General features: G+C 45.0%; 91 protein-coding genes and 3 tRNA genes (1 of these 94 cut by a window edge). 37 read left to right on the top strand and 57 right to left on the bottom strand.

Annotated features, from left to right (window positions below; translation table 11 throughout):
- The 16 genes from R8N46_RS18805 to rlmE form a co-directional block, all read right to left on the bottom strand.
- Positions 1 to 96, bottom strand: partial view of a MarR family winged helix-turn-helix transcriptional regulator gene (locus R8N46_RS18805; RefSeq protein WP_318098470.1) — the beginning only. Its footprint begins 321 nt before the window's first position; only the first 96 of its 417 coding nucleotides appear in the window; its start codon is at positions 94 to 96; its stop codon lies beyond the left edge, outside the window.
- A 98-nt stretch (positions 97 to 194) separates the two neighbouring features.
- On the bottom strand, positions 195 to 1,115 hold the full coding sequence (nlpI, locus tag R8N46_RS18800; RefSeq protein ID WP_005380101.1) for a lipoprotein NlpI: 921 nt from the start codon (positions 1,113 to 1,115) through the stop codon (positions 195 to 197).
- Positions 1,116 to 1,293: 178 nt separating this feature from the next.
- Positions 1,294 to 3,429, bottom strand: coding sequence for a polyribonucleotide nucleotidyltransferase (gene pnp, locus R8N46_RS18795; RefSeq protein ID WP_005380098.1), 2,136 nt, complete (start codon positions 3,427 to 3,429; stop codon positions 1,294 to 1,296).
- A 292-nt stretch (positions 3,430 to 3,721) separates the two neighbouring features.
- Positions 3,722 to 3,991 (bottom strand): 30S ribosomal protein S15, encoded by a 270-nt coding sequence (gene rpsO, locus R8N46_RS18790; RefSeq protein ID WP_005380094.1) that lies wholly within the window; start codon positions 3,989 to 3,991, stop codon positions 3,722 to 3,724.
- Between the two features lie 141 nt (positions 3,992 to 4,132).
- Positions 4,133 to 5,086: a tRNA pseudouridine(55) synthase TruB gene (truB, locus tag R8N46_RS18785; protein WP_213972461.1), complete on the bottom strand. Its 954-nt coding sequence runs from the start codon at positions 5,084 to 5,086 to the stop codon at positions 4,133 to 4,135.
- Positions 5,086 to 5,481, bottom strand: a complete 396-nt coding sequence (gene rbfA / locus R8N46_RS18780; protein WP_005380087.1) for a 30S ribosome-binding factor RbfA — start codon at positions 5,479 to 5,481, stop codon at positions 5,086 to 5,088. The genes truB and rbfA overlap by 1 nt, the downstream gene beginning before the upstream one ends.
- A 114-nt stretch (positions 5,482 to 5,595) precedes the next feature.
- Positions 5,596 to 8,307: a translation initiation factor IF-2 gene (gene infB, locus R8N46_RS18775; protein ID WP_005380086.1), complete on the bottom strand. Its 2,712-nt coding sequence runs from the start codon at positions 8,305 to 8,307 to the stop codon at positions 5,596 to 5,598.
- A 22-nt stretch (positions 8,308 to 8,329) separates the two neighbouring features.
- Positions 8,330 to 9,817: a transcription termination factor NusA gene (gene nusA, locus R8N46_RS18770; protein WP_005380084.1), complete on the bottom strand. Its 1,488-nt coding sequence runs from the start codon at positions 9,815 to 9,817 to the stop codon at positions 8,330 to 8,332.
- 36 nt (positions 9,818 to 9,853) lie between these two features.
- Positions 9,854 to 10,309 carry a ribosome maturation factor RimP gene (gene rimP, locus R8N46_RS18765; RefSeq protein WP_005386424.1) on the bottom strand — a complete coding sequence of 152 codons (456 nt, stop codon included), beginning with the start codon at positions 10,307 to 10,309 and terminating at the stop codon, positions 9,854 to 9,856.
- Positions 10,310 to 10,534: 225 nt separating this feature from the next.
- Positions 10,535 to 10,611: transfer RNA gene (locus tag R8N46_RS18760), tRNA-Met, on the bottom strand.
- Positions 10,612 to 10,667: 56 nt separating this feature from the next.
- A tRNA-Leu gene (locus R8N46_RS18755) sits at positions 10,668 to 10,751 on the bottom strand.
- A 16-nt stretch (positions 10,752 to 10,767) separates the two neighbouring features.
- Positions 10,768 to 11,106, bottom strand: coding sequence for a preprotein translocase subunit SecG (gene secG, locus R8N46_RS18750; protein WP_005380080.1), 339 nt, complete (start codon positions 11,104 to 11,106; stop codon positions 10,768 to 10,770).
- A 220-nt stretch (positions 11,107 to 11,326) separates the two neighbouring features.
- Positions 11,327 to 12,667, bottom strand: a complete 1,341-nt coding sequence (gene glmM / locus R8N46_RS18745) for a phosphoglucosamine mutase (RefSeq protein ID WP_005388992.1) — start codon at positions 12,665 to 12,667, stop codon at positions 11,327 to 11,329.
- A gap of 19 nt (positions 12,668 to 12,686) precedes the next feature.
- On the bottom strand, positions 12,687 to 13,517 hold the full coding sequence (folP, locus tag R8N46_RS18740; RefSeq protein ID WP_017820419.1) for a dihydropteroate synthase: 831 nt from the start codon (positions 13,515 to 13,517) through the stop codon (positions 12,687 to 12,689).
- Positions 13,518 to 13,569: 52 nt separating this feature from the next.
- On the bottom strand, positions 13,570 to 15,543 hold the full coding sequence (gene ftsH, locus R8N46_RS18735; RefSeq protein WP_017635895.1) for an ATP-dependent zinc metalloprotease FtsH: 1,974 nt from the start codon (positions 15,541 to 15,543) through the stop codon (positions 13,570 to 13,572).
- Positions 15,544 to 15,651: 108 nt separating this feature from the next.
- Complete coding sequence (rlmE, locus tag R8N46_RS18730) at positions 15,652 to 16,281, bottom strand: 23S rRNA (uridine(2552)-2'-O)-methyltransferase RlmE (RefSeq protein WP_005388985.1); 630 nt, start codon at positions 16,279 to 16,281, stop codon at positions 15,652 to 15,654.
- Positions 16,282 to 16,419: 138 nt separating this feature from the next.
- Between rlmE and yhbY the strand changes: the two genes are divergently transcribed.
- The gene (gene yhbY / locus R8N46_RS18725; protein WP_005380066.1) at positions 16,420 to 16,716 is read left to right on the top strand and encodes a ribosome assembly RNA-binding protein YhbY; all 297 of its coding nucleotides are present in this window, start codon (positions 16,420 to 16,422) and stop codon (positions 16,714 to 16,716) included.
- An 84-nt stretch (positions 16,717 to 16,800) separates the two neighbouring features.
- Here yhbY and greA read toward each other — a convergent pair whose 3' ends face one another.
- Positions 16,801 to 17,274 (bottom strand): transcription elongation factor GreA, encoded by a 474-nt coding sequence (greA, locus tag R8N46_RS18720; RefSeq protein WP_005380065.1) that lies wholly within the window; start codon positions 17,272 to 17,274, stop codon positions 16,801 to 16,803.
- Between the two features lie 545 nt (positions 17,275 to 17,819).
- On the opposite strand from greA, the gene R8N46_RS18715 reads away from it, so the two are divergent.
- Positions 17,820 to 18,842, top strand: coding sequence for a porin (locus R8N46_RS18715; protein WP_005380064.1), 1,023 nt, complete (start codon positions 17,820 to 17,822; stop codon positions 18,840 to 18,842).
- Between the two features lie 186 nt (positions 18,843 to 19,028).
- On the top strand, positions 19,029 to 20,450 hold the full coding sequence (gene dacB, locus R8N46_RS18710) for a serine-type D-Ala-D-Ala carboxypeptidase (protein ID WP_017820417.1): 1,422 nt from the start codon (positions 19,029 to 19,031) through the stop codon (positions 20,448 to 20,450).
- Here dacB and R8N46_RS18705 read toward each other — a convergent pair.
- Both R8N46_RS18705 and tyrS read right to left on the bottom strand, forming a co-directional pair.
- Positions 20,429 to 21,274, bottom strand: a complete 846-nt coding sequence (locus tag R8N46_RS18705; RefSeq protein ID WP_005380062.1) for a magnesium transporter — start codon at positions 21,272 to 21,274, stop codon at positions 20,429 to 20,431. The two genes, dacB and R8N46_RS18705, sit on opposite strands and share 22 nt — an antisense overlap.
- Before the next feature lie 418 nt (positions 21,275 to 21,692).
- Positions 21,693 to 22,880, bottom strand: coding sequence for a tyrosine--tRNA ligase (gene tyrS / locus R8N46_RS18700; protein WP_017820416.1), 1,188 nt, complete (start codon positions 22,878 to 22,880; stop codon positions 21,693 to 21,695).
- Between the two features lie 130 nt (positions 22,881 to 23,010).
- Here tyrS and R8N46_RS18695 point away from each other — a divergent pair, with 130 nt between their 5' ends.
- Positions 23,011 to 24,303 (top strand): peptidoglycan DD-metalloendopeptidase family protein, encoded by a 1,293-nt coding sequence (locus R8N46_RS18695; protein ID WP_033905576.1) that lies wholly within the window; start codon positions 23,011 to 23,013, stop codon positions 24,301 to 24,303.
- Between the two features lie 65 nt (positions 24,304 to 24,368).
- On the opposite strand, the gene vmeK is transcribed toward R8N46_RS18695, so the two are convergent.
- From vmeK to erpA, 3 genes are all read right to left on the bottom strand, one after another.
- Entirely contained in the window at positions 24,369 to 27,473 is a 3,105-nt protein-coding gene (vmeK, locus tag R8N46_RS18690) for a multidrug efflux RND transporter permease subunit VmeK (protein ID WP_017820415.1), read from the bottom strand.
- A gap of 9 nt (positions 27,474 to 27,482) precedes the next feature.
- Complete coding sequence (locus R8N46_RS18685) at positions 27,483 to 28,598, bottom strand: efflux RND transporter periplasmic adaptor subunit (RefSeq protein WP_005380030.1); 1,116 nt, start codon at positions 28,596 to 28,598, stop codon at positions 27,483 to 27,485.
- Between the two features lie 105 nt (positions 28,599 to 28,703).
- Positions 28,704 to 29,045, bottom strand: coding sequence for an iron-sulfur cluster insertion protein ErpA (gene erpA / locus R8N46_RS18680; RefSeq protein ID WP_005380031.1), 342 nt, complete (start codon positions 29,043 to 29,045; stop codon positions 28,704 to 28,706).
- 246 nt (positions 29,046 to 29,291) lie between these two features.
- Here erpA and hemL point away from each other — a divergent pair, with 246 nt between their 5' ends.
- The 14 genes from hemL to R8N46_RS18610 all read left to right on the top strand — a co-directional run bounded on the left by hemL (position 29,292) and on the right by R8N46_RS18610 (position 52,065).
- A complete protein-coding gene (gene hemL, locus R8N46_RS18675) occupies positions 29,292 to 30,587 on the top strand; it encodes a glutamate-1-semialdehyde 2,1-aminomutase (protein WP_005380032.1) in 1,296 nt (431 codons plus the stop codon).
- Between the two features lie 345 nt (positions 30,588 to 30,932).
- On the top strand, positions 30,933 to 32,018 hold the full coding sequence (locus R8N46_RS18670) for an AI-2E family transporter (RefSeq protein WP_031779035.1): 1,086 nt from the start codon (positions 30,933 to 30,935) through the stop codon (positions 32,016 to 32,018).
- 76 nt (positions 32,019 to 32,094) lie between these two features.
- The gene (gene rsmC / locus R8N46_RS18665) at positions 32,095 to 33,120 is read left to right on the top strand and encodes a 16S rRNA (guanine(1207)-N(2))-methyltransferase RsmC (RefSeq protein WP_017820412.1); all 1,026 of its coding nucleotides are present in this window, start codon (positions 32,095 to 32,097) and stop codon (positions 33,118 to 33,120) included.
- Between the two features lie 225 nt (positions 33,121 to 33,345).
- Entirely contained in the window at positions 33,346 to 36,732 is a 3,387-nt protein-coding gene (locus tag R8N46_RS18660; RefSeq protein WP_318098469.1) for a response regulator, read from the top strand.
- Positions 36,733 to 37,513: 781 nt separating this feature from the next.
- Complete coding sequence (locus R8N46_RS18655) at positions 37,514 to 39,196, top strand: ABC transporter substrate-binding protein (protein WP_005380037.1); 1,683 nt, start codon at positions 37,514 to 37,516, stop codon at positions 39,194 to 39,196.
- Between the two features lie 170 nt (positions 39,197 to 39,366).
- Positions 39,367 to 40,353 (top strand): ABC transporter permease, encoded by a 987-nt coding sequence (locus tag R8N46_RS18650; protein ID WP_053304108.1) that lies wholly within the window; start codon positions 39,367 to 39,369, stop codon positions 40,351 to 40,353.
- Positions 40,354 to 40,355: 2 nt separating this feature from the next.
- Positions 40,356 to 41,381 carry an ABC transporter permease gene (locus tag R8N46_RS18645; protein ID WP_213972462.1) on the top strand — a complete coding sequence of 342 codons (1,026 nt, stop codon included), beginning with the start codon at positions 40,356 to 40,358 and terminating at the stop codon, positions 41,379 to 41,381.
- 2 nt (positions 41,382 to 41,383) lie between these two features.
- A complete protein-coding gene (locus R8N46_RS18640) occupies positions 41,384 to 42,367 on the top strand; it encodes an ABC transporter ATP-binding protein (RefSeq protein ID WP_005386550.1) in 984 nt (327 codons plus the stop codon).
- A 47-nt stretch (positions 42,368 to 42,414) separates the two neighbouring features.
- Positions 42,415 to 43,410 carry an ABC transporter ATP-binding protein gene (locus R8N46_RS18635; protein ID WP_005380041.1) on the top strand — a complete coding sequence of 332 codons (996 nt, stop codon included), beginning with the start codon at positions 42,415 to 42,417 and terminating at the stop codon, positions 43,408 to 43,410.
- A 63-nt stretch (positions 43,411 to 43,473) separates the two neighbouring features.
- On the top strand, positions 43,474 to 45,213 hold the full coding sequence (locus tag R8N46_RS18630; protein WP_213911213.1) for a glycoside hydrolase family 9 protein: 1,740 nt from the start codon (positions 43,474 to 43,476) through the stop codon (positions 45,211 to 45,213).
- A 2-nt stretch (positions 45,214 to 45,215) separates the two neighbouring features.
- Entirely contained in the window at positions 45,216 to 46,106 is an 891-nt protein-coding gene (locus R8N46_RS18625; RefSeq protein ID WP_213966899.1) for an N-acetylglucosamine kinase, read from the top strand.
- 8 nt (positions 46,107 to 46,114) lie between these two features.
- Entirely contained in the window at positions 46,115 to 48,034 is a 1,920-nt protein-coding gene (locus R8N46_RS18620; protein ID WP_213966900.1) for a beta-N-acetylhexosaminidase, read from the top strand.
- An 84-nt stretch (positions 48,035 to 48,118) separates the two neighbouring features.
- Positions 48,119 to 50,527 (top strand): GH36-type glycosyl hydrolase domain-containing protein, encoded by a 2,409-nt coding sequence (locus R8N46_RS18615; protein ID WP_047102646.1) that lies wholly within the window; start codon positions 48,119 to 48,121, stop codon positions 50,525 to 50,527.
- Positions 50,528 to 50,652: 125 nt separating this feature from the next.
- On the top strand, positions 50,653 to 52,065 hold the full coding sequence (locus R8N46_RS18610) for a phosphoglucomutase/phosphomannomutase family protein (protein ID WP_033905585.1): 1,413 nt from the start codon (positions 50,653 to 50,655) through the stop codon (positions 52,063 to 52,065).
- Positions 52,066 to 52,222: 157 nt separating this feature from the next.
- Here R8N46_RS18610 and R8N46_RS18605 read toward each other — a convergent pair whose 3' ends face one another.
- The 10 genes from R8N46_RS18605 to hrpB form a co-directional block, all read right to left on the bottom strand.
- Positions 52,223 to 53,254 carry an ABC transporter ATP-binding protein gene (locus tag R8N46_RS18605; protein WP_005380055.1) on the bottom strand — a complete coding sequence of 344 codons (1,032 nt, stop codon included), beginning with the start codon at positions 53,252 to 53,254 and terminating at the stop codon, positions 52,223 to 52,225.
- Positions 53,254 to 54,879: an ABC transporter permease gene (locus R8N46_RS18600; protein ID WP_053304117.1), complete on the bottom strand. Its 1,626-nt coding sequence runs from the start codon at positions 54,877 to 54,879 to the stop codon at positions 53,254 to 53,256. The genes R8N46_RS18605 and R8N46_RS18600 overlap by 1 nt, the downstream gene beginning before the upstream one ends.
- Positions 54,880 to 54,978: 99 nt before the next feature.
- Positions 54,979 to 55,992: a Fe(3+) ABC transporter substrate-binding protein gene (locus tag R8N46_RS18595; RefSeq protein ID WP_005386566.1), complete on the bottom strand. Its 1,014-nt coding sequence runs from the start codon at positions 55,990 to 55,992 to the stop codon at positions 54,979 to 54,981.
- A gap of 152 nt (positions 55,993 to 56,144) precedes the next feature.
- Entirely contained in the window at positions 56,145 to 57,374 is a 1,230-nt protein-coding gene (locus tag R8N46_RS18590; protein ID WP_047102648.1) for an ammonium transporter, read from the bottom strand.
- Between the two features lie 27 nt (positions 57,375 to 57,401).
- Positions 57,402 to 57,740: a P-II family nitrogen regulator gene (locus tag R8N46_RS18585; RefSeq protein ID WP_005386570.1), complete on the bottom strand. Its 339-nt coding sequence runs from the start codon at positions 57,738 to 57,740 to the stop codon at positions 57,402 to 57,404.
- Positions 57,741 to 57,928: 188 nt separating this feature from the next.
- Positions 57,929 to 58,297 carry a YacL family protein gene (locus tag R8N46_RS18580; RefSeq protein ID WP_025768192.1) on the bottom strand — a complete coding sequence of 123 codons (369 nt, stop codon included), beginning with the start codon at positions 58,295 to 58,297 and terminating at the stop codon, positions 57,929 to 57,931.
- A 99-nt stretch (positions 58,298 to 58,396) separates the two neighbouring features.
- Positions 58,397 to 60,994 (bottom strand): bifunctional aconitate hydratase 2/2-methylisocitrate dehydratase, encoded by a 2,598-nt coding sequence (acnB, locus tag R8N46_RS18575; protein ID WP_005380009.1) that lies wholly within the window; start codon positions 60,992 to 60,994, stop codon positions 58,397 to 58,399.
- A 268-nt stretch (positions 60,995 to 61,262) separates the two neighbouring features.
- On the bottom strand, positions 61,263 to 63,593 hold the full coding sequence (locus R8N46_RS18570) for a patatin-like phospholipase family protein (protein ID WP_115386276.1): 2,331 nt from the start codon (positions 63,591 to 63,593) through the stop codon (positions 61,263 to 61,265).
- A gap of 122 nt (positions 63,594 to 63,715) precedes the next feature.
- Positions 63,716 to 66,088, bottom strand: a complete 2,373-nt coding sequence (gene mrcB / locus R8N46_RS18565) for a penicillin-binding protein 1B (protein ID WP_005380020.1) — start codon at positions 66,086 to 66,088, stop codon at positions 63,716 to 63,718.
- On the bottom strand, positions 66,081 to 68,549 hold the full coding sequence (gene hrpB / locus R8N46_RS18560) for an ATP-dependent helicase HrpB (RefSeq protein WP_213972463.1): 2,469 nt from the start codon (positions 68,547 to 68,549) through the stop codon (positions 66,081 to 66,083). The genes mrcB and hrpB overlap by 8 nt, the downstream gene beginning before the upstream one ends.
- Before the next feature lie 66 nt (positions 68,550 to 68,615).
- Here hrpB and sfsA point away from each other — a divergent pair, with 66 nt between their 5' ends.
- The 7 genes from sfsA to panC all read left to right on the top strand — a co-directional run bounded on the left by sfsA (position 68,616) and on the right by panC (position 74,562).
- Positions 68,616 to 69,332: a DNA/RNA nuclease SfsA gene (gene sfsA / locus R8N46_RS18555; RefSeq protein ID WP_047102652.1), complete on the top strand. Its 717-nt coding sequence runs from the start codon at positions 68,616 to 68,618 to the stop codon at positions 69,330 to 69,332.
- A gap of 136 nt (positions 69,333 to 69,468) precedes the next feature.
- Positions 69,469 to 69,915 carry an RNA polymerase-binding protein DksA gene (dksA, locus tag R8N46_RS18550; protein WP_005386584.1) on the top strand — a complete coding sequence of 149 codons (447 nt, stop codon included), beginning with the start codon at positions 69,469 to 69,471 and terminating at the stop codon, positions 69,913 to 69,915.
- A gap of 95 nt (positions 69,916 to 70,010) precedes the next feature.
- Complete coding sequence (gene gluQRS, locus R8N46_RS18545; RefSeq protein WP_005386586.1) at positions 70,011 to 70,874, top strand: tRNA glutamyl-Q(34) synthetase GluQRS; 864 nt, start codon at positions 70,011 to 70,013, stop codon at positions 70,872 to 70,874.
- 102 nt (positions 70,875 to 70,976) lie between these two features.
- Complete coding sequence (pcnB, locus tag R8N46_RS18540) at positions 70,977 to 72,344, top strand: polynucleotide adenylyltransferase PcnB (protein WP_005386589.1); 1,368 nt, start codon at positions 70,977 to 70,979, stop codon at positions 72,342 to 72,344.
- Complete coding sequence (gene folK / locus R8N46_RS18535) at positions 72,341 to 72,826, top strand: 2-amino-4-hydroxy-6-hydroxymethyldihydropteridine diphosphokinase (protein WP_005380007.1); 486 nt, start codon at positions 72,341 to 72,343, stop codon at positions 72,824 to 72,826. Before pcnB ends, folK begins: the two co-directional genes overlap by 4 nt.
- Positions 72,827 to 72,850: 24 nt before the next feature.
- Positions 72,851 to 73,645 carry a 3-methyl-2-oxobutanoate hydroxymethyltransferase gene (gene panB, locus R8N46_RS18530; protein ID WP_115386278.1) on the top strand — a complete coding sequence of 265 codons (795 nt, stop codon included), beginning with the start codon at positions 72,851 to 72,853 and terminating at the stop codon, positions 73,643 to 73,645.
- Positions 73,646 to 73,656: 11 nt separating this feature from the next.
- Entirely contained in the window at positions 73,657 to 74,562 is a 906-nt protein-coding gene (panC, locus tag R8N46_RS18525; RefSeq protein ID WP_005380005.1) for a pantoate--beta-alanine ligase, read from the top strand.
- Between the two features lie 53 nt (positions 74,563 to 74,615).
- Here panC and R8N46_RS18520 read toward each other — a convergent pair whose 3' ends face one another.
- The 4 genes from R8N46_RS18520 to R8N46_RS18505 all read right to left on the bottom strand — a co-directional run bounded on the left by R8N46_RS18520 (position 74,616) and on the right by R8N46_RS18505 (position 79,282).
- Entirely contained in the window at positions 74,616 to 75,545 is a 930-nt protein-coding gene (locus R8N46_RS18520; protein ID WP_104975578.1) for a Kdo(2)-lipid IV(A) acyltransferase, read from the bottom strand.
- Positions 75,546 to 75,672: 127 nt separating this feature from the next.
- The gene (locus tag R8N46_RS18515; protein ID WP_005386598.1) at positions 75,673 to 76,443 is read right to left on the bottom strand and encodes an ABC transporter permease; all 771 of its coding nucleotides are present in this window, start codon (positions 76,441 to 76,443) and stop codon (positions 75,673 to 75,675) included.
- A complete protein-coding gene (locus R8N46_RS18510) occupies positions 76,444 to 77,361 on the bottom strand; it encodes an ABC transporter ATP-binding protein (protein ID WP_005380000.1) in 918 nt (305 codons plus the stop codon).
- A gap of 250 nt (positions 77,362 to 77,611) precedes the next feature.
- Positions 77,612 to 79,282, bottom strand: a complete 1,671-nt coding sequence (locus tag R8N46_RS18505) for a SulP family inorganic anion transporter (RefSeq protein WP_005379997.1) — start codon at positions 79,280 to 79,282, stop codon at positions 77,612 to 77,614.
- A gap of 281 nt (positions 79,283 to 79,563) precedes the next feature.
- On the opposite strand from R8N46_RS18505, the gene can reads away from it, so the two are divergent.
- Entirely contained in the window at positions 79,564 to 80,232 is a 669-nt protein-coding gene (gene can / locus R8N46_RS18500) for a carbonate dehydratase (RefSeq protein WP_005379996.1), read from the top strand.
- A gap of 75 nt (positions 80,233 to 80,307) precedes the next feature.
- On the opposite strand, the gene hpt is transcribed toward can, so the two are convergent.
- On the bottom strand, positions 80,308 to 80,838 hold the full coding sequence (gene hpt / locus R8N46_RS18495) for a hypoxanthine phosphoribosyltransferase (protein WP_005379995.1): 531 nt from the start codon (positions 80,836 to 80,838) through the stop codon (positions 80,308 to 80,310).
- 319 nt (positions 80,839 to 81,157) lie between these two features.
- On the opposite strand from hpt, the gene opaR reads away from it, so the two are divergent.
- Positions 81,158 to 81,772, top strand: a complete 615-nt coding sequence (opaR, locus tag R8N46_RS18490) for a transcriptional regulator OpaR (RefSeq protein ID WP_005379994.1) — start codon at positions 81,158 to 81,160, stop codon at positions 81,770 to 81,772.
- Positions 81,773 to 81,917: 145 nt separating this feature from the next.
- On the opposite strand, the gene lpdA is transcribed toward opaR, so the two are convergent.
- The 5 genes from lpdA to ampD form a co-directional block, all read right to left on the bottom strand.
- On the bottom strand, positions 81,918 to 83,345 hold the full coding sequence (gene lpdA, locus R8N46_RS18485) for a dihydrolipoyl dehydrogenase (RefSeq protein ID WP_005379993.1): 1,428 nt from the start codon (positions 83,343 to 83,345) through the stop codon (positions 81,918 to 81,920).
- Positions 83,346 to 83,612: 267 nt separating this feature from the next.
- Positions 83,613 to 85,505, bottom strand: coding sequence for a pyruvate dehydrogenase complex dihydrolipoyllysine-residue acetyltransferase (gene aceF, locus R8N46_RS18480; protein WP_005396678.1), 1,893 nt, complete (start codon positions 85,503 to 85,505; stop codon positions 83,613 to 83,615).
- 19 nt (positions 85,506 to 85,524) lie between these two features.
- Positions 85,525 to 88,188: a pyruvate dehydrogenase (acetyl-transferring), homodimeric type gene (aceE, locus tag R8N46_RS18475; RefSeq protein WP_005386612.1), complete on the bottom strand. Its 2,664-nt coding sequence runs from the start codon at positions 88,186 to 88,188 to the stop codon at positions 85,525 to 85,527.
- A gap of 48 nt (positions 88,189 to 88,236) precedes the next feature.
- A complete protein-coding gene (pdhR, locus tag R8N46_RS18470) occupies positions 88,237 to 89,004 on the bottom strand; it encodes a pyruvate dehydrogenase complex transcriptional repressor PdhR (protein WP_005379989.1) in 768 nt (255 codons plus the stop codon).
- A 405-nt stretch (positions 89,005 to 89,409) separates the two neighbouring features.
- Positions 89,410 to 89,961, bottom strand: a complete 552-nt coding sequence (gene ampD / locus R8N46_RS18465; RefSeq protein WP_042521337.1) for a 1,6-anhydro-N-acetylmuramyl-L-alanine amidase AmpD — start codon at positions 89,959 to 89,961, stop codon at positions 89,410 to 89,412.
- Positions 89,962 to 90,053: 92 nt separating this feature from the next.
- Here ampD and nadC point away from each other — a divergent pair, with 92 nt between their 5' ends.
- The 8 genes from nadC (at position 90,054) to yacG (ending at position 97,241) form a co-directional block, all read left to right on the top strand.
- The gene (gene nadC, locus R8N46_RS18460) at positions 90,054 to 90,941 is read left to right on the top strand and encodes a carboxylating nicotinate-nucleotide diphosphorylase (RefSeq protein WP_115386280.1); all 888 of its coding nucleotides are present in this window, start codon (positions 90,054 to 90,056) and stop codon (positions 90,939 to 90,941) included.
- A 263-nt stretch (positions 90,942 to 91,204) separates the two neighbouring features.
- Complete coding sequence (locus R8N46_RS18455; protein ID WP_029803401.1) at positions 91,205 to 91,639, top strand: type IV pilin protein; 435 nt, start codon at positions 91,205 to 91,207, stop codon at positions 91,637 to 91,639.
- Positions 91,639 to 93,324 carry a type IV-A pilus assembly ATPase PilB gene (pilB, locus tag R8N46_RS18450; RefSeq protein ID WP_115386281.1) on the top strand — a complete coding sequence of 562 codons (1,686 nt, stop codon included), beginning with the start codon at positions 91,639 to 91,641 and terminating at the stop codon, positions 93,322 to 93,324. The genes R8N46_RS18455 and pilB overlap by 1 nt, the downstream gene beginning before the upstream one ends.
- A gap of 23 nt (positions 93,325 to 93,347) precedes the next feature.
- A complete protein-coding gene (locus R8N46_RS18445; protein ID WP_017635918.1) occupies positions 93,348 to 94,571 on the top strand; it encodes a type II secretion system F family protein in 1,224 nt (407 codons plus the stop codon).
- Between the two features lie 64 nt (positions 94,572 to 94,635).
- Complete coding sequence (locus tag R8N46_RS18440; RefSeq protein WP_025768182.1) at positions 94,636 to 95,505, top strand: prepilin peptidase; 870 nt, start codon at positions 94,636 to 94,638, stop codon at positions 95,503 to 95,505.
- Complete coding sequence (gene coaE / locus R8N46_RS18435) at positions 95,506 to 96,120, top strand: dephospho-CoA kinase (RefSeq protein ID WP_017635920.1); 615 nt, start codon at positions 95,506 to 95,508, stop codon at positions 96,118 to 96,120. It abuts the gene before it with no gap.
- 27 nt (positions 96,121 to 96,147) lie between these two features.
- Positions 96,148 to 96,888 carry a cell division protein ZapD gene (zapD, locus tag R8N46_RS18430; RefSeq protein ID WP_005373086.1) on the top strand — a complete coding sequence of 247 codons (741 nt, stop codon included), beginning with the start codon at positions 96,148 to 96,150 and terminating at the stop codon, positions 96,886 to 96,888.
- A 158-nt stretch (positions 96,889 to 97,046) separates the two neighbouring features.
- Positions 97,047 to 97,241: a DNA gyrase inhibitor YacG gene (gene yacG, locus R8N46_RS18425; protein ID WP_017635922.1), complete on the top strand. Its 195-nt coding sequence runs from the start codon at positions 97,047 to 97,049 to the stop codon at positions 97,239 to 97,241.
- 825 nt (positions 97,242 to 98,066) lie between these two features.
- Here yacG and rplS read toward each other — a convergent pair.
- The 5 genes from rplS to ffh form a co-directional block, all read right to left on the bottom strand.
- On the bottom strand, positions 98,067 to 98,420 hold the full coding sequence (gene rplS / locus R8N46_RS18420) for a 50S ribosomal protein L19 (protein WP_005379971.1): 354 nt from the start codon (positions 98,418 to 98,420) through the stop codon (positions 98,067 to 98,069).
- 41 nt (positions 98,421 to 98,461) lie between these two features.
- Positions 98,462 to 99,223, bottom strand: a complete 762-nt coding sequence (gene trmD, locus R8N46_RS18415; RefSeq protein WP_115386283.1) for a tRNA (guanosine(37)-N1)-methyltransferase TrmD — start codon at positions 99,221 to 99,223, stop codon at positions 98,462 to 98,464.
- A gap of 27 nt (positions 99,224 to 99,250) precedes the next feature.
- Entirely contained in the window at positions 99,251 to 99,799 is a 549-nt protein-coding gene (rimM, locus tag R8N46_RS18410; protein WP_005379964.1) for a ribosome maturation factor RimM, read from the bottom strand.
- Positions 99,800 to 99,828: 29 nt separating this feature from the next.
- The gene (rpsP, locus tag R8N46_RS18405) at positions 99,829 to 100,077 is read right to left on the bottom strand and encodes a 30S ribosomal protein S16 (protein WP_005379962.1); all 249 of its coding nucleotides are present in this window, start codon (positions 100,075 to 100,077) and stop codon (positions 99,829 to 99,831) included.
- A 209-nt stretch (positions 100,078 to 100,286) separates the two neighbouring features.
- Positions 100,287 to 101,669 carry a signal recognition particle protein gene (gene ffh, locus R8N46_RS18400; RefSeq protein ID WP_005385423.1) on the bottom strand — a complete coding sequence of 461 codons (1,383 nt, stop codon included), beginning with the start codon at positions 101,667 to 101,669 and terminating at the stop codon, positions 100,287 to 100,289.
- A 224-nt stretch (positions 101,670 to 101,893) separates the two neighbouring features.
- Here ffh and R8N46_RS18395 point away from each other — a divergent pair, with 224 nt between their 5' ends.
- Both R8N46_RS18395 and R8N46_RS18390 read left to right on the top strand, forming a co-directional pair.
- Positions 101,894 to 102,688 carry an inner membrane protein YpjD gene (locus R8N46_RS18395; RefSeq protein WP_005379950.1) on the top strand — a complete coding sequence of 265 codons (795 nt, stop codon included), beginning with the start codon at positions 101,894 to 101,896 and terminating at the stop codon, positions 102,686 to 102,688.
- A gap of 124 nt (positions 102,689 to 102,812) precedes the next feature.
- The gene (locus tag R8N46_RS18390; protein WP_005379948.1) at positions 102,813 to 104,093 is read left to right on the top strand and encodes an HlyC/CorC family transporter; all 1,281 of its coding nucleotides are present in this window, start codon (positions 102,813 to 102,815) and stop codon (positions 104,091 to 104,093) included.
- A 67-nt stretch (positions 104,094 to 104,160) separates the two neighbouring features.
- On the opposite strand, the gene luxS is transcribed toward R8N46_RS18390, so the two are convergent.
- The 10 genes from luxS to R8N46_RS18340 form a co-directional block, all read right to left on the bottom strand.
- Positions 104,161 to 104,679, bottom strand: a complete 519-nt coding sequence (luxS, locus tag R8N46_RS18385; protein WP_017820391.1) for an S-ribosylhomocysteine lyase — start codon at positions 104,677 to 104,679, stop codon at positions 104,161 to 104,163.
- Positions 104,680 to 104,763: 84 nt separating this feature from the next.
- Positions 104,764 to 105,369 (bottom strand): hypothetical protein, encoded by a 606-nt coding sequence (locus tag R8N46_RS18380; RefSeq protein ID WP_171343190.1) that lies wholly within the window; start codon positions 105,367 to 105,369, stop codon positions 104,764 to 104,766.
- Positions 105,370 to 105,392: 23 nt separating this feature from the next.
- A complete protein-coding gene (gshA, locus tag R8N46_RS18375) occupies positions 105,393 to 106,961 on the bottom strand; it encodes a glutamate--cysteine ligase (RefSeq protein WP_115386284.1) in 1,569 nt (522 codons plus the stop codon).
- Positions 106,962 to 107,117: 156 nt separating this feature from the next.
- Positions 107,118 to 109,961, bottom strand: coding sequence for a M16 family metallopeptidase (locus R8N46_RS18370; protein ID WP_017820389.1), 2,844 nt, complete (start codon positions 109,959 to 109,961; stop codon positions 107,118 to 107,120).
- Positions 109,962 to 109,970: 9 nt separating this feature from the next.
- On the bottom strand, positions 109,971 to 110,432 hold the full coding sequence (locus R8N46_RS18365; RefSeq protein ID WP_005379938.1) for a YqaA family protein: 462 nt from the start codon (positions 110,430 to 110,432) through the stop codon (positions 109,971 to 109,973).
- Positions 110,426 to 111,376: an NADP-dependent oxidoreductase gene (locus R8N46_RS18360; protein WP_213972465.1), complete on the bottom strand. Its 951-nt coding sequence runs from the start codon at positions 111,374 to 111,376 to the stop codon at positions 110,426 to 110,428. Before R8N46_RS18360 ends, R8N46_RS18365 begins: the two co-directional genes overlap by 7 nt.
- 123 nt (positions 111,377 to 111,499) lie before the next feature.
- Positions 111,500 to 112,630 carry a sodium ion-translocating decarboxylase subunit beta gene (locus R8N46_RS18355; RefSeq protein ID WP_005379935.1) on the bottom strand — a complete coding sequence of 377 codons (1,131 nt, stop codon included), beginning with the start codon at positions 112,628 to 112,630 and terminating at the stop codon, positions 111,500 to 111,502.
- 9 nt (positions 112,631 to 112,639) lie between these two features.
- Positions 112,640 to 114,424 (bottom strand): sodium-extruding oxaloacetate decarboxylase subunit alpha, encoded by a 1,785-nt coding sequence (oadA, locus tag R8N46_RS18350; protein ID WP_104979686.1) that lies wholly within the window; start codon positions 114,422 to 114,424, stop codon positions 112,640 to 112,642.
- A gap of 31 nt (positions 114,425 to 114,455) precedes the next feature.
- Complete coding sequence (locus R8N46_RS18345) at positions 114,456 to 114,713, bottom strand: oxaloacetate decarboxylase subunit gamma (RefSeq protein WP_005379932.1); 258 nt, start codon at positions 114,711 to 114,713, stop codon at positions 114,456 to 114,458.
- Between the two features lie 553 nt (positions 114,714 to 115,266).
- Positions 115,267 to 115,343 (bottom strand) — tRNA-Arg (locus R8N46_RS18340).

Genomic DNA, 115,343 nt, shown 5'->3' with positions numbered 1-115,343 from the left:
AAAGCTTAGATGTGATAATGGATCTTCTTTGGCATAGACACGCCAAGCTTTGGCGCAAAAACGCTCTAAATCAATCAAGCTTTCTTCTAATGCCATAAAGCCACCACCACTTAGTTAGCAAGACTAACTAATTTAAATGAGTCACTCATCAAGTTCAATCATAAAAAAAGCCGCTCTCATCGAGCGGCTCTAAATCATTCAATTTCCAGCTTCTTGGCAGCCTTTAACTTGGCCAATCTATCTTGCTGTAATTGATCGTAAATTTGCGCCAGCTCCAAGAAAGAATAGCGATGCTCAACATAATCGTAAACGTTGAACGAAATCGCGAGCTTATAAAGTGAGATGGCACTTGCGATATCACCTTCAAGCTGATTACGCTTTCCAAGGTAGAAATACGTTTCCGTCAATCGTTCAGCTAGGCGATAGTTCTCTCTCGTTCCATCCATAATTGCTTTAAGCGCGTCTTCGTCCGAGACGTCTCGTAGCATGATGGCAACAAGAACCCATCCCCACTCTTCACTACGATCTCGTAAATAACGCTGTTGAAGATTGGCTTTTGCTTGCTCTGGATTTTGCTCAGCTTCGATGATGTACAGCCATAATGAACGAAAAGGATCCGTTGGCATTTCTTGATAATGCTTGGTCATATCTTCTAAAGCGAGATCGATTCGGCCACCATAATACAGTGCAATCGCACGGTTGCGCTCAGCATAGGTATTATCAGGAGCCAACTCTATGGTCGAGTCAAACGCTTCATATGCCGCATCAAACTCTCCTACTTGGGTAAAGTATACTCCCAAAAGATTGAAGATGTCCGGCTGAGCAGGATTCAACTGCAAAGACTGGTTAAAGTCCAAACGGGCAAGATCACGCAAACCAACGCTGTCGTAGTAGCTACCGCGCTCATAATGCATTTTAGCGCGCACTTCATCACTAAGGTCGGGACGTTGTAGCAACTGCGAGAGACGCGCGATTTGTACTTCTTGTTGAACACTAGGCTGAAGTGGCACCGCCATCGGTGGATATAACCACTTTTGTGCTGATTGTTGAGAAGTATTTGCACAACCGGTCAGCGCGATAGCAACACATAAAATTGCGGTTTGAAACCATTTCACTAATTGATACTCCTGTTTGGACCGCTCAAGATTTGTTTCTCTTAATGCAATATAGGCGATAACCTCGTTTGAGGTTAATACATCGAAACAAACCAAAAAAGGGGAGCGAAAATGCTCCCCTTTTATAACATGCTTTCAGGCCCTTAATCTAATAAAAGGCTGAAAGTCTCATTTTGTCTTACTCGTCTTTAGCAGCCGGTGCTTCAGCAGCAGCTTCTTCAGCTGGCTTTTCTACCGCTTCTTTCATGCTTAGACGTACACGGCCTTGGCGGTCGATTTCAAGAACTTTAACTTGAACTTCTTGACCTTCAGCTAGGTAGTCAGACACTTTCTCTACGCGTTTTTCTGCGATTTGAGAAATGTGTACAAGACCATCTTTGCCTGGAAGAACCGTTACGAATGCACCGAAGTCCGCTAGACGTGCAACTTTACCTGTGTAGATACGGCCCACTTCAACTTCAGCAGTGATCTCTTCGATACGGCGGATAGCTTCTTTCGCAGCAGTGCCTTCAGTTGCCGCAATCTTGATAGTACCGTCGTCTTCGATTTCGATAGTTGTACCAGTCTCTTCAGTTAGAGCACGGATAACTGCACCACCTTTACCGATAACGTCTTTGATCTTCTCAGCGCTGATCTTCATCGTGTGAATACGCGGAGCAAATTCAGAGATGTCTTCACGAGCACCAGAGATAGCTTCATCCATTACAGATAGGATGTGCTTACGTGCGCCTTGAGCTTGGTTAAGCGCAATTTGCATGATTTCTTTAGTGATGCCTTCGATCTTGATGTCCATTTGAAGTGCAGTGATACCAGTGTTAGTACCTGCTACTTTAAAGTCCATGTCACCTAGATGGTCTTCATCGCCAAGGATGTCAGAAAGTACAACGAAATCGTCACCTTCTTTAACAAGACCCATTGCGATACCAGCAACAGATGCTTTGATTGGTACACCTGCGTCCATAAGCGCAAGAGAAGTACCACATACTGAAGCCATTGAAGATGAACCGTTAGATTCAGTGATTTCCGATACAACACGTACTGTGTATGGGAACTCATCAACAGAAGGCATTACTGCAGCAATACCACGCTTTGCCAGTTTACCGTGGCCGATTTCACGACGCTTAGGAGAACCTACAAAACCAGTTTCACCTACACAGTATGGAGGGAAGTTGTAGTGCAGTAGGAAGTGATCTTTACGCTCACCAGTTAGCTCATCGATGATTTGAGCATCACGCTGAGTACCTAGCGTTGCAGTAACGATCGCCTGAGTTTCACCTCGAGTGAATAGCGCGCTACCGTGAGTACGAGGAAGAACACCAGTACGTACATCTAGTGCACGAACCATGTCTTTTTCACGGCCATCGATACGAGGGTTACCTGCAATAATACGGCTACGTACTACTGTCTTCTCTAGATCATGGAAGATAGTGTGGATTTCTTTTGTATCTGCTTCAGGATCTTCAGCAAGAAGAACTTCATTTACTTCCGCAGCGATCTCATGGATGCGGTCGTAACGAGCCATTTTCTCAGTAATTTGGTAAGCTTCAACAAGTTTAGCTTCTGCTAGATCAGCAATCTTATTTTTAAGCGCTGTGTTCTCTTCAGGAGCAACCCAATCCCAAGCAGGAGTTGCAACTTCTGCTTTGAATTCGTTGATAGCTTGAATAGCAACTTGTTGTTGGTCATGACCATAAACAACCGCCGCTAGCATTTCTTCTTCAGTTAGGTTGTCCGCTTCTGACTCAACCATCAGTACTGCTGACTCTGTACCTGCAACAACAAGGTCAAGCTTAGAAGTTTCTAGTTCAGTTTGGCTAGGGTTAAGTACAAGCTGACCATCGATATGACCAACACGCGCCGCACCGATAGGGCCGTTGAATGGAATGCCAGAGATAGCAAGAGCAGCAGAAGTACCGATCATTGTAACGATATCTGGCTGAACATCTGGGTTTACAGACATTACTGTCGCGATAACCTGAACTTCGTTTTTAAACGCGTCTGGGAATAGCGGACGGATTGGACGGTCGATTAGACGAGCTGTTAGCGTTTCGCCTTCAGAAGGACGACCTTCACGTTTGAAGAAGCCGCCTGGGATTTTACCCGCAGCGTAAGTACGCTCTTGGTAGTTAACCGTTAGTGGGAAGAAGTCTTGACCTGCAACGGCTTCTTTTTTACCTACAACAGATACGAATACAGACGTATCATCCATTGTGACCATAACTGCTGCTGTAGCTTGACGTGCAATAACGCCAGTTTCTAAAGTAACTGTGTGGTTACCGTACTGGAACGTTTTAACAACTGGTTTTTCGAACATTGTTATTCCTTGTTTCTAATCTTCCTTTAGTGCTTAAAGAAATCTTAGATGTGTTAATTGACACTCAAGGCATTACGAATCGCGACTAGTAAAAAGAAACTCGGAAATTCCTTTTGAATAGTCGCGACCTTTTGGTCGACGTGGTTGACTGTAATGCTATGAGCTTTTGAGAAAACCTCTTACAAGGTTTAGCCGCCAGTATTATAACGGCATAAGTCTAATTTGGCTAAATTTAGGCAACAAAAAAGGGGCATAAAGCCCCTTTTTAGACAAACTGCTATGCAGTCGCTGATTAGCGACGTAGGCCTAGACGTTTGATTAGGTCTTGGTAGCGAGCTAGGTTTTTACCTTTTAGGTAATCTAGAAGCTTACGACGACGAGAAACCATGCGTAGAAGACCACGACGGCTGTGGTGATCGCCTTTGTGCGCTTTGAAGTGACCTTGTAGGTGGTTGATAGAAGCTGTAAGTAGAGCTACTTGAACTTCTGGTGAACCAGTGTCGCCTTCGCCTTGTGCGTATTCTGCAACGATTGCTGCTTTAGTTTCTGCATTCAGAGACATAATTCTCTCCTAATAAGAGTAGGTTTAAAGTTGTAGCAGCCAATCTCTGATTCAGCCGCTACGCGAAGCGCGGATTATAGGGAAATTTCCTATCTCGTGCAATATAAAAATACCGACACTCAGGTCGGTATTTTCAATCATTTACTTGGATGTAACGTCATCTCGGAACACGACCAATCGCTTAGGAGCGATTTTGCCATCTTCGTTCATTTCGCCAACGCCAATAAACAAGCGTTCTTCACCCATAGTAAGGCGAAGTGAGCCCTCAGTCGGAGCACCAAATACTTGAACGGGCTGCCCATGTTGGACCATATTCGCCAGTTCAGGCACCAAGTTGACTTCTGGTAAGTCTTCTACCGCTGTATCCATTGGCAAAAGCAGTGGGTCCAGTAGTTCTCGAGGCGCTCGTTCCTCGCGGTGAGCTTGCTCTAGCAACTCATTTAGTTGCTCGAGTGTTACCATATTCTCGTAAGGGTATTTAGCAACACCAGTACGACGAAGCATAGTTACGTGCGCACCACAACCTAACATTTCGCCCAGATCATCAACGATAGTACGAATATAGGTACCTTTAGAGCAGTGCACTTCCATCTCTACTTCATCGCCTTCAAAACGGTGAAGAACAATCTCATATACCGTGATCTTACGAGATTCACGCGGAACTTCGATGCCTTTACGAGCGTATTCATACAAGGGTTTACCTTGATACTTCAACGCAGAGAACATGGAAGGCACTTGATCAGATTCACCACGGAACTGATCGATGCACGCCTCTAGCTTGTCTAACGTAACATCGACTGGACGATTCTCTACAACTTCACCATCCGAGTCAGACGTATTGGTACGTTCACCCAGCTTTGCGATCACACGGTAGCGTTTATCAGAATCAAGAAGAAACTGAGAAAATTTTGTCGCTTCACCCAAGCAAATTGGCAGCATGCCTGTCGCTAATGGGTCCAAGGCTCCAGTGTGGCCTGCTTTCTCAGCAAAGTAGATTCGCTTTACTTTTTGCAGTGCATCATTGGAAGAGATACCTGTTGGTTTGTCCAACAGTATAACGCCATTAATTGGACGACCTTTACGACGACGAGCCATTATTCTTCGTCCTCACGACCAGAATCTTTTTGCTTTTGTTTGTCTGAACTAACGACTTCAGACACTAGGTTAGACATACGCATACCTTCAACAAGCGTATTGTCATAGTGGAAGCGGATTTCTGGCGTTAAACGTAGACGAATACGCTTACCTAACATCATGCGAATGTGCACTTCGTGCTCACGTAGCGCTGCTAGACATGATTCAGGTGTTTGCTCACCCACACATAGGAAGGTCACAAATACTTTTGCGTAAGCTAGGTCACGAGAGACTTCTACGTCTGAGATCGTCACCATGCCAAGGCGAGAGTCACGAACTTCACGTTGAAGGATCATCGCTAGTTCTTTTTGCAGCTGCTGTGCAACGCGCTGCGTGCGGCTAAATTCTTTTGACATATCTTTACTCTTATATAGAAAGAATGGGGGGTTGGTCAAAGCCAGCCCCCCATGGTGTATTCAACAACCAATTACTACTTATCTTTCAAAGACAATATTAGTAATTTTAGTCAATTAGTCTAGAGTACGTTTAATTTCAACGATTTCGAAGACTTCGATTTGGTCACCAACGCGAACATCATTGTAGTTCTTAACGCCGATACCACATTCGTAGCCATTCTTAACTTCTTGAACGTCATCTTTGAAACGACGCAGTGACTCTAGTTCACCTTCGTAAATAACAACGTTATCACGTAGTACACGGATTGGGTTGTTACGCTTGATCACACCTTCTGTAACCATACAACCAGCGATAGCGCCCAGTTTCGGTGACTTAAACACGTCACGAACTTCAGCAAGACCAATGATCTCTTGCTTGAATTCTGGAGCAAGCATACCGCCCATTGCTTGTTTCACTTCGTCAATCAATTGGTAAATGATTGAGTAGTAACGTAAGTCAACAGCTGCGGCTTCAACAGCACGACGAGCAGAAGCATCTGCACGAACGTTAAAGCCAAGGATGATTGCGTTTGAAGCTTCCGCTAGTACTACGTCAGTTTCCGTAATACCACCAACACCAGAACCAACGATGTTCACTTTAACTTCGTCAGTAGATAGCTTAACTAGTGAGTCTGCGATTGCTTCTACAGAACCTTGAACGTCTGCTTTAAGTACAACGTTAAGTTCAGCAACTTCACCAGCAGTCATGTTAGAGAACATGTTCTCTAGTTTAGATTTCTGCTGACGAGCAAGTTTCACTTCACGGAACTTACCAGCACGGTAGTTAGCTACTTCACGCGCTTTACGCTCGTCACGAACTACTGTTGCTTCATCACCTGAAGATGGTACACCTGAAAGACCTAGGATCTCTACAGGGATAGATGGGCCAGCCGAAGTAATTTCTTTACCTAGCTCATCACGCATTGCACGAACACGGCCGTATTCTTGACCACAAAGAACGATGTCGCCTTTGTTTAGTGTACCTGATTGAACAAGTACTGTTGCAACTGGACCACGACCTTTATCTAGGCGAGATTCAACAACAACACCAGATGCCATGCCTTCAGCTACAGCTGTAAGTTCAAGAACTTCAGACTGAAGAAGGATTGCTTCTAGAAGACCATCGATGTTTGTACCCTGTTTAGCAGAGATGTGAACGAACATGTTCTCACCGCCCCACTCTTCAGGAATAACGTCGTATTGAGCAAGCTCGTTCTTAACGTTATCTGGGTTCGCGTCTTCTTTATCGATCTTGTTCACAGCAACAATTAGAGGAACGCCTGCCGCTTTCGCGTGCTGAATCGCTTCTACTGTTTGTGGCATTACGCCATCGTCTGCTGCAACTACAAGAACAACGATATCTGTCGCTTGAGCACCACGAGCACGCATTGCAGTAAACGCTGCGTGTCCAGGAGTATCAAGGAACGTGATCATGCCGTTGTCTGTTTCAACGTGGTACGCACCAATGTGCTGAGTAATACCACCCGCTTCGCCAGAAGCAACGTGTGTGCGACGGATGTAGTCAAGTGTTGACGTTTTACCGTGGTCAACGTGACCCATGATAGTAACAACTGGAGCACGTGGAACTGCTTCCGCGTTAGTGTCACGGTCAGATAGTACCGCTTCTTCCAGTTCGTTCTCTTTACGAAGAACTACTTTATGGCCCATTTCTTCAGCAACAAGTTGTGCTGTTTCTTGGTCTATCACTTGGTTGATAGTCGCCATAGCGCCCATCTTCATCATTACTTTGATAACTTCTGTCGCTTTAACCGACATCTTGTTAGCAAGTTCTGATAGAACGATCGTTTCGCCAATTACAACGTCTTGCTTAGCAACCGTTGCTGACTTATCAAACCCGTGCTGCATTGAAGTCGGCTTAGCAAGTTTGCCCTTACGACCTCTACCGCCACGTTGGTTGTTACGGCCACCGCGAGCTTGGTCGTCTTTACCCGAAGCTGCTTTTTTCTTCTTACGACGACCGCCTTCTACTTTGCGATCTGCTTCATCTTCGGCTTCACGTGCGTATTGTGAAGTCGTTACATGGTAATCTGTATCTTCCATATCACCCTTTTTCTCTTCTGCAGCAGACCAACGCTCTTTATTCTTTTCAGCCAATTCGCGAGCTTCTTCAAGCTTGCGCTGACTTTCCTCTTCAGCCTTACGCTTAGCTTCTTCTTCCTGACGACGTTTAAGCTCGTCGGCCTCTTTTCGCGCTGCTTCTTGCTTAATTTTCTCTTCAGCATCACGCTTTGCTTTTTCTTCAGCATTACGTTGTGCATTCGTATCTACGTCTCGCTTCGCTTTTTCTTCAGCTTCACGTTTCGCTTTTTCTTCCGCTTCACGTTTTGCAGCTTCTTCAGCTTCACGTTTCGCAGCTTCTTCAGCTTCACGTTTTGCAGCTTCTTCTGCTGCACGTTTTGCTGCTTCTTCTGCTTCACGTTGTGCTGCTTCTTCAGCTTCACGTTTCGCTTCATCTTCAATTGTGCTGCGCTTCACGTATGTACGTTTTTTGCGCACCTCAACCTGAACATTCTTACTCTTACCACCACCCGCGTTCACACTAAGTGTACTACGAGTTTTACGCTGAAGCGTAAGGCGAGTCGGCTCTGAATCACCTGATTTATCACCGTGTTCTTTCTTTAAATGAGAGAGAAGCTTCTGCTTCTCTTCATCAGTAACATTGTCAGAGCTCGCCTTTTTAATGCCAGCGTCAGCAAGTTGTTCAATCAAGCGGTCGACTGGCGTACCAATCTCATCACTCAGTGCTTTAACTGTTAATTGTGTCATGCCGCTTCCTCCTTGCCGAAAATTATGCTTCTTCGCCGAACCAACAGATGTTACGTGCGGCCATAATTAGCTCACCTGCACGTTCTTCGGTCAGGCCTTCGATACCTTCTAAATCGTCAATACCTTGGTCAGCAAGATCTTCCAGTGTCGCTACACCTTTCGCTGCCAATTTAAATGCCATCTCACGCTCAAGACCTTCAAGTGCAAGTAGGTCCTCAGCTGGTTCTAGACCTTCAAAAGACTCTTCTTGTGCTAGTGCGATCGTCGTTAGTGCATCTTTTGCACGTCCACGAAGCTCTTCGATTAGTTCTTCATTCAAACCATCGATTTCTAGTAGCTCGTTAACTGGCACGTATGCGATTTCTTCTAGCGTTGAGAAACCTTCTTCAACAAGAAGTTGAGCGAAGTCTTCTTCAATATCTAGGTACTTCATGAAGTTTTCAATAGATGCTTGTGATTCTTCAGCGTGTTTCTTCTGAAGATCAGCAACTGTCATAACATTCAGTTCCCAACCTGTTAGTTGAGATGCTAGACGCACGTTTTGACCGTTACGACCGATAGCTTGCGCTAGGTTGTCAGCTTCAACTGCGATGTCCATTGAGTGTGCATCCTCATCAACGATGATAGAAGCAACATCAGCTGGCGCCATTGCGTTGATAACGAATTGAGCTGGGTTATCATCCCAAAGCACAATATCGATACGCTCCCCACCAAGTTCGCCAGAAACAGCTTGTACACGTGCACCACGCATACCAACACACGCACCTACAGGGTCGATACGTTTGTCATTTGTTTTGACAGCGATCTTAGCGCGAGAACCAGGATCACGTGCCGCGCCTTTCAACTCGATAATATCTTCTGCGATTTCAGGCACTTCAACACGGAACAGTTCTGCCAACATTTCTGGCTTAGAACGAGTGATGAACAATTGGAAACCACGTGCTTCAGGCGCGACTTTGTAAAGAAGGCCACGTACACGGTCGCCTGGACGGAAGTTTTCACGAGGAAGTTGGTCATCACGCAGGATTACCGCTTCAGCGTTATTACCAAGATCAAGCACGATTGTGTCACGGTTTACTTTTTTCACGACACCAGTGATTAGATCACCTTCATTGTCGATGAACTGTTCAACGATTTGTGCGCGCTCAGCTTCACGAACTTTTTGTACGATAACTTGCTTAGCAGTTTGAGTCGTAATACGGTCAAACGTTACTGATTCGATTTCGTCTTCTACGTAGTCGCCAAGCTCGATTGAGTCATCTTCGTATTGCGCTGCTTCTAGTGAGATCTCTTTTGTAGGGTTCTCAACGTCATCAACAACTAACCAACGGCGGTAAGTTACAAACTCACCGGTTTTACGGTCAATGGCAACACGTACGTCGATTTCGATTTCGTATTTTTTCTTTGTAGAAGTTGCTAGAGCAATCTCAAGAGCCTCAAAGATACGCTCACGAGGTACCGCTTTTTCGTTCGATACCGCTTCTGCTACCGCTAAAATTTCTTTACTCATTGTATTTAGCCTCTAAGCTTAAACTTTTTTAGGGAACTAAAATTTAGGGATCAGGTTAGCTTTGGAAATGTTACTTAGAGCAAACTCTTCTTGCTGACCGTCTACAGTAATTGTCACTGTTTCGCCATCAACACCGTGGATAATACCTTTCCACTTACGACGGTTTGCTACAGCCATTTTCAATACGATGCTGACCTCGTGACCAATAAATTGCTCGTAATGTGCTGCTTTAAAAAGTGGTCTTTCTAAACCTGGAGAAGACACTTCTAGGCTGTAAGCAACAGAAATTGGATCTTCAACGTCTAAAACTGCACTAACTTGGTGGCTAACTTCTGCACAGTCGTCTACGTTAATACCATTTTCATGGTCAATGTAGATACGTAACGTTGAGTGCGCGCCTGCACGAATGAATTCTAATCCAACTAACTCATAACCTGATGCCGCTACTGGCGCGTCAAGCATTTCAGTAAGTTGTCTTTCTAAACCAGTCATTTAACCACTCCAGAAACAAAAAAAGGGCTCAGAGCCCAATCAAAAAACCAAGCAGTATCTGAGCTATTTCAAAAAGCTCAGATAACAAAAAACCCCGATAGTCGGGGTTTTATGCTGCTGGACCCTGATACGTTAAGAATAGCCAACAATTGCTTTTCTTAACTCGTAGTGTGGTTAGCACTACGCAAACTTGCCAATCTACGATTTCCTTTTAAAGAAAGAGATTGGTTGCGGGGGCCGGATTTGAACCGACGACCTTCGGGTTATGAGCCCGACGAGCTACCAAGCTGCTCCACCCCGCGTCCGACTTGCTGAGCATTATACTCGCAAACAAGTGATTTACAAGTTTGTAAATACATGGTGCCGAGAGAGGGACTCGAACCCTCACACCTAAGGCACTAGCACCTCATGCTAGCGTGTCTACCAATTTCACCATCTCGGCATCAAAACCTTACAGCTTATTGAGGAATTTCATCACCCGCTGGGGCAGGAACTTCACTCGCTGCATCCTTAACTTGTTCAACAACTGGTTGACCTAACGTTGGGTCTACCCATTGTGATTCAGTCTGGTGCGTAGACATACGACCAAGTAACAAGCTAACGATAAAGAATACGGTTGCTAAAATAGCAGTTGTTCGGGTTAAGAAATTACCTGAGCCGCCAGCACCAAACACTGTGTTTGAAGCACCAGCACCGAACGAGGCTCCCATATCTGCGCCTTTACCTTGTTGAATCAACACAAGGCCAATCACACCAAGCGCTGCCAACAGGTAAATCACAAGTAGAACTGAAAACATTTTTTCCACCTATGTTCCAAATTGTTGAGCCAGCGCCGTTCAAAAGAATAAATCATTATGAACAAGGCTAGCGACCTCCTAACGGGAGGCGGAGCAATACTAGCGAAAGCCAGTAACGCTGACAAGGGAAAATTAGTAAAAAATCAATGCCAATGCGTTAAGCGCTCAAAAAAAGGGCAAAAGATGCCCTTTTCATTCAAGACATGCTTTAACGCAATGATTAACAACTTGCTTTAACAGCCTCAGCGATTTTCAATGCTGAGTGTTGAACTAGTTCACCATCTTCGCCTTCCACCATAACGCGGATCAAAGGCTCAGTGCCAGACTTACGCAGCAGTACACGCCCTTTATCACCAAGTGTCGCCTCTACTTCAGCGACAGCGTTTAATACAGCTGTAGCTTCAAGAGGGTTACTTTCTCCTGAGAAACGGACATTTTCTAAAACCTGAGGATATAGTGTCATTCCTTGCGATAGTTCATATAAAGACATATCGCTGCCAATTACAGAAGCAAGTACTTGAAGTGCAGCAACAATCGCATCGCCGGTTGTGACTTTATCTAATAAGATCACATGGCCTGAGTTTTCAGCACCAATTTTCCAACCTTTTTCTAGCAGTTGCTCCATGACATAACGGTCACCAACAGCGGCACGTACAAACGGAATGCCTAGCTGCTTTAAACCATTTTCCATACCCAAGTTAGTCATTAGTGTACCAACAACACCACCCTTTAGCTCACCACGACGAAGAGCATCACGAGCGATGATATAAGCAATTTGGTCACCATCAACTTTGTTACCTAGGTGATCGACCATAATGATGCGGTCACCATCACCATCAAATGCGAGACCAAGGTGCGCTTGCTCTTCAACAACACGCTGTTGAAGTGCTCGTACGTCTGTTGCGCCCACTTTTTCATTAATGTTGATGCCGTTAGGCTCTACGCCCATAGCGATAACTTCTGCCCCAAGTTCTTTGAAAACATTTGGAGCGATGTGGTACGTTGCACCGTGCGCACAGTCTACTACGATCTTAAAGTTCGCAAGGCTCAACTCAGATGGGAAAGTACTCTTACAGAATTCGATGTAACGACCAGCTGCATCATTTAGGCGGGTTGCTTTACCAAGCTCAGCAGACTCCACACATTCAATTTCTTTATCTAACTCAGCTTCGATCGCCAATTCGATATCGTCAGGTAGCTTAGTACCCTCAGAAGAAAAGAATTTAATGCCGTTGTCGTAATATGGGTTATGTGATGCAGAAATCACAATACCAGCCTCGGCACGGAAAGTCTGAGTTAAATATGCCACAGCTGGAGTTGGCATGGGACCAGTAAATGTTGCTTTAAGTCCCGCAGCTGCAAGGCCAGCCTCTAGTGCAGATTCAAGCATATAACCTGAAATACGTGTATCTTTACCTATGATAACTTTCTTTGTGCCTTGTTTCGCTAGTACACGACCAGCAGCCCAGCCAAGCTTAAGTACGAAGTCTGGAGTGATTGGGTATTGTCCTACTTTACCGCGCACACCGTCAGTACCAAAGTAACGTCTTTCATTCGACATAAACTTTCCTTTATTATTTTTAAATATTGTTTTTCGTCATCTCAACAACTTTCATCGCTTCGATTGTCTCTTCAAAGTCATGCACGCGAATGATCTGCGCGCCTTTCATCGCGGCAATCGTAGCACAAACGACACTTGCGTTCGTACACTCAGCCGCTGGCTTGTCTAACAGTTTGAAGATCATGGATTTACGAGACATGCCAGCCAAAATAGGCAGGCCGAATTCATGAAACTTTTCAAGATGAGCAAGCATATGATAATTGTGTTCGATTGTTTTGCCAAAGCCAAACCCAGGATCGAGAATCAGTTGAGATTTATCAATCCCTGCTGCTTCACACGCCGCGATACGTTCTTCTAGAAAAGCCGACACGTCCCCCATTAAATCATCATAATGAGGGTCAACTTGCATGGTCCTAGGCTGACCTTTCATATGCATCAGACAAATTGGAAGGTTTGCTTCTGCTGCGACTTCCAGAGCACCTGGCTCTTGCAGCGAGCGGATGTCATTGATCAAATCAGCCCCAGCATCAATTGCTTGACGCATCACTTCTGCTTTACTGGTGTCAACGGAAATCCATACATCATATTTTTCACGAATGGCTTTGATTACTGGGACAACACGCCTAAGCTCTTCTTCCAAAGACACATCCGGTGCACCAGGTCTTGTTGATTCACCACCAACATCAACAATACTTACACCTGCCTTTATCATTTTATCAACTTGAGCAAGAGCAAGTTCAATTGAGTTGTATTTACCGCCATCCGAAAAGGAATCCGGTGTCACATTTAGAATGGCCATGACATGTGGACGCGAAAGGTCCAAAGATTTGTTATTTGCTGTAATCATCATCATAAACACAAAAACCCCGAGATAACTCGGGGTTTAATATTATCAATACTCTTTATTCAGAGTCTTTCTTTTCAGGCGCTTCGTTAGAAGTTGTTTCAGAAGAGCTAGGCTGTTCTGCATCTTTCGCAGTCTCCGTTGCTTCTTCTTTAACTTCTTGCTTTGCTTGAGGCTTGTCGCTGTCTTCTGGTTTGCTTGCTGAGTTATCACTCCAGCCCGCAGGCTCACGAATTTCAGCTTTGCGCTCCATTAAGTCATCAATCTGGCGAGCATCAATGGTTTCATACTTCATCAGCGCATCTTTCATCGCATGCATGATATCCATGTTCTCTTGAAGAATCTTCTTCGCACGATCGTAGTTGCGGTCAATGATCTGACGAACTTCGTCATCAATCAACTTCGCTGTATCGTCAGACACATGTTTAGTCTGAGTTACACTACGCCCTAAGAACACTTCGCCTTCATCTTCTGCATACAGCAGAGGGCCAAGCTTTTCAGAGAAACCCCATTGAGTAACCATCTTACGAGCAATATCTGTTGCGCGCTCGATATCATTAGAAGCACCGGTTGATACTTTGTCAGCACCGTAGATAAGTTCTTCTGCTAAACGACCACCGTACAAGCTAGAAATCATTGATTCTAGGTGTTGGCGAGACATACTCACGCGGTCCTGCTCTGGAAGGTACATTGTTACACCCAACGCACGACCACGTGGAATGATAGACACTTTGTACACTGGATCGTGTTCAGGAACCAAGCGACCAACAATCGCGTGACCCGCTTCGTGGTATGCGGTTGACTCTTTCACTTCCTCAGACATCACCATTGAACGGCGCTCAGCACCCATCATGATTTTGTCTTTCGCCAGTTCAAACTCAACCATAGAAACGTTGCGCTTGTTACCGCGCGCAGCAAACAGGGCTGCTTCGTTAACTAAGTTTGCTAGGTCAGCACCAGAGAAGCCTGGAGTACCACGTGCGATGAGAGAAGGCTCTACATCACCCGCTAGAGGGACCTTACGCATGTGAACTTTTAGGATCTGTTCACGGCCACGTACATCTGGAAGACCAACTACCACTTGACGGTCAAAACGACCAGGACGCAGTAGCGCAGGGTCTAGCACGTCCGGACGGTTAGTCGCAGCGATAACGATAATACCTTCGTTACCTTCGAAACCATCCATCTCAACGAGCATTTGGTTTAGTGTTTGTTCACGTTCATCATGACCACCACCAACACCTGCGCCACGTTGACGACCTACCGCATCGATCTCATCGATAAAGATGATACAAGGTGCAGCTTTCTTTGCTTGTTCAAACATGTCACGCACACGAGATGCACCAACACCAACGAACATTTCTACGAAATCAGAACCAGAGATAGTAAAGAATGGTACTTTCGCCTCACCGGCAATGGCTTTCGCTAGAAGCGTTTTACCCGTACCAGGAGGACCAACCATTAGAACACCCGTTGGAATCTTACCGCCCAGTTTTTGGAAGCGGCTTGGATCGCGTAGGTAGTCCACCAGTTCTTTCACGTCTTCTTTTGCTTCGTCACAACCAGCAACGTCAGCAAAAGTTGTCTTGATTTGTTCTTCGCTCATCATTCGAGCTTTACTCTTACCAAAAGACATGGCGCCTTTACCACCGCCGCCTTGCATTTGACGCATGAAGAAAATCCATACACCAATCAGTAAGATCATTGGGAACCAAGAGATGAAGATAGTACCAAGCAAGCTTTGCTCTTCTGGAGGCGTGCCTTGTACTTTCACGTTTTGGTTAATTAGGTCATCTAGAAGCTTTTGGTCATACACTGGCATGTAAGTGACCATTTTGGCACCGCCGCCACGACGAACAAAGCTAATTTCACCGTCTTTAAAAGTTGCTTCTTGAATCTGGCCTTGGCCAACTTCCTGTACAAACGTGGTGTAATCCACGGTTCTGCCATTGCTTTCTCCAGGGCCAAAGCTCTGGAATACCGACATCAATACGACGGCGATAACAAGCCACAGAATTAAATTTTTTGCCATGTCACTCAAGGTGTAAGCCTCTCGATAACTAATTGTAATTAAAGGTAGGGTACTACAGTTCATTAACTGTAGCTATAGTGTTAACACGCTCTCAAGAGAGCAAAATGGTTAACCTTTGTAACCAGTGGCTACGACGAAGACCTCTCGAGAGCGAGCTCGCGATGAGTCTGGTTTTCTAATTTTTACGGCTTTAAACATGTCTCGGACTTCTTTCACATACTGATCGAAGCCTTCCCCTTGGAAAACCTTTACGACAAAGCTACCATTAGGCGCTAGAACTTGTCGACACATATCTAAAGCTAATTCAACTAAATACATAGCGCGAGGTTGATCAACAGAATTGTTTCCCGCGATGTTAGGCGCCATATCAGACATTACTACGTCTACCATGGAAGGTTGGATCCTTTCTAGCAAAGCTTCCAATACCGCATCATCACGAAAGTCGCCTTGTAAAAAGCTAACGCCAGCAATCGGGTCCATAGGAAGCAAGTCACACGCGATGATCTGACCGCTGTCCCCTACTATCTTAGCAGCATATTGAGACCATCCGCCCGGCGCAGCCCCCAAGTCGACGACTGTCATTCCAGGCTTTAACAATTTATCTTTCGTTTGAATCTCATCGATCTTGAAATAAGCACGTGAACGGTAGCCTTTTTTTCGGGCTTCATTCGCGTATTTATCATCAAAGTGTTCTTTCAACCAACGACCAGAACTAGCCGAATGTTTTTGTTTACTCATTTTAATCCCAACAAGGCACAAATTGGAGCTATTGTTTTAATAGGCGCTACCTATTACTCAATAAATTATAGTCTTCAGCAATAGATGGCGTTAAAATAGCTTTTTTCAACCCTTATTTTAAAGAAAATTGGCCGCGTAATGAACCTAAGCACCAAACAAAAGCAGCACCTTAAAGGCCTAGCTCACAGTTTAAAACCTGTTGTGCTAATGGGCGCAAATGGACTTACAGAAGCCGTGCTAGCAGAAATTGAAATCGCTCTTAACCATCACGAACTTATCAAAGTAAAAGTTGCTTCGGAAGATCGTGAAACAAAACAGCTAATCATCGACGCTATCGTACGTGAGACGGGCGCTGAAAAAGTTCAGACTATTGGTAAAGTGCTTGTGCTATACCGCCAGTCTGAAGAGCGTAAAATCGAAATCCCTCGTAAGTAACTCTACTTACGTTGCTGAAGAAAAAAGGTCGCCTGAGGCGACCTTTTTGCGTTTTATCAGAGTAATAATGCAACTCCAAACGACTTAGATATATTCTACTCGGTCAATTTCGAAGTCTTTCGCGCCACCCGGAGTTTGAATAGCAACTTCATCGCCTTCCATCTTACCAATCAGGCCACGAGCAATAGGTGAGCTCACTGAAATGCGACCTGCTTTGATATCGGCTTCGTCATCACCAACGATTTGGTACGTTTTTTCTTCTTCGGTGTCGATATCAATCAAGGTTACGGTTGAACCAAAAATAACTTTACCCGTGTTCTCCATCTTCGTTACATCAATAACTTGAGCAACTGACAGTTTGTATTCAATGTCACGGATTTGTGCTTCACAAATGCCCTGCTCTTCACGAGCGGCGTGATATTCAGCATTCTCTTTTAAATCACCTAGCTCACGAGCTTCAGCAATTGCCTCTGAGATCTGAGGACGTAGTTTAAGTAGACGATCGAGTTCTGCACGTAGCTTTTGCTCGCCACGTAGTGTCATTGGAACTTTTTCCATTTTATAACCTCAAGCCCAAATGGGTCTTTGGACAAAAAAAGCCCACCCTGTCATAGGACTGGGTAGTGCGCTTAAAGATGTATTTCGTTTAGTGTAAACAAACTCCCGGACGAAATCATCTTAATTCGAAAGACAGCAAGACTATGCCTTTTCGGCATAATGATATAACTCACTTTTAGAGCGGCTCTAGGGCGAATCACCTTCTCAATTTATTGAAAAACAACACTGTTCATTACACCAAAAACCTCAAAAAAGATAAAAACTAATCAATGTCAGGCCAATGTCATTGCCAATAATTTCAATCAAAAACAGTAATTTAAATAAAAACAACGCACAATTGAACAGTGTTCATCATTGGGATTTATATCATTTTACTAACTCATACGGAAACTTTAGCAGTAAAACATGTCCAGCGAGTTGTTAGATCAATGGCTTACAAGTGCGAACTATATCGCTCAATTAGCCAATTTTGGACCAACAACTTGTGAGAGATCACCTCTCCCCCATACAACAATGATTATGGACAGCTAACTAGGACAAATAAGATGAAAAAGACTCTAATTGCTCTTTCTGTATCTGCAGCAGCTATGGCAACTGGCGTAAACGCAGCTGAACTTTACAACCAAGACGGTACTTCTCTAGAAATGGGCGGCCGTGCTGAAGCACGTCTATCTATGAAAGATGGCGACGCTCAAGACAAATCTCGCATCCGTCTAAACTTCCTTGGTAAACAAGAAATCAATGACAACCTATACGGTGTTGGTTTCTGGGAAGGTGAATTTGAGACTGCTCAAAACGGTACTGTAGACGGCGACGACAAGAGCGATCTAGAAACTCGTCTTGCTTACGCTGGTCTTGGCGGTGCTTACGGTGAGTTCGCATACGGTAAAACTGAAGGTGCACTAGGCGTTATCACTGACTTCACAGATATCATGGCTTACCACGGTAACTCTGCAGCAGACAAACTAGCTGTATCAGACCGTACAGACAACATGATGGCTTACAAAGGCCAGTTTGAAAACCTAAGCGTAAAAGCAAGCTACCGCTTCGCTGATCGTATGGAAAACAAAAACACTGGTGAGTACTACGACAACAAACAAGACGGTTACTCTCTATCTGCAATCTACGCTCTAGCTGACACTGGTCTTGAGCTAGGTGCTGGTTACGCAGATCAAGACAAAGCTAACGAGTACATGCTAGCTGCATCTTACACAATGTCTGATCTTTACTTCGCTGGTGTATTCACTGACGGCGAGAAAATGGAAGATTCAAACAACAGTAACACAGTTGATTACACTGGTTACGAGCTAGCGGGTGCTTACACTCTAGGCCAAACAGTATTTACAACATCATACAACAATGCAGAAACTAACAACGAAACTTCTGCAAACAACTTCGCTGTTGATGCTTCTTACTACTTCAAGCCTAACTTCCGTGGTTACATTTCTTACAACTTCAACCTGATTGATGCAGGTGACAAGTTTGGTTCAACTGACACTAGCAAAACAGTTGCAACTAAGATCGATGCTGAAGACGAGCTAGCTCTAGGTCTACGTTACGACTTCTAATTCCGGTCTTTGACTAGAATATCGAATGCCCGCTTTAAGCGGGCATTTTTTATACTTCATTTTAAGCAGCGCGCCTTTCTCTCGTGTCTCATTCATGAAGACATTTGAAGCATTTCTTTAGTTACCTAGCATATTGAAAGGACTTGCGTATACTCAATCACATAACTCACCTTAGAAAGTACCATTATGCGTTTACGTTGGCCCTTGCTCATATTCTCTTCATTACTTTCTGCTTTTTCACAAGCGTACCCTCATCAAGAGGTGTTGCCTGAAGGCGCCCGCATCAGTTTAGTTGCGGAAAAACTCAGTGAAAATGCTGAGCTTGACGGTGTTCATCCTACCGAACAACTGTTCCCACCAGCGAGTACATTAAAAATCGTCACCGCATTAGCCGCAAAGCTAGAACTGGGTGATAATTTCCGGTTTCGAACCAAGCTGGAAACGTCGAACTCAGATGCAGTGATTTACTTTGTCGGCGACCCAACACTCCAAACCAACGACTTAAAATCACTTCTCACTCTAGCTAAGAAAAATGGCTTAAAACGGATTAACGGTGACCTATGGCTCGATAACAGCGCATTCACTGGTTATAACCGTGCGGTGGGCTGGCCGTGGGATATCTTGGGAGTTTGCTACAGCGCTCCGGCATCGACCATCACACTCAATAACAACTGTGTACAAGCCTCTATCTATACACAAAAAGATGGTGGAACGCGGGTCTACGTACCAGAGCATCAACCTATTCGTGTCACAAGTACCGTAGAAACAGTTTCTAAAACCATTAAGAAAAGTCGTCATTGTGACTTAGGTTTAGTTGCAAATCCCGATAACAACTACAAGCTAACAGGGTGCTTGGTTGAAAGAGACAAACCATTGCCACTGAAATTTGCGGTTCAAGACCCTGAGCGTTACACCAGTCAAAGGTTGGCGACTTTGCTCAAGGAGCTCAACATTGGGGTATCAGGAAAGATTAGGGTCGGTACGGCGCCAGAAAAGCAGCGAAAGCTCATCGCAATGCATCAATCAAAGGCCTTACCAGACATTCTTGAAGATATGCTCAAAAACTCTGACAACTTGATTGCCGACACATTAACCAAAACACTTGGCGCTAAATTTTTCGTTCAGCCAGGCAGTTTTACTAACGGGACAGAAGCGATCAAGCAGATCATTTTCGCCAACACTGGTATTGATATTCGTAATGCGCGCCTAGAAGACGGCTCAGGACTTTCGCGAAATAACCGGATCTCCGCGACCAAGATGGCTGAAATGCTGCGCTATATTTGGAAGCATGAAAACGAACTCAAATTGATTGCCATCATGCCGAAATCAGGTGAATCCGGCACATTAAAGTACCGACAAAGTATGCGAAAACTTCCAATTAAAGGACAGCTGATAGCGAAAAGTGGCTCTATCTACGGGACTTACAATATGGCTGGATATGGCTTGGATAAAAATGGTCAACCTAACACCATTTTTGTTCAGTTTGTTTCAGACTACTTCCCAGAAAAACGGGACGACAACACTCCTGTCATCGCCCCGATTACACATTTTGAGCAGCTTTTTTACAATGACATTGTGAACTTTAGTCAGGCAATACCTAAGAAATAGTTCACCACGTTAAAGTAAATCCACATTCCTGAAATATCGACGATAGACGCAAGAACTGGACTCACCAATACGGCAGGGTCCAACTTGCAAGCTCGTGCAATAATTGGCAACAGCCCGCCCAATGTTGTAGAAATGGTGACTTGAATGAACAGCGCAACTGCTATTGCCAGAGCGATATCGGTCAGTTCAAAGCCTCCTGTTGATTGTCCTGCACTAAATAACATAATGCGTCCAATCATCACGATAGCGATTGCTAGCGCAATAAATAGAGCGACTCGGCTCTCTTTCCACAAAACTTCTAACCATTGGCGTTTTTTTAACTCTCCAGTAGCAAGAGCACGAATCACCAAAGTTGCTGCTTGTGTTCCTGTGTTACCACCAGCAGCTGCAATCACTGGCATGTACACTGCAAGTAAAACAAGCTGACTAAGGGTGTCCTCATACTGAGCGATGATCAAGCCTGACACTATCCCTAAAAGAGCCAGCGCAATGATCCATCCAATACGCTGTTTTACATGCCCTAAAACACTAGTTGATAAATAACCATCGGGTGTATCAACTTCAGACATATGCAGACCCAGTTGGTGAGCATAATGACGTGCGCGTTTGTCATGACCTGCTTGCTCAAGTTGAGCAATAAGACTATTCACATAGCCGACAGAGCAATGCTGTAAAATACCTACAGCCTCATCAATCGGCATAACCGTAAGCAAATGGACTTGTTGCTCTTGCTCATACTGCAAGAATGCATTGCGAGCTGCACCAATTTCTACTTCAGAAAAGTTTGGTGTTGTTTCAATAAAAGTGTTGTTCATTACCGTCATGGCGAATCTCCCGATTGGCATTGGTAACGACCATCGACAAAGCATGAAAAAGCCACTCTCGCACGCTAAAAGTCAGACAACAAATAAGATGCACAGAGAAAACCAATGCGAATGCACTGTCTATTCAGAATGTATGAAGGAAATAACGAGAAAAAATTAGAAAAGATGCCTCACCACTTAGGTAAGGCGGAGATCGCCAATACCGAAGCGGGTTATTTCGCTCCCTTAATCTTACTCACCCAACGACTGGGAGGATGGTCGGTATTGTTCATGTAAATCTCCGATAGCGCTGCCATTATTGGCAGCGCAAGTATAGTAGCAAAGTTCATCAGGTATGGAAGTTTTACTTTGCCGTTTTTGCTAAATTTTCATACAAAAAAAGCGCCCTTCGGACGCTTTCATTTGCAGTCATTATGGATTACTGAATAGTAATACGAGCAAATTTACGTTTACCTACTTGGAACACGTAAGTACCCGCTTCTGGAGCAAATTTGCTGTCCGCAATTTTTTCACCATCAATCTTCACAGCGCCCTGCTTAACCATGCGCATCGCATCTGACGATGATGGACATAAACCTGCTTCTTTCAACAGATTACTCACTGGGCGACCTGCGTCAAAGTCAAACTCTGGCATTTCATCAGGAATTTGGTTCTTCGCAAAACGGTTTACGAATTCTTGCTCTGCTGCATCGGCATCGGCTTCACTGTGGAAACGAGCAATAATTTCTTTTGCTAGCAATACTTTGATGTCACGAGGGTTTTTGCCCGCTTCTACATCAGCTTTGAATTGAGCAATCTCTTCCAGAGGACGGAAAGAGAGCAGCTCGTAGTAGCTCCACATTAGGTCATCAGAAATAGACATGATTTTACCAAACATTTCGCTTGGCGCTTCGCTGATACCGATGTAGTTGTTTGCTGACTTAGACATCTTCTTCTCGCCATCAAGGCCCACTAGAAGCGGCATCATCAGTACAACCTGAGGTTTTTGACCGTGAGACTTTTGCAGTTCACGACCCATTAGAAGGTTGAACTTCTGGTCTGTACCACCTAATTCAACATCCGTTTCCATTGCTACTGAGTCCCAGCCTTGTAGAAGTGGGTACATGAACTCATGAATAGCAATTGGCTGACCACCCGCGTAACGCTTTTTAAAGTCGTCACGCTCTAGCATACGAGCAACGGTTTGGTTTGCTGCAAGGCGAATCATACCTTCTGCGCCCAGTTCAGACAGCCACTCAGAGTTAAACTGAATTTTAGTCTTTGCAGGATCGAGAATTTTGAACACTTGCTCTTTGTACGTTTCAGCGTTACGCAATACGTCTTCGCGACTTAGCGGTGGACGAGTTGTGTTTTTACCTGTTGGGTCACCAACCATTGCAGTGAAGTCACCGATTAGGAACGTCACTTCATGACCTAGTTCTTGGAACAAGCGAAGCTTATTGAAAATAACCGTATGGCCTAGGTGAATGTCAGGTGCTGTTGGATCAGCGCCCAATTTAATACGTAGAGGACGGTCTTCTTTTAGTTTTGCGATTAACTCTTCTTCTGGAATCAGCTCTTCAACACCGCGCTTAATCTCGGCTAGTGCAGCTTCAATGCTCGCCATTCTTGTTCACTCCCACAGATTTGGCAAAAATATAATAGCTGAACATATTACTTGAATAGCGATGCATTTTGAAACACGTTAGACTAGGTAGTTGTCACTTTTTCCGTTTAATTTAGCAATCAAGTACCTCATGCATTCGATTTTTGTCCGACTTCCACTCTTGCACAAAGTATTGATCGGTTTTTTTAGTGCGTTGATTATCTTCGCGCTCTTCTTTTTACCTGATCCGCAAGACCTAGACCCGCAGCAGAGCCGATTAAAAGTTGGTCAACATTATCCTGTGCCAGTTTCCCTCGAACTCAGTGCACTAAATAGTTCATCGCCTGCGGTTCCCGCCGTGCTGCGCTGGGAGACATACAAGGTAAAAAATGGCGAGAGTGCTGCCATCTTATTTAGTCGCGTAGGGCTTTCTGCTCGTCTATTACATGAACTGGTGTCATCAGACAAAGAAGTAGAAAAACAGTTAACTCGGCTTCGACCTGGTGACCGATTGCAATTTGGCTTTGACGAAAATAACGACTTGGTGCAGCTAAGAAGGACACTAAGCGCGTTCGAGACTTTTCGTATCACATTAAAAGACGGCAAGTACGTTTCTGAAGTTGATAAGAAAGAAGTCGACTTCCAGTACAACTACGCAGAAGCCACCATCAAATCAAACTTTTGGAATGCAGGAATATCTTCTGGATTAAATGGTAACCAAATCATGGAACTGGCTGGCATATTTGGTTGGGACATCGACTTTGCTTTAGATATTCGTAAAAACGATAGCTTCCGAGTACTTTACCAAGAGGAAGTGGTAGAAGGAGAAGTAATCGGCCGTGGAAAAATCATTGCTGCGATCTTTAAAAACCAAGGCGATACCTTTACCGCAATATTGGATCAGAAAAGTGGCAAGTATTACGACGAAAATGGGCGTGCAATGAAAAAAGCATTCTTACGCGCGCCGTTGGATTTCCGTCGAGTTTCGTCTAACTTCAACCCACGCCGCTTACATCCAGTGACGGGACGCGTTCGTCCTCATAGAGGCACGGACTATGCAGCACCAGTGGGCACCCCGATTTGGGCGGCTGGTGATGGTGTCGTTCAAAAATCGTCTTACAACAAATTTAATGGTAACTACGTTTTCATTAAACATAGTAATACTTACATTACCAAGTACCTGCACTTAACCAAACGTACTGTACGAGCTGGTCAACGCGTTAAGCAAGGCCAAACCATTGGTACGCTTGGCGGAACTGGCCGTGTAACAGGCCCCCACTTGCACTATGAGTTCCTTGTGAATGGTGTCCATAAAAACCCACGCACGGTGAATTTGCCACAATCTAAATCCCTGACAGGCAAAGCGAGACAAACTTTCATGGCAAACGCGAAAGTTAGCATGGACAAGCTTGAACGCTACAGCAAACTGTTAGCAATGAAGTAAGGCAAGGTATTGAAAAGGGCAGCTTCGCTGCCCTTTTTGTTTTGTCGATATCATCACGATAAAGCTTACTGTTCAGAGTGATGCTCTCTCCCGAGCATAAGCAAACACGGTGTCAGAACTAACGTTAGCAAAGTCGCAAATGCCAAACCACCCGCGACAGCGGTCGCAAGCTGAGACCACCATTGAGTGCTTGGTGCGCCAAACTCCACTTTCTGATTAACTAAGTCGATGTTCATTTCTAACACCATTGGCAATAAGCCTAATATGGTGGTCACCGTCGTGAGTAAAACGGGTCTTAAACGCTGCACACCCGTACGCAAAATAGCCTCAGATTTTTCTAAGCCACGTTTACGCATCTGATTATAAGTATCGATTAAAACAATATTGTTGTTTACCACGATACCAGCCAACGCAATCACTCCAATTCCCGACATAATGATGCCAAATGGCTTTTGGAAAATAAGTAACCCAGCGAAGACACCAACGGTAGAAAACAGCACTGCACTAAGGATTAAGAAAGCTTGATAAAAGCTATTAAACTGCGTAATTAAAATCAAAGCCATCACACCAAGCGCGACAATAAAAGCATTTTGCAAGAATGCTGATGAGTTTTCCTGCTCTTCATTTTGACCCCGAATCTTATATTCAATGCCTTCTGGTAAGTCGAGCTGTTCCATTCCAGCGGCAATCTTAGGTAACTCAAGCGCCAAATTGTAACCTTCCACCATATCCGCTTTAATATTGATAACTCGATGACCGTCGACCCGACGAATAGTGTCTTGCTTATGATCTGGTTTGATTTGAGCAAAATTCGTAATCGGAACCAGACCAGCTGCCGTTTTCACTCTCAGTTGATCAAATCGACCTATGTCGCGCTTATCTTGCGGATAGCGCACCAAAATATCGACTTCTTCATCCGCATCATCGGGCAAATAATCGCCTATTTTCAAGCCGTTCGTAACAAACTGGACGGTATTCCCGACTAAAGTAGCATCCGCTGCAAAGCGAGAGGCGTCATCTCGCTGGATATCAATTTGCCAATCAATCCCTTCCTTATTAGTGGTATCACTCAAGTTGGTCAGTGCAGGATTACCATCAGCCCAATGTCGTACTTTTTTGGCTGCTTCATCTAACGCACTAACACTCAAATTTCGTGATGACACTTCAATCACGAGATCATGCTCGACAGGCGGTCCTGCGTCCGGGAATTTATACTCAAGTTCAACACCATAAAAGCGGTCTGTCGTCTCTTTTAGTTCCTCAATAATGGTTTTCACTTTGCGTCGATACTGCCAATCCACAGGCGTTATTTGAATCTGGCCAATCTCGTCCCCATTATCGCTCGATCCTGTGCGCGTGTAGACACTTTCAAACTCGTCATGACCGAGCATCACCTTCTCGATTTCGCGCATAACAACATCTTTTTCGTGAATAGACAGGTCACCATAAGAACGAACTTTAACGGTAAAAAAGGCAGGGTCCACCTCAGGGAAAAACTCTGCACCCAAGCCAGCTTTGTTGTAAGTGAAGCCGACACCTGCCGCTAGCAGTATCGCGCTGAGTAAGACTTTCCATGGATGACGAATCGCTACCGACAGAGTCTGGTAATAAAGCTTGGTAATGCCTGTCGCTTTTTCAAAGTTGCCGTTATGCAGCTCCACCATTTCTCGCTGAGCTTTCTGATTGACTACTTGAGGCTTGCCAATGATCCCACCGATGACAGGAACGAACAATAAAGCCATCATCAGCGAAGCGGCCAAGGTAGCAATTAAAGTAAGTGGTAAGTACTTCATGAACTCACCAGTGATGTCTGGCCAGAAAAGTAACGGAGCAAACGCAGCCAATGTGGTTGCTGTGGATGCGGTAATAGGCCAGGCCATTCGCTTTGCTGCATCTCGATAGGCTTCTTTACGTGGCGTTCCTTCTTGCATGCGCCGATCTGCAAACTCTGTCACCACAATGGCACCATCCACCAACATGCCTACCGCCATAATTAAAGCAAACAGTACGACGATATTGACCGTCAGCCCAAATACCGATAACACCAACAACCCAGTCAAGAACGATCCTGGAATAGAAATCCCCACGAGAAGCGCGGTCCTAACCCCCAATATGGCAATAATGACGATAACTACGAGGATAATTGCGGATAAGATATTGTTTTGTAGATCACTGAGCATCAATTTGACATCGTCGGATTGATCCCAAGTATATTTAACTTGCAAATTGTCGGGCCACTCGGCGCGCTTCTGTCCCAGAGCCAGTACTTCTTTTACCAGCTCAACCGTTTCAATGATGTTTTCCCCTGCCCGTTTTTTTACGTCCAAAACGATGGCAGATTCGCCATCTAAACGAGCAAAACTTTCAGGATCGCGAAATGCACGTCGTACTGTCGCCACATCGCCAAAAGTGATCACCTCTTTGCCATTCACCTTGATCGGTAGTTCAAGCACATCTTTCAGTGAATCAAAAACCGATGGGACTTTTACCGAAAAGCGTCCATACCCAGTATCGACAAACCCCGCAGCCACAACTCGGTTATTCAAGGCAATTAAATTATAGATGTCCGCTTGATCGAGACCGTAGCTTTCCATCAATAGCGGATCGACAACTATCTCCACGATGTCTTCGCGATCTCCTGCGATTTCAACCTCAAGAACCTGACGGAAACTTTCCAAACGATCACGTAACGTTCTGGCAATCTGAACAATGGTTCGCTCTGGTACGGTGCCATAGAGCACAACGGTCAAAACAGGCTCTTCAGATGCAAACGTGACTTCGTTTACCGTCGGCTCATCACTGTCCTCTGGTAACTTTGGCTTCGCAAGATCAACTGCATCACGCACATCTGCCATCGCTTTATCAAGATCCACTCCGACACTAAATTCCAGCGTCACCGAAGCATGACCTTCTGATGCCACAGAGGTCATCTCTTTTACGCCTTCAATTGAACGCAGCTCTTGCTCTATTGGACGAACCAATAAACGCTCGGCATCGACAGGAGAAATGCCTTGATGCCCAACAGAAACGTAGATAATAGGAATGGTAATATCAGGGCTCGATTCCTTGGGGATTGTGACGTAAGTAATGACACCTGCAATTAATATCATCACCAACAATGTCAGCATAGTGCGAGCACGAGATAACGCAGCATCAATCAGAGTGTACATAGGTGCTCCTTACTGCTCATTAGCCGCTTCAATAACTACGTCATCAACTTTATTGGCCAGTACTTGATCACCATCTCGCACAAAACCTTGTCCCAGCACGATAATGTCTACACGCTCTCCTAACCCAGAGAGCCACACACCATCATCCTCGGCCTTAACGAGTTGAATTGGAACAAACTCAACATGCTCATTACGCAGTGTCTTGACACCTAAGTTACCTTCTTCATCTAGTGCTAACATGGCAGCCGTAATCTTTACTGCCAACACTTCACTCAACGGCAGCTGTACTTCTGCGCTCATACCGGCAGGAATTCTTGCGTCTTGATTATCAATTTCGATTTCAATTGGAAATGTATTAGTAGAAGCAGAAGAAACACGTCCAATGTAGCGCACACGACCTTGATGATGCTGTTGGTTAATGGTTCTTACGTCGGCTTCTAGGCCTTCCTTAAGGTATTGTATATGCCGTTCACTGACATCGGCTTCAATCACTAAAGTATCCAAATCAATGACCGTCGCAATAGGGTCGCCAATCCCGACAAAATCACCTAACTCAACAAAGTGGTGATCTACGATGCCATCAAATGGCGCTTTAACTTCAGTATTTCTTAAAGCCGTTTGCACGTTACTCAAATTCGCACGTGCATCTACCAACGCTGCTTGCGCTGTCGCAAATGCAACCTCACCTTGCAGTCCTCGACTTTTTAGCGATTTAGCTGCATTAAACTCTTTTTCTTTAACCAACAGCATCGCCTGGGCTCGTTTAAGTTGAATGCCAAGGTCGCGCTTATCGATGTTTGCGATCACTTGTCCCTGTTTGACCGCTTGGCCTTTCTTTATGTTAAGACTGACTATTTTACCGGCAACTTCAGCGCCAAGACGCGCTTGACGATTGGGCGCTGTTCGTCCATACAATTCAATGGTTTTACTAGTAGGTTCGGCAAGAAAAGTATCAAACATCACCTTTGCAAGTGGTGTCGTGTTCGTGGATGTTGAAGAGTTAGGATGATCATCTTGTGCTTTGAGTTGGCCGATGGTTAGCCATGCAACAAGAAGTAAGACGAGGATAAGAGATACTAGCCAAGGGCGCTCGACAATTCGGCGTCCAAAAGAAAGTCCAGACATATAAAGTCCTTTTTATTATTTCTCTGCATATCTGCGAGCGTGCGCTTTACGTGACATCCTTCTACATAAAGCACAGGCAGCCATTAGCTGCCTGTTAGGTGTTAATTACACACTGAACGATGCACCACAACCACATGTTGTCGTTGCATTTGGATTATTTACGAAGAAGCGCGCTCCTTCCAACCCTTCTGTGTAGTCAACAATACCGCCAACGAGATATTGCAGACTCATAGGGTCTACAACCAGTGTTACACCACTGTTTACGATTGTCGTATCGCCTTCGTTTACATTTTCATCAAAAGTAAAGCCGTATTGGAAGCCGCTGCAGCCGCCGCCAGTAATGTATACGCGCAGTTTCAATGCTGGGTTTTCTTCTTCAGCAATCAATGCTTTAACGCGAGATGCTGCTGCGTCAGAAAAAGATAATGGTACGTTTACTTCGCTCACGAAGACCTCTCTCACTCGTGTAATGCGTCAAGCCTGAAGCAAGACGTCAAATTTGTGCTAATTGAGACGATTATCCAATACCTGACAAACTCGTTCAAGTATTCGCCGCCGATTCTTTATAACAGATGCGGATATATAAGATTACACTGCGAAACAACACATAAATTAAGCAAAACGTTTCTAACTTGATTATAGCTAGGTACAATGCGCTCCACTTGGTCCGAGCAATCAAAAGAGGATAACCCCATGACCAAATCATCAGAGCTGTATCAAAAAGCTCAGCAAACCATCCCTGGCGGTGTCAATTCACCAGTTCGTGCATTCAACGGCGTTGGCGGCTCTCCGCTATTTATCGAACGAGCAGACGGTCCACTGATTTTTGATGCCGATGGTAAAGCGTATATTGATTACGTTGGCTCTTGGGGTCCAATGATTCTTGGCCACAACCACGCGGTTATCCGCGAGGCAGTAATTGATGCAGCGCAACGCGGTCTTAGCTTCGGTGCGCCAACAGAACTTGAAATCGCGATGGCAGAATTAGTTTCTGAGCTTGTTCCATCAATGGAGCAAATCCGCATGGTAAGTTCTGGTACTGAAGCTACTATGAGCGCGATTCGCCTTGCACGTGGCTTCACCGGTCGCGACAAGATCATGAAATTTGAAGGTTGTTACCACGGCCACGCTGACAGCTTGCTAGTAAAAGCAGGTTCTGGAGCACTAACTCTAGGCCAACCAAGCTCTCCTGGCGTTCCTGCAGATTTTGCTAAGCACACGCTAACAGCAACATTCAACGACCTAGATTCTGTACGCGAGCTATTTGCTGCTAACAAAGGCGAAATTGCTTGTATCATCGTTGAGCCAGTAGCAGGCAACATGAACTGTATTCCACCAGTGGAAGGCTTCCACGAAGGGCTACGTGAAATCTGTGATCAAGAAGGCGCGCTACTAATTTTTGATGAAGTAATGACAGGCTTCCGTGTTGCTCTAGGCGGCGCGCAAGCACACTACAACATCAAACCCGACCTAACGACACTGGGTAAAGTGATTGGTGGCGGTATGCCAGTAGGTGCTTTCGGTGGCCGTAAAGAAGTGATGCAATACGTTGCACCTACAGGCCCAGTTTACCAAGCTGGTACCCTTTCCGGTAACCCTGTCGCAATGGCAGCAGGCTACGCATGTTTGAACCTTCTAAAAGAAGAAGGCAACGAAAAGCGCCTAGCTTCTAAAACGAAACAACTTGCTGAAGGCTTTAAGTCTCTAGCAGAAAAACACGGTATTCCGCTAGTTGTTAACCAAGTGGGCGGTATGTTCGGCTTCTTCTTCACTGACCAGGAAAAAGTAACTTGCTACGAAGACGTAACGAAGTGCGATGTAGAACGCTTCAAGCGTTTCTTCCACTTAATGCTAAAACACGGTGTCTACCTTGCGCCATCTGCGTTTGAAGCGAGCTTTACTTCACTCGCTCATGGTTCAAAAGAGATTGATGCCACATTAGAAGCGGCTGACCGCTGTTTTGCTGTTCTTGCAGAAGAAGCGAAATAATCGCTAAAAACGGCGATAACGCATTTAGAAAAGGACCGAAACGGTCCTTTTTTATTGCCAATTCAAAATAACCAATATCGCTAATACCCCAACGACAATGCCAAACCACGGTATTCGCTTAGCTTTTTTCTCAGTTTGACACTTTTTATCACCGTTGCAACAACCCATAGCTCATCTCTTGATTGATAACCGACTGATTTGTAGTCATTATAGCAAGGTACATCGCCCTGCTCTAATTCGGCATTGTCATAAGCTTGAAAGAGTTAAGAGTGCAAAGTAATAAAGGTTACACGCCATCATTGAAGGCATAAACCGTAAACGTCACCTGTAAGTTGGACTAATACCATGCCAAATAATGTAAAAATAACGTCGAGTCACCGAGTACTAATGGTTGCTTTACTCGCCGCTGCTTTTGCTTGCTACTTATTGGTTGAGCCATATATCAATTCCATTGTGATGGCTTTTATCATTTCTTTGCTCATGTTTCCGATACACGAATGGTTTGAGCAGAAAATTCCCAAGCACCCAAATATGGCAGCACTGCTGTCATGTGTCGTCTTGACGTTTATTATTGTTATCCCGCTTTTATTTGTGTTTGCCGCCATTGTTCAGCAAGGCTCTGTTTTCTCACAAAATACATATAATTGGGTTACCAATGGTGGTATCCAAGATATATTCCAACATCCTTTCGTTATCAAAGGCTTAGCGATTGTTAATGAGTACTTACCTTTTGATAAAATCGAGCCCAAAGCCATTGCTGAGAAAATTGGTCAATTTGCCACATCGTTTGGCTCTAACTTAGTCGCTATCAGCGCAAAGATTTTAGGAGACGCAACCAACTTCCTAATGAACTTCTTCCTGATGCTGTTTGTGCTGTTTTTTCTGCTTCGTGACCACGACAAAATTATCTCTGCGATTCGTCATATCCTGCCACTCTCACGTAGCCAAGAAGACCGCATATTGACAGAGATAGAGCAAGTTTCTAAATCAGCCGTGATGGGCTCATTCATGACAGCGATTGCTCAAGGTTTGGCTGGCGGCATCGGTATGTGGCTAGCTGGCTTCCCTGGGCTATTTTGGGGAACGATGATGGGCTTTGCATCATTCATTCCAGTGGTAGGAACCGCACTAATCTGGATTCCTGCAGCAGCGTACTTGTTCTTAACAGGCGATATGACTTGGGCTATCTTCTTGACGGTGTGGAGTGTAGTTATCGTTGGCTCTATAGATAACCTATTACGTCCGTTGCTAATGCAAGGCAGCGCCGGCATGAATACCCTTATGATTTTCTTCTCATTACTGGGTGGTCTGCATCTGTTTGGTTTGATTGGTCTTATCTACGGCCCACTTATTTTTGCCGTGACCATGGTACTGTTTAATATCTACGAGGAAGAATTCAAAGACTTCCTTAACCAACAAGACAACAGCTAGTCACCGCTTAATCACTTCAAGCTTGGGGCAGATTGTGCGAAAATCTGCCCCAAATTATTTCTGATGAACCAAATTTATGTCTGCTTATATCGCTCCTAGCCAAATAGCTCAGCGCCAACTTGAATACTTCAACGGAAAACACGTTTTAGTCGCTGGTGAAGTTGAAGACCTATTTCCTCTTGAGTTAGTGGCTCATTGTGAGTCTGTTGAAGTGTTTACTTCCAACTATAGCTACTACCGCCAAATTCAAACCTCTGACAAAGTGAAAAGTCATTTTGGCTCTGTGTTTGATGTTGAAACAAAAGCAGACATGGTCCTTTTATACTGGCCAAAAGCAAAAGCTGAAGCAGAATACTTGCTGGCGATGTTGATGGCGAAACTGGGCATTAACACCGAAATCGTCATCGTTGGTGAAAACCGCTCCGGCATCAAGAGCATCGAGAAGATGTTCCAAGAATACGGCCCTGTGAACAAGTACGACTCTGCTCGTCGCTGCTCATTTTACTGGGGTAATTGCCTCAATGAACCAAAACCTTTCAACCAAGCAGATTGGTTTAAGTCTTACACTGTTACACTCGGTGAGCAGTCGCTAGCGGTTAAGAGCCTACCTGGCGTATTCAGCCATGGCGAGTTCGACTTAGGTAGCCGATTGCTGCTTGAAACCTTACCTAAGCTGTCGGGCAAAGTGCTCGACTTTGGTTGTGGTGCAGGTGTGCTCGGTGCGTTTATGGCGAAAGCGAATCCAGAGATCGCGATTGAGATGTGTGACATTAATGCTTATGCGATCACTTCTAGCCAAGCCACATTAGAAGCGAATGGTTTATCCGGACGCGTATTTGCATCAGATATATACTCGGATACCGCAAAAGACTACCGCTTTATCGTCAGCAACCCGCCATTCCACAGTGGTCTAGACACAAATTACAACGCAGCGGAAACCTTGTTGGGTCAGGCACCACAATATTTAACCAAAGACGGCGAAATGGTGATTGTCGCGAATAGCTTCTTAAAATACCCACCAATTATCGAGCGGGCGTTTAATAATTGCGAGACGCTAAATAAGACCAATAAATTTTCTATCTACTACGCGAAAAAATCATAACTTCCCCCGCGCAGGCATAAACCTGCGCGATTTTTTCTCATAAATTCAACACTCATAAGAAAAACTGCGTCACCCTGCACGCTTTACAACTAACTTTCTTGTCAAAGAAAAAAAACTCGTTAATTTTGTTAATTCTATCTAGTTGAACATCTTATCCGTTTTTAACGAGAACCTCGGCAGCGAAGTATGTTTTAGAACTGCCCATTATGAGTTGTAATCTTATCCATGTTTAAATTCTACAAAAAACAGAAATTTAAGCGCCTTCAGAGTACACTGATGACCGCATTTCTGGTGCTCAGTATCACACCTCTTACCATTACTGCGATCTTTTTCTTGCAGTCCCACAGTAAAGATCTGCAAGAACAAAGCACCTCGCACTTACTGTCTGTTCGAGATACAAAACAGCAGCAAATCATCGACTACTTTGAGGCACGAGAAACCGAAGTCATGGGCTTTGTGCGCTCAGAGTTGGCTTACGCCAGTGGTGGCCGATTCTACGGTCTCGTCAATGCTTTTAGTCGTTTAGGCAATGATATTGCAGAGTCTCGTAAAAACGCCCAACAGCGCTACATCGAGGGCAGCGGAGACCAAATCAAAACCTCAACGTTACCCGAGTCATCCAACTATGTAGGAAGTGAACGTTACCGACTTTTGCATAAACGCTATCATTGGGCCTACTTGGAGCTCCTCAAGCGCTCTGATTTTAATGACATTTTACTGGTCGACATCAATGGTAACGTCACCTACTCGATCAACAAAGACGATAACTACGGAACGAACTTGTTATCAGGCCCCTACAAAGACTCGGCACTTGGCAAAACTTTCAAGCGTCTCGCCGATGATGTGACTGAACGTCGAAAAGTAAACGAAGACTACACTCCTGTGATTGTGTCTGACTTCGAGCTGGAAGGGGGGAAATCAGTCGCTTGGCTAGGTGCACCAATTGTTCAGCAAGGTTATCTACACAGCTATGCCATGTTCCGCTTGCCAAATAATGGCATCACTAAGTTAGCCGCAGACGCCAACCGAGAGTCATCCATTAACACCCTGCTGGTTGGAAATGATCACCAACCTCGCACAATTAACACGAAACAAGACGACATTAAGAACAGTTTAGAAGTGATCGATAAAGCACTCTCTGGTGCGTTTGGTGTCGGCACTTACACGAACGGCTTAGGTGAAGAAATCATCGCGGCTTATGCACCGATTGAAACTCGTGGTGTGATTTGGGCGCTCGTCGTACAGTTACCAGAAAACGAAGCTTTCGCTCGTATCCATCAACTCGAAAAACTATTCGTTATCGCTATGTTGATCGCCATTATCCTTGTGGTGATAGCTTCTCACTATTTATCAAACTTTATCACTTCTCCGTTGCTGAAATTGACTTGGGTTGCCGAAAAGGTCTCTGCAGGGGATCTTGATGACACGTCTTTTAATACGGTTCGTAAAGATGAAATTGGTCGGCTTGCGTTAAGCTTTGAACGAATGCAACGCTCTATTCGAGAGAAGATTCAAACCATTAAGAAGCAAAATGAAGAACTAGAAAGCAACATACAGATCATTCAGAAACAGAATGAAGAACTGCAATTGGCCGATAAATTAAAAGATGAGTTCTTAGCCACGACTTCTCATGAACTTCGTACACCGTTACACGGCATGGTCGGGATTGCTGAAACCTTAGCGTCCGGCGCCAATGGCGCGATCCCCGCTAGCCAGAAATATCAGCTTGATATCATCATTAAAAGTGGTCAGCGTCTCGCTAATCTAGTCGATGACTTGTTGGATTATCATAAAATGCGTTATGGAAGCATGGATATCCAGAAATCAGCAGTGAGTTTGGGCAGTGCAACACGATTGGTTTTAGAGCTTTCTAGCCATTTACTCGGAAGTAAAACCATCCGCATCATCAACCAAGTCCCAGCGGATTTAAAAGCAGTATCAGCTGACCCGCAACGCCTTGAACAAGTGCTATATAACCTGATTGGCAATGCGATTAAATACACCTCAGAAGGTAAAATTGTTATCTCCGCTAATGTGGTAGATGATCATGTACGCGTACAAGTTGTGGATACTGGACAAGGAATTCCCGCAGAACAACTTGAACATATTTTTGAACCACTCATCCAAGCAGGGCAAGATGCGAGCCGTTATCGTCAAGGTGCAGGACTTGGGCTCTCCATTAGCCGTCAATTGATCGAATTAATGGGAGGCTCGTTATACGTCAGTAGCCAACCAATGGTCGGAACTACCTTCAGTTTCACTTTACCGCTCGCCAGCGAAGAAGAAATCCAAGCAACCCAGACTCTAGCTGCGCACGGGCACTTCCAAATTCCTGAAGTTAATGTAGAGAACAGTGAAGACTTATCACTTCCAGAGAACCCAGACGGCCCGTTACTGTATGTTGCTGACGATGAACCAGTAAACTTACGCGTGCTTGAAAGCTTTTTACGTTTAGAGGGCTATCGTGTGCGTACCGTCTCCGATGGGCCAGAAACGTTAGCGCTCGTCGAGCAAGAGAAGCCGGAACTTCTGTTATTGGATATCATGATGCCAGGCATGAGCGGCTACCAAGTTTGTAGTGAACTACGTGAAACCTATGATCATGCCGAGTTGCCAATCATTATGCTCACCGCACTCAGTCAAACAGAAGATCGTGTAAGAGGTTTTGAAGCAGGAGCCAACGACTATTTATCGAAACCATTTAATAAACAAGAGTTGGCGGCACGTATCCAAGCGCATTTAACGGCAAGTAAAGCAGAAATGCGCCATATGGAAAACAAAGTGCTAGAGTCTGAACTTAGACAGCGAGCAGTCGTTGAAGCAAGCTTACTTGAGACTCAAGGTCGTTTGTTGGAACAGCTAGAATCGGCTCCTGAAGCTATCATCTGTCTACGTGAAGACAAGCGTATTCGCTTTGCTAACGAAGCTGCATGTAAGCTATTCAAGCGCAGCTTAGAACAGCTAAAGCGCTCATCTGCTGATGAGCTGATTGCCCCTAAATATCTAACCGTCAAACAACCTCATTACTGTGGCAAGATTGATATCTATATTGAAGATATTCGTCAGAACATCGAAGCAGACATTCTTAAGCTCCCTGAAGGTTCAGGGTTAGATATCATGTACATCTTTAATGTCGGCGGTGGAGCCAGTGCCGCTCGCATACATAATCTAGAAACCGCCGTAGAAGTGCTTTCAAGTTATGCATTTGATGGTGACAAAGACCAATTGCAAAAGCTAAAAGAGCTTGGCGGAGAATTTACGCGCCTTGCAGACAAAGCGCTCGGTAATAAAAAAGACAAGCAAGAACTTATGCGAGAAGTTCTAGTAGACGCAATGACACATGCTTTAGAGTATTGGGAGTCTGTAACGGGTGAAAGTAAGTTCGCATTTGCAGAGCAAAGTGGCTTGTGGCGCGTTTATCTAGACCGTAGTACTTTGCAAACACGCACTTTAGATAAATACATGCGTATAGAAACATTACCCAAAAGACCACGTTGGAGAACGGTGCTAAGCTCGATAGAGTTCATTCTCGAACACTGCAAAGAACAGAGCCCCGAGAGAGCATACATAGAAGCACAACGAGATAAACTACAGCGACTATTGACCAGCTAATATTTATCAAAAAAACTAGCCCAGCGTGCATGCTGGGCTTTTTTGTTATTCGAGTATTCCCTTCCTAGAGATAAAAGAGACCGCCTCTTCCTACCCCATTAACATATTTCCAATAACGAACATTCGGTTAGACATCGCTATCTATTGTTGGTCTTCAAAACGTACGACCTTATCCATTTAACTGGCCTTAATTAGGTAAGTTCGAGCAACCAAAAAACTTCATTCATACAATAAAAAAAGGACGACAAACGGAAGAAAACTGTCGATAAAAAAGGCCATTTTTCAGATAACAAGCGGATTTTGACGAACTATTGATAGAGATTGCGAACTTAATCACAACAGAACGGCAGATTAATTTTTAGCTGATTAATTAACACCATTTCTGCATGTGAGCGAGATCTCCGAACCTAGAAACCAAGCAAGAAACGTATATTTTAAATGGAACACCAGGTTAGTAATCACCAACACTCATTATTAACAAGGATATAAACTGCGACGCATATCAACGTTTATTTTTTGTCCCTCTACTGGTTAAAATTAGCCAAAATAACGTTTATAACGGAGAGCTCAGAGATTTTAACGTTTTTAACGGGAATCAAGTTTGATTATTTTATGGATAAGGTGTTTTCTTACTCCTGCCTAAGGCCTACAGGCCACTCTTGGCGAAACTCAATGTTGTAATGAGTAAGGCATGTACAAGAGGTAGGTCTTAGAGAGTGTTTATCAATTGATGACATTCAATTCCATTTAGTGAAATGAAAGCAAATAGTAAGGAACAGCTATGCTTGCCAATATTAAAAAAACAGCACTAGCAACAGCAATTATTGCAACGGCTACTACAGGTTTTGCATCGGTAGCTACTGCGGCTGAACGCAGTGAACTGACTATCCACCCTAAAGAGTTTACAACTTTCGTTCGTAACTTTAACCCTTTCTTGGGTGCAACTAACCTGCACACAACAACCGACTTTATTTACGAGCCGCTCGTTGTTTTTAACGAAATGCACGGTAACACGCCTGTATTTCGTCTAGCAGAAAACTTTACCATGGCTGATGACCTGATGAGCGTAACCTTCGATATCCGTAAGGGCGTAAAATGGTCTGATGGCAAAGCGTTTACCGCTGATGATGTTGTTTACTCTTTCAACCTAGTTAAAGAGAAGCCAGAGCTAGACCAATCTGGTATCAACTCTTGGGTGACTGGCGTAGAAAAAGTTAACGACTACCAAGTTAAATTCCGTCTAAGCGAAGCAAACTCAAACGTTCCTTACGAAATTGCGAAAGTACCCGTCGTACCTAAGCACGTATGGAGCAAAGTAAAAGATCCAGCAACATTCACAAACGAAAATCCAGTAGGCAGTGGTCCATTTACCGAAATCGACACTTTCACACCGCAGCTATATATCCAGTGTGAGAACCCGAATTATTGGGATGCAGACAACCTAGATGTAGACTGTCTGCGTGTGCCGCAAATCGCGAACAACGACCAATTCTTGGGCAAAATCGTTAACGGCGAAATGGACTGGACGTCTTCATTCGTACCAGACATCGACCGTACGTACGCTGCAGCAAGTCCGAATCACCACTACTGGTACCCACCAGCGGGTACTCAAGCATTTGTAGTGAACTTCAAAAACCCAGACGCTGCGAAAAACGAAGCGCTAACTAACGTTGACTTCCGTCGTGCGTTCTCTATGGCGCTAGACCGTCAAACTATCATTGACATCGCTTTCTACGGCGGCGGTACAGTGAACGACTTCGCATCTGGCCTTGGCTACGCATTCGAAGCTTGGTCTGATGAAGAGACACACAACAAGTACAAAGGCTACAACACATACAACGCGGAAGGTGCGAAAAAGCTTCTAGCTAAAGCTGGCTTCAAAGATGTAAACAAAGATGGCTTTGTGGATACACCATCTGGCAAGTCTTTCGAGCTTCTAATTCAATCACCAAACGGTTGGACTGACTTCAACAACACAGTACAACTAGCCGTTGAGCAACTAGCAGAAGTGGGCATTAAAGCTCGTGCTCGTACACCGGACTTCTCGGTATACAACCAAGCAATGCTAGAAGGTACTTACGACGTTGCTTACACCAACTACTTCCACGGTGCAGATCCACACTTGTACTGGGATAGTGGCTACAACTCGAAGCTACAAGCTGGTGACGGCATGCCTCGCTTTGCAATGCACTTCTACAAGAACGATAAGCTAGACGGTCTTCTTAACAGCTTCTACAAGACAGCAGATAAGCAAGAACAGCTAGAGATCGCTCATGGCATTCAGAAGATCATTGCTCAGGACCAAGTAACTATTCCTGTGCTATCTGGCGCGTACATGTACCAATACAACACAACTCGCTTCACTGGTTGGTGGAACGAAGAAAACCCTAAGGGCCGTCCAAACATTTGGGCAGGTATCCCAGAGCGTCTACTTCACGTACTGGACCTAAAACCAGTTAAATAAGTAGAAGTTCATTTCAAGCGGCATACATCCCGTGTGCCGCCTATAAAAATCCCTTGTTAACGAAACCAATATGTGGCGCTCGTCGTCAGGGGATTTTTCGCTCTAAATTTCGCTAGGAGCGACCTGAAACCAGAAACAGGGAAAAAATCTGGGTGAGTAAGGTGTGAGTTATGGGTTATTTTTTAAGACGTTTGTCGTTCTATCTTGTCGCGCTCTTAGTTGCAGCGACGTTAAACTTTATTATTCCGCGAGCAATGCCTGGTGACCCAGTTACCATGATGTTTGCTAATGCTTCAGTACAGGTGACTCCAGAACGAATCGCAGCAATGAAAGAACTGCTCGGTTTCGTTGATGGGCCAATTTACATTCAGTACTTCTCGTACATTAAAAACATTCTAAGTTGGGAGCTAGGTACATCAATCCAGTTCTACCCTCTTTCAGTTAATTCTTTACTAGGTAGTGCATTTGGCTGGTCACTATTTCTAGCTGGTACTGCGGTTGTACTTTCTTTCTCCATCGCTTCTGTCCTTGGTATTTTTGCCGCCTGGAAGCGCGGTAGTAAGTACGATGCATTCGTAACGCCTGGCACATTGATCATTCAAGCGATTCCACAAATGGTTATCGCAATGTTAGCACTGTTTACCTTTGCGATTGGCCTGAAATGGTTCCCATCTGGCTATGCTTACACGCCAGGTACTATTCCTGATTGGACAAGCTGGGAGTTCATCAAGAACGTGGGTTACCACGCTGTACTACCTCTATTCTGTGCAACCATCGTTCAAATTGGTGGCTTCCTAGTTAACATGCGTAACAACATGATCAACCTTCTCGCCGAAGACTATATCACGATGGCTAAAGGTAAAGGGCTGAGTGAAAACCGCGTCGTCTTTAATTACGCCGCACGTAACGCACTACTTCCAAGTGTTACCGCACTGTCTATGTCTTTAGGTATGGCCATCGGTGGTCAATTAATCATCGAGATGATTTTCAACTACCCAGGCCTAGGTACTGTTCTATTGAACGCAATTCACGCTCGTGACTACCAAGTACTTCAAGGTCAGTTAATTATCATGACGATGTTCATGCTGTGCTTCAACTTAATGGCTGACATGCTGTACATGATTCTAGACCCTCGCCTACGTTCGGGAGGCAAATAATCATGAAAGAACTATTCAAACTTATTTTAGGTAACGCATTCGCTCGAATCGGTCTTGGTATTGTTACCGTATTCGTATTCGTTGCGATCGCCGCTCCTTTACTTACAAAGCATGCGCCAGACAAGCGAACCGGTAACCCACACGAATACCCAAGCTTTGTTGTAAAACAGGCACAAAACAATCCTGATGGTTGGGTCGCTAAAAACCTAGCAGACGATCGTCGTACACTGCTTATGTCTAAAAAGGCCGACCACGTATTAGGTACTAGCCGAATGGGTCGCGATATCTGGTCGCAGGTGGCTTACGGTGCACGAGTATCACTGGGTGTAGGCTTTGGTGCTGGCATCATCGTGTGTTTCTTAGCAACAGTCATTGGTATATCGGCAGGTTACTTCGGCGGTAAAGTGGATGACATATTGAGTGCCGCAATGAACATCATGTTAGTAATTCCGCAGTATCCATTGCTATTCGTGCTGGCGGCCTTTATCGGTGAAGCAGGCCCACTCACCATTGCCTTGATTATCGCTGGTACTTCTTGGGCATGGGGTGCACGTGTTGTCCGCTCTCAAACTATGGCACTACGCGAGAAAGAGTTCGTTAAAGCTGCCGAAGTATTGGGAGAGTCTTCATTCCGTATCATCTTCGTTGAGATTTTACCAAACCTTATCCCGATTGTCGGTGCGAGCTTCATTGGCTCAGTAATGCTGGCGATCAACACTGAAGCGGTCATTTCGTTCCTAGGTTTGGGTGATGCCAACACGATCAGTTGGGGCATCATGCTTTACAACGTGCAAACCTCATCAGCCATGCTGATTGGCGCATGGTGGGAAGTACTAGCACCTTGTATTGCCCTAACACTACTGGTTACTGGTCTTGCTCTGTTGAACTTTGCCGTTGACGAAATTGCGAACCCTCAACTTCGTTCTCACAAAGGCATGAAACGCTGGAAAAAACTAGCAGCAAAAGACAAGAAAGAACGTGAGCCTGAACTGGCACCACAAAATGCACTATGGAGCGGAGATAAATAATCATGACTGCACCACTAATTTCCATCCGTAACCTATGCGTAGACTACATCACAGACGCGGGCGATGTCCGCGCCTGTAACAACGTGAGCTTCGACATTGCACCAGGTGAAGTATTCGGTCTGGCTGGTGAATCTGGCTGTGGCAAATCCACTGTTGCCTTCTCACTAATGCGCCTTCATAAGCCGCCAGCGTTTATCACAGGTGGTGAGGTTATCTTCAACGGTGAAGATATCCTTCAGTACAGCGATGATCGCATGCAAGCGTTCCGCTGGAGTGAAATGTCGATGGTATTCCAGAGTGCGATGAACGCTTTGAACCCTGTTCTAACCATGGAAGAGCAGTTCTGTGACGTCATCATGCGTCATACCAATATGACTCGCGCTCAAGCAAAAACACGCGCTGAAGGTCTGCTGGAAATCGTTGATATCCACCCTAGCCGATTGAGTGATTACCCGCACCAGTTCTCTGGTGGTATGCGTCAACGTCTAGTAATCGCAATCGCTTTGGCTCTGAACCCAAAAATGATCATCATGGACGAACCGACTACCGCATTGGATGTAGTGGTTCAACGTGAAATTCTACAAAAAATTTACGCGCTTAAAGAAGAGTTTGGTTTCTCAATTCTATTCATCACACATGACTTGTCATTGATGGTCGAGTTCTCGGATCGTATCGGCATCATGTACTCAGGTGAGTTGATTGAAGTCGCGCCTTCTAAGCAAATTCTGGAAAGTCCTTACCACCCTTACACCAAAGGTTTGGGTAGCTCTTTCCCTCCACTAACTGGACCAAAGACCAAATTGACTGGTATTCCAGGTAACCCGTTGAACTTGCTAGAAGTTCCACAAGGCTGCCGCTTCCAAGCTCGTTGCGACCGCGTACATGAAGCATGTACACGTGTACCAACCCAATTACGTCAAATTGAACCAGGTCGCCTCTCAAATTGCCATTTGTACGGCGACACCATTGCTCAAGCTAAGGTTTAACAACAAAAAAACGCTAGCTAAGAACAAAAATTACACTGGAGAGAATTATGAGCAAACAATTCGGCGAACTGCTGATTGAGGGTAAAAATGTCGTTAAGGACTTCCCTTTAAACAGTAACTCAATCAAACAATCTAAGATGCGCGCAATCAACGACGTCTCTTTCAAAATGTACAAGAGCCGCGGCTTGTCAGTGGTAGGTGAATCTGGTTCAGGTAAGTCTACTACTGCAAAAATGATTGCAAAAATGTACGCACCAACCGATGGCATCATTGAATACAAAGGTCGTGATATCCAAGACATCACCTCTCGTCACGATTTAATGACCTACCGTGAAGGTGTACAAATGGTGTGGCAAGACCCATTCGGCTCGCTAAACCCAACACACAACATTTTCCACCATATTGCGCGCCCGCTGCTGATTCATAAGAAAGTAGCACCGGGCAACAAGAAAGAACTGGAAGAGCGTGTGTACGACCTACTTGAACAAGTTGGTCTTATTCCACCAAAAGAAACGGCGCAAAAGTTCCCGCACCAGCTATCTGGCGGTCAGCGTCAACGTGTAAACCTAGCTCGTAACATCGCAGTTGGTGCAGAAGTGGTATTGGCGGATGAGCCAACATCCATGCTCGATGTATCAATCCGTGCCGGTGTTCTGAACTTGATGGAAGAGATGAAGTTCGAGAAACAAATGTCTCTGCTTTACATCACTCACGACATCGCAACAGCGCGTTACATTGCTGAAGATCTCGCGGTCATGTACGTAGGTCACATGGTTGAATGGGGCGATACTGAAGAAATCATTCACGATCCTCAACACCCATATACGCAACTGTTGGTATCTGCGGTTCCAGATCCATCGAAGTCTATTCACGAGAAACTGAAAGGCAACAAAGGGGAAATCCCACTTTGGACACCAGAATCTGTCGGCTGTCCATTTGCTGGACGTTGTGTACACGCTACCGACAAATGTCGCGAACGACTACCGGGCGTCACTCAACTGTCCGACAACCACTTTGTCCGCTGTTACTTATTTGAAGATTAATCATAACGAGGGTCAGGTTCAGCCTGGCCCATTCCTGTTTTTATCGTTTCCCGGAGACATTGAATGCTGCTACTGACTAACCACATTGGTTATGAGCGTCTGGGCCCAAAGAAAGCCATTATCCAGACCGAACAACCACACTTGTCTTCTTACACTGCTCAATTGATTTGTGCCACTAGCGAGCAAACCGTGGCAACTTTTGCGGTTGAAGAACAAGGTAAAGTGGCGAACTGGCATCAGGGCTATTTCTACCTCATCGACTTTTCCTCTTTCACAACGTCAGGTGACTATTTCTTGCAAGTAGAAGATACGCGCTCTTCCTCTTTCATCGTTGGCGAACACATTCTGTTGGATCAAACTTTGTCAGATGTGATCCACTACTTCAAATCGCAACGTTGCGGCGGGATCTTCGATCAACAAGATCGACAACTTCCAGTACTAAACTCCAATAAAAAGGTTGATGTACACGGCGGCTGGTACGACGCATCAGGAGACGTTAGCAAGTATTTAAGTCACCTTTCATACGCGAATTATTTGAATCCTCAACAAACCCCAATGGTGGTTTGGAACATCCTAAAAGGGGTTTCATTGCTTGAAGGAAGCGAAGACATTGCAGCTTTCACACGTACACGTCTGATTGAAGAAGCCCTGTTCGGTGCAGACTTTCTTGTGCGTATGCAAAACGAAAAAGGCTTTTTCTACATGACGGTCTTTGACAAGTGGAGCAAAGATACTGCGCAACGCGAGATTTGCGCGTACGAAACTCAACTTGGTCACAAATTTGACGACTATCAAGCAGGCTTTCGACAAGGTGGCGGTGTCGCCATTGCAGCGCTAGCGGCAGCATCGCGTTTAAGTGTTCACGGTGAATACGATCAACAAAAATACCGCAACGCTGCCGAAAATGGTTACTGGCACTTAAAAGAGCACAATACGCAGTACCTCAATGATGGGGAAGAAAACATTATCGACGAATACTGTGCGCTACTGGCTTGTGTAGAACTGTTTAAAGCAACCAAAGAAACTCGCTACTTGGAAGAGAGCCGTTTGTGGGCGCAACGTTTAGTTGCACGCCAAATGAGCGACGAACAGATTCAACACTTTTGGTCAGCAAACCAAGACGGCAGCCGTCCATATTTTCACGCAGCCGAAGCTGGTCTACCAGTTATTGCCCTATGCGAATATCTATCAATTGAAGACGACTCAGCACGAGCGGAATCGGTAAAACGTATCGTAAACCTAGCGTGTGAGTTTGAGATCACAATATCGAATAGAGTGATCAACCCATTCGGTTACCCTCGCCAATATGTTAAAGGCGTAAATGAGTCAAAACGCGAGGCATTTTTTGTCGCGCACAACAATGAATCCGGCTATTGGTGGCAAGGCGAGAATGCTCGACTGGGCTCACTCGCGACCATGGCGTACCTTGCTCAACCGCATATAGCGTCGCAAGAAGTACAGCAACAACTTTCTGTGTTTGCTCAAGATGCATTGAACTGGGTTGTAGGCTTAAACCCATACGACATGTGCATGCTAGATGGCCATGGTCGTAACAACCCTGATTACCTCCCTCAATATGGTTTCTTCAACGCAAAAGGTGGCGTGTGTAACGGAATCACTGGCGGCTATGAAGACGAGGAAGACATTGCATTTAACCCACCAGCACAAAAAGAAGACGTGTTACAAAACTGGCGCTGGGGCGAACAATGGATCCCGCATGGCGCTTGGTACTTACTCGCGATAATGAGTCAAGCTCAGCATGCTTCTCAGTTGGCGACCTCTAAAAATATGAAGGAAGAATAATCATGGGAATGTATTTTGTCGGTATCGATGGTGGCGGCACGTCATGTCGAGCCAGGATTAAAGATTCACAAGGTAATTTTCTTGGCGAGGCCAAAAGCGGCAGTGCCAACATCATGCTAGGTGCTGAAACAGCAATGGCTTCGATTCTTGAATCCATCACTTCGGCTACCGAGCAAGGCGGTCTAACACAACAAGATTTCGCGTCGATGCACGTCGGCTTAGCCCTTGCTGGCGCAGAGCACAAAGCATCTTGGCAAGCCTTCATGTCTCTTCCTCATCCATTTGCCAGTATAACTCTGAATACCGATGCTTACGGTGCGTGCGTTGGTGCGCACAATGGCGAAGATGGCGCAATCATGATTGCGGGAACCGGTTCTTGTGGCATCTACCTTAAAGGATTGGAGCAACACGTTGTCGGTGGTCGTGAGTTCCCAATTTCGGATCAAGGTGGCGGCGCAGTGATGGGGCTACGCCTAGTTCAGCAAGTTTTGTTAGCTGAAGATGGCATCAGAGAAAAAACGCCCCTAGCACAACACGTTATGACGCATTTCGAAAATGAGGTCGACAACGTGGTGGCGTGGTCAAAACAGGCGCTTCCTCGTGATTATGGGCAATTTTCTCCGGCTATTTTCCAACATGCGGAACAAGGCGATGCACTGGCCATTGAAATGCTGAAGCAAACCGCAGCGGATATAGAAATGTTTCTCGTGGCATTAAACAAGCGCGGCGCAACACGTATTTGTTTAATGGGCAGCATAGCTGAACGCATTGTACGTTGGCTTTCACCACCAGTTCAGCAATGGATTGTTGAGCCACAGTTTGACGCGATTGAAGGCGCAATTATGTTTGCTGGCAAACCAGAACATAACCTTTACTCGCTCAGTGCGGCGTAGGAGTAGATATGGAATATCGTGTTGATCTCGTAGTCCTTTCTGAGCAGAAACAAAACTGCCGCTTTGGCCTCACCTTTCATAACTTGAGCGACCAAGACCTAAACAGCTGGAGCTTAACTTTCGCTTTCGATCGTTACATTCTTCCAGACAGCGTTTCAAATGGTCAACTGACTCAAATTGGTAGTTTTTGCACACTTAAGCCAGAAGGGGTGGTACTGGCTGCCAACCATCACTATTACTGTGAATTCAGTATTGGTTCGAACCCATTCCGTTATTACTCGGATGGCTTTAACGAAGCGATGATCAACTTTGTCGTTGATGGAAACCCACAGCGCGCACAAGTGGATGTCACGCCTATCGTATTAGCTTCACCATACCGTGAACGCAGTGAGATTCCTGCAAGTTTAACCCATGCACAGCCCTTGCTGCCAAAACCAAACCATATTGAGGTCAGCGATCACTATTTTAGCTTTGATCATCATGCTGGCGTCGCGGTTTATTCAAGCCTGGCCAATTCAGCTAAAGAATGGCTACTTGATGAGCTTAAGCGCATTCACCAATTTGAGTTCGCATCAGACAATGGCAGTCAGATCATCTTCAAAGGCAACCCAACCTTGGATGAAGGCGCTTACAAACTGAAAGTAGCCGAAGAGTCAATCAAAATTGAAGCAGGATCTTCGTCTGGTTTTACCCATGCTTGTGCAACGTTATTACAACTAATCAAAGTTGGCGATCAACCTAACTCAATGGAAGTAGTTTGCTGTTCAATCAAGGACAGGCCACGTTTTCGTTACCGCGGTATGATGCTGGATTGTGCTCGTCATTTTCACTCCGTTAAGCAAGTCAAACGCTTGATCAACCAACTGGCTCATTACAAGTTCAATACGTTCCATTGGCATCTTACCGACGATGAGGGGTGGCGAATTGAAATCAAATCACTGCCTCAACTGACCGATATTGGTGCTTGGCGCGGATTGGATGAGATCAATGAACCACAGTACACGCACTTTGATGAACGTTACGGCGGCTTCTACACACAAGAAGACATCAAAGACGTTATCGAATTTGCATCGCAACGCGGCATCACCATCATTCCTGAAATTGATGTACCTGGTCATTGCCGAGCCGCCATCAAGTCGTTACCACACCTATTGGTAGAAGCGGAAGATACCACCGAATACCGCAGTATTCAGCATTACAACGACAACGTTATTAACCCAGCTCTGCCGGGGAGCTATGAATTTATCGACAAAGTGCTAGAAGAAGTCTCTGCGCTTTTTCCTGCGCCTTACGTTCATATTGGTGCCGACGAAGTACCTAACGGCGTATGGTCAAAAAGCCCAGCATGCCAAGCACTAATGGAACAACTGGGTTACAGCGACTACAAAGATTTGCAAGGACACTTCTTGCGTTATGCCGAAGACAAACTTCGTAAATTGGGCAAACGCATGCTGGGCTGGGAAGAAGCTCAACACGGCAACAAAGTCAGCAAAGATACGGTGATCTACTCATGGCTAAGCGAAGAAGCGGCATTGAACTGTGCTCGCCAAGGCTTTGATGTGGTGCTGCAACCAGCACAAACCACTTACCTAGATATGACCCAAGACTACGCACCTGAAGAACCGGGCGTGGACTGGGCAAACCCACTGCCACTAGAAAAAGCTTACAACTACGAGCCGCTCGCTGAAGTGCCTGCTGACGACCCAATACGTAAGCGCATTTGGGGCATTCAAACAGCATTATGGTGCGAAATTATCAATAACCAACCTCGCATGGACTACATGATCTTCCCTCGTTTAACTGCAATGGCAGAAGCATGTTGGACAGACAAACAACACCGAGATTGGACTGACTATTTATCACGCTTGAAAGGCCATCTACCTCTGCTTGATTTGCAGGGAGTGAATTACCGTAAACCGTGGAAGTAATACAAAACTGATGTCGAAACATCACGCTTGAAGAGTTTTTAAATTTTGGCTGCTGATGCAGCTTCGTAAAAAGGAAAGACACAAATGAAATACGGCTATTTCGATAACGAGAATCGCGAATACGTCATCACTCGCCCTGACGTACCAGCACCATGGACCAACTACCTAGGTACTGAGAAGTTCTGTACGGTTATCTCGCACAACGCGGGTGGCTACTCGTTCTACAACTCTCCAGAATACAACCGTGTTACTAAATTCCGTCCAAATGCGACATTCGATCGCCCAGGACACTACGTTTACTTGCGTGATGATGAGACAGGTGATTACTGGTCAATCTCTTGGCAACCAGTTGCGAAGAGCCTAGACGAAGCAAACTACGAAGTTCGTCACGGCTTGTCTTACTCTAAGTTCAAATGTGAATACAGCGGTATTACCGCAACAAAAACTCTGTTCGTGCCAAAAGGCGAAGACGCTGAAATCTGGGATGTAGTGATTAAAAACACCTCTGACAAACCACGTACGATCAGTGCATTCTCATTTGTTGAGTTCTCATTCAGCCACATTCAATCTGATAATCAAAACCATCAGATGTCTCTGTACTCGGCAGGTACGGCTTACAACGAAGGCGTGATCGAGTACGACCTGTACTACAACACCAACGATTTCGAAGGCTTCTACTACCTAGCTTCAACATTTGACCCAGATTCATACGACGGTCAACGTGACAGCTTCCTTGGCCTATACCGTGACGAAGCAAACCCGCTAGCGGTAGAACAAGGCAAGTGTTTCAACACAGCACAAACGTGTTACAACCACTGTGGCTCTCTGCACAAGCAATTCACTATCCAGCCGGGTGAAGAAGTTCGCTTTGCTTACATTCTAGGTATCGGTAAAGGCAATGGTGACCGTCTACGTGCTAAGTACCAAGACCTTGCAGAAGTCGACAATGCATTTGCGGGTATCAAAGCACACTGGGATGAACGCTGTGGCAAGTTCCAAGTGAAATCACCAAACGAAGGTCTAGATACCATGATCAACGCTTGGACACTGTACCAAGCAGAAACTTGTGTGGTGTGGTCTCGCTTTGCTTCATTCATCGAAGTGGGTGGTCGTACTGGTCTTGGTTACCGCGATACAGCGCAAGATGCGATCTCAGTCCCTCACGCTAACCCTGCAATGACGCGCAAACGTATCGTTGACCTACTGCGCGGCCAAGTAAAAGCGGGCTACGGTCTACACCTATTTGATCCAGATTGGTTCGATCCAGAAAAAGCTGACGTTAAACCATCGAAATCCCCAACCGTGGTTCCAACACCGTCTGATGAAGACAAGATTCACGGCATCGAAGACACCTGCTCTGATGACCACCTATGGCTAGTTCCAACCATCTGTAAGTACGTGATGGAAACCGGTGAGCACAGCTTCTTTGACGAAGTGATCCCTTACGCCGACGGTGGCGATGCAACGGTTTATGACCACATGAAAGCCGCGCTAGACTTCTCGGCTGAATACGTAGGTCAAACCGGTATCTGTAAAGGTCTGCGTGCAGACTGGAACGACTGTCTGAACCTAGGTGGTGGCGAATCTTCAATGGTGTCGTTCCTACATTTCTGGGCACTGCAGGAGTTCATCGACCTAGCGAAATACCTAGGTAAGGAAGCCGACGTTGAAAAATACACGGTGATGGCAGCAAACGTTCGTGAAGCGTGTGAAACCCACCTTTGGGATGACGAAGGCGGTTGGTACATCCGTGGTCTGACGAAGAATGGCGACAAGATCGGTACTGCGCAACAAGCGGAAGGCCGAGTACACCTAGAGTCAAACACACTTGCGGTACTTTCTGGTGCGGTATCTCAAGAGCGTGGCGAAAAAGCGATGGACGCTGTCGATGAGAACCTGTTCTCTGAATACGGCCTTCACCTAAACTCACCATCTTTTGCAACACCGAATGATGATATCGGCTTCGTAACTCGTGTTTACCAAGGCGTAAAAGAGAACGGTGCGATCTTCTCACATCCAAACCCATGGGCTTGGGTAGCTGAAGCGAAACTGGGTCGTGGTGATCGTGCAATGAAGTTCTACGATGCGCTAAACCCATACAACCAGAACGACATCATCGAAAAACGTATTGCAGAACCATACTCATACGTTCAGTTCATCATGGGTCGAGACCACCAAGACCACGGTCGTGCAAACCACCCATGGTTAACAGGTACGTCAGGCTGGGCTTACTTCGCTGTTACCAACTTTATCCTTGGTGTGCGTACAGGCTTCGATGGCCTAACTATCGATCCATGTATCCCAACGAACTGGCCTGGTTTCGAAGTGACTCGTCAATGGCTAGGTGCAACGTACAACATCAAAGTAGTTAACCCAGACTCAGTAAGCAAAGGCGTTAAGTCGATTACTGTGAACGGTGAAGCAGTGAATGGTGCCTCTGTCCCAGTTCAAGCGGAAGGTTCAGTAAACGAAGTTATCGTTACTCTAGGTTAATCATCTTTTGGAGGAGTCCTTCTCCCCTTTTGATTTATCCGGTGCATTTATGTTTTACAAGTGCATCGGTTCGCTAGCAAAGATTTAAGAGGCGGTGGGATGCCGCTCTTATCGAGGATCGAATCATGATCAAATTTGGTACAGGCGGTTGGCGTGCATTTATCGGTGAGGAGTTCACTAAAGATAACGTACGCTTGGTTGCCCAAGCAGTTGCAAACATCACGAATAACGAATCGGTTGCTGATCGCGGTTTTGTGATTGGCTATGACCGTCGTTTTCTTTCCGATAAAGCAGGTCGTTGGTTCGCTGAAGTTCTAGCAGCAAACGGCATTGTGGTCAGCTTTATCGACAAATTTGTCCCAACACCTATCGTAATGTTTAAAGCGAAAGAAATGGGCTGCGCATACTCGGCATGTATTACCGCATCACACAACCCTGCCGATTACAACGGCATTAAAGTCTTCATTGAAGGCGGTCGTGACGCAGATGAAATCATCACCCAAAAAATCGAATCACAAATAGACGCGCTCACTGCGCAAGATGTAAAAAGCGTCGACTTTGAACAAGCGGTTGAAGATAAGCTGATTGAAATCATCAATCCGATGAACGAATTCGTTGACTCAATCATCGACTTTATCGACATCGAAGCGATCAAGAAGGCGAATTTACGTGTTTTGATCGACCCAATGTTTGGTGTCGCGAAAAACGCACTGCAAACCGTATTAATCAACGGCCGCTGTGACGTTGATGTGATTAACGATGGCAAAAACCCAGATTTCGGTGGGTTAATGCCTTCGCCAAGCGCTGCAACACTCTACCGTTTGATGCACCTAGTGAAAGAGCAAGGTTACGATATTGGCATCGGTACTGATGGCGATGCGGACCGTCTTGGTATTATCGACGAAAAAGGTAACTTCATTCATCCAAATGAAGTGCTACTGCTGCTTTACTACTACCTACTTGAATACAAAGGCTGGAAAGGCTCCGTGGTACGTAACATCGCAACCACCCACCTTCTCGATAAAGTCGCCGAAGATCATGGCGAGAAATGCTTTGAGGTTCCTGTAGGCTTTAAGCACATCAGCTCCCAAATGGAAGCGGATGACTCACTGATTGGCGGGGAAAGCTCTGGTGGCCTAACCATTCGCGGCCACATCAAAGGTAAAGACGGCGTATTCGCATCAAGCCTATTGGTAGAAATGATTTCAGTAACCGGCAAGAAGCTGTCTGAGTTGCTGGATGAAATCTACGGCAAGTACGGCTATGCCTACATGGCAGAAGGCGATTGCAAGTTCAAACCAGCGCAAAAAGACGTACTGTTCAACAAGATTTATGTTGAAAAGCAGTTGCCTGAGTTTGAGTTTGAAATCGAAAAAGTCAGCTACGAAGATGGTGCGAAAGTCTACTTCAAAAACGGCGGTTGGATCATCGCTCGCTTCTCTGGTACTGAGCCACTGCTACGAATTTTTGCAGAGATGCAAGATAAGGACACTGCGGAACGTGTTCTTCAACAGTTTAAAGACTTCTTGTCTTTATAACTGAACCTTGTGCCCGCTTCGAGCACTATGATGAGAGTCGACGCTGTCTGAAAAGGCGCTCATCAACAGGAGAAGAGCACTTGCCCGGCCCCACTGCCGGGCTTTTTTATTGTATGTTGGAAAGTCGTAAACGAGATAGCAAAGATACTCAGGACCGTTAAGCAAATGCCAGGACGCCTTGCGTTTCAATTTTCACCGCGACGGACTCACCTATATTTAATGCTTGCGAAGCTGTAGCTAACAAACGGTCACCATTCGCGTTAATCACATAACGGCAGTGATCACCCATAAAATGCTGTTCCAATACGGTTACCGAACTATCTTCATCGGATTGAATTTGCACATGCTGCGGTCTTAGCAGTAAAGAGCACTCCGCCTGTACTGGAATATCTTGTTGAGCCGTGGCTTCAACCACGCCCAAGTGGGTTTCATATTCTGAATTCGAAACTCGTTTAGCAGCAAGGTAACTGCCACCACCTAAGAAATCAGCGACAAATTTACTTGAAGGTTGGTAGTAAAGCTCAGATGCTGTGCCATATTGCTCGATGACTCCATTGTTCATCACTGCCATTTTATCGGCGAAAGCAAAAGCCTCTTCACGGCTATGCGTAACAAAAATGGCAGTCACACCTTGGGCCTTAAAAATCTTACGGATCTCACTTATCAACTCATGGCGAACTTGCGTATCAATATTAGAAAACGGTTCATCCAGTAACAGTAAGTCTGGGCTGTAAGCTAATGAGCGAGCAATCGCAACACGCTGCTGCTGTCCACCAGACAATTGATGAGGATAACGATCGCCATAACCTTGAAGGTGCACGAGTTCTAACATTTCTTGAACTTTGGCATTTTTCTCTTTTGTCGAGCACTGCTTTAAGCCAAAGGCAATGTTTTGCTCCACCGTCAAGTGAGGAAAAAGTGCGTAATCTTGGAAAATCATCCCTATGTTACGCTGTTCTGGCGGCAACCAGTTTTCCCCATCATCAATTGTGACGCAATTTAGACTCATTTCGCCTGACGTTAACGGCAATAATCCCGCAACGGCCTTTAATAGTGTTGTTTTCCCACAACCACTTGCTCCTAGCAAACAGACAATCTGCCCTTGTTCTACCTCAAGAGACAATGATTCGAGTACGGTTTGATCGTCATATTGGCACGTTAGGTTTTTAATTGATAATGCACAGCTCATCAGTGATTTTGCTCCAGTGAACGGTTAACAACAACAAGCGGGATCAACCCAACAAGAACCAACAGAACCGCTGGCAAAGCGGCCAATTCTAAATGCTCATCCGAGGCGAAGTTATAAACGTATGTGGCTAGTGTTTCAAAGTTAAACGGACGAAGTAACAAAGCCGCATTAAGCTCTTTCATCGACTCGATAAACACTAATAAAGCCGCAATCAGTGCACCGCGCTTAACCAGCGGAAAGTGCACGCGCCACAGCATGACATTGGGCTTACAACCCATAGTGCGCGATGCCATATCTAACGACGGAGAAATTTTATTTAAATTACTTTCGATACTCCCAATCGCCACCGCTGAAAAGCGCACAACCATGGCAAAAACCAGGGCGAACATGGAGCCAGAAAAAATAAGTCCCGGTCTTCCCCACTCCATGGCTTTAGCAACGTCGTTGACACGATGATCCATAAACAGCACAGCGACCATCACACCGATGGCTAGTACCGTTCCTGGTACTGCATAGCCCATAGAAGAAAGACGCATAAATGCCAAGCTTTCTCGTTTACCATTGACTCGATGGGTAAAGTTAACGATCAGTGCGACAGCAACACCAATAATCGCAGCAATAACAGACACAACTAAGCTATTCCATGCGTATTCACGAAACTCTGAGGTCCAACTCTGCGCAAAATAAGTGATCGCATAATCAATCAGCTGTAGTAGCGGCAAAATAAACGCGACCGAAACCAAGCCCCAGCACCAAACTAGTGCGGTCCACTTTTTCCAGCCCGTCAACTCGTAACGAAAATCTTCGTGACTGTTAAATTGGCTTTGAAAAAGCTTTTGTTTACGGCGGCTGTATCGTTCGGCACTAAGAAGCAGTACTACAATGACGAGCATCATGGCAGAAATCTTGGCTGCCGCATTAAGATTAGAGTACCCCAACCAAGTATCGTAGACCGCTGTGGTTAACGTATTCACCGCGAAGTAACTTACCGTACCAAAGTCACCGATGGTCTCCATTGCGACCAATGATAAACCCACTGCGATAGAGGGTCTTACTAACGGCATCGAGATGCGCCAAAAGCTTTCCCATGGAGAGCACTTGAGCAAACGCGCGCTTTGCAATAAAGAGACATTTTGCTCCATAAACGCAGCCCGGCACAATAAATACACGTAAGGATACAACACCAAAGCTAACACAAAGGTCGCGCCAGGCAACGTACGAATGTCAGGGAACCAATACTCGCCAGGTCCCCATCCGGTTACATCACGCAAAAAGATTTGAATTGGACCAGCAAAATCAAACCAATCCGTAAAAATATAACCAATGATATAACCTGGCATCGCAAGAGGTAGCACCAATGCCCACTGCAACCATTTTTCGGTCGGCAGTTTACACATGGCCATTATCCAAGCGCTTGGAATACCAAGAATTAAGGACAGCACCATTACGCCAACAGTTAGCGCAACCGTGTTAAAAATATAAGTCGGCATGACCGTTGCCATTAAATGAGCAAACAAATCATCCGTTTCACCAATCGCGGTGTAGAAGATCGCTAAGATCGGCAAAACCAGTAGCAGAGTTATTACCCCACTACTGGTTTTCCATAAAGAGTGTTTATCTTTCATCGCCTAATTACTGCAAGGCTGTATGAAATACAAATGCTGTTGCAAATACATCTCATATCCTTTAATCAAATGGGGGTACTGTTATACCCCCACAAGGAATTAAAGGTCAAATTTCACTTCGTCTAATAGCTTAATTGCCGCTTCGTGGTTGGCTGCAATATCGTCTAGAGAAAGCTTGTCTGCTTTAAAGTCACCCCAAGATTCCACAAGCTCAGAACGCTTCACGCCTTCTTTAACTGGGTACTCATAGTTAACTTCTGCGTACATTTGCTGCGCTTTGTCACCCGTTAGGAATTCCATTAGCTTCACAGCATTGTCTTTGTTTGGAGAGTACTTCGCCATCGCCATACCAGAGATATTCACGTGAGTGCCTGTAGTCTCTTGGTTAGGGAAGTTGATGTAAACTGCATCAGCCCAAGCCTTTTGCTCTTTGTCGTTAACCATTTTACCTAGGTAGTAGCTGTTACCCAGAGAAACATCACATAGGCCTTCTTTGATCGCTTTAACTTGTGCACGGTCGTTGCCTTGTGGTTTGCGAGCAAGGTTTGCTTTCACGCCTTCCAACCACTCTTTGGTTTCTGCTTCGCCATTGTGAGCAATCATTGCTGAAACTAGAGAAACGTTGTACGGGTGCTTACCGCTACGAGTACAAATTTTACCTTTGAACTCTGGCTTAGCTAAGTCTGCGTAGTTGAAATCTGCGCCTAGTTTACCTACGCGATCACGTGATGAATAAACGCTACGAGAACGTAGAGTTAGAGCAAACCACTCATTCTCTTTATCTTGGTATTGAGCAGGTACGTTTTCTTCAATGATTTTGCTATCGACTTTCTGAACTAAACCTTTGTTTGTCAGTTCAGCTAGACGGCTGATGTCTGTCGTAAGAATAACGTCAGCAGGGCTGTACTCACCTTCTTGAGCTAGCTTTTCTGCTAAGCCTTTTTTAGCAAATTTTACGTTTACTTTGATGCCAGTTTCTTTAGTGAACTCATTGAACATAGGTTCAACTAGGAAAGGTTGACGGTAAGAGTAGACGTTCACTTCTTCAGCAGCCATTGCTGTTGGAGCTAGAGTAGCGCAAGTTAGTGCTGAAAGAGTTAGCAGTTTTTTCATTGTTTAATCCTTTACCATGCTAATGATAACGTTTATCAGTTGCGTTATTATATGTATGTTCAATAAGAAGACAATGACGAATATTAAAAAACCTGCTCATCGGAGCAGGTTTTATTGTGTTAAGTGTGTAACCATTTATTACAAGCTAATGATTATTTCACCGTAACAAACTCGGGGTAAGCACCAACACCACAATCATGCATGTCCATACCTTCCATTTCTTCATCTTCTGTAACGCGAATCCCGACGGTTGCTTTCAAGATTGCCCACACAACTAGGCTGGCACCAAATACCCAAGCAAAGATAACTACGGCACCTAAAAGCTGAGCACCAAACGTTGCATCACCGTTGCTCAGTGGCACTACCATTAGGCCGAAGAAACCACACACACCATGAACTGAGATAGCACCTACTGGATCGTCAATTTTAAGTTTATCTAGAGCAATGATACTGAATACTACTAGTGCACCCGACACCGCACCAATCGCAACCGCGTACAGTGGTGATGGCGATAGAGGGTCTGCAGTGATGGCAACCAAGCCAGCTAGCGCGCCATTGAGAATCATCGTTAAATCGGCTTTACCCCAAGTAGTTTTACAAACGAATAGCGCCGCAATTGCACCGGCAGCCGCTGCTGCGTTAGTGTTTAGAAAGATCTGACCTACCGCTGTAGCATTCTCAAAATCTGAAACCATCAACTGAGAACCACCGTTAAATCCAAACCAGCCAAACCAAAGGATAAAAGTACCCAACGTTGCCAAAGGCATGTTAGAACCTGGAATCGGATAAATTTCACCATTTTTACCGTACTTACCCTTACGCGCGCCAAGCAGTAACACACCAGCTAGAGCAGCAGAAGCACCTGCCATATGTACGATACCAGAACCCGCAAAGTCACTAAATCCAGCTTCTGCTAGGAAGCCTCCACCCCATGTCCAGTAACCTTCCATTGGATAGATAAACGCAGTTAAAATCGCAGAGAAAATCAAGAAAGACCAAAGCTTCATGCGCTCAGCTACCGCACCAGAAACGACGGACATGGCAGTTGCAACGAAGACAACTTGGAAGAAGAAGTCAGACTCTAAAGAGTGGTCGGCCCCTTCACCTTGAGTACCAATTAACGTACCAAATGAAGGTAACCAGCCTCCTTCTCCATTATCGACATACATGATGTTATAACCGACAATCAGAAACATCGTACATGCGATGGCGTACAAACAGATGTTCTTCGTAAGAATTTCTGTTGTGTTTTTAGAGCGCACAAGGCCAGCCTCTAGCATCGCAAAGCCTGCTGCCATCCACATTACCAACGCACCGGAAATGAGGAAGAAAAAGGTGTCAAGTGCGTAACGTAACTCGGTTACTGTTGTTGCTAATTCCATAATAAGTATCTCCAATCCTTTGAATTCTTAAAGTGCTTCTGCGTCCATTTCGCCAGTTCGGATACGCACCGCTTGGTTCAGATCGTAAACAAAAATTTTACCGTCGCCGATTTTTCCGGTTTGCGCAGCTTTTGTAATTGCTTCAACAACACGATCTACATTGTCTGCGTGAGTCGCGATTTCAATTTTCACCTTTGGTAGGAAATCAACTTGATACTCTGCACCGCGGTACAATTCCGTATGACCTTTTTGACGACCGAACCCTTTAACTTCTGATACTGTCATCCCTTCGATACCGACATCAGCCAATGCTTCTCGTACATCGTCTAATTTAAACGGCTTAATAATGGCATTGATTATTTTCATTGAGTTATCTCCGAAGCTTTCATCCTGAAACACTTCTTATAATCCAATCTACGTGCCAAGTTTTTAAGTCATTGAATAATAAAAGCTAACCTCAATTTACATATCTATAAACAAAAAGAGCGCACCATATCGGTGCGCCCTTTTCACAAATTTAAAGCAACGGCAGAGAAGTTACCCAAAACTGTGCATTAAATGTTCAAAAAGTCTTTCCATTGTTCGATAAGTGTCATGAAATCCTCTATCCCACAACTTGCTGTACTTTCTGCATTGTAGAAGTCGAACTCACTTTCCATCTCGACATCATATTCATGGGCTAATGCGTTTTCTTGTACAAGAACTTCGTCGCCCTGAATCATCAAGCTAATTTCCGTGCCTGTTAGGTTATGCTCCTGAGAAGGCGCTGAAAATGACCGCTCAATTAGCTTTTCAACCTGTGCAATCTTCATCGGATCTTTGCCAATTTCTTCTTGCAACCAGCGCCCTACAATCTCATGTCCCATGCTACATTTTACGTAGTACTCGCCCATCAACGTGTTACGAATGAATTCAAATTCCACCGAGATTGCCTATTTCGTATCAATTTGGTGCGAGTATAGCGAATTGCTCCCATAAAAAAAGCACCTCATATGAGGTGCTTTCGAATTGTGCATTTCTGATTATGCCGGTTCTTGGAAGATCACTTCGTCCGCTTTCTTGGTGTATTGATCCATTTTATGGAAGTTCAAGTAGCGGTACGTATCCGTTGCCGTAGCGTCGATTTGCTTCGCGTATTCTAGGTATTCTTCTTTGGTTGGAATCTTACCTAGGATTGCACCTACTGCAGCTAGCTCAGCTGACGATAGGTAAACATTCGCACCAGTACCCAGACGGTTCGGGAAGTTACGCGTTGAAGTCGACATTACTGTTGATTTATCTGCAACACGTGCTTGGTTACCCATACAAAGTGAACACCCTGGCGTTTCAATACGCACCCCTGCACGTCCGAAGATACCGTAGTAGCCTTCTTCAATCAGTTGGTCTTTATCCATCTTTGTTGGTGGCGCTACCCAAAGGCGCGTCGCTAACTGGCCATTGAACTTATCAAGCAATTTACCTGCTGCGCGGAAGTGACCGATGTTCGTCATACAAGAACCGATGAACACTTCATCAATCGCTGTGCCTTGTACTTCAGACAACAAACGAGCGTCATCTGGGTCATTCGGTGCACATAGTACTGGCTCATTAATTTCAGCCATATCGATTTCAATCACATGTGCGTATTCAGCGTCTTTATCTGCTTGCATCAGCTCAGGGTTTGCTAGCCACTCTTGCATTGCAGTAATGCGGCGCTCGATAGTACGGCGATCACCGTAGCCTTCAGAGATCATCCACTTCAGCATCACGATGTTAGAGTTTAAGTACTCTTCGATCGACTCTTGAGACAATTTCACAGTACAACCTGCCGCCGAACGCTCTGCAGATGCATCAGAAAGCTCAAATGCTTGCTCAACCGTTAGCGTTTCTAAGCCTTCAATCTCAAGGATACGGCCAGAAAATTCGTTGATCTTGCCCGCTTTCTCTACCGTTAGTAGACCTTGCTGAATCGCGTAGTAAGGGATGGCATGAACAAGATCACGCAGTGTAATACCCGGTTGCATTTCACCTTTAAAACGAACCAAGATTGACTCTGGCATGTCTAGCGGCATAACGCCTGTCGCAGCTGCAAAGGCAACCAAGCCCGAGCCTGCTGGGAATGAAATACCCAGAGGGAAACGAGTATGTGAGTCCCCACCCGTACCGACAGTATCCGGTAGTAGCATACGGTTTAGCCATGAGTGGATAATACCGTCACCAGGACGAAGAGATACACCACCGCGGTTCATAATAAAGTCCGGAAGTGTATGGTGAGTGTTAACGTCTACTGGTTTTGGATAAGCCGATGTGTGACAGAAAGACTGCATGACAAGATCAGCAGAGAAGCCGAGACACGCCAAGTCTTTAAGTTCATCACGAGTCATAGGGCCTGTAGTATCTTGCGAACCTACTGTCGTCATTTTCGGCTCACAGTAGGTTCCAGGACGGATGCCTTCTACGCCACATGCTTTACCAACCATTTTCTGTGCAAGCGTGTAGCCTTTACCAGAATCTGCGATTTCACCAGGTTTGCGGAATACGTCCGAAGGCTCAAGACCTAGAGACTGGCGCGCTTTGTCTGTCAAACCACGACCGATGATCAATGGGATACGACCACCAGCACGAACTTCATCAATCAGTACTTCTGTTTTTAGCGAGAACTCAGCTAGAACCTCACCAGTTTCGTGGTTGCAAACTTTACCTTCATATGGGTAAACATCGATAACATCGCCCATGTTGAGCTTAGTTACGTCAACTTCGATTGGTAGTGCGCCAGCATCTTCCATTGTGTTAAAGAAGATAGGGGCAATTTTGCCACCAAGCACATACCCACCAGCTCGTTTGTTTGGAACGTAAGGGATATCATCACCCATAAACCAAAGCACTGAGTTGGTTGCAGATTTACGTGAAGAGCCAGTACCAACAACATCACCAACGTAAACCAATTGATGACCTTTGTCTTTTAACTCTTCAATTTGCTTGATCGGGCCAATAGTACCCGGTTGATCAGGGTTTATTCCTTCACGCTCGTTTTTAAGCATCGCCAGTGCGTGTACTGGGATATCAGGACGAGACCAAGCGTCAGGTGCAGGTGAAAGGTCATCCGTGTTCGTTTCACCTGTTACTTTAAATACGGTTAGAGTGACTTTTTCTTCAAGCTTAGGCTTAGAAAGGAACCACTCAGCATCAGCCCATGATTGAAGTACTTTCTGTGCATGCGCATTGCCTGCTTTCGCTTTCTCTTCTACGTCATAGAAAGCATCAAACATCAGCAGCGTATGAGACAGCGCTTTTACTGCGATCTCTGCCAGTGCTTCATCATCCAATAGCTCAACTAGCGGTTCGATGTTGTAACCACCTTGCATAGTGCCTAGCAGTTCAGCCGCTTTTTCACGACTCACTAATGGTGATTTAACTTCACCTTTTGCTACTGCTGTTAGGAAACCCGCTTTTACATAAGCAGCTTCATCAACACCTGGAGGGATACGGTTTTCAAGTAGGTCAAGAATGACTTCTTCTTCACCTTGCGGGGGATTTTTCAGAAGTTCTACAAGTCCAGCAACTTGTTCTGCGTCTAGCGGTTTAGGAACAACTCCTTCAGCAGCACGCTCTTCGACGTGTTTACGGTAGGCTTCAAGCACGACTTTTTCCTCTCATTGCGGTTCCTCCTCTATTATTACTATTGTTAAAGTAAAGGAGTGAACATCCTTGGAAACTTGGCTCTCCATTGCCCTTGTTTTCATTCAATTATGATTGAGAAACAGCGCCGTAGAGGCCAAACTGTGGGCAAAATAATAGCAAATTTAACCTTAAATTAAAATCTTATCATTTTGACCAACATAGCAACTTACGACTAAAGTTCTGCTAATTTTGACCAAATATGCCAAGTTTTTGCTTTCTCATACCCGATTAATTAAACGATGTTCCTACGATCAAATACACAGCATCCAAATCTTGCTCGGTACGACCGTATGCCAACATTATTGGTCCTATTGGTGAGTCAACACCAAAGAAGATGGAGCCAGCATTGTAAAGCGGCGCTTCGTTTAGTTTCAGATCATTATCAGACCAAACGCCGCCATATTCGACCGATGCGCCCAGGTAGACTGGAGCTTCAAACAATCCGAAATCATTATCAAACCACTTATATCGGTACACCAAACTGCTGAAAAATAAGTTCTGTCCGATCAGGCTATTTCTTGGGATTCCAGATAGGCTTAAAAAGCCGCCCAACTCTCTGGGATCAAGCGGTAAAGATGAGTTTTTACTCTCTACAAAACTATATTCAGCATGTCCGACTAAAGTATGACGCTGATGACTCACTGCACCTTTAAATCGTGCAGAGATTTCATAAACGGTATCTTCAATAATTTTGTCAGTCTCTAAAAGGCTAACGCCCTGAGGACTTTGATCATGAGACACTAAATATTCGAGATCGACTAAAAGTCCACGAGTCGGAAATGCGAAATCATCAAGTGTATCTAGACGATAATTGGCAAACAGGCCACGACGTTCAAAATCCAATTTACCAGCAGAAGCCAAAGTAGAAAGCTCAATATCTCCGGTAGAGTAGCGAGCGCCAAATCGAAGTTCTTGCCACAATGTGGGTTGGATACCTATCGCTAACTCTGTTGTAAAATCATCGTAAGTGACCGGAAAAAAATCATTTACTGACTCTAAATCTGGTGCTTGAGGCTCTGTTAAAGGTAAGTTTCGGCTCTCACTGCCATAGGAAATACGCCCCGATACAAAAAGTTCTTGGCTAGATAAAACAGGAGAATACAACTCAGCTTCAATCAGCTTATCCGTGCCCATTTCTACGTTGAACGCCAACTCCGCGCCATGAGAGTTCAAGTTGGTAAAGTTGGTTGATATCCCTATGCCGTACTGGCTATCTGTATCGAAGTCATCTTCAAGAAAAAATCGGAAGTTGAGATAATTAGGCCCCCACGACTTCTCGTTAACATCAAAAACCAACAATGTCTCACCATCAACCTCTTCAAAGTGATAAGTGATGAGCTCGAACCGATCTAACGCGTAGAGGTTTTCAACGGCTTTCTCAATTTCGGCCGTTGAAATACGACGTCCGGTTTCTAATTCAATACGATTCGTCAACAACACATCGCTGTAGTGCGTGTTATTAACAATCACTATGTCATCAACCACACGCTGATCGCCATAAATCAAAGTTTTACGAACTTCTTGTTTGCGATCGATGTATTTTTGATAGTCCGCATTGGACAAGCGCACCCCTTTCAGCTTGTCTTTTAACTGCTTGGTAATATCGTACCCAGCTTGAAAAGCCCAAGGCATTTTGTCGAACTCGACAGTTTCCATGGTGCCCACATTGGGACGAATATAAATATCTTGAGGTTCAAGCTCGTCCACTTGCTGTTGTGTACTACGACGAACGAGATAGTTAGAGAGTTGGTCCGCGACAGTAAACAGCCCCGTAAATTCATCTTCGGTTTTGTAATCGGTGCTAATATCGACGGCAATAACGACATCAGCCCCCATGGCGCGAGCCACATCGACAGGCATGTTATTGACGACGCCGCCATCAACAAGCATATGGCCATTGAGCTTATAAGGAGGAAGCGCTCCTGGTACAGACATGCTAGCCATCATTGCATCAACAAGGTAACCATTGCCCAGTACGACTTCTTCTAGGGCAAGAATATCTGTCGCAACAGAACGATAGGGAATGGCAAGATCATCAAAAGAATCGAATCGCCCTAAGTTCCCTGTAGTCTCACGCAATACTCGCAACATGTTCTGGCCTTGCACCACACCCGTTGGTGCTCGTACCTCACCGAATCTTAAGCCGAGGTCGGTATTAATTTGATAGCGGTCTTCATACTCTTTGTCACGAACTCGACGTTGGCTACGGTCAACACGATCTCGATAACCGCTGCCCCAATCGACGGTGTAGATAAAACTCTCGATTTCATCAGCACTCATCCCCGTGGCATAAAGCCCACCCACATAGGCGCCCATACTGGTACCAGTCACAATATCGACAGGGATCTGCATTTCTTCCAATGCTTTTAAAACCCCAATATGTGCCGCACCTTTCGCTCCGCCACCAGCGAGCACAACCGCCACCTTTGGTCGAGGTTCCAAGTCATCCGTTTTTGTTAGAGAGTTTGCGAGGGAAACAGAAGGAGTGATCATCAAAAAGGTACTAACCCAAAGCGCAAAGTTGCGAACCGATGGGCTTGATAACAGCTTTTTGAACATTCACTTCTTCCTTTATTGAATATCTGATCAAGTAGGGCGTGCTAGCAGTACTGTACTAACACGCCCTAATATGTACTAAGAATTAATCAGATAAACAAGCTAATGTTGTTGATTTGGCGATGCTACCAATCAAATATGCTATTTAACCAGTTTGATTTCTTCTCACACTGTTGCTTTATCTGACCAGTTTTATCCCAAACCGGCAGTTTGTAATCACTACGGCAGTTCATTTCTAAACCTCCATCTGATGTCGGCTTGAACCCTAATGTGGTGATTTCTCTTGGCCATGGGAGCTCTAAACGCTCAGGAATACGCTGCTTCAAGTACTCTGCGTATACTCGTAATGCACCACTCGACCCCGTTAGATTCACGGGTTTATTATCGTCACGGCCTAGCCAAATTGTCGTCACCTCACGACCATCAACACCGACAAACCAACTATCGCGGTTATCATTACTGGTACCCGTTTTTCCTGCCAATGCAGCCCAACCAAACTGGCTTTGTAAGAAGCGGCCAGTGCCTTGAGCAACCCCTTGTTTCATCGCGTAGGTCGTTAGCCATGCTGCTTGTTCATCCACGGCTCTTGATGAACGAGGCAAGGATTGATACAGCACATTACCTTCCATATCCATGACTGAGCGCAGAGCGGTCAGTTTTGCACGCTTACCTGAATTCGTCAGAGTCTGATACATCTGTGCGACTTCGAATGGCGTCAAAGAAAACGAACCCAAAAACATCGAAGGCACTGGGCGAATTTCGTCTTTGTTCACGCCCAAACGCTCTAAAGTATTGGATACTTCAGGAATGCCAAGTGCCATACCTAAGCGCACGGTTGGTACGTTAAGTGATTTCGCTAAAGCAATGTAAAGTGGCACATCACCACGATATTTTCTATCGTAGTTGCGCGGCGTCCACACGTTACCTTTACTGCTCTTCAGACTTAACGGCGTGTCGTGTAGCGTCGTGCCTAGGTTGTATTTATCCGGTTGTTCTAGAGCCGTTAAGTAAATCGCTGGTTTCACTAAAGAGCCAATTGGACGACTGGCATTGAGCGCGCGGTTAAAGCCTTCATAACCGACACGTTTACCACCAACCATCGCACGGATTTCACCACTATGGCGATCAACGGCCACAGCAGCGGCTTCTAACTCTTTACCACCCCGTTTAGCTAGTTCTGGGATCTTTTTCGCGATAGCTTGTTCCATTTTGCTTTGCGATACTGGGTCCAGAGACGTAAATACGCGCAGTCCGGTCTCTGCCTTAAATCGCTCCCCAACTTTTTCTTTTAATTCAATACTCAATTGTTGGAAATAAGCTGGCTGACGGCTCGCAATACGTGGCTTGCTTTGCGTATCGAGTGGACGACTTACAGCTTGTTCATACTGCTCTGAAGTCAACATGTTTTGCTGCATTAACAGGCGCAGAACGAGATCACGACGCTCTTTCGTTCTCTCAGGGTAACGAATTGGGTTGTAGTAAGACGGTCCTTTTACCATCCCAACTAACATCGCCAGTTGATCGATTCGCAACTCCTGAATTGGCTGCCCAAAATAGTAACGCGACGCCAAGCCAAACCCGTGGATCGCTTCACCTCCACTTTGACCTAGGTACACTTCGTTTAGGTAGGCTTCCAAGATACGATCTTTGCTGTAACGGTAATCCAAAATTAGCGCGATATACGCTTCTCGAACTTTACGCCACAGTGTTTTATCACGAGTCAAAAACAGGTTTTTTGCCAATTGCTGAGTCAGCGTACTACCACCTTGAACAGTACGACCCGCCTTAATGTTCGCAACCAATGCACGTGCAATCGCGAGCGGTGACACCCCGTCATGTTGATAAAAATCCCGGTCTTCGGTCGCAAGCAGTGCATCCACCAAAATTTCAGGGAACTGATCACGACGTAAGAAAAGGCGCTGTTCATCACGGTCTTTCTCCAGCATGCCCAACATCTTCGGTTCTAGGCGCAAGTAACCAAGGTCTCCTCGAGATTCTAAAGACTGAATACGTTGCAAGCCGGAATCAGAGAAATGCAGCATAATGTGACGATCCGGCTCGGGACCATCGGCAAACTCGAATGGACGACGAATCAATTCAATCCGAGTGGAAGAAGAGGAATATTCGCCTGGGTAACGAGGTTGACTCACTTTACGGTAATTCAACACATCTAGCTCGTTGCGCAGCTCTTGGATAGTGATATTCTCACCAGGACTTAGATTCAAGATACGGGCATAAACCACTGTTGGCAGCTCAAATAGCTGACCTTCAAAGCGTTCTTTCACCACACTATCTAAGTAAATCCCAACAAACAGCAAAACAGCGGCAAGTGCAACGCCAGCTTTCCAGCTAAACGACCACAGAACTTTCAACCACGAACGTTTCTCGTTAGTCGGCTTTTTACTCGGCGTACGTCGAGTCTGTTTTGCGGTTCCTTTATTGGTTGTACTTTTCTTCGCTGGCGCTTTTTTGGCGCTAGGCTTCTTGCTGTCAGTCATTATTCAATTGTCTTTTTGTTTTCGTTGTTGCTACATGATTGGCAGGATCATCTGGCCAAACGTGTTTTGGGTAGCGCCCTTTCATCTCTTTTTGAACGTCTTTGTAGCTTCCGTTCCAGAAAGCCGCCAAGTCCGACGTTACTTGCAATGGACGTTGTGCCGGTGAAAGCAGTTCAAGCACCAAACGCTTGCGGCTAAGAGCCACCGTTGGGGAACCACTCTCCCCAAATACTTCTTGCATACGCACCGATAATATCGGCTCGTGGCCATATTGGTAACGGATACGCTTCTTTGAACCTGTGGGCAGTTGGTAATGCTCAGGTAACCATTCATCCAGTTGTTGATTGAGTGGCCAACCTAATCGAGCATTAAGCGCTTCGACCAAGTTTATCTTGCTCAGGTCTTTAACCGAGCTGACAGACGTCATGTATGGCTCTAACCACTCCTCTAATGAATCCAGCAAACTGGCTTCATCAAACATTGGCCATGACTGCTCAGGTAACCATTCCACCGCACAACGAATCCGAGCCAACAAGCTCTCCGCTGCCGGTGTCCAGTTTAGACTCTGTAAGCCCTGGCGGCGGACATACGTGAGTAAAGCTTGTGTCATTTTTTCTTTGCCAGGGCTTGGCAACGGCTCGCGTTCAACGACCAGCAGACCGAGTTTTGTTTGTCGCTCAGCTATTAGACGGCCTCTTTTTTCATCCCAGTCCACTACTTCTTCAGACGAAAATAGCGTATCAAAGGTCGTTCGCAATATATTGACATCCAATTCACATGCCGAATGAATTTGACTTGAGTTAGAATGAGAACGCATTAAGTCAACGGCAACCAAATACTCACACCCACCTAGCATGTCTTCCTGACGACATTCTGCACCATGACCATTAGCCAAAGTAAATCGCCCAAATTGATTTGTGCGCTGCTGCGCAATGCGATCTGGAAATGCCAAACTTAACACCAGCGGTAATGCATCTTCATCCACGCCTTTCAGGTCAAATACCGTATCCAATTTGTACGCTAGAGATTGAGCACGCTTGAACAACATCGACTTTTTTGGATGAGTACCAACAAGCCAACGATGCAAGCTATGAGCGATATTGGTAACATTTCTCTCTGGCTCTTCAATCAGTGCGACCGCCGCCAAAGCAGCATTTAACATCTTATCACTGTAAGATTGCGCTTTAATTAGCATCGCAGCCGCACGAGGCTCAACGCCTAGTTCATGCGCCTGTTTTCCTTCGGACGTTAATTGCCCTTTTTCCGTCAGTAGTCCCAATGACACCAATAGCTGCTTCGCTTGTTCCAATGACGCATTAGCGGGAACATCAAGCCACTTTAGATCGTGGATATCACTCGCTCCCCAAAAGGCAAGCTCCATAACTAAACTAGCTAAATCGGAATGCAAAATTTCGGGTTGGGGAACCAGCGGTTGCTGCTTGAACTGGTTTTCAGAATAAAGACGAACACAAATGCCCTCTTCTATTCGTCCCGCTCGTCCTGCACGCTGAATCGCTGAAGACTGTGCAATGCGTGTTTGCTCTAAGCGTGTTAAAGCGTTTTTCAAATCAAAGCGGGCAATACGCTCTAACCCAGAATCAACGACGAGGCGAATGCCTTCAATCGTTAGTGAAGTTTCTGCAATGTTGGTCGCTAGAACGACTTTACGCTTACCTTGTTCTGCTGGCGTAATCGCTTTTTGTTGATCTGCAAAGCTCAGTTGACCATAAAGTGGGCATACGTCGATATCATCCGCTAAATGAGACAACCGCTCTTCAACTTGTTTTATGGCACCAACACCCGGTAGGAAAGCCAACAAAGATCCGGACTCTTTGTTCATAAGACTTTCTATTGTTTTTGCCATACTCGTAGGTAAATGCTCGTTCACACCTAACGGCTGGTAACTCATTGCCACATCAAAGATCCGCCCTTCAGATTCAATGTAACTGGCTTCTGGCAACAGCGATTGTAATGCTTGTTGATCAAGCGTTGCTGACATTACCACCAGCTTGAGATCGTCTCGCAATGCCTCTTGAACTTCTAAACTGAATGCCAAAGCGGTATCGGCATGAATGCTGCGTTCATGAAACTCATCAAAGATCAGTAGATCAACCCCATCCAGTTCAGGGTCAGTTTGGATCATCCTGGTCATGATCCCTTCGGTCACGATCTCCAGCTGCGTTGCAGAACTTACCTTTGCCTCGCCACGAACTCGATAACCCACGCGTTGACCAACTTGTTCTCCCAATTGCTCAGCAAGATAACGGGCAATGTTACGCGCCGCGAGTCGTCTTGGCTCAAGCATGATGATTTTTCCAGCAACCGAATGATTTAAGAGTAACTGCAAAGGGAAGTAAGTCGACTTACCGGCACCAGGCGCCGCTTTTAAGATCACTTGATGTTGATTTTTGACCGCCGTCAGCAACTCAGGCATCACGGCTTCAATCGGCAATTGTGACAAAGAAAATACCTTATGGTGTAATGGTGGCAACATTGTACATAAAAAATTTTTTGTCTAAATAAGCAAATGCATTTCACACCCGCTTTAGAGTCCGCCACTCTACTCAAACGCTATAAACGCTTTCTTGCCGATATCGAGCTCGATACTGGTGAAATCCGTACAATCCACTGCGCAAATACAGGTGCAATGACGGGTTGTGCAACACCCGGAAACAAAGTTTGGTTTTCTACTTCCGACAACCCGAAACGAAAATACCCCAATAGTTGGGAGTTGAGTGAGACCGAAAAAGGCCACCGTATTTGTATCAACACCGCGCGTGCCAATCAATTAGCCGTAGAGGCTATTGAAAATAATGTCATTTCAGAGCTTTGTGGTTATGACACACTTCAAACTGAGGTGAAATACGGCAATGAAAATAGCCGAATTGATATCTTGCTCAGCGCAGACGACAAGCCAAAGTGCTATATAGAAGTGAAAAGCGTCACTCTTCTTGATGAGACCGACTCTACTGGACAAGGATACTTCCCAGATGCGGTCACGACTCGGGGACAAAAACACCTGAGAGAGCTCACAGAAATGGCACAAAATGGAAGTAGAGCCATACTTTTATTCACTGTTTTACATTCAGGTATTGAAAAAGTATCCGCGGCGCACCATATAGACGCGAAATATTCACTATTACTCAAACAAGCACAAGACGCTGGAGTGGAAGTTCTCTGCTACAAAGCTGAACTGAGCGATACTGGAATGAAGCTGATTTCCGCTATTGATTTTATCAATTAAGAGAAAAAATGATGTCGTCTTCACATTGACGATAACTTTGCGATTCAGTATTTGCTTGCACCGCCTCTTTTTGCTATAGATACCCGCCTTAAATTGACTGCGTAGCAGTTGACTAGGTGTAAGTAGGAGATGCTGTATGCCAGAATCAAAGAAGAAAACGATAGGCATCCTAGCCATTGCCGGCGTGGAGCCATATCAGGAAAAACCTGGTGAAGAGTACATGTCACCAGAGCAGGTTGAACACTTTACGAAAATCTTAACAGCTTGGCGCGACCAGCTAAGAGCTGAAGTGGATCGTACTGTTCACCACATGCAGGACGAAGCAGCAAACTTCCCAGATCCAGTTGACCGCGCCTCTCAAGAGGAAGAGTTCAGCCTAGAACTGCGTAACCGTGACCGCGAACGCCGTTTGATCAAGAAGATTGAAAAGACTTTGGATAAAATCAAAGAAGACGATTTTGGCTTCTGTGAGTCTTGTGGCGTAGAGATTGGTGTTCGCCGTCTTGAAGCACGTCCAACCGCTGACCTTTGTATTGACTGTAAAACACTTGCAGAAATCAAAGAGAAGCAAATGCAAGGTTAATCACCCAGCATTATGATTGTTGAAGGGAGCTCAGGCTCCCTTTTTGTTTTGGCTATCTTCGCACCCTATTTGTTTACTAAATTCGAGATACACGCATGACACGCTATGTAGGTCGATTCGCCCCGTCTCCTTCTGGTCCACTGCATTTTGGTTCACTGATTGCCGCTCTTGGCAGTTATTTTCAAGCGAAAGCACAAAACGGAGCTTGGTTAGTACGTATTGAGGACTTAGACCCACCAAGAGAAATGCCAGGTGCAGCGCAACTTATCCTAGAGGCACTCAAGGCCTATCAGCTGCATTGGGATGGAGAAGTGGTATACCAGAGCGAACGTCACGACCTTTACCAAGCTCAAATAAACAAATGGCTCGAAAATGGAGAAGCCTATTATTGCCAATGTACTCGTAAGCAAATTAAAGAGCATGGCGGTTTTTATCCTGGCACTTGCCGCGATAAAAACTTGAAAGACGGCGCGATTCGCCTAAAAATGACCAAGCCTGTCGCTCATTTCCTCGACCAAAAGCGGGGAACCATTACTATTCCAGAGCAACTCGTTAATGAAGATTTCATTATTAAACGTCGAGATGGATTATTTGCTTATAATCTTGCGGTAGTATTGGACGACATCGACCAAGGCGTCACAGAAGTCGTGCGAGGTGCAGACTTAATCGAGCCGACTGGGCGTCAAATTAGCCTGTACCAAATACTTGGTCAGCCTGAAGTTAGTTACTTGCATTTACCATTGGCGATGGACAACAACGGCAATAAATTGTCGAAACAAAATCACGCGACGGCTATTGATATAGATACACCAAAACCTACTCTATTGCGCGCCATGACATTTTTAGGTTTCGAGATACCTGAAACCGTAAGGGCGGCCAACATAGAAGATATTCTTCGTTGGGGCTGCGAAAACTGGCGCTTGGAACAGCTTCCAGCAGAGATCGAGATCACACCGTGATTCTCAAATGGCATTGTGTAGGCTATCATTAGCCGCAAATTAGGCCCTAGAGGCGTATAAAACTAACCAAAGCAAGATTGGATTAAACCCAGTTATTGCCAGATGCACATGAATACAAACGACTATACACCAAGCGAACCTGCCACAATTCCAGAGCTCGCTCTCAATGTAATAACTCGTGAAGAGCACAACATTTCGCGTAAGCAGATCAGTGATAATGCGCTGAAGGTACTGTACCGCCTAAATGGTGCTGGTTTCGATGCTTTTCTTGTGGGTGGCGGGGTTCGAGACTTACTGCTTGGACAAAAACCAAAAGATTTTGACATTGCGACCAACGCAACTCCGGAACAGATCAAACAGCTATTTCGTAACTGCCGTTTGATTGGTCGCCGCTTCCGCTTGGCTCATATTATGTTTGGCCGAGACATCATTGAGGTTGCGACATTCCGTGGTCACCACCAAGAGCAAAAGAATAAGAGCATTTCTCAGCAATCAAAAGAGGGTATGCTGCTGCGTGACAACGTCTACGGCACCATCGATGAAGATGCTGAGCGCCGTGATTTCACGATTAACTCGATGTACTACAACATCGCAGATTACTCGATTCACGACTACGCACGTGGTATTGAAGATTTAGAAGATCGCCTAATTCGACTGATTGGTGATCCAGAAACACGCTACCGTGAAGACCCTGTGCGCATGCTGCGTGCGGTTCGTTTCGCGGTAAAACTAGACTTTGATATTGAAGAAGACACCGCAGCGCCAATCGAACACATGGCACCGTTGCTCGGTGACATTCCGTCAGCGCGTCTTTTTGAAGAGTCACTCAAATTATTGCAATCCGGTCATGGCTTAGAAACCTACCACCTACTGCGTGAGTACAACCTATTCCAGCAACTATTCCCGACGATTGCAGCGCACTTTACAGAAGATTACTCCTCTCACACTGAGCAGATGTTGGATCTTGTCCTAGATTCTACCGACATGCGCATCGAAGATGGGAAACGCATCAATCCAGCATTTATGTTTGCTGCAATGCTGTGGTACCCACTGTGTGCGAAAGCCGATGAACTGATGGAAGAGCGCAACTTAGGCCATTACGACGCCATTATGGAAGCGAGCAACATCATTCTTGACGAGCAAGTTCGCACAATTGCCATTCCAAGACGCCACACCGCAACCATTCGCGAGATTTGGCAGTTACAGCTTCGTCTTCCACGACGTAACGGTAAACGCGCATTCCGTCTTATGGAGCTCAATAAATTTAGAGCTGGCTTTGATTTTCTTGAAATGCGCGGTGAAATTGAAGGTGGTGACACTCAGAAGCTTGCCAAGTGGTGGGAAACTTTTCAAAATGCAGGCCGAGAAATGCGTCAAGCAATGGCTGCCGACTTAGACGGTCAATCACCGAAAACAGGCCAGCGCCGCCGTAAAACTTATCGCAAGAAAAAGAGTAAGCCCAAATCATGATTACAGCGTACATTGCGGTAGGCAGTAACTTGGCTGATCCTGTCAGCCAAGCGAAGCAAGCGATTGAAGCATTAAAAACGCTGCCTAAATCAGAGTTTGTTCAAGCTTCTTCGCTATACAGCAGCACGCCAATGGGGCCACAAAACCAACCGGATTACATCAATGCGGTTGTGTCTATTAACACCAGTTTGACGCCTATTGAATTGCTCAATTGCACACAAGCTATAGAGCAAGAACAAGGGCGTGTCCGTAAAGACGAACGCTGGGGACCAAGAACCTTGGACCTCGACATTGTGCTTTATGGCAATGAGGTGATTAATTCCGAGAGGCTGATCGTTCCTCATTATGGAATGAAAGAGCGTGAATTCGTACTCTACCCTCTTGCGGAAATTGCACCAAGTTTACAACTCCCTGATGGGACCGAGGTCTCTAAACTACTGGAACAAGTAGATAGAAACGGCCTCAGTATCTGGCAGTCATAGCCAACTCCTAGTAAGGATAAAACCATGAAAAAAATGACCATCAACGACCTAATCAAGTGGAAGCAAGAAGGTCGTAAATTTGCTACTTCAACCGCTTATGATGCGAGCTTTGCCCAACTGTTTGAAAGCCAAGAAATGCCAGTACTTCTTGTCGGTGATTCTCTAGGTATGGTTTTGCAAGGTCACAACGATACTCTACCAGTAACGGTCGATGATATCGCTTACCATACTCGTTGCGTACGCGCTGGTAGCCCAAATTGTTTGTTGATGGCAGACATGCCATTCATGAGCTACACCACCCCAGAGCAAGCTTGCGAAAATGCGGCTAAACTGATGCGTGCTGGTGCCAATATGGTAAAAATTGAAGGTGGTGACTGGCTTTTCGACACGGTGAAAATGCTCACTGAACGATCAGTTCCAGTTTGTGCTCATCTTGGTTTAACTCCTCAAGCTGTTAATATTTTTGGTGGTTACAAAATCCAAGGTCGCGATCAAGAAAAAGCAGACCGCATGGTAAAAGACGCATTAGCGCTGCAAGAAGCAGGCGCTCAAATCGTCTTACTAGAATGCGTACCAGCTGAGCTTGCTGAACGTATTACGCAAGTGCTTGACGTTCCTGTTATCGGTATTGGTGCAGGTAACGTAACAGATGGTCAAATTCTCGTAATGCATGATATGTTTGGTATTTCTGCCAACTACATGCCGAAATTCTCCAAAAACTTTCTTGCTGAAACAGGTGATATGCGCAAAGCCGTTACTAAATACATTGAAGATGTAGCCAACGGTGTATTCCCAGACGACGCTCATACCATTGCCTAGAGGATAAATGCATGCAAACTTTTGCGGAAATCTCAGCAGTTCGTGAACACCTTAAAACCTTTAAACGTGAAGGTCGTAAAGTGGCGTTTGTCCCTACCATGGGCAACCTTCACGAAGGCCACTTAACTTTAGTGCGTAAAGCACGCGAATACGCTGATATCGTTGTCGTAAGCATCTTTGTTAATCCGATGCAGTTTGATCGTGCAGACGATTTAAATAATTACCCACGCACGCTAGAGGAAGACTTAAGCAAGTTAACCTCTGAAGGGGTCGATGTGGTATTTACGCCAACACCAGAAGTTATCTACCCAGAAGGTCTGGATAAGCAAACCTTCGTCGATGTCCCTGGCCTATCAACAATTCTCGAAGGCGCGTCTCGACCAGGTCATTTCCGTGGCGTGACGACGATTGTGAATAAGCTGTTTAACATCGTACAACCGGATGTCGCGTGCTTCGGCGAGAAGGACTTCCAACAACTTGCTGTTATCCGCAAGATGGTTGATGACCTAGCAATGGACATTGAAATCATCGGTGTACCAACCGTACGTGAAATGGACGGTTTAGCAATGAGTTCACGCAATGGCTTGCTTACGCTGGACGAGCGTCAACGTGCTCCTGTACTTGCTCGTACAATGCGTTGGATCAGTAGTGCCATTCGCGGTGGCCGCGATGACTACGCATCGATCATCGAAGATGCAAGCGACCAACTTCGAGCTGCAGGTCTGCACCCTGATGAGATCTTCATTCGTGATGCTCGTACATTACAAGTGATCACACCAGAAACGACACAAGCTGTCATTCTGATGTCTGCGTTCCTAGGCAAAGCTCGTCTTATCGATAACCAAACGGTAGATATGGTTGTCGAAGCGAAGGAAGAAGCTGAATCTAACAATACAAACTCAGAGAGCGCAGAGTAAGCTCTGAGTCATAAAAGTAAAAAGGTCGACTCTTAGTCGACCTTTTTTATACTCTACGTATAGACGCAATCTAACCCTTCAGGGCGAGTTTTAAACCGCTTGTGCAGCCACATCCACGCTGGAATATCACGTTTTATCATTTTCTCAAGCTCTTGGTTCAAGATGCTTGCCGCTTTAACCGCATTACGTCTCTCGAAACGCTCGCTAATGTCTTTTCCAATGTACAGCGTGTAATGGTGATTTTTACTCACTGTAACGCCAGATATAACCGCGCACTTTGTTGCATCAATGAGAACACTAGACCCGACGGTACTCGCCGCTTGTTCAACAGCAAAAAACGGCGCAAAAACAGAATGGCTAACGCCATAATCATGGTCGGGCAAATACCAAAGTCGATGACCATTCTTCAGAACTTTGAGCATTGATTTCACGTCTTTTCGATCAATCATTTGATGTCCAAAACGAGTTCGACCTCGATGTTGAATAAACTCATAAGCAGGATTCGAATTTGGGCGATAAACGCCATAACCTTGGGCAAACTGGCTAAAAATACGAGCGGTTATCTCCAAGTTTAAATGGTGACTGCACACCACCAACACACCACGTCCATTATTTTCCTCAGCGAGTAAACGATCTTTTCCAACAATAGAGGTTATCCGACGTATCCGCCAATCTGGCCAAAACCAAGCGATACCGGTTTCGATGATCGCCATTCCAGTATATTGAAAGTTTTTTCGTACTACGTCCTTACATTGCCAATCCGTAAAATCAGGGAAACACAGCTGGAGATTACGCAGAGCGATCTTGTGTCGGCGCTTCATTACATGCATCGCAATACAGCCGATGCTTCTACCTAAGATTCGCAATACTACGTATGGCAGTACATTAACAAGAATCGCTAAAGATCCAAATGCCAGCCATACAGACCAATATTTGGGCTTAAGTAACTGATAGGAGAAAGGCGGCGGCGGGACAATATTCATAGGATCACTCATTTATTACAAATGATTGAAACCTACCATGATAAAAACCGAAAAATTGTATGGGTATGTATTGTTATGCACGCGAAAGAGCAGCGTGAATCGCCGCTCTTTGCTTTATGAGAATGGCTTAGCTTCTTAGCCCAATCCCTTTGGTTACTAGATAATGCGCAATGGCATACAGTGCAACAACAAACACTGCAAGTACACTAAATGAAGTGACAATGCCCACATCCGAGACACCTAAAAAGCCGTAGCGGAACGCATTCACCATGTAGACGATTGGGTTGATCTTAGAAACGCCTTGCCAAAATTCAGGCAGCAGACTGATCGAATAAAAGACTCCTCCCAAGTAAGTTAAAGGAGTCAATACAAACGTAGGGATGATCGAAATATCATCAAACGTTTTTGCGTAAACCGCATTGATCAAGCCACCGAGAGCAAATACCACCGACGTCATGAAGACAGTCGCGACAATAATGCCCCAGTGCTCCACTTGCAAATCAACGAACAAAAGTGACACACAAGTAACAATTGCACCGACCAACAAACCTCGAGTCACGCCGCCCATCACATAGCCAGCAATAATCACATAGTTTGGTACCGGTGCCACCAGCAGTTCTTCAATATTCTTCTGTAGCTTTGCACTAAAGAATGACGACGCCACGTTCGAGTATGAGTTAGTGATCACCGACATCATGATCAAACCTGGAACAATGTACTCCATGTAACTAAAGCCGCTCATCTCACCAATTCGAGAGCCAATAAGATTGCCGAAAATGATGAAGTACAACGTCATCGTAATGGCTGGCGGCACTAAGGTTTGCACCCAAATACGTGTAAAACGAGTGACTTCTTTGCTCAGCAAGCTGCGAAATGCCGTCCAATATAAACCGTACATTTAATTACTCCCCTCTCTTACAATGCTGACAAACAACTCTTCAAGTCGGTTGGCTTTGTTACGCATTGAGAGAACTTTAATGCCATGCTCTGTTAACTGACTGAATACCGAATTCAATCCTTGGCTCTTATCTAGTTCTATCTCTAAAGAGCCATCAACAATACTTTGTCGATTAACACCTTCAAGCTCAGGCACCTCGACTTCTGACTCAATATCCAAGATAAATGTCTCGACGCTTAGCTTACCTAGTAACGCCTTCATGGTGGTATTTTCAATCAGCTCACCACGATTAATAATGCCGATATTTCGACACAGCATCTCCGCTTCTTCTAGGTAGTGTGTCGTTAAAATAATCGTAATTCCTTGCTCTTGGTTGATCTCTTTCAGAAACCCCCACATTGAGCGGCGTAGTTCAATATCCACTCCAGCCGTTGGTTCATCTAAAATGAGTAATTGCGGCTCGTGCATCAAAGCTCTTGCGATCATTAAACGACGCTTCATCCCACCGGATAGGTTACGAGCACGCTCTTGGCGTTTTTCCCATAAATCCAATTTTTTCAGGTATTTTTCTGCTCTTTCTTTGGCTAATACTTTAGACACACCGTAATAGCCAGCTTGCTGCATCACAATTTGCTCAACGGTTTCAAACTGGTTGAAGTTGAACTCCTGTGGCACCAAGCCTAAATTCTGCTTGGCCAATTCGAGGTCGGTATCAATGTCATAACCGAAAACTTTCGTCGTTCCGGAGGTTTTATTCACTAAGGAGGAAATGATGCCAATCGTGGTCGATTTTCCTGCACCATTGGGACCCAGAAGCGCGTAGAAGTCACCCTTTTTCACTTGGAGACTTATACCTTTTAACGCCTCAAAGCCACCTGCATACGTCTTGCGCAATTGTTCAATTTCTAATGCGTACATAAGGTCTTGATTGCCGTTTGTTTGTGATTACTAATACCGACTCATATTTAGCAGCGGTTTACTACAAAATCGCCTTGGGTATCGTACTGGAGGTCCATCAGTTTATCGTTGAATAACGATGATTACAAATAAACCTTTCGATAATATTGGAAATATAACCCTTACCTCGTAAAGGTTATCTCTAAGTAAGACAAAATAGAGCATAAAAAAACGCAACAGGAAACTGTTGCGTTTTTAACTGTCAGAATGATTACGCCGTTATGCGCTGATACTGGTCTGCCTCAACATGTGCCACCGCCGCATTCAATGCTTCGTAACGGAATTGGTACATATTTTCATCCGGGACAAGGTCAATCACATGGAATTTCTCTAGCTGTTCTCGTGTTCGCTCATTCGGGCATAATAAATACACGGCACAATTGGCATCGAGAGCATCCTTAATCGCATTCTCTAACGCCAAACCGACGGTTACATCAATCATTGGTACATCCGTAAGATCGAGAATCATCACGTCATAGTCCGAAATACTAGAGTGCTGACGTGAAATGGCTTTAGAAACACTAAAGATCATCGGACCGGAAAGATAAAAGAACAGCACTTTACCATTAGCACGATCCAACAAACCACGCTCGCTGTCAGTCAGCGGCACATCATCTTCATCCGCGTCGCTGATCGCTTTTACTTGTCGCGCCTGCTCTCGGCTCAAACGCTCGATGATGATAATGTTCGAGATAAAGACGCCTAAACCCACCGCAACGATAAGATCAACGAATACTGTAAGCAACATAACGCCATACATCACCGCCATTCCGGAAAAGCTTACCTTATGTGCCCTCTGAATAAAGCTCCAGTCTAGGATGTTAAAGCCAACATACACCGCAATGCCTGCTAACACAGCCATCGGGATTGGCTCTGTTAGCCCACCAGCAACCAGTACAACCAACGCCAACATTAGTGCGCGAATCACACCAGATAATGGCGAACGAGCCCCAACTTGGATATTCGTTACCGTCCCCATGGTAGCTCCCGCCCCCGGCAGCGCACCAAACAAGCCAGAGATCATGTTAGCTAACCCTTGACCTCGCAGCTCTTTATCTGAGTCGTGTTCTTTACGAGTTAATGAGTCACCGATAACCGCCGTTAACAAAGTATCAATACAACCTAACGTGCCGAGCACTAATGCATCAATGACCATCTCGACAAACATATCTGTGTCAATATAAGGGGCGACGAGAGAAGGTAACCCAGCAGGAATTTCACCGATACGACGAATATCTTCTGTATCAAAGAGAATCACAGACAATAAAGTCACCGCGACCAATGCCACGAGCTGTGCAGGAACGTATTTACGATATTGCTTAGGGAAGAAAAAAAGAATCCCCAAAGTCAGTAGTCCCAAAAACAACTCACTGAACTTAAGGTTAGAAATGGTCTCCGGCAAAGCAGATAACGTTCCGAGTACTCCCCCTGAAGGCGCAGCATGCCCCATCAAAGGCGATAACTGCAGAATGATAAGAATCACACCTATGCCAGACATAAACCCAGAAATAACGCTGTAAGGCATCAAGGTAACGTATTTACCCAGTTTTAACGTCCCCAATAGGATTTGGAACGCTCCAGCCATCATGACAACCGTGAAAGTCATAGCCATGCCCGTTTCTGGGTATTTCGCCATCATACTGGTTAATACTGCGGTCATGATTACCGTCATTGGCCCTGTCGGTTCTGATATTAACGTATTAGAACCACCAAATAACGAGGCAAACAAACCGACCATTATTGCCCCCCAAAGGCCGGCCTCAGCACCGGCTCCGGATGCAACACCAAACGCTAACGCCAGAGGGAGAGAGATAATCGCCGTGGTTACCCCGCCAAATACATCCCCTTTGAAATTGATATCTTCAAAACGACTACCGAACACTGCTGATTTTCCCTGCATTCAATTTTAAAAAGTAAAATATCACTACTTTAACGAGCTAGGCGAAAATTTAAACCATAAATAGATTAAGGCTAAATTCACACCACAAATAGTTTCACCAGATTTTACTTTTTTCTTAATGAAAACTAGTCAGATGAGTCCTATCTGACGAATATTTAACGAGATCGAAATTGTAACATTGTGTATAGTTACAACACTGATCGCTTGCATGTGCACACAAACAGCGGCAGCGATTTTGTCTTTTAAGGGAAGTAGTTTGCAAAATGCCGGAAATAAAACAGTTATTTGAAAACAATTCGAAATGGTCTCAAGAGATCAAATCTGATCGACCTGAATACTTCGCAAAACTCGCAGAGGGTCAAAAGCCTGATTTTCTTTGGATTGGCTGCTCTGATAGCCGCGTTCCTGCCGAGCGACTAACCGGACTATACTCAGGTGAACTCTTTGTTCATCGGAATGTTGCAAACCAAGTTATCCATACTGATCTCAACTGTCTATCGGTCGTCCAGTACGCCGTAGACGTGCTTAAGGTGAAACACATCATTGTCTGTGGACACTATGGATGTGGTGGCGTAAACGCAGCCATTGATAACCCTAAGCTAGGTCTTATTAATAATTGGCTGTTACATATCAGAGATATCTATTTCAAACACCGCACTTACCTAGATCAAATGCCGCAACAAGATCGAGCGGATAAACTAGGCGAGCTTAATGTTGCAGAACAAGTGTACAACTTGGGTAACTCAACAATCCTGCAAAACGCTTGGGAGCGTGGGCAAGATGTTGAAATTCATGGTGTGGTATACGGAATTGAAGATGGTCGCTTAGAGTACTTAGGCATTCGTTCTAACTCTAAGGAAACCGTAGAAGCGTCTTACCAGAAAGCTCTTTCGACGATTCTAAATACAGACAACAAGCTGCTTTGTCGCTAAGTCATATCTAAAAGTTGAACAAAAAACGCCCATCTTGATTGGGCGTTTTTTTATTTTTAATGCTGAACTCAATGATTATTCTTGAGGTACAACTTTACCGATGTATGGTAAGTGGCGGTATTTCTGCGCGTAATCAATACCCACCCCAACGACAAATTCATCTGGAATTTCGAAACCAATCCAATCCACAGGAACATTCACTTCACGACGAGATGGCTTATCTAGGAGCGTACAAATAGCGATAGACTTCGGCTCACGTAGCGAAAGAATCTCACGGATTTTATTTAGTGTGTTACCAGTGTCAATGATGTCTTCAACAAGCAGAATGTCTTTACCTTTGATGTCATCATCCAAATCTTTCAAGATACGAACGTCACGTGAGCTTTCCATCGTATTGCCGTAGCTTGACGCAGTCATAAAATCAACTTGGTGAGTCAGTTCGATAGCACGTGCCAAGTCTGCCATAAATACAAATGAGCCTCGCAATAAGCCTACCAACACAAGATCTTCACTACCTTGATAACGCTCTGTAATTTGTTTGCCTAATTCACGAACTCGCTCCTGAACTTCTTGCTCAGAAATCATGACTTCTATTGTATGTTTCATACTGTGCTCAATCTAAATTTGTGGGTTGAGGTAAGTCGCACGCAAACGATCACCTAATCTTACGGCGTGTAGTGTATCACCACGTTCATTGGGTTGAAAGTCGCATCCTGTTGCCAAAAAATCTTGGAAGAAGGTCTTAGTTTTATAAAGTTCATAGCTAAATTTATCAATAATAATGACATTACTGTATATAAATTGTTCTACAGATGTTGACCTTGTGCATATGCACCATTACACTCATCACTGCTTTAAGCAACTATTAAAATAATCAATTAGGGGGTTACCCCCAATATCAACTCAAATGGCAAGGAAAATGGATATGGACTCAATTGCAAAGAGACCTAGAACTAGGCTTTCTCCAATTAAGCGTAAGCAACAGTTAATGGAAATCGCATTGGAAGTATTTGCGCGCCGCGGCATCGGTCGTGGTGGTCACGCAGATATCGCAGAAATTGCTCAAGTTTCTGTGGCGACTGTTTTTAACTACTTCCCTACACGCGAAGACTTGGTGGATGAAGTTCTCAATCACGTCGTACGTCAGTTCTCAAACTTCCTATCTGATAACATAGACCTAGACTTACACGCACGTGAAAACATCGCCAATATTACTAATGCGATGATCGAGCTTGTCAGCCAAGACTGTCACTGGCTAAAAGTATGGTTCGAGTGGAGTGCTTCAACACGTGACGAAGTATGGCCATTGTTTGTTTCAACTAACCGCACTAACCAGCTGCTAGTACAAAACATGTTCATTAAAGCAATTGAACGCGGTGAGGTGTGTGACCAGCACGATTCAGAACACTTGGCAAACCTGTTCCACGGTATTTGTTACTCACTGTTTGTCCAAGCGAACCGCGCTAAAGGTGAAGCGGAACTGAAACATCTAGTGAATTCATACTTAGATATGCTTTGCATTTACAACCGTGAACACTAAAGCTTAACTCGTGATATATGTCAGCCCACCGTTTGGTGGGCTTTTTATTGTCTACTGTCAGATCAGCACACATTTATATTTCTATATAACAAGCATAAAAAAACCGCTGCACTGCAGCGGCTTCTATCATTCAGTCAGAAAAAGCTTACTTCTTCTTAACTGCTTTTTTGTTTGGCAGGTCAGTGATTGAACCTTCAAATACTTCAGCAGCTAGACCTACAGACTCGTGTAGAGTTGGGTGAGCGTGGATAGTCAGAGCGATATCTTCTGCATCACAGCCCATCTCAATTGCAAGGCCGATTTCACCAAGTAGTTCACCACCGTTAGTACCAACGATAGCACCACCGATTACGCGGTGAGTTTCTTTGTCGAAGATTAGCTTAGTCATACCGTCTGCGCAGTCAGATGCGATTGCACGACCTGATGCTGCCCATGGGAATGTTGCTACTTCGTACTTGATGCCTTCTTCTTTCGCTTCTTTTTCAGTCTTACCAACCCAAGCCACTTCTGGCTCAGTGTACGCAATTGAAGGGATAACTTTAGGGTCGAAGTAGTGCTTCTTACCAGAGATAACTTCAGCAGCTACGTGACCTTCATGCACACCTTTGTGAGCAAGCATTGGTTGACCAACGATATCACCGATCGCGAAGATGTGAGGAACGTTAGTACGCATTTGCTTATCAACGTTGATGAAGCCGCGCTCGTCAATTTCTAGACCCGCTTTTTCACCGTCGATTAGCTTACCATTTGGTACACGACCGATAGCAACTAGAACCGCATCGTAACGCTCAGCTTCAGCTGGTGCTTTCTTGCCTTCCATTGAAACGTAGATACCGTCTTCTTTTGCTTCAACTGCTGTTACTTTCGTTTCTAGCATTAGCTTGAACTTGTCTTTGATACGCTTAGTAAATACTTTAACGATATCTTTGTCTGCTGCAGGAATTACCTGGTCAAACATTTCAACAACTTCAACTTTAGAACCTAGAGAGTGGTAAACCGTACCCATTTCTAGACCGATGATACCACCGCCCATGATAAGCAGTTTTTCTGGCACTTCTTTTAGTTCAAGAGCGTCAGTAGAGTCCCAAATACGTGGGTCTTCATGCGGGATAAATGGCAGTTTGATTGGACGAGAACCAGCCGCAACGATTGCGTTGTCAAAGTTAACAACTGTTGGCTCACCTTCGCCTTCTACAAGGATAGAGTTAGGGCCAGTGAACTTACCGTAACCGTTAACTACTGTTACGTTACGCATCTTAGCCATACCGCTTAGGCCGCCAGTTAGTTGGTTAACAACTTTTTCTTTCCAGATGCGGATTTTGCTGATGTCTGTTTGAGGCTCACCGAACACAACGCCGTGGTCAGCCATCGCTTTCGCTTCTTCAATTACTTTAGAAACGTGAAGCAGTGCTTTAGATGGGATACAACCCACGTTCAGACATACACCGCCAAGCGTGCTGTAACGTTCAACTAGTACAGTTTCAAGACCTAAGTCCGCACAACGGAATGCAGCGGAGTAACCAGCAGGACCAGAACCAAGTACAACAACTTGGGCTTTAATTTCTTTGCTCATTTTGACCTCTTGTAGTCATTATCCCTAACAGGCTGAGTGGGTATCGATTTTTTATGTTTAAGAGAGATTTGTTTTAAACAGTTATTTTCAGACCGCTAACAGTTTACAGAGATGTTAATGGTGTGAAAAGTAAATCAATTTAGCCTGTGAGCTAGACAACAATTCGATTGTGAAAACCCTGAACGAAGCAAGGCTGATAACCAAATTGTCGGTAATTATGATTAGCAGAGGCGGCTAAGTTGCCGCCTCTCATTCATCTAATTTCTATTACAGAACTAGACGACGAATGTCAGATAGACATGAGTTTAGGTAAGTGATGAAGCGCGCACCTTCAGCACCATCGATCACACGGTGGTCGTATGATAGAGACAGTGGAAGTTGTAGACGCGGTTCGAACTCTTTACCGTTCCATACCGGTTTCATTTCTGACTTAGACACACCTAGGATACCAACTTCTGGTGCGTTTACGATTGGAGTAAACGCCGTACCGCCGATACCGCCTAGGCTAGAGATAGTGAAACAGCCACCTTGCATGTCAGCCGCAGTTAGCTTACCTGCACGTGCTTTCTTAGAAACCGCCATTAGCTCTTCAGATAGCTCGTAGATGCCTTTCTTGTTCACGTCTTTAAATACAGGAACAACTAGACCGTTTGGTGTATCTACCGCGATACCAACATTCACGTATTTCTTCAGAATTAGGCTCTCACCGTCTTCTGATAGAGAAGAGTTGAACGCTGGGAACGCTTCAAGCGCTTTAGCTACCGCTTTCATGATGAACACAAGTGGTGTGATCTTCATTCCAGTGTCTTTCTTCGCTTCAATCGCGTTTTGCTCTTTACGGAATGCTTCAAGAGCCGTGATGTCTGCGTTATCCCACTGTGTAACGTGCGGGATCATTACCCAGTTACGGTGTAGGTTTGCGCCAGAGATCTTCTTAATGCGAGATAGCGGTTGAACTTCTGTCTCACCAAACTTGCTGAAGTCCACTTTTGGCCATGGTAGTAGACCAAGAGCTGCGCCGTCGCCTTTGCCAGATGCTGCTGCACCTGCGCCAGACTCAAGACGCTTAAGTGCATCTTTCACGTAAGCTTGAACGTCTTCTTTTAGGATACGGCTCTTACGACCAGAACCTTTAACCTTAGAAAGATTAACGCCAAATTCACGCGCTAGACGACGAACAACTGGAGACGCGTGAGCGTACTCATCGTTTTCTTTGAAATCGCCAGTCGCTGCTGGAGCTGCTGCCGCTGGAGCTTCTGCTTTAGGAGCTGGAGCTGCAGGTGCTGCCGCTTGAGCTGGAGCTGCTGCAGGAGCAGGTGCTGCGCCCGCCACTTCGAATACCATGATTAGTGAGCCAGTAGACACTTTGTCGCCAGCTGCAATCTTGATTTCTTTAACTGTGCCAGCGAATGGTGCAGGAACTTCCATAGAAGCTTTGTCACCTTCAACAGTGATTAGAGATTGCTCTTCTTCCACTGTGTCGCCAACCGCAACCATGATCTCAGTAACTTCAACTTCGTCGCCGCCGATATCTGGAACGTTCACTTCTTTTGCCGCAGACGCTGCTGGAGCTGCTGCCGCAGGAGCTTCAGCTGCCGCTGGTGCTGCTGGAGCGCCTGAACCTGCTGTTTCGAATACCATGATAAGTGAGCCAGTCGATACTTTATCGCCTGCTGCAACTTTGATCTCTTTTAGAGTACCTGCGAATGGCGCTGGAACTTCCATAGAAGCTTTGTCGCCTTCAACTGTTAGAAGAGATTGCTCTTCTTCGATGCTGTCGCCAACGGCAACCATGATTTCAGTAACTTCTACTTCATCACCACCGATGTCTGGTACGTGAACTTCTTTTAGTTCTGCCGCTGCTGCTGGAGCTGGAGCTGCTGCTGGAGCTGCTTCTGCCGCAGGAGCAGGTGCAGCGTCAGCTGCACCCTCGGCTTCGAAAATCATGATTAGAGAACCAGTAGAAACCTTGTCGCCTTCTGCAACTTTGATTTCTTTAACGATACCCGCTTGAGAAGCAGGAACTTCCATAGAAGCTTTATCGCCTTCAACTGTGATCAGAGATTGCTCTTCTTCAACCTTGTCGCCAACGCTTACAAGAATCTCAGTAACTTCAACCTCATCCGCACCGATGTCTGGTACATTAATTTCGATTGCCATTTCTTATCTACCTTCTTAATTAAGCGTATAGCGGGTTTGTTTTCTCTGTGTCGATGTCGAATTTCTTAATTGCTTCTGCAACTACAGATTTCTCAACTTCGCCACGTTTCGCTAGTTCAGTTAGCGCTGCTACTACTACGTAACCTGCGTTCACTTCGAAGTGACGACGTAGGTTTTCACGGCTGTCTGAACGACCGAAGCCATCAGTACCAAGAACTTTGAAAGACTCAGCAGGAATGTATGCACGAACCTGCTCTGCGTAGTTCTTCATGTAGTCAGTTGCTGCGATAGCAGGTTCAGTACCCATTACTGTTTGGATGTAAGGTACTTTCGCTTCCGCTTCTGGGTGAAGCATGTTGAAACGCTCTGCATCTTGGCCATCGCGAGTTAGTTCGTTGAATGACGTTACAGAGTAAACATCAGAAGCAACACCGTAATCTTCGCTTAGGATTTGAGCTGCTTTACGTACTTCATTCATGATAGTACCAGAGCTCATTAGCTGAACTTTCGCTTTGTCGCCCGTGTAAGTTTCTAGCTTGTAGATACCTTTACGGATGCCTTCTTCAGCGCCTTCTGGCATTGCTGGCATTGCGTAGTTTTCGTTCATTAGCGTTAGGTAGTAGAACACGTTTTCTTGTTCTGGACCGTACATGCGACGGATACCGTCTTGCATGATTACTGCTACTTCGTACGCGAATGTTGGGTCGTAAGAAATACAGTTAGGAACCGTACCCGCCAAAATGTGCGAGTGGCCGTCTTCGTGCTGTAGACCTTCACCATTCAACGTTGTACGACCCGCAGTTGCACCTAGTAGGAAACCACGTGCTTGTTGGTCACCAGCCATCCACGCCATGTCGCCAACACGTTGGAAGCCGAACATTGAGTAGTAGATGTAGAACGGGATCATTGGTAGGTCGTTTGTCGAGTATGAAGTCGCAGCAGCAACCCATGAAGACATAGCACCTAGCTCGTTGATACCTTCTTGTAGAACCTGACCTGAAGTCGCTTCTTTGTAGTAAGAAACAACGCCACGGTCTTCTGGTGTGTAAGTTTGACCGTGCGGGTTGTAGATACCGATTTGACGGAACAGACCTTCCATACCGAATGTACGTGCTTCGTCAGCAATGATAGGAACGATGTTCTTACCAATGTTCTTGTTCTTAAGTAGAACGTTTAGCGCACGTACGAATGCCATAGTAGAAGAGATATCACGCTTCTGTTCTTCTAGTAGTGGCTTGAATTCTTCTAGCTCAGGAACGATGAATTCTTGAGTGAATTTTGGTAGACGCTGTGGCGTGTAGCCGTGTAGCGCTTTACGACGAGCGTGTAGGTATTCGTACTCTTTTGAACCTTCTTCAAGTTTCAGGTACGGAAGTTCTTTCACTGCTTCGTCAGTTAGGATGTCTTGAAGACCTAGACGGTCACGTAGGTGTAGTACGTGAGTCATGTCCATCTTCTTAACTTGGTGCGCGATGTTCTTACCTTCAGCCGCTTCACCCATGCCGTAACCTTTAACAGTCTTAGCTAGGATTACTGTTGGACGACCTTTAGTTTCTGCCGCGTTTTTGTATGCCGCGTATAGCTTAGAAGACTCGTGACCACCACGCTTAAGTGCGAAGATTTCGTCATCAGTCATGTCAGCAACAAGTGCAGCTGTCTCTGGGTACTTACCAAAGAAGTGCTCACGTACGTACGCGCCATCTTTTGATTTGAATGTTTGGTAGTCGCCGTCGATCGTTTCATTCATAAGCTGTAGAAGCTTACCAGTCGTATCTTTAGCTAGTAGTGAATCCCAGTTGTTACCCCAGATTACCTTCACTACGTTCCAACCAGCACCTTTGAACAGACCTTCAAGTTCTTGAATGATCTTACCGTTACCCATTACAGGGCCATCTAGACGCTGTAGGTTACAGTTGATTAGGAAGCATAGGTTGTCTAGTTTCTCACGCGCAGCGAAAGAGATAGCACCACGTGATTCTGGCTCATCCATCTCACCGTCACCTAGGAACGCGTAAACGCGCTGCTCTGAAGTATCTTTAAGACCACGGCCTTCTAGGTACTTAAGGAAACGAGCTTGGTAGATAGAAGCGATTGGACCTAGACCCATCGATACTGTCGGGAACTGCCAGAATTCAGGCATCAATTTAGGGTGCGGGTATGAAGGAATACCTTTGCCGTCTACTTCTTGACGGAAGTTGTCTAGCTGCTCTTCAGTTAGACGACCTTCAACGAATGCACGTGAGTAGATACCTGGTGAAATGTGACCTTGGTAGTAAACTAGGTCGCCACCATCCTTCTCGTTTGGTGCACGGAAGAAGTGGTTGAAACATGTCTCGTAGAACGCAGCAGAAGACTGGAAAGACGCCATGTGGCCGCCTAGCTCTAGGTCTTTCTTAGATGCACGTAGAACGATCATGATAGCGTTCCAACGAATAATTGAGCGAATACGACGCTCAAGTGTTGTGTCACCTGGGTATGCTGGTTCTTGGTCTGCAGGAATCGTGTTGATGTAGTTAGTTGTGATACCTGTTGGCATATCAACACCGTCTAGACGTGCTTTATCTAGAACTTGCTCTAATAGGAATTGAGCACGCTCTAGACCTTCTTCACGTACAACTGACTCAAGCGCTTGTAGCCATTCTTGAGTTTCCAGTGCATCTACGTCATGCTTCATATCAGACATGGCGATCTATCCTTCTGTTGGTTGGATCTACTTATTTAAGTAACGCTCTTACGAGTCATTACCCTGCTGAATTCGACGTAGAGAACGCTCTCGTCGAGACTCTTCTCGAGTCAAATCCAACAATGTTTCTTCGATGTAAGCCAAGTGCGAGTGGGACATTTCTCGCGCCTTTTCAGGCTGACCAGAAACAATCGCATCCACGATATTGGCTCGGTGTTTACTGACTTTCTCGACCGCTTCTGGGCGGCGACGTAGTAATTTAAAATTTTGTAGAATATTTTGCTCAAGCAAAGGTGCTAAGCTTCGAACAATGTGCAACAAAACCACGTTGTGCGCGGCTTCTGTCAAAGCGATCAAAAATTGCATTACTTCCGCAGATTCAGCTTCGATATCGTTGTTTGCTTGCTCTTGGCTAATGCGCTCAAGGCAACCTTGAATACGCGCAAAATCTTCTTCGGTACCACGTAAAGCTGCAAAGTAGGCTGAAATTCCTTCCATCGCATGACGAGACTCAAGCACATCAAGCTGGGTTTCAGAATGACTAGACAACAAATTCAACAAGGGATCTGAAAAGCTCTTCCAGATATTCTCACTTACGAATGTTCCGCCACCTTGGCGACGAGTCAACAAACGCTTCGCTTCCAAGCGTTGAATGGCTTCTCGGACTGAAGGACGAGACACATCGAACTGTTTTGCCAGTTCACGCTCTGGAGGCAGTTGTTGCCCCGGAGACAATGTTCCTTCCACTATCAACCTTTCTAACTCTTGTTCTATAACATCAGAGAGTTTTGGCTGACGAATCCTTTGATAAGCCATAATTTATTGTTCTTCTACTCTTGCAGGTAATTGGTAATACCAATTTTAAGTTGGTGCAGAAATTAACATAATTAAAACGCCACTGTCCAGCCGAAAATTGACCTAAATCATAGAACGAGCTTACTTCCAACACTCTGATAACAATCGACTGTTAAAACAGCAATAGAATTGGTATGACCAATTACATAAAGCATACAAATGGGAAGTCGACGTGCTAGCAGTTTTGGAAAAGAAATACAGAAAATGACAAAATTATCAGTCTATTTATTCACCAAAACGGCATGTACGAGCGTAAAAGTGTAGTTAACTTTTAACAATCATTAATATTTCTGGTATCAAAAAAAGGCATACCTGATCGTATGCCTTATTTATTTCGCTTTTTTGAATTTACACTTTCGCTACAAATCAACGCTGTATAAGCAGTCTATATTTCACCCAATCAAAGCTTAGACCAGGATCGCTTTTTCTCAAGGGCGCAATATATTGATGACCGGTAATTCGTGGCGGGGTGATTTGAGGATAAGACTGCATAATCACCTCAGTAATCTCTGCAAGTGATTGATATTGCGCTTCTGTGTAGGCAGTAAATTCTGTCCCTTCAAGCTCGATACCAATGGAATAGTCATTACAACGCTCCCTGCCCGCGAAACTGGATTGACCGGCATGCCATGCTCTATCAAGAAAAGAAACAAATTGAACAACCTCGCCGTTTCTTTTAATCAAGCAATGTGCAGAAACGCCCATTTTGTGAATAACTTCAAAAAATGGATGTTCATTTGGGTCTAGCTTGCCAGTGAAGAAGTCCTCTATATATGGTCCACCAAACTGCCCAGGAGGCAAACTGATGTTGTGTACCACCAGCAGAGAGATGTCGTTTATATCAGAGCGGGCATCAAAAAATGGTGACGGAACATGCTTTGCCTGTGTCAGCCAGCCATTCTCGATAATTGGGCGCATATCAACCTCTCTACTTTGCAAATTAACTGCTGAAATTATTGACACCGGAGAGTATCATTCGTTGCCATCTCCCTTTCAAGACAAGATTTGCGATGAAGAACACACACAACATTCAAGAACGCCTAGAATACCTTAAACAACAACTCCCTTTAGAGATCACTCGCTCTGTCGCTGATACCTTAAAAGAAGATCTAGGTGGCAGTGTCGACGTAGATAACGACATTACTGCATCTTTGATCCCTGCCGAGGCGGTTAATACCGCAACGATTATTACTCGTGAGCATGGTGTGTTCTGTGGTCAAGCATGGGCTGATGAAGTTTTTAAACAGCTCGGTGGCAAGGTCAGTATTGAATGGCACGTAAAGGACGGCGATAAAGTCGAGCCTAACCAAACCCTTTGCACGCTGACAGGCCCTGCTCGTGACTTGTTAACTGGTGAGCGTAACGCAATGAACTTCATCCAAACGCTGTCTGGCTGCGCAACAGTTACCGCAGAGTACGCTGAAAAAATCGCGCATACTGAGTGTCGTCTACTCGACACACGTAAAACCATTCCTGGTCTGCGTAGCGCACTAAAATACGCCGTGACGTGTGGTGGTGGCTTTAACCATCGCATCGGCGTGTTCGACGCTTACCTCATTAAAGAAAACCACATTATTGCTTGTGGTGGCATCACCCAAGCCATCCAAAAAGCGAAAGAGCTTAACCCAAGCAAACCGGTAGAAGTAGAAACGGAAAGCTTAGAAGAGTTGAAGCAAGCGATAGAGGCTGGTGCCGACATCATCATGCTCGATAACTTCACAAAAGAAATGATGCGTGAAGCCGTAGCGATTAACGCAGGTCGTGCCGCTTTAGAGAACTCCGGCAACATTACGCTAGAGACCATCGCAGAATACGCAGAAACCGGTGTCGATTACATTTCGGTAGGCGCGTTGACTAAGCATTTAAAAGCGATGGATCTTTCGATGCGCTTCAAATAATAAAAGCAACAAATCTGAAATTACTTCAACTAACTCAGTGAGTTGTGAGTAATTCATCATTTAAAAGGGCCAATTGGCCCTTTCTTTTTATCCACTAAAAAAATAGTACTACTCGCAAAACTCTGCATGCGAGATGCAACTTTTCACCAAAGAGTTTTATCTCACTCGAGAGCCCATCCCTTCCCCATTTTCAACCTTTATGAAGTCTCCATAATCCTTCGCTAATGCAAGGGCATTATTTATTTCATTAAGAAGGAAAGAAAATGAAACACAGTAAACAGAAAAAACAGCAAGGCTTTACGTTAATTGAATTGATGATTGTGGTAGCAATTATTGGTGTGTTATCAGCAGTCGCAATCCCTGCATATAAAGACTATGTCGCAAAGTCAGCTGTAACCTCTGCTGTGGGTACTTTAAAGTCATTACTTACTAATGCTGATTTATATACTCAGAACAACACCACAGCTACTTCCGACTTAGGAGACATCGGTGGGAACGCTACTATGAACGCCCTTGGCAATATTACCGCATCAATTGAAGGTGCTGGAGCAGCCTCAAACGCAAAATCTACACTCAAATTTGTATTTAATACTGGCAATGCTGCAGCAGGTGACATCGAATATGCTAGGACACCAAACACACCCTGGGGCTGTACAAATAATACTAACCCAAAAGTATCTATTGATAGCTGCCCATAATGCAAACCAACCTCTCCACGATTCTTCGTCAAAAAGGACTATTGGCTTTTTCCCAAGAAGAATCGTTGCTTGAGCAAGTCAAAGCTTCTGGCATTTCGATGCCGGAAGCTTTGCTCAGTTCAGGGTTATTTACATCACGCGAACTCACTGAACATTTAAATTCTATTTTTGGATTAAATCAGCCCGAGTTATCTCAGTACGAGTACGCCTCGCTTTGTCAGCAACTTGGCCTTAGGGAATTAATCACACGGCATAACGCACTCCCACTCCAGCGTACACCTTCAACGTTATTATTAGCCGTTGCCGACCCCACGAACCAACAAGCAGAAGACGATTTCCGCTTTGCCACTGGTTTACAGATTGAATTGGTGTTGGCGGATTTTCGTCAACTCAGCGCGGCAATTCGACGCTTATATGGTCGTTCATTGAGTCATGAGAAGTCCGGGTTAAAAGAGATCAACCAAGAAGAGTTAGCCAATCTGGTTGATGTGGGCGCAGATGAAATCGACAACATTGAAGACTTGAGCCAAGATGAGTCTCCTGTTAGCCGTTACATCAACCAAATTCTGTTGGACGCTGTGCGCAAAGGCGCATCCGATATCCACTTTGAGCCTTATGAAAAGATGTACCGTGTGCGCCTACGCTGTGATGGCATCTTAATTGAAACACAGCAGCCACCAAGCCACTTAAGTCGCCGCTTATCCGCTCGTATCAAAATCCTCTCTAAACTTGATATTGCAGAGCGACGTTTACCACAAGATGGGCGTATTAAGCTCAAGTTGAATCAAGACACCGCAATTGATATGCGTGTATCCACGCTACCGACTCTATTCGGAGAGAAAATTGTACTACGACTGCTCGACAGCAGCTCTGCGTCATTGGATATCGACAAGCTTGGTTATAGCGAACAACAAAAACAATTGTACTTGGATGCGCTGCGTCGCCCACAAGGCATGATTCTGATGACAGGCCCAACCGGGAGCGGAAAAACCGTTTCTCTGTACACTGGGCTGAGTATCCTCAATAAGCCAGAAATCAACATTTCCACGGCAGAAGACCCAGTAGAAATTAACTTATCGGGCATTAACCAAGTTCAAGTTCAGCCTAAGATTGGTTTTGGTTTTGCCGAAGCCCTGCGCTCTTTCTTACGTCAAGACCCGGATGTGGTAATGGTCGGTGAGATTCGTGACTTAGACACCGCCGAAATCGCTATAAAAGCATCGCAAACCGGTCACTTAGTACTTTCAACCTTACATACCAATTCTGCGGCTGAAACGGTTATTCGTTTATCAAACATGGGCGTAGAAAGCTTTAACTTGGCCTCATCTCTTAATTTGATTATTGCCCAGCGCTTGGCCCGTAAACTGTGCTCGCACTGTAAACAATCACAAGAGCTTACCGTTCAGCTACAACATCTTGGAATTCAAGCAAGCGACAACATTTTTAAAGCCAATCCCGATGGATGTAATGAGTGTACCCATGGTTATTCCGGCCGAACGGGAATTTATGAAGTGATGCGCTTTGATGAATTTCTTTCCGAAGCGCTTATTAAAGGCGCCTCAGTACATGAACTAGAAAAACTCGCCATCGCAAATGGTATGAGCACGTTACAAATGTCGGGCATAGAAAAACTCAAACAAGGGATCACAAGTTTTAGTGAACTACAGCGCGTACTTTATTTTTAATCCTTTAATCAGCAGTCACCTCTATGAAAAGCACTACACCACAACTTAAAAACTTCCGCTGGAAAGGCATCAACAGTTCTGGCAAAAAGACGTCTGGACAAACCCTCGCGATGACAGAAATTGAAGTACGCGAGCGTCTAGACGCACAGCACATCAAGATCAAGAAGTTAAAGAAAAGCAGTATCTCGTTTCTCACTAAACTCAGCCATCGCGTGAAAGGCAGAGACATCACGGTGTTTACCCGTCAGATTTCGACGATGTTGATAACCGGTGTACCCTTAGTTCAGGCTTTAAAATTGGTCTCAGAAAATCATAAAAAAGCAGAGATGAAATCCATTTTGATGAGCGTGACACGCGCCGTTGAAGCGGGGACGCCCATGTCAAAAGCCATGCGCACTGCAAGTGAACACTTTGACCCACTCTATACCGATCTTATCGCCACAGGTGAGCAATCCGGTAACTTAGCAGAAGTGTTCGAGCGCTTAGCCACCTACCGAGAAAAAAATGAACAACTCCGTGCGAAAGTGATCAAAGCACTGATTTACCCAGCGATGGTAGTGCTAGTAGCGTTAGGCGTGTCGTTTATCATGCTCACCAAAGTCATTCCCGAGTTTGAAAAAATGTTTGTTGGTTTTGGTGCTGACTTACCGTGGTTTACCAGGCAAGTATTAGATCTTTCCGCCTGGACACAAAACTGGAGTCCGTTTATCGCACTAGGCTCCATTAGTTTATTCATTTCGGCGAGAATCCTCTCTAAGCGTTCAGATTCTTTTCGCTTAATGCTCAACCGCTCTGTGCTTAAATTTCCTGTCCTGGGCCCTGTATTATCAAAAGCCGCTATCGCCAAATTTAGTCGAACACTCGCCACAAGCTTTACAGCGGGCATTCCAATTCTAACCAGTTTAAAAACTACATCAAAAACATCAGGAAACTTGCACTATCAACTCGCCATAGAAGAAGTTTACCGTGATACCGCCGCAGGTATGCCAATGTATGTAGCCATGCGCAACTGTAATGTGTTCCCTGAATTGGTGTTACAAATGGTTATGATCGGTGAAGAGTCTGGTCGACTTGACGATATGCTCAATAAAGTTGCAACAATCTACGAGTTTGAAGTCGACAACACCGTCGACAACCTTAGTAAAATTCTAGAGCCACTAATTATCGTTTTTTTAGGTATCGTTGTTGGCGGATTAGTGACAGCAATGTACTTGCCAATCTTTAACTTAATGAGTGTATTGGGCTAGAATGAGCTGTTAACTCCTTTAAAACAGCATCTTGCTGATTTCACTCATCGCTCAAGAGACAAATATGGAAGTATTCCAGTACTACCCTTGGCTATTCGTTGTGTTTGCCACCATCTTCGGTCTTATCGTGGGTAGCTTCCTCAATGTGGTTATTTATCGACTACCTAAAATCATGGAACTAGAATGGCGACGCGAATGTGCCGAGTCATTTCCTGAATACAAAATAGAACCTCCTAAAGAAGTGCTGACCTTGAGCGTCCCACGCTCCTCCTGCCAGAAATGCGCAACACCGATACGTATTCGCGACAACATTCCTGTGATTAGCTGGCTGCTTTTAAAAGGCAAATGTCACAACTGTCAGACAACCATTAGCACACGCTATCCACTGATTGAACTGCTCACTGCATTCTGCTCAGGCTTTGTCGCTTACCACTTTGGTTTTAGTTACTTTACCGTTGCACTACTCTTTTTCACTTTTATCTTAATCGCTGCAACATTTATCGATCTCGATACTATGTTGTTACCTGACCAATTAACATTACCATTAACTTGGGCTGGCATTGCCTTAGCATTAGTCGAAATAAGTCCTGTTACTCTACAAGATTCTGTCATTGGTGCTATTGCTGGTTACCTATGTCTCTGGTCCGTTTACTGGGGCTTTAAGCTACTTACTGGTAAAGAAGGAATGGGATATGGTGATTTTAAACTACTAGCAGCACTAGGGGCTTGGCTGGGCTGGCAGTCACTGCCGATGATCATTCTACTTTCTTCTGTGGTTGGCATCGTATTTGGCATCATTCAACTACGCTTGCAAAAGCAGGGAATTGAAAAAGCTTTCCCTTTCGGTCCTTACTTAGCAATTGCTGGTTGGATAAGCTTAATTTGGGGCGAGCAGATTTTAAACTGGTACTTTACTTCAGTTCTAGGAGTGTAAATGGCTTTGGTTATTGGTTTAACAGGTGGTATCGCTAGTGGAAAAACAACCGTCGCGAATCTGTTCAAACAACAATTTAAAATCGATATCGTTGATGCCGACATTGTAGCAAGAGAAGTTGTCGAACCAGGTACTCCCGGCCTAAACGCGATTATTGAACACTTTGGTCACGATATCGTTCGTGAAGACCAAACTTTAGATCGCGCAAAGCTGAGAGAAAAAATCTTTTCGAATTCAGATGAAAAAGCATGGCTCAACGCACTGTTGCACCCGATAATTCGTGAAAAGATGATCGAAGATTTGCAGCAAGTCACTTCAGAGTATGCGTTACTTGTGGTGCCGTTGCTCGTAGAAAACAAGCTAGATAGTTTGTGTGATCGCGTTCTTGTCGTCGATGTAGAACCGAATACACAGATATCTCGCACGATGAAACGAGACAATGTGAGTGAAGATCAAGTTCGCGCCATCCTTGCCTCTCAAGCATCAAGAGAGCAAAGGCTCGCGCTTGCAGACGATGTGGTTAAGAATAATCCAAGTGACCCTGATCTTTTGCTTCAAATCACAGATTTGCACGAAAAGTACCTAGCCATGTGTAAGAAAAATCTGCGAAAATAGGAACGAAACTCACAAAGGCTTATGTCGATGACCACGCACAAATTTGAACATCCGTTAAATGAGAAAACTCGTATTTATCTAAGAGTGGAGTCTCTGCTGCGTCAGGCTCACTTGGCCTCTGGGTTTAGCGAAAATCATCAGTATCAACTGTTTTTCCGTGCGTTATTCGATATGGTTGAGATCTTCGAACAGATCCAGTTGAAAAGTGAACTGGCTAAAGATCTTGAGAAGCAACGGCTGTCGTACCGCCATTGGCTAAATGTTGATGGCGTCGATCAAGACGCATTAAATACCCTACTACAAGAGATAGATGTCGTTCATAGCCAACTGATGGGTGCAGAACGTTTTGGCCAAGCATTAAAAGAAGATCGCTTCCTAAGCTCTATCCGTCAACGCTTTAATCTACCGGGTGGTTCATGCTGTTTTGATCTGCCAGCATTACACTACTGGCTTCATCTACCTATTGAACGTAAAAAGCGTGATGCACAACAGTGGCAAGCAAGCTTAAAGCCCTTATCTGATGCGCTTTCGTTATGGTTAAAGCTCACTAGAGAGACCGGACATTTCAAAGCTCAAATCGGTCGTGCAGGTTTCTTCCAAAGTGACGCTGATGAAGCCAACATTCTAAGACTTCACATCCCAATGGAATATGGCGTGTATCCTATGATTTCAGGCCATAAAAACCGCTTTGCGATCAAGTTCATGTCGTTTGAAAACGGTCAAGCGTGCACACAAGATATTGAATTTGAACTTGCTGTGTGCAGCTAAGACGACACTTAGCCTCGCCTCCATAATCTAAAATTCAACGCTTTATTGCGCTTATATTTGATAAAATTTCGTAGCAGCAATAGCGCGTTGAATAAGCCATCTTTAATTCGTTTAGGTATACTACCCTTTAACACCAATTAGTAATGGGACGCTCAACTATGTCTAAAGTTACCATCGTTCAATGTCCACAATGTGGCGCCGACGTAGAATGGGGAGAACAAAGTCCTCATCGCCCTTTCTGCAGTAAACAATGCCAAATGATTGATTTTGGTGAATGGGCAGATGAAGAAAACACCATCCCAGGCGCACCCGATATGTCCGATAGTGATGGCTGGTCTGAAGACCAGTATTAAATTGAGACCTAGGGTAAAGGAATACCCTAGGTTCCTTCTTGGGGAACCTGAATCACGCTCCGTCGTCGCTGTCCAGAATGACGAATTTGAACCTCGGTGCTATATAATCTTTGACCATCATTTTCCGTCATTCCGAGTAGCCATAGCGACATCAGGAATCTACTCACAGTAAGGATGAAGCTAACAACTTAAACACTTGCATGCTCGACTAGTAGATTCTGAATCACGCTCCTTCGTCGCTGTCCAGAATGACGAATTTTAACCACGGTACTCTATAATCTTTGACCATCATTTCCTGTCATTCCGAGGAGCCATAGCGGCATCAGGAATCTACGCATAGCAAGGATGAAGCTAACAACGTAAACAATTGCATGCTCAACTAGTAGATTCTGAATCACGCTCCTTCGTCGCTGTCCAGAATGACGAATTTTAACCACGGTACTCTGTAATCTTTGACCATCATTACCTGTCATTCCGAGGAGCCATAGCGACATTAAGAATCTACTAACAGCAAGGATGAAGCTAACAACTTAAACACTTACATTCTCAACTAGTAGATTCTGAATCACGCTCCTTCGTCGCTATCCAGAATGACGAATTTTAACCACAGTACCCAGTAATATTTGATCATTGTTTCCCGTCATTCCGAGGAGCCATAGCGACATCAGGAATCTATTCACAACAAGACAGAGGCGTGGAGTGTACGTCAGTGCATGAGCATCGACAGTGCAGGTCGGGTGAAAAGAAACGAGCAAGCTAATTACACAAATAAAAAAACGGAGCCCTAAAAGGACTCCGTTTAAGATGAGAACGCTAGTTATAGCATTACTTCTTAGCAAGTTTCTCTTTGATACGAGCAGACTTACCAGAACGCTCACGTAGGTAGTACAACTTGGCACGACGTACTGCACCACGGCGTTTAACTTCGATGCTATCAACGATTGGAGAGTGTGTTTGGAACGTACGCTCAACACCTTCACCGTTAGAGATCTTACGTACAGTGAAAGCAGAGTGTAGACCACGGTTACGGATTGCGATTACAACGCCTTCGAAAGCCTGTAGACGCTCACGGTCACCTTCTTTTACCTTAACTTGAACTACAACAGTGTCACCTGGTGCAAATTTAGGTAGGTCTGATTTCATTTGCTCTTCTTCAAGAGCTTTGATGATGTTACTCATTTTTTAAATTCCTAGAATAAACTGATACTAAATAAATTAGGTTACTTTGCGTTATGTTCTTTAATGGCTTTATGCTCATTAACAAACTCAGCAAGTAATTGTTCCTGTTCGTCAGTCAGAGCTAGGTTTTCCAGGAGCTCTGGTCTTCTTAGCCAAGTACGGCCCAACGACTGCTTGAGTCGCCATTGACGAATGTCCTTGTGATTGCCTGACATCAGTACAGCTGGTACCTCTTTGTCATCCAATACTTCTGGACGCGTATAGTGAGGGCAATCTAACAAGCCATTTGCAAAAGAGTCTTCTTCTGCTGACGCGAAATCCCCTAGTACACCCGGAACAAACCGAGAGACAGAGTCGATTAACGTCATGGCTGGTATCTCACCACCCGTCATCACAAAATCACCAATCGACCATTCTTCGTCGACTTCAGATTGAATGATGCGCTCATCTACCCCTTCATAACGACCACAAATCAGAAGCAAGTTCTCATTCGTTGCCAGTTCTTCCACTCCTTTCTGGTCGAGCTTGCGACCTTGAGGAGAAAGGTAGATGACTTTCGTCTTGCCCGGTGAGGCTGCTTTCGCGGTATAAATGGCATCGCGCAAAGGCTGAACCATCATTAACATACCAGGGCCACCACCGTAAGGTCGGTCATCGACTGTGCGATGTTTGTCGTGAGTGAAATCTCTAGGATTCCAAGTCTCAATCGACAAAAGACCTTTTTTAACCGCTTGACCTGTTACTCCAAAATCAGTAACAGAACGGAACATTTCTGGAAAAAGGCTAATAACGCCAACCCACATGTTTATCTCGCTCTGTAATTTTGGAGATTAGAATCCAGGATCCCAGTCAACTTCGATCCGTTGAGCTTCGCGATCAACATTAATGATCACTTGCTCTTCAAGGAACGGGATTAATCGTTCCTTCTGCCCGAAAGCATCTTTAAGATTTGCTTTAACAACCAGAACATCGTTTGAGCCAGTTTCTAGCATGTCAGTAACGACACCTAGATCGTAACCTTTAGTAGTTACAACTTGCATCCCAAACAATTCGCGCCAGTAGAACTCATCTTCTGACAATTCAGGAAGTACCGCAGGGTCAATAGCAATTTCAAAGTTCGTCATTAGATGCGCGTCTTCACGAACATCCATGCCTTCCAGCTTAGCCACCATACCTTTGTTATGGCGCTTCCAGCTTTCTACTTTGTACTCAACCCACTTGCCCTTTTGGTTAATGTACCAAGGGCTGTAATCGAAAATGCTTTCAGCATTGTCTGTGTAGGAAAAAACTTTAAGCCAACCACGAATGCCGTAAGTAGCACCAAACTTGCCTACAACAATCTTTTCGTTGCTCATTGTTTCTTTACCTTTCATCGACATAAACTAGTTTCTACTTTTCAAGTAAAAAATTAAGCCGCTTTTTGAGCGTCTTTAACTAGCTTAGCAACACGGTCAGATACTGACGCGCCTTGACCAACCCAGTGGTTAACGCGGTCTAGGTCTAGACGTAGACCTTCTTCTTGACCTTTAGCAGTTGGGTTGAAGAAACCAACTTTCTCGATGAAACGGCCAGTTGCAGCGTTGCGGCTGTCCGCTACTACGATTTGATAAAATGGACGCTTTTTAGCGCCGTGACGTGCCAAACGAATGGTTACCATGTCGTCCTCTTTGCTTTCTCAAAAATAAAATTAACCCCAAAAACCATTCAAGAAATTAAACAGTTTGGGGTCTCGTGCCAAAATAAAGCTCCGGAATTTTACTCTTCTCCCGGAGCAATGCAAGGAGTTTAGTTACTTTTTCACCAACATAAATTGAATTTAAAGTTTGTGACGTACCTAACACCCTGAATCTATGCGTGATCGATTAATTAACGACCAAATGGGTTGAAGCCACCGCCACCACCCATGCCGCCCATCATGCCTTGCATGTTGCGCATCATGCCTTTCATGCCACCTTTTTGCATCTTTTTCATCATTTTCTGCATTTGGGTGAACTGTTTTAGTAAGCGGTTTACATCTTGAACCTGCACACCAGAACCAGCCGCGATACGCTTCTTGCGCGAGCCCTTGATAATTTCTGGGCGTTGACGTTCTTTCATTGTCATGGAGCTGATGATCGCTTCCATCTGTTTGAACATCTTGTCATCGACTTTGTCTTTTACATTGTCTGGTAGCTGGGACATTCCTGGAAGCTTATCCATCATCCCCATCATGCCGCCCATGTTTTGCATCTGGCCTAGCTGTTCACGGAAATCTTCAAGGTCGAAACCTTTCTTCTCTTTGAACTTCTTCGCTAACTTTTCTGCCTTTTCTTGGTCAACGTTGCGTTGTAGGTCTTCAATCAAAGACAAAACGTCACCCATGCCAAGAATACGTGAAGCAACACGATCTGGGTGGAACGGTTCTAGCGCGTCAGTTTTTTCACCGACACCCAAGAATTTGATTGGCTTGCCCGTGACATGGCGTACTGAAAGTGCCGCACCACCACGAGCATCACCATCAACCTTAGTTAGAACTACACCGGTAAGAGGTAGCGCATCGCCAAAGGCTTTTGCTGTATTTGCTGCGTCTTGACCCGTCATGGCGTCAACAACAAATAGCGTTTCTACTGGGTTGATAGCTGCGTGAAGATCTTTGATCTCCCCCATCATCTCTTCATCAATTGCCAAACGACCTGCGGTATCGACAATCAATACGTCGTAGAATTTTTTCTTCGCATGGTCAATCGCTGCATTGGCGATATCAATAGGCTTTTGGTCTGGTGATGATGGGAAGAAGTCAACACCGATGTCTGATGCCAGTGTTTCAAGCTGCTTGATTGCCGCAGGACGGTAAACGTCGGCAGACACAACCAAAACTTTCTTCTTGTCACGTTCTTTTAGAAGCTTAGATAACTTACCTACCGATGTGGTTTTACCCGCACCTTGTAGACCAGCCATAAGAAGCACAGCAGGTGGTTGAGCAGCAAGGTTTAGCGCCTCATTCGACTCACCCATTACGGCTTCAAGTTCTGTTTGAACGATCTTGATAAATTCCTGACCTGGAGTCAGAGATTTAGAAACTTCTACGCCCACCGCTTTTTCTTTAACGCGGTTCACAAATTCACGAACGACCGGAAGCGCAACGTCAGCTTCAAGTAGAGCCATTCGGACTTCACGTAGGGTTTCTTTAATGTTGTCTTCGGTCAGACGACCTTTACCACTGATATTTTTCAGCGTTTTGGATAATCGATCCGTTAAATTCTCAAACATCTTTGTCTCTTCGCTAAAATGGCGATTAATTAGTGTGAGTATACATTAGCCAAGGTCTGAGTCATACCCGTACCGCTGTCCTATTCTTGTCTCTATTTATATATGGTGCGGTAACTTATTAATTTCAATATCTCATCTCTCACGATTGATGTCGGATATAACGTAGCCCCAAAGTGTAATGCAAGGTATAATTTCTCCATCGTGCACAATAATATTTAGGATTCATGGATAGCTTAATAGCCATCGCGGCCGCCATACTTTATGTCTTGGCGATTGCGACCATCATACCCGGACTCTCACAACAGTCAGGAATCAAAGCAAAAACAGTGTTTGCTAGTGCTGCCTGTGCGCTTGTTTTTCATGCGTGGATTTTGAGTGATCTGATCTTTGATGGTTCAGGTCAAAACCTGAGTATTCTCAACGTGGCTTCTTTGATCAGTTTTATTATTTCTCTGGTCATGAGCCTTGCTATGTTGAAAAACCGACTGTGGTTTTTATTGCCTGTCGTTTATAGCTTTGCTGCCATCAATTTATCTGCTGCCACATTTTTGCCAAGCACGTTTATAAAGCACCTAGAGAATGACCCTAAGCTACTCATTCATATTTCATTTGCGCTCTTCTCATACGCGACTTTAACTATCGGGGCACTATATGCGCTTCAGTTGGCTTGGCTGGATCACAAACTGAAAGCAAAAAAATCTTTGGCGATTAACCCAAACCTGCCGCCTCTATTAATGGTGGAGCGTCAACTCTTCAAAATTATTTTGATCGGTAACTTATTGTTAACTGCCACGCTCATTACTGGCTTTGTCTTTGTGCAGGATATGTTTGCCCAAGGTAAGGCACATAAGGGCATTCTTTCTTTCATCGCTTGGGTGGTGTACTCAATACTGCTTTGGGGTCACTATCAAAAAGGCTGGCGTGGTAGAAAAGTCACATGGTTCGCTGTTGCAGGAGCAACACTGTTAACTCTGGCATATTTTGGCAGTCGCTTTGTAAAAGAAATCATCTTGAATTAAGGAGCTCTAGGGCTCCTATCCTTTATATTTTAGGCTAGATAAAATACAGTACGCCTTAACTCTTTGACTTAACGGACTTACTCAACCGTTATATAACCCAATACTTACAAGGAACAGCAACGTTTTGGACGACATCTCTACGGGTATCTTGTTTGCGCTACTCGCGTGTCTTATCGTCATATCAGGTTACTTTTCCGGTTCAGAAACAGGGATGATGTCTCTGAATCGTTATCGCTTAAAACACTTAGCCAAAAACGGGCATAAGGGTGCTAAGCGAGTCGAAAGACTATTAGACCGTCCAGATCGTTTGATTGGTCTTATTCTTATCGGCAACAACCTCGTTAATATTCTCGCGTCCGCGATCGCGACCATTATTGGTATGCGTTTGTATGGTGATTTAGGTGTCGCTATCGCAACCGGTGCACTAACTATGGTTGTATTGGTTTTTGCCGAGGTTACCCCTAAAACAATTGCAGCGCTTTACCCTGAACGTGTGTCCTACGCGAGCAGTATATTATTGACCATACTGATGAAGTTACTGTCGCCTTTAGTGATGCTTGTTAACTTTATTACGAATGGCTTTATCCGCTTACTTGGTGTAAGAGCGGATCACTCAGCAGAAGATCATCTTAGCTCCGATGAGCTGCGTACGGTAGTAAATGAAGCTGGCGGTTTGATCCCTCGCCGACACCAAGACATGCTGGTGTCTATTTTGGATCTTGAGCACGTCACCGTGAACGACATTATGGTCCCACGCAATGAAATTACTGGTATCGATATTAACGACGACTGGAAATCCATTGTTCGTCAACTAACCCACTCACCACATGGGCGCATAGTTTTCTATCGTGACCAAATTGATGAAGTGGTTGGCATGCTGCGCTTGCGTGAAGCTTATCGTCTGATGTTGGAAAAGAACGAATTCAACAAAGAAACGCTATTACGTGCTGCTGATGAGGTCTATTACATCCCAGAAGGCACACCACTGAACGTGCAAATGTTGAAATTCCAACGCAACAAGCAACGTATCGGTCTGATCGTGGATGAGTACGGTGATATCATCGGTCTAATTACTCTTGAAGATATTCTGGAAGAGATCATTGGTGAGTTCACGACGTCAATTTCTCCAAGCCTCTCTGATGAAATCAGTCCTCAAGGTGACGGAAGCTTTCTTATTGAAGGCAGCACCAATATCCGAGATATTAACAAAGGCCTGAAATGGGATTTACCAACGGATGGCCCAAGAACGTTAAACGGTCTTATTTTGGAGCACCTGGAAGATATTCCTGAGAGCCATCTAAGTGTGAGAGTAGCGGGTCACCCAATGGAACTTGTTGAGATTGAAGAGAACCGAATCAAGCTCGTTCGTGTTTATCCGAAGAAGAAAAAATCGACATCCAAATAACCAAAAGAAAAGCCTGACTCATGTCAGGCTTTTTACTTATTGGGGCAATATGCTTCTTAATGAGCACCTAGTCGATGCGCAACTCTTTTAACATCGACTCAGGCAAAGCAAGTTCATCATTTTTGTTCACCGAAACACCAGCATCCAAAATGTTCTTTGCGATCTGTTGTGCTTCTTTTAAAGAGTGCATTGCTGCCGTGCCGCATTGGTATTCGTTAAGTTCAGGGATCTTATTCTGACTTTCTACCTTCAGCACGTCTTCCATTGCTGCAATCCAAGCATCTGCGACTTGCTGCTCTGATGGTGTGCCAATCAGGCTCATGTAAAAACCTGTGCGGCAACCCATAGGCGAAATATCGATGATCTCAACAGAATCACCGTTTAGGTGATTACGCATAAAGCCTGCATAAAGGTGCTCTAGGGTGTGAATACCTTTTTCAGAAAGAATGTCTTTGTTTGGCGCAGTAAAGCGTAAGTCGAAAACAGTAATCGTATCCCCTTTTGGGGTCTGCATGGTTTTCGCCACTCGTACAGCGGGTGCATTCATACGAGTGTGGTCCACGGTAAAACTATCGAGTAAAGGCATTACATCTCTCCTGATTGTAACTCCAGTACCTTTCGGTAATGGATAAATGTCATTCATCCCTACAGCACATGAACAGACTGTGGGCTAAAAGAACCAGCTGCTGTTGTCTTCTAATTCCTGACGACATTGCTTCAGCTGCCAGCCATAAGTTTTCGCTGTTTGTTCAACACGTCGAGCGACTTTGATTAAACTAGGCTTTCGATTATAAGTACCTCGCTTATACCCACCTCGCCCTTCATGATAAGCCAGATACTGGTTATAGGGATCCCATAATGAAATCCCTAGCTGACGCCGTGTTTCATGAGTGTACCAACCGACAAACATCATAGAATCATCGAAGTTGGTACGAGAGCCACCCTGACCTGTCGCATCTTGGAAGTCTTCCCAAGCAGGGTCTTGAGCTTGAGCGTAACCATACGCACTGCTGACTCGTCCCCAAGGAATAAACCCTAGCAAATAATCTTTAGGTGGTTTTGCATCGTGCCGAAAGCTGCTTTCTTGTTTAATGATGGCCATAGCGACATGAATAGGGGTACCCCATTCATCTTCCATATCTTTGGCATCATCGTACCAACCGGATTTCTCTCGGAATATCTCGCATAAGTTATTCTGCTGCTTTGGCGGTGCCGTAGCACAACCTGCAAGTAACACGCTTCCAAGTACCGCTACTACTAACGACTTAATGTTCAACCCCACCAATCCTTAGTTAGTCATTACTGCTTCAGGTAAGCAAAGTAATCTTCCAAAAAATCATCAAAAGAAAGCATGTCACTCTGCTCTGCTTGCTTTTGTTTTTCCACGGACGACGCAACTTCCGTTTCCATCGTATCTTGTGAATAGTACTGATAACCGTGAGCTAGGTTTTCATCACGGTACTTCATACCAAGAGTACAACCGACTTTACCTAGCCCACCCAGCTCTTTCGTTAGCTCTAATAGTTGACCAGAGATCGTTAGTTCTGGGTTATCAATCCATGTCTCGAGTTGATTACACACATCTTGGTATGCACTGCCACCAGCGGTCATATCCATTTGCTGTGCTATTTGACGTAACTCGACGAAAACTCGGTGTGCCCAATCTTGTAGAGATAGACGTTCACCTTGACAACCAATTTGCAGCATTAGACCTTTTTCACGGCCAGAAACAATGACTTTATTCCAGTTATCGCGCCAACACTCTAATTCACAGTTATCCATAGGGTCTGAGTCTGACAAGGCCGCCCAGGTAAGGAAGAGATCCAAGAATCGTACTTGATCTTCATTTAAGCCCACTGCGCTGAATGGGTTAACATCTAGAGAACGAACTTCAATGTATTCGACACCACCGCGTCGTAACGCATCTGAAGGCTTCTCACCACTTTTCGATACACGTTTTGGACGAATCGGAGCGTACAGTTCATTCTCAATTTGTAAGATATTGGAATTAAGCTGGCGGTATTCACCATCCACTTTTACCCCAATTTTCGCAAACTCTTCTGATGGGTGGCGAATCGCATCACTCAAACCATCGAGGTATTGGTCAATGCTGTTAAAACCAATTTTCAGCACACTTTGCGCACTATTGGTATAGCCAAGATCGCTCAAACGCAAAGACGTCGACTTCGGCAAATATAATGTCCCGCCAATCTTCTCGAATGGCAGATCGGTTTCACGACCTTGAATAAAAGAGCCACATAACGCTGGTGATGCACCAAAGAAGTAGGGAATCATCCAGCCAAAGCGGTAGTAATTACGGATCAACGCAAAGTACGTATCAGACTTAGCATCTTGGCGGGCTTGTTCATCTTGCTCGCCATAGAGCGCATCCCAAAATGTTTCAGGAAACGAGAAGTTAAAGTGGACACCTGAAATAATTTGCATCAGGCTGCCATAACGACGCTTTAGGCCTTCTCGGTACAACGTTTTCATTTTCGCTGCATTCGAAGAGCCATACTGGGCTAACTGAATATCATCCTCTGAGCCTACGTAGCAAGGCATTGATAGTGGCCACATTTTCTCTTCACCCATTTTGGTTTGAGTGAAATGATGGATATCTTTCAGCTGTGCCATCAGTTCTGGAATTTCATGTGACACAGGCGTAATGAACTCTAACAATGATTCCGAAAAATCCGTTGTGATCCATTGATTTGTGAACGCAGAGCCTAACCCTTCAGGATGAGGAGTTGTAGCTAGATGTCCATCCTGACGATAGCGCAAAGTTTCTCGCTCAACACCGCGTCCAAACTGCTTAAATACTTCGGGGTTTGATGCAACTTTTTTTAGTCGCGCAGCAAAATCAGTCAAAATGAGGTTCGCTTATATTGGGAGCAGGACACTTGTTACATAACACAAGTGTAAGCTAAGTTATTGATAGTTAATGCATCTAGATAAATAACCCACGAAAAGTTGCTTATCTAGATGAATAGCGGAGAAACGTTTCTCCGCTATTAAATGTGTACTCTATCGAATGATTTCAAGCTCTTCTACGTCTTTCCCCAACTTTTCTAATTGAGGACGCAACGATTTAGCATCACCAACGACGATAATTTGATAGTCATTTGGATCAAACCATTTCTGAGCCAGCGCATTCAACGTCTGCTTATCGACTTTTTCTACGATAGCGTTTCTTTGCTGCAAGTAATCATGATCGAGGTTGTACTTAAGAATATCACTGATGAGCTCCGCTTTTTGTGTTGGCGTTTCATATTTCAGTGCATCTTTTTGACCGACCGCTTGACGCATAAATTTCATCTCTTCATCAGTAATACCTGACTGCGAGTATTCATTTAGCTCATTTTCCATCTCAATGATCGAAGCAACCGTTGCATCCGCTCGTACTTGCGCGGTGAAAACCACCGAGCCTGTTTCTGGATTGCCAGAGAAATATCCGTAAGCACCGTATGTGTAACCCTTGTCTTCACGTAGATTTTGGTTAATGCGGCTATTGAAGTTCCCAGCTAAGTTGAAGTTTGCCAGTTGGCTTAGGTAAAAATCGCCCGTTGCGTCGTAAGGCATACCTTGACGAACCATCATGACCACACTTTGCGGCGCTCCTGGTTTATCAACAAGATGGATCTTTTGCTCACCTAATGCAGCAATGCTTTGCGGTGCATACAATGGCGCAGCTTCATCTTGCCAGTTTTTCCAGAACGTCAGTTGCTGCTCAATTTCCTGTTTATTGATGTCACCAACAACGACGATTTGCGCACTTTGTGGCGTGTAATGCTTCGAGTAGAATTCACGGACATCATCCAACGTTAATGCACTGACACCTGCTTGCGTGCCGTCTTTTGGTCGAGCAAAAACCGAATCCCCATAGAGCACCTGGCGACTCGCTTGTGACGCCATCCAACTTGGATTTTGGTGCTCATATACCAGGCCTTCTAGCGCTTGCATTTTTACACGCTCGAAATCATCTTGATTAAATGCAGGAGACAGCAACATCTCTTCGACAATTTTTAACGTCGGCTCTAAGTTCTTTTCTAGAGCAGAAACACTGATGTTTGTTGTATAACCTGTGGCATTAACAGAGATAACACTACCCAGTTTATCAAGCTCAGCTTGAATCTCTTCGACACTGCGTTTCGTTGTACCTTCTTGCAACATCGCAGCGGTCAATTGGGCAAGACCTTCTTTACCCTTTTCAACAAAACGTGTCCCGGCAGGTAGACTAAATTGCATCATCACCGTCGGCGTTTCATCGCTAACTGCACCAAGCAGCTCCGAGCCATTCTTGAAATGTAACTCGTACAGCTCTGGCATCGTCGCTTTCACTGGTTCTCCTACTGGCGGTTGCACTGAGCGATCGAAGTTATCGGTCGCACGACGATACGCCAATTGGTCATCGGAAATTTTTTCATATTCTGGCAGCGTACGCTTTGGCGTCACAAAGGTCGCAGGTTTTACGACAAGGTCTGTTTTTCCTTTTGGGACCACGCTTAGGGTCACTTTGTTCTTACCTTGGATAAAGTCCGTATACGCTTTTTCTACCGAAGTCGGCGTAACTGCACGGATTTGCTCAAGCTGTTGCTCAAGACGATCAGGATCGCCGAAAAATGTCTCGTTGGAAGCCAACTGAGTCACTTTACCTTTAACGCTTTCTAGCGCAAAAATAGCATCCGCTTCCGCTTTACCCTTCAACTGCTCAAGGCGATCCTCTGTCACGCCTTTTTCCGCAAACTGATTCAGTGATTGTAAAAGCTCGTCGTACAGTTTTGATAGGTCGCCTTTGTCTCCAGAATCACCCATTGCGTAAACGTAAAAGTTACACGCCAGTTCAGCACAGTCATGGAATGAACCAGCATCGACCGCTTTTTGAGTCTTCACTAGGTCTTGATAGAGCACGCTGTTGGTACCGCCACCCAATACTTCTGATAACGTGTCGAGAGACGCTTGGCTTTCTTCGCCGTTGTAGGTTGTTGGCCACGCGATCATCACCATAGGTTGTTGAATACGATCTTCTAGCGTGATGTATTTGTCTTCTTGCAGTTTTGCAGGTTGTTTCGGCGCATTTTCAACCTCAGGACCACGAGGAATCGAACCGAAGTACTTATTTACCCACTCTAGAGTTTGTTCAACGTCTAAGTCACCACCGATCGTGATAGTCGCATTGTTTGGGCCATACCAACGCAAGAAAAACGCTTTGAGGTCGTTCACATCAACACGATCAAGATCTTCAACATAACCAATGGTTTGCCACGAATACGGATGACCTTCAGGATATAGCGCTTCGGACATGCGCTCCCAAATTAAGCCATAAGGACGATTATCGTAACGCTGAGCTCGCTCATTTTTTACAGTCGAACGCTGAATTTCAAATTTGCGTTGAGAAACCGCATCCAACAAAAAGCCCATACGGTCAGACTCTAACCACAGCATTTTCTCGAGCTGGTTAGCAGGGACAGTTTCAAAGTAGTTAGTACGATCGCGGTTTGTTGTACCATTTAACGTGCCGCCAGCCTCTGTGATGATTCTGAAGTGCTCTTGGTCACCAACGTTCTCTGAACCTTGGAACATCATGTGCTCAAAGAAATGCGCAAAACCAGACTTACCCACTTCTTCACGAGCTGAACCAACATGGTAAGTCACATCCACATGGACCAATGGGTCAGAATCTTCAGGAGCTAAGATCACCGTTAAACCATTATCGAGTTTATACTTTTGGTATGGAATCTTAACTTTGCCTTCTTCAGCTTTCGATGACTCAACGAAAGTTACCCCTTTCGGCAGTGATGAAACTGGCGTATTTGATGCACAGCCCGTGATCACCAACAGTGAACACGCGCCAACCCAAAACATCTTCATGTACTTTCCTTAAAATAATCCGAGATAGATGGCCGCAAGTAAGCTATACCTAGCAGCCTTTCCTAAAAATATTAAAATCACGCAAGGCAGAAACTTCATTCTTAGCCACCCTGCGGCTAAACACAGCGGGTCTCCTATTACAGGTAACCAGCTAAAAAATAACCCCCAATAGCCATACTTAGAGAGCCACTTTAATGCGGTATGACCGTGCTTTTCCTCTTGTGCTTTGTTGGGAATCCACAAGCCAAGCCAATAATTTGTTAAGCCACCAAGCGTATTACCGATAGTAGCGACCATAACAATTGAAGAAACGGAGTATTGATTTAATGAGAGAGTGGCAACTAAGCCCGCCTCAGAACCACCAGGCAACAACGTGGCACTGAGAAAACCGGTCATGAAAAGCACCCATAATGCTGAATCTGAAAACCAAAGCGCTAAACTTTCAAAACTCGTGTTAAATGCTTCTAGCATGTCATATCAAGCAACACCTTGCCTCTGGTTCTTCCTGATTCGACCTGCTGGTGAGCACCAATGACATCACTCATAGGATAAACCTGTTGAATTTCAGTCTTCAGTAAGCCAACGCCGACCATGTACAACAAGGTATCTAACTGCGCAGGATCTGGTTCAACCAACATGCCACTAGCCTCAAAGCCTAGGAGTTTGGCTTTTTCACAAATCAGCTCAGCTGTGATGGTTGGAACGGTGATGACTCTCGCATTGTCTTTCAAGCATTTAAGCGCATCTAACGCAGAATCTCCGCCTACTAAATCAATCAAAACATCAACATCTTCCACACGTTCTGACACTGGTGCAAATTGATAGTTCACTGCATGAGCACCGAGCGTCGCAAGGTAGTCTAGATTTCGTTCACTGCAGGTTGTAAAGACTTCCGCTTTCGTCGCGATCGCAATTTGTACCGCGAGGTGTCCAACACCACCGGCTCCAGCGAGGATAAGTACGCGATCGTTTTCCGTCACATTAGCCTTACTGAGAGCTTGTGCCGCAGTTTGTCCCGCCAACGGTAATGCAGCAGCTGCCTCTAAAGTGACAGAGCTAGGAACATGACTTAACTCAGTTTCTGGAACACATATGTATTGACTGTATCCACCGCCTCGAACTGGGAAACCAATAAATCCAGCCACCTCATCACCTTCATTAAAGCGTGATGCCCCCTCTCCACAAGACATCACTTTTCCTGAGATGTCGTAACCTGGCACCCAAGGTAAATTATCCTTATTCTGCGCTGCCGCCCAACCGAGCCCAGCTCGAGTTTTGACATCAATAGGATTTACGCCTGAAAAAGCGACTTTTACTAAGACTTCACCAGGCTGTGGTGATGGTGTAGAAGCATGTTGAATCGCGAGTACGTTGGCATCACCAAACTCAGTGATAACGATCTGTTTGTGTTCCATAAACCATTCCCTGCAAGAAAACAAAAAGGGATGCGAAAGCATCCCTTTGACTATAAACCATTTTGTTAACCTAAGTTAATCGTGATTTTGTAAATTGGTTGATCATTCCATTTTCAATAATGTCTAACCAACAAGTGCTAACAATATACCAGCCGCAACGGCTGAACCCAGCACACCAGCAACGTTTGGTCCCATCGCATGCATTAACAAGAAGTTTTGCGGGTTAGCTTGTAAACCAACTTTGTTTACGACTCGCGCGGCCATTGGTACCGCAGAAACGCCAGCCGCACCAATAAGTGGGTTGATGTCTTCTTTCGAGAACTTGTTAAGCAGTTTCGCCATCAGGACGCCCGCACCAGTACCGATACTAAATGCAACTGCGCCTAACCCCAAGATACCTAACGTTTCTAGGTTCAAGAACTGCTCAGCTTGCAGCTTAGAACCAACACCAAGACCTAAAAAGATAGTCACTATGTTGATCAATTCATTTTGAGCAGTTTTCGATAAACGATCGACCACACCAGCTTCACGCATCAAGTTACCCAAACAGAACATACCAACCAATGGCGTAGCTGAAGGTAAGAACAGAATCGTCATCAGTAATACAGCAAGCGGGAAGATGACTTTCTCCCATTTACCAACATGACGAAGCTGAGCCATCTTAATTTGACGCTCTTCCTTGGTTGTCAGTGCTTTCATGATTGGTGGCTGGATAATCGGCACCAATGCCATATAGCTGTATGCCGCGACTGCAATCGCACCTAGCAGATCTGGAGAGAGCTTACTCGCTAAGAAAATCGCTGTCGGCCCATCAGCACCACCGATGATCGCGATAGACGAAGCATCTGCCATGGAGAACTCCATGCCAGGTACATAGTTGAGCAAAATAGCGCCAAACAGTGTTGCAAAAATACCAAACTGCGCAGCCGCACCTAACCACAACGTTTTTGGGTTTGCGATCAAAGCACCAAAGTCGGTCATCGCGCCCACACCCATGAAGATCAATAGCGGGAACACACCCGATTCAATCCCAATGTAGTAAACGTAGTAGAGCAAGCCACCAGGCTCAGTAAAGCCAGCATTTGGAATATTCGCCAAAATAGCACCGAAACCAATCGGCAATAACAGTAAAGGTTCAAATCCTTTTTTAATTGCCAAAAACAGCAAAGTACAACCAACCAGCATCATACAGATTTGGCCGAACTCGAAGTTAGCGATCCCTGTTTCTGCCCAAAGGGTTAACAATCCGTCCATGATACTCCCTTACGCTAGGCTCAACAGAGGCGCACCTACTGTGACAGCATCGCCTTCTTTAACGTTCAGCTCTTGAACCACACCACCACGCGCCGCTCGTACTTCAGTTTCCATTTTCATCGCTTCAAGGATGAGCAATACATCGCCTTCAGCTACCTCAGCACCAGGCTGAACATTCACTTTGAAGATGTTACCTGCAAGAGGAGCAGGCACCGCTTCAGCTGAAGCATTAGAAGGTGTGCTAGGTGTAGCCGATTTTGCCGGTGCATTAGAAGGAGCAACAGATGTCAGTTCACCTTGAGGGCCAACTTCCACCTCATACACCTGCCCGTCAACACGTACACTATAAGTTTCTACACCACCAGTTGCTGGTTGAGCTGCAGGTACAGCAGGCTTCGCAGCTTCTAGCGTTGGTGCTGGCTCAAATGCTTCTGGGTTTTCACGATTCTTAAGGAACTTAAGCCCAACTTGAGGGAAAAGTGCATAAGTGAGTACGTCATCAACACGCTCACTTGCTAGCTTAATGCCTTCTGATTTCGCTTTCTCCATCAGATCAACCGTAAGCGTCTCCATTTCAGGCTCAAGTAAATCGGCAGGACGACAGCTAATTGGCTCTTTACCATCAAGCACTTTCGCTTGCAGTTCTGCATTTAACTCGGCTGGCGCTTGACCGTACTCACCTTTCAATAGGCCAGCGGTTTCCTTGGTAATACTCTTATAGCGCTCGCCAGTAAGAACGTTAATCACCGCTTGCGTACCGACGATCTGTGAAGTTGGAGTCACCAATGGAATGAAACCAAGATCTTTACGTACACGAGGGATCTCTTCTAATACTTCATCAATGCGATCCGCAGCGCCCTGCTCTTTCAACTGGCCTTCCATATTGGTCAACATACCACCAGGCACTTGGGCAATCAGGATGCGTGAATCGACTCCTTTTAACTGGCCTTCCCACTTCGCATACTTCTTACGTACCTCACGGAAATATGCGGCGATAGGTTCCAGTTGCTCGAGTTTCAAATTGGTATCTCGCTCGGTGCCTTCTAGCATAGCGACTACCGTTTCAGTCGGTGTATGACCGTAAGTACAACTCATTGAAGAAATCGCAGTATCGAGAATATCAATACCGGCTTCTACTGCTTTTACCGCTGTTGCTGTAGACAGCCCCGTTGTTGCATGACAATGAAGTGCCAATGGCACATCACAAGACGCTTTGATACGCGTGATAAGCTCTTCCGCTTCATAAGGCTTAAGTAAGCCAGACATATCTTTAATACACAGCGAGTGACAACCTAAATCCTCTAGGCGTTTTGCCAAGTCAACCCAAGTGTCTGCGTTATGCACTGGGCTCGTTGTGTAAGACAACGTACCTTGAGCATGCGCACCAACATCAACCGTTGCTTTCACGGCTTTCTGGAAGTTTCGCACGTCATTCATTGCATCAAAAATACGGAATACATCCATGCCGTTAGCATGCGCGCGTTCAACAAACTTCTCTACTACATCGTCGGCATAATGGCGGTATCCTAAAAGGTTTTGACCACGCAGTAGCATTTGCATTGGTGTATTAGGCATCGCTTTTTTTAGTTCACGTAGACGCTCCCAAGGGTCTTCTCCTAAGAATCGAATACAAGAATCAAATGTTGCACCACCCCAAGTCTCTAGAGACCAGTAACCAACCTTATCCAACTCAGCTGCGATAGGCAGCATATCCTCAATACGCATACGCGTAGCAAATAGTGATTGATGGGCATCACGAAGGACCACATCAGTAATAGCTAGTGGTTTAGACATGCTCTTAAACTCCTTTTTAATCCTAGTTCGGCTACTTCGCGAATGAGGCGCGATGTTTATGAATCGCAGCCGAGATCGCCGCCACTACTTGTGGACTAACAGCTGAAGAGGTTGATTGAATATTAGTGTTTGTTTTTGGTGCTGCGATCGGCTCTGGTACTTCTTCTGGTACCAATTTCGACATTAACCGAACGAGATAAACAAGAATAGTGAGGAAAATAAATACGACCGCCATCCCCGTTAGCATCAGGGTGGCCGCATCTACTAGCAGGCTTCCTATATTAGTCATGTTGCTTCCTTTCTTTGTCATCCTGACAACGTGCAGGACTTTAATAGTGTCAAATCCCGACCCATGGATTATCTCGATTGGTTAAATTTTGTCAATTTTGTTTAAGGAAGGTTTGTAGTAATCCTGATAAATGATTATTTATTCACTACCCAGATCACAGTTCATGACAAAATAATCACTTCAAATCGCTACCACCTTATGAACAGAGTAAAGGAGGACATAAATAAAAACTGCGATTTAGATTTCAAAATCAAATCGGTACTCACGCAGTAAAAACCAACAAAAACAAAAAGATGAATAAAATTAACAATTAACAAACAAATAACAAACAAAGTAACTACATAAGAGTAATTGAAATGAAAAATGGAAGTCAGTGTATAGGAGGGATAATCAGGATGATTTCACACGATGCGACAGAAGCTTGATAGCAAATTGCTTAGATACGCACATATTCGCTTTTAAAAAAGAGGAACATAGGCTCTAGTGATCCTACGCCATATTTCAGATGTCTAGATACAAAAAAGCCTCGCAATTGCGAGGCTGTTTCAATGACTGGCGCGTCCTGGAGGATTCGAACCTCCGACCGCCTGGTTCGTAGCCAGGTACTCTATCCAGCTGAGCTAAGGACGC

This window comes from Vibrio sp. 1874 (assembly GCF_033344395.1).
Taxonomy (GTDB): Bacteria; Pseudomonadota; Gammaproteobacteria; order Enterobacterales; family Vibrionaceae; genus Vibrio; species Vibrio alginolyticus.
The sequence above is the reverse complement of the archived record's forward strand: the minus strand, read 5'-3'. Positions and strand labels throughout refer to the sequence as shown.

Excerpts from the sequence above, each read along its gene's own strand:
- pnp (WP_005380098.1), bottom strand. The coding sequence starts at position 3,429 with ATGTTCGAAAAACCAGTTGTTAAAACGTTCCAGTACGGTAACCACACA.
- rpsO (WP_005380094.1), bottom strand. The coding sequence starts at position 3,991 with ATGTCTCTGAATGCAGAAACTAAAGCAGCAATCGTTGCAGAATACGCA.
- truB (WP_213972461.1), bottom strand. The coding sequence starts at position 5,086 with ATGGCTCGTCGTCGTAAAGGTCGTCCAATTAATGGCGTTATACTGTTG.
- rbfA (WP_005380087.1), bottom strand. The coding sequence starts at position 5,481 with ATGTCAAAAGAATTTAGCCGCACGCAGCGCGTTGCACAGCAGCTGCAA.
- infB (WP_005380086.1), bottom strand. The coding sequence starts at position 8,307 with ATGACACAATTAACAGTTAAAGCACTGAGTGATGAGATTGGTACGCCA.
- nusA (WP_005380084.1), bottom strand. The coding sequence starts at position 9,817 with ATGAGTAAAGAAATTTTAGCGGTAGCAGAAGCGGTATCGAACGAAAAA.
- rimP (WP_005386424.1), bottom strand. The coding sequence starts at position 10,309 with ATGACTGGTTTAGAAAGACAACTTACTGAAATGCTTGACGCGCCAGTA.
- secG (WP_005380080.1), bottom strand. The coding sequence starts at position 11,106 with ATGTTTTCAGTTCTACTTGTGATTTACCTGTTGGCAGCGCTTGGTGTG.
- glmM (WP_005388992.1), bottom strand. The coding sequence starts at position 12,667 with ATGTCGAATGAAAGACGTTACTTTGGTACTGACGGTGTGCGCGGTAAA.
- folP (WP_017820419.1), bottom strand. The coding sequence starts at position 13,517 with ATGATGATTACAGCAAATAACAAATCTTTGGACCTTTCGCGTCCACAT.
- ftsH (WP_017635895.1), bottom strand. The coding sequence starts at position 15,543 with ATGGCAAAAAATTTAATTCTGTGGCTTGTTATCGCCGTCGTATTGATG.
- rlmE (WP_005388985.1), bottom strand. The coding sequence starts at position 16,281 with ATGAGTAAACAAAAACATTCGGCTAGTTCTGGTCGTTGGTTGAAAGAA.
- yhbY (WP_005380066.1), top strand. The coding sequence starts at position 16,420 with ATGAACCTAAGCACCAAACAAAAGCAGCACCTTAAAGGCCTAGCTCAC.
- greA (WP_005380065.1), bottom strand. The coding sequence starts at position 17,274 with ATGGAAAAAGTTCCAATGACACTACGTGGCGAGCAAAAGCTACGTGCA.
- R8N46_RS18715 (WP_005380064.1), top strand. The coding sequence starts at position 17,820 with ATGAAAAAGACTCTAATTGCTCTTTCTGTATCTGCAGCAGCTATGGCA.
- dacB (WP_017820417.1), top strand. The coding sequence starts at position 19,029 with ATGCGTTTACGTTGGCCCTTGCTCATATTCTCTTCATTACTTTCTGCT.
- R8N46_RS18705 (WP_005380062.1), bottom strand. The coding sequence starts at position 21,274 with ATGACGGTAATGAACAACACTTTTATTGAAACAACACCAAACTTTTCT.
- tyrS (WP_017820416.1), bottom strand. The coding sequence starts at position 22,880 with ATGGCGAGCATTGAAGCTGCACTAGCCGAGATTAAGCGCGGTGTTGAA.
- R8N46_RS18695 (WP_033905576.1), top strand. The coding sequence starts at position 23,011 with ATGCATTCGATTTTTGTCCGACTTCCACTCTTGCACAAAGTATTGATC.
- vmeK (WP_017820415.1), bottom strand. The coding sequence starts at position 27,473 with ATGTACACTCTGATTGATGCTGCGTTATCTCGTGCTCGCACTATGCTG.
- R8N46_RS18685 (WP_005380030.1), bottom strand. The coding sequence starts at position 28,598 with ATGTCTGGACTTTCTTTTGGACGCCGAATTGTCGAGCGCCCTTGGCTA.
- hemL (WP_005380032.1), top strand. The coding sequence starts at position 29,292 with ATGACCAAATCATCAGAGCTGTATCAAAAAGCTCAGCAAACCATCCCT.
- R8N46_RS18670 (WP_031779035.1), top strand. The coding sequence starts at position 30,933 with ATGCCAAATAATGTAAAAATAACGTCGAGTCACCGAGTACTAATGGTT.
- rsmC (WP_017820412.1), top strand. The coding sequence starts at position 32,095 with ATGTCTGCTTATATCGCTCCTAGCCAAATAGCTCAGCGCCAACTTGAA.
- R8N46_RS18660 (WP_318098469.1), top strand. The coding sequence starts at position 33,346 with ATGTTTAAATTCTACAAAAAACAGAAATTTAAGCGCCTTCAGAGTACA.
- R8N46_RS18655 (WP_005380037.1), top strand. The coding sequence starts at position 37,514 with ATGCTTGCCAATATTAAAAAAACAGCACTAGCAACAGCAATTATTGCA.
- R8N46_RS18650 (WP_053304108.1), top strand. The coding sequence starts at position 39,367 with ATGGGTTATTTTTTAAGACGTTTGTCGTTCTATCTTGTCGCGCTCTTA.
- R8N46_RS18645 (WP_213972462.1), top strand. The coding sequence starts at position 40,356 with ATGAAAGAACTATTCAAACTTATTTTAGGTAACGCATTCGCTCGAATC.
- R8N46_RS18640 (WP_005386550.1), top strand. The coding sequence starts at position 41,384 with ATGACTGCACCACTAATTTCCATCCGTAACCTATGCGTAGACTACATC.
- R8N46_RS18635 (WP_005380041.1), top strand. The coding sequence starts at position 42,415 with ATGAGCAAACAATTCGGCGAACTGCTGATTGAGGGTAAAAATGTCGTT.
- R8N46_RS18630 (WP_213911213.1), top strand. The coding sequence starts at position 43,474 with ATGCTGCTACTGACTAACCACATTGGTTATGAGCGTCTGGGCCCAAAG.
- R8N46_RS18625 (WP_213966899.1), top strand. The coding sequence starts at position 45,216 with ATGGGAATGTATTTTGTCGGTATCGATGGTGGCGGCACGTCATGTCGA.
- R8N46_RS18620 (WP_213966900.1), top strand. The coding sequence starts at position 46,115 with ATGGAATATCGTGTTGATCTCGTAGTCCTTTCTGAGCAGAAACAAAAC.
- R8N46_RS18615 (WP_047102646.1), top strand. The coding sequence starts at position 48,119 with ATGAAATACGGCTATTTCGATAACGAGAATCGCGAATACGTCATCACT.
- R8N46_RS18610 (WP_033905585.1), top strand. The coding sequence starts at position 50,653 with ATGATCAAATTTGGTACAGGCGGTTGGCGTGCATTTATCGGTGAGGAG.
- R8N46_RS18605 (WP_005380055.1), bottom strand. The coding sequence starts at position 53,254 with ATGAGCTGTGCATTATCAATTAAAAACCTAACGTGCCAATATGACGAT.
- R8N46_RS18600 (WP_053304117.1), bottom strand. The coding sequence starts at position 54,879 with ATGAAAGATAAACACTCTTTATGGAAAACCAGTAGTGGGGTAATAACT.
- R8N46_RS18595 (WP_005386566.1), bottom strand. The coding sequence starts at position 55,992 with ATGAAAAAACTGCTAACTCTTTCAGCACTAACTTGCGCTACTCTAGCT.
- R8N46_RS18590 (WP_047102648.1), bottom strand. The coding sequence starts at position 57,374 with ATGGAATTAGCAACAACAGTAACCGAGTTACGTTACGCACTTGACACC.
- R8N46_RS18585 (WP_005386570.1), bottom strand. The coding sequence starts at position 57,740 with ATGAAAATAATCAATGCCATTATTAAGCCGTTTAAATTAGACGATGTA.
- R8N46_RS18570 (WP_115386276.1), bottom strand. The coding sequence starts at position 63,593 with ATGTTCAAAAAGCTGTTATCAAGCCCATCGGTTCGCAACTTTGCGCTT.
- mrcB (WP_005380020.1), bottom strand. The coding sequence starts at position 66,088 with ATGACTGACAGCAAGAAGCCTAGCGCCAAAAAAGCGCCAGCGAAGAAA.
- sfsA (WP_047102652.1), top strand. The coding sequence starts at position 68,616 with ATGCATTTCACACCCGCTTTAGAGTCCGCCACTCTACTCAAACGCTAT.
- dksA (WP_005386584.1), top strand. The coding sequence starts at position 69,469 with ATGCCAGAATCAAAGAAGAAAACGATAGGCATCCTAGCCATTGCCGGC.
- gluQRS (WP_005386586.1), top strand. The coding sequence starts at position 70,011 with ATGACACGCTATGTAGGTCGATTCGCCCCGTCTCCTTCTGGTCCACTG.
- pcnB (WP_005386589.1), top strand. The coding sequence starts at position 70,977 with ATGCACATGAATACAAACGACTATACACCAAGCGAACCTGCCACAATT.
- folK (WP_005380007.1), top strand. The coding sequence starts at position 72,341 with ATGATTACAGCGTACATTGCGGTAGGCAGTAACTTGGCTGATCCTGTC.
- panB (WP_115386278.1), top strand. The coding sequence starts at position 72,851 with ATGAAAAAAATGACCATCAACGACCTAATCAAGTGGAAGCAAGAAGGT.
- panC (WP_005380005.1), top strand. The coding sequence starts at position 73,657 with ATGCAAACTTTTGCGGAAATCTCAGCAGTTCGTGAACACCTTAAAACC.
- R8N46_RS18520 (WP_104975578.1), bottom strand. The coding sequence starts at position 75,545 with ATGAATATTGTCCCGCCGCCGCCTTTCTCCTATCAGTTACTTAAGCCC.
- R8N46_RS18515 (WP_005386598.1), bottom strand. The coding sequence starts at position 76,443 with ATGTACGGTTTATATTGGACGGCATTTCGCAGCTTGCTGAGCAAAGAA.
- R8N46_RS18510 (WP_005380000.1), bottom strand. The coding sequence starts at position 77,361 with ATGTACGCATTAGAAATTGAACAATTGCGCAAGACGTATGCAGGTGGC.
- can (WP_005379996.1), top strand. The coding sequence starts at position 79,564 with ATGCCGGAAATAAAACAGTTATTTGAAAACAATTCGAAATGGTCTCAA.
- hpt (WP_005379995.1), bottom strand. The coding sequence starts at position 80,838 with ATGAAACATACAATAGAAGTCATGATTTCTGAGCAAGAAGTTCAGGAG.
- opaR (WP_005379994.1), top strand. The coding sequence starts at position 81,158 with ATGGACTCAATTGCAAAGAGACCTAGAACTAGGCTTTCTCCAATTAAG.
- lpdA (WP_005379993.1), bottom strand. The coding sequence starts at position 83,345 with ATGAGCAAAGAAATTAAAGCCCAAGTTGTTGTACTTGGTTCTGGTCCT.
- aceF (WP_005396678.1), bottom strand. The coding sequence starts at position 85,505 with ATGGCAATCGAAATTAATGTACCAGACATCGGTGCGGATGAGGTTGAA.
- aceE (WP_005386612.1), bottom strand. The coding sequence starts at position 88,188 with ATGTCTGATATGAAGCATGACGTAGATGCACTGGAAACTCAAGAATGG.
- pdhR (WP_005379989.1), bottom strand. The coding sequence starts at position 89,004 with ATGGCTTATCAAAGGATTCGTCAGCCAAAACTCTCTGATGTTATAGAA.
- ampD (WP_042521337.1), bottom strand. The coding sequence starts at position 89,961 with ATGCGCCCAATTATCGAGAATGGCTGGCTGACACAGGCAAAGCATGTT.
- nadC (WP_115386280.1), top strand. The coding sequence starts at position 90,054 with ATGAAGAACACACACAACATTCAAGAACGCCTAGAATACCTTAAACAA.
- R8N46_RS18455 (WP_029803401.1), top strand. The coding sequence starts at position 91,205 with ATGAAACACAGTAAACAGAAAAAACAGCAAGGCTTTACGTTAATTGAA.
- pilB (WP_115386281.1), top strand. The coding sequence starts at position 91,639 with ATGCAAACCAACCTCTCCACGATTCTTCGTCAAAAAGGACTATTGGCT.
- R8N46_RS18445 (WP_017635918.1), top strand. The coding sequence starts at position 93,348 with ATGAAAAGCACTACACCACAACTTAAAAACTTCCGCTGGAAAGGCATC.
- R8N46_RS18440 (WP_025768182.1), top strand. The coding sequence starts at position 94,636 with ATGGAAGTATTCCAGTACTACCCTTGGCTATTCGTTGTGTTTGCCACC.
- coaE (WP_017635920.1), top strand. The coding sequence starts at position 95,506 with ATGGCTTTGGTTATTGGTTTAACAGGTGGTATCGCTAGTGGAAAAACA.
- zapD (WP_005373086.1), top strand. The coding sequence starts at position 96,148 with ATGACCACGCACAAATTTGAACATCCGTTAAATGAGAAAACTCGTATT.
- yacG (WP_017635922.1), top strand. The coding sequence starts at position 97,047 with ATGTCTAAAGTTACCATCGTTCAATGTCCACAATGTGGCGCCGACGTA.
- rplS (WP_005379971.1), bottom strand. The coding sequence starts at position 98,420 with ATGAGTAACATCATCAAAGCTCTTGAAGAAGAGCAAATGAAATCAGAC.
- trmD (WP_115386283.1), bottom strand. The coding sequence starts at position 99,223 with ATGTGGGTTGGCGTTATTAGCCTTTTTCCAGAAATGTTCCGTTCTGTT.
- rimM (WP_005379964.1), bottom strand. The coding sequence starts at position 99,799 with ATGTCGATGAAAGGTAAAGAAACAATGAGCAACGAAAAGATTGTTGTA.
- rpsP (WP_005379962.1), bottom strand. The coding sequence starts at position 100,077 with ATGGTAACCATTCGTTTGGCACGTCACGGCGCTAAAAAGCGTCCATTT.
- ffh (WP_005385423.1), bottom strand. The coding sequence starts at position 101,669 with ATGTTTGAGAATTTAACGGATCGATTATCCAAAACGCTGAAAAATATC.
- R8N46_RS18395 (WP_005379950.1), top strand. The coding sequence starts at position 101,894 with ATGGATAGCTTAATAGCCATCGCGGCCGCCATACTTTATGTCTTGGCG.
- luxS (WP_017820391.1), bottom strand. The coding sequence starts at position 104,679 with ATGCCTTTACTCGATAGTTTTACCGTGGACCACACTCGTATGAATGCA.
- R8N46_RS18370 (WP_017820389.1), bottom strand. The coding sequence starts at position 109,961 with ATGAAGATGTTTTGGGTTGGCGCGTGTTCACTGTTGGTGATCACGGGC.
- R8N46_RS18365 (WP_005379938.1), bottom strand. The coding sequence starts at position 110,432 with ATGCTAGAAGCATTTAACACGAGTTTTGAAAGTTTAGCGCTTTGGTTT.
- R8N46_RS18360 (WP_213972465.1), bottom strand. The coding sequence starts at position 111,376 with ATGGAACACAAACAGATCGTTATCACTGAGTTTGGTGATGCCAACGTA.
- R8N46_RS18355 (WP_005379935.1), bottom strand. The coding sequence starts at position 112,630 with ATGGACGGATTGTTAACCCTTTGGGCAGAAACAGGGATCGCTAACTTC.
- oadA (WP_104979686.1), bottom strand. The coding sequence starts at position 114,424 with ATGTCTAAACCACTAGCTATTACTGATGTGGTCCTTCGTGATGCCCAT.
- R8N46_RS18345 (WP_005379932.1), bottom strand. The coding sequence starts at position 114,713 with ATGACTAATATAGGAAGCCTGCTAGTAGATGCGGCCACCCTGATGCTA.